The organism is Serratia sp. P2ACOL2 (assembly GCF_003691565.1).
GTDB classification, from domain to species: domain Bacteria; phylum Pseudomonadota; class Gammaproteobacteria; order Enterobacterales; family Enterobacteriaceae; genus Serratia; species Serratia liquefaciens.
In genome coordinates this window covers 5,340,149-5,455,491 of sequence record NZ_CP033162.1, presented here as the reverse complement: position 1 = coordinate 5,455,491, position 115,343 = coordinate 5,340,149, and the positions used below count along the sequence as shown (strand labels likewise).

At 56.3% G+C, this 115,343-nt stretch carries 103 protein-coding genes and 1 rRNA gene (2 of these 104 running past the window's edge); 47 read left to right on the top strand and 57 right to left on the bottom strand.

Annotated features, from left to right (window positions below; translation table 11 throughout):
- From xylA to EBA31_RS26095, 5 genes are all read left to right on the top strand, one after another.
- Window positions 1–830: the 3' portion of a xylose isomerase gene (gene xylA, locus EBA31_RS26115; protein ID WP_115057926.1), read on the top strand. It extends 490 nt beyond the left edge of the window; the window shows 830 of its 1,320 coding nt (coding positions 491–1,320); its start codon lies off the left edge, out of view; the stop codon is at window positions 828–830.
- A 42-nt stretch (window positions 831–872) separates the two neighbouring features.
- The gene (gene xylB / locus EBA31_RS26110) at window positions 873–2,324 is read left to right on the top strand and encodes a xylulokinase (protein ID WP_122080522.1); all 1,452 of its coding nucleotides are present in this window, start codon (window positions 873–875) and stop codon (window positions 2,322–2,324) included.
- 146 nt (window positions 2,325–2,470) lie between these two features.
- Entirely contained in the window at window positions 2,471–3,865 is a 1,395-nt protein-coding gene (locus tag EBA31_RS26105; RefSeq protein WP_122080521.1) for an amidohydrolase family protein, read from the top strand.
- A gap of 99 nt (window positions 3,866–3,964) precedes the next feature.
- On the top strand, window positions 3,965–4,516 hold the full coding sequence (locus EBA31_RS26100) for a cysteine hydrolase family protein (protein ID WP_020824689.1): 552 nt from the start codon (window positions 3,965–3,967) through the stop codon (window positions 4,514–4,516).
- A gap of 2 nt (window positions 4,517–4,518) precedes the next feature.
- A complete protein-coding gene (locus EBA31_RS26095) occupies window positions 4,519–5,442 on the top strand; it encodes a GlxA family transcriptional regulator (RefSeq protein ID WP_122080520.1) in 924 nt (307 codons plus the stop codon).
- On the opposite strand, the gene EBA31_RS26090 is transcribed toward EBA31_RS26095, so the two are convergent.
- Window positions 5,437–6,429: an acyltransferase gene (locus EBA31_RS26090; protein ID WP_122080519.1), complete on the bottom strand. Its 993-nt coding sequence runs from the start codon at window positions 6,427–6,429 to the stop codon at window positions 5,437–5,439. The two genes, EBA31_RS26095 and EBA31_RS26090, sit on opposite strands and share 6 nt — an antisense overlap.
- A gap of 219 nt (window positions 6,430–6,648) precedes the next feature.
- On the opposite strand from EBA31_RS26090, the gene EBA31_RS26085 reads away from it, so the two are divergent.
- Complete coding sequence (locus tag EBA31_RS26085; protein ID WP_048759394.1) at window positions 6,649–7,896, top strand: MFS transporter; 1,248 nt, start codon at window positions 6,649–6,651, stop codon at window positions 7,894–7,896.
- Between the two features lie 23 nt (window positions 7,897–7,919).
- Here the strand turns inward: EBA31_RS26085 and selB are convergent, their stop codons facing one another.
- From selB to fdnG, 8 genes are all read right to left on the bottom strand, one after another.
- Complete coding sequence (gene selB, locus EBA31_RS26080) at window positions 7,920–9,761, bottom strand: selenocysteine-specific translation elongation factor (protein WP_122080518.1); 1,842 nt, start codon at window positions 9,759–9,761, stop codon at window positions 7,920–7,922.
- Window positions 9,758–11,149, bottom strand: a complete 1,392-nt coding sequence (gene selA, locus EBA31_RS26075; protein ID WP_122080517.1) for an L-seryl-tRNA(Sec) selenium transferase — start codon at window positions 11,147–11,149, stop codon at window positions 9,758–9,760. The genes selB and selA overlap by 4 nt, the downstream gene beginning before the upstream one ends.
- Before the next feature lie 66 nt (window positions 11,150–11,215).
- Complete coding sequence (locus EBA31_RS26070) at window positions 11,216–11,827, bottom strand: glutathione S-transferase (RefSeq protein ID WP_122080516.1); 612 nt, start codon at window positions 11,825–11,827, stop codon at window positions 11,216–11,218.
- 33 nt (window positions 11,828–11,860) lie between these two features.
- Complete coding sequence (locus tag EBA31_RS26065; RefSeq protein WP_122080515.1) at window positions 11,861–12,508, bottom strand: DcrB-related protein; 648 nt, start codon at window positions 12,506–12,508, stop codon at window positions 11,861–11,863.
- A gap of 148 nt (window positions 12,509–12,656) precedes the next feature.
- Window positions 12,657–13,586: a formate dehydrogenase accessory protein FdhE gene (fdhE, locus tag EBA31_RS26060; protein ID WP_122080514.1), complete on the bottom strand. Its 930-nt coding sequence runs from the start codon at window positions 13,584–13,586 to the stop codon at window positions 12,657–12,659.
- Entirely contained in the window at window positions 13,586–14,221 is a 636-nt protein-coding gene (gene fdoI / locus EBA31_RS26055) for a formate dehydrogenase cytochrome b556 subunit (RefSeq protein ID WP_013810963.1), read from the bottom strand. The genes fdhE and fdoI overlap by 1 nt, the downstream gene beginning before the upstream one ends.
- Window positions 14,218–15,117, bottom strand: a complete 900-nt coding sequence (gene fdxH, locus EBA31_RS26050; protein ID WP_020824680.1) for a formate dehydrogenase subunit beta — start codon at window positions 15,115–15,117, stop codon at window positions 14,218–14,220. Before fdxH ends, fdoI begins: the two co-directional genes overlap by 4 nt.
- Before the next feature lie 12 nt (window positions 15,118–15,129).
- Window positions 15,130–18,177, bottom strand: a complete 3,048-nt coding sequence (fdnG, locus tag EBA31_RS26045; protein WP_104410929.1) for a formate dehydrogenase-N subunit alpha — start codon at window positions 18,175–18,177, stop codon at window positions 15,130–15,132.
- Between the two features lie 145 nt (window positions 18,178–18,322).
- Between fdnG and fdhD the strand changes: the two genes are divergently transcribed.
- From fdhD to EBA31_RS26015, 5 genes are all read left to right on the top strand, one after another.
- Window positions 18,323–19,168 carry a formate dehydrogenase accessory sulfurtransferase FdhD gene (gene fdhD, locus EBA31_RS26035; protein ID WP_046374813.1) on the top strand — a complete coding sequence of 282 codons (846 nt, stop codon included), beginning with the start codon at window positions 18,323–18,325 and terminating at the stop codon, window positions 19,166–19,168.
- A gap of 110 nt (window positions 19,169–19,278) precedes the next feature.
- On the top strand, window positions 19,279–19,899 hold the full coding sequence (sodA, locus tag EBA31_RS26030) for a superoxide dismutase [Mn] (RefSeq protein ID WP_044554332.1): 621 nt from the start codon (window positions 19,279–19,281) through the stop codon (window positions 19,897–19,899).
- A gap of 124 nt (window positions 19,900–20,023) precedes the next feature.
- A complete protein-coding gene (locus tag EBA31_RS26025; protein ID WP_122080513.1) occupies window positions 20,024–21,952 on the top strand; it encodes a methyl-accepting chemotaxis protein in 1,929 nt (642 codons plus the stop codon).
- 91 nt (window positions 21,953–22,043) lie between these two features.
- Window positions 22,044–22,715, top strand: coding sequence for a 6-hydroxyaminopurine reductase (yiiM, locus tag EBA31_RS26020; protein ID WP_122080512.1), 672 nt, complete (start codon window positions 22,044–22,046; stop codon window positions 22,713–22,715).
- A gap of 113 nt (window positions 22,716–22,828) precedes the next feature.
- Window positions 22,829–23,608 (top strand): methyltransferase domain-containing protein, encoded by a 780-nt coding sequence (locus EBA31_RS26015; protein WP_122080511.1) that lies wholly within the window; start codon window positions 22,829–22,831, stop codon window positions 23,606–23,608.
- Between the two features lie 32 nt (window positions 23,609–23,640).
- On the opposite strand, the gene EBA31_RS26010 is transcribed toward EBA31_RS26015, so the two are convergent.
- The gene (locus EBA31_RS26010) at window positions 23,641–24,003 is read right to left on the bottom strand and encodes a YibL family ribosome-associated protein (RefSeq protein WP_020824672.1); all 363 of its coding nucleotides are present in this window, start codon (window positions 24,001–24,003) and stop codon (window positions 23,641–23,643) included.
- A gap of 71 nt (window positions 24,004–24,074) precedes the next feature.
- Complete coding sequence (locus EBA31_RS26005) at window positions 24,075–25,541, bottom strand: PLP-dependent aminotransferase family protein (RefSeq protein ID WP_122080510.1); 1,467 nt, start codon at window positions 25,539–25,541, stop codon at window positions 24,075–24,077.
- Between the two features lie 140 nt (window positions 25,542–25,681).
- Here EBA31_RS26005 and EBA31_RS26000 point away from each other — a divergent pair, with 140 nt between their 5' ends.
- Window positions 25,682–26,290 carry a LysE family translocator gene (locus EBA31_RS26000; protein ID WP_122080509.1) on the top strand — a complete coding sequence of 203 codons (609 nt, stop codon included), beginning with the start codon at window positions 25,682–25,684 and terminating at the stop codon, window positions 26,288–26,290.
- Here the strand turns inward: EBA31_RS26000 and EBA31_RS25995 are convergent.
- The 4 genes from EBA31_RS25995 to EBA31_RS25980 form a co-directional block, all read right to left on the bottom strand.
- The gene (locus EBA31_RS25995; protein ID WP_020824669.1) at window positions 26,287–26,838 is read right to left on the bottom strand and encodes an MltR family transcriptional regulator; all 552 of its coding nucleotides are present in this window, start codon (window positions 26,836–26,838) and stop codon (window positions 26,287–26,289) included. The genes EBA31_RS26000 and EBA31_RS25995 overlap by 4 nt on opposite strands.
- 173 nt (window positions 26,839–27,011) lie before the next feature.
- The gene (locus tag EBA31_RS25990; RefSeq protein ID WP_122080508.1) at window positions 27,012–28,166 is read right to left on the bottom strand and encodes a mannitol-1-phosphate 5-dehydrogenase; all 1,155 of its coding nucleotides are present in this window, start codon (window positions 28,164–28,166) and stop codon (window positions 27,012–27,014) included.
- A 58-nt stretch (window positions 28,167–28,224) separates the two neighbouring features.
- Window positions 28,225–30,144 (bottom strand): PTS mannitol transporter subunit IICBA, encoded by a 1,920-nt coding sequence (locus EBA31_RS25985; RefSeq protein WP_046374816.1) that lies wholly within the window; start codon window positions 30,142–30,144, stop codon window positions 28,225–28,227.
- 533 nt (window positions 30,145–30,677) lie between these two features.
- On the bottom strand, window positions 30,678–31,397 hold the full coding sequence (locus EBA31_RS25980; protein WP_122080507.1) for a DUF3053 domain-containing protein: 720 nt from the start codon (window positions 31,395–31,397) through the stop codon (window positions 30,678–30,680).
- 277 nt (window positions 31,398–31,674) lie between these two features.
- Between EBA31_RS25980 and EBA31_RS25975 the strand changes: the two genes are divergently transcribed.
- Window positions 31,675–32,640 carry a Fic family protein gene (locus EBA31_RS25975; RefSeq protein WP_238387489.1) on the top strand — a complete coding sequence of 322 codons (966 nt, stop codon included), beginning with the start codon at window positions 31,675–31,677 and terminating at the stop codon, window positions 32,638–32,640.
- Window positions 32,641–32,678: 38 nt separating this feature from the next.
- On the opposite strand, the gene glyS is transcribed toward EBA31_RS25975, so the two are convergent.
- Together glyS and glyQ are read right to left on the bottom strand one after the other, a co-directional pair.
- Window positions 32,679–34,748: a glycine--tRNA ligase subunit beta gene (glyS, locus tag EBA31_RS25970; protein ID WP_020824664.1), complete on the bottom strand. Its 2,070-nt coding sequence runs from the start codon at window positions 34,746–34,748 to the stop codon at window positions 32,679–32,681.
- A gap of 9 nt (window positions 34,749–34,757) precedes the next feature.
- Window positions 34,758–35,672, bottom strand: coding sequence for a glycine--tRNA ligase subunit alpha (gene glyQ, locus EBA31_RS25965; RefSeq protein WP_020824663.1), 915 nt, complete (start codon window positions 35,670–35,672; stop codon window positions 34,758–34,760).
- Window positions 35,673–35,933: 261 nt separating this feature from the next.
- Between glyQ and EBA31_RS25960 the strand changes: the two genes are divergently transcribed.
- Window positions 35,934–37,274, top strand: coding sequence for an MFS transporter (locus EBA31_RS25960; protein WP_122080506.1), 1,341 nt, complete (start codon window positions 35,934–35,936; stop codon window positions 37,272–37,274).
- 18 nt (window positions 37,275–37,292) lie between these two features.
- Here the strand turns inward: EBA31_RS25960 and EBA31_RS25955 are convergent, their stop codons facing one another.
- Window positions 37,293–39,281 (bottom strand): autotransporter outer membrane beta-barrel domain-containing protein, encoded by a 1,989-nt coding sequence (locus EBA31_RS25955; protein ID WP_122080505.1) that lies wholly within the window; start codon window positions 39,279–39,281, stop codon window positions 37,293–37,295.
- 197 nt (window positions 39,282–39,478) lie between these two features.
- Here EBA31_RS25955 and EBA31_RS25950 point away from each other — a divergent pair, with 197 nt between their 5' ends.
- The 8 genes from EBA31_RS25950 (at window position 39,479) to ghrB (ending at window position 46,985) form a co-directional block, all read left to right on the top strand.
- Complete coding sequence (locus EBA31_RS25950; protein ID WP_020824660.1) at window positions 39,479–40,045, top strand: DNA-3-methyladenine glycosylase I; 567 nt, start codon at window positions 39,479–39,481, stop codon at window positions 40,043–40,045.
- On the top strand, window positions 40,042–40,476 hold the full coding sequence (locus EBA31_RS25945; RefSeq protein ID WP_170868541.1) for an N-acetyltransferase: 435 nt from the start codon (window positions 40,042–40,044) through the stop codon (window positions 40,474–40,476). The genes EBA31_RS25950 and EBA31_RS25945 overlap by 4 nt, the downstream gene beginning before the upstream one ends.
- 267 nt (window positions 40,477–40,743) lie before the next feature.
- Window positions 40,744–41,406 (top strand): OmpA family lipoprotein, encoded by a 663-nt coding sequence (locus tag EBA31_RS25940; RefSeq protein ID WP_020824658.1) that lies wholly within the window; start codon window positions 40,744–40,746, stop codon window positions 41,404–41,406.
- Window positions 41,407–41,552: 146 nt separating this feature from the next.
- Complete coding sequence (locus EBA31_RS25935) at window positions 41,553–42,569, top strand: LacI family DNA-binding transcriptional regulator (protein ID WP_122080504.1); 1,017 nt, start codon at window positions 41,553–41,555, stop codon at window positions 42,567–42,569.
- Window positions 42,570–42,752: 183 nt separating this feature from the next.
- Window positions 42,753–43,505 (top strand): sugar phosphate isomerase/epimerase, encoded by a 753-nt coding sequence (locus tag EBA31_RS25930; protein ID WP_122080503.1) that lies wholly within the window; start codon window positions 42,753–42,755, stop codon window positions 43,503–43,505.
- A gap of 5 nt (window positions 43,506–43,510) precedes the next feature.
- Window positions 43,511–44,470, top strand: a complete 960-nt coding sequence (locus EBA31_RS25925; RefSeq protein WP_122080502.1) for a sugar kinase — start codon at window positions 43,511–43,513, stop codon at window positions 44,468–44,470.
- 109 nt (window positions 44,471–44,579) lie between these two features.
- Window positions 44,580–45,848 (top strand): MFS transporter, encoded by a 1,269-nt coding sequence (locus EBA31_RS25920; protein ID WP_020824654.1) that lies wholly within the window; start codon window positions 44,580–44,582, stop codon window positions 45,846–45,848.
- A 162-nt stretch (window positions 45,849–46,010) separates the two neighbouring features.
- Window positions 46,011–46,985 (top strand): glyoxylate/hydroxypyruvate reductase GhrB, encoded by a 975-nt coding sequence (gene ghrB, locus EBA31_RS25915; RefSeq protein ID WP_122080501.1) that lies wholly within the window; start codon window positions 46,011–46,013, stop codon window positions 46,983–46,985.
- Between the two features lie 47 nt (window positions 46,986–47,032).
- Here the strand turns inward: ghrB and EBA31_RS25910 are convergent, their stop codons facing one another.
- Window positions 47,033–47,320 carry a type II toxin-antitoxin system RelE/ParE family toxin gene (locus tag EBA31_RS25910; RefSeq protein ID WP_020824652.1) on the bottom strand — a complete coding sequence of 96 codons (288 nt, stop codon included), beginning with the start codon at window positions 47,318–47,320 and terminating at the stop codon, window positions 47,033–47,035.
- On the bottom strand, window positions 47,310–47,558 hold the full coding sequence (locus tag EBA31_RS25905) for a CopG family ribbon-helix-helix protein (RefSeq protein ID WP_012004528.1): 249 nt from the start codon (window positions 47,556–47,558) through the stop codon (window positions 47,310–47,312). The genes EBA31_RS25910 and EBA31_RS25905 overlap by 11 nt, the downstream gene beginning before the upstream one ends.
- Window positions 47,559–47,744: 186 nt before the next feature.
- On the opposite strand from EBA31_RS25905, the gene EBA31_RS25900 reads away from it, so the two are divergent.
- Window positions 47,745–49,814, top strand: a complete 2,070-nt coding sequence (locus EBA31_RS25900) for an alpha-amylase (RefSeq protein ID WP_122080500.1) — start codon at window positions 47,745–47,747, stop codon at window positions 49,812–49,814.
- Between the two features lie 134 nt (window positions 49,815–49,948).
- Window positions 49,949–51,202, top strand: a complete 1,254-nt coding sequence (locus EBA31_RS25895; protein ID WP_122080692.1) for a valine--pyruvate transaminase — start codon at window positions 49,949–49,951, stop codon at window positions 51,200–51,202.
- Window positions 51,203–51,238: 36 nt separating this feature from the next.
- Here EBA31_RS25895 and EBA31_RS25890 read toward each other — a convergent pair whose 3' ends face one another.
- The 3 genes from EBA31_RS25890 to ibpA all read right to left on the bottom strand — a co-directional run bounded on the left by EBA31_RS25890 (window position 51,239) and on the right by ibpA (window position 54,092).
- Complete coding sequence (locus tag EBA31_RS25890) at window positions 51,239–52,897, bottom strand: putative transporter (RefSeq protein ID WP_020824648.1); 1,659 nt, start codon at window positions 52,895–52,897, stop codon at window positions 51,239–51,241.
- Window positions 52,898–53,121: 224 nt separating this feature from the next.
- The gene (gene ibpB, locus EBA31_RS25885; RefSeq protein ID WP_020824647.1) at window positions 53,122–53,550 is read right to left on the bottom strand and encodes a small heat shock chaperone IbpB; all 429 of its coding nucleotides are present in this window, start codon (window positions 53,548–53,550) and stop codon (window positions 53,122–53,124) included.
- A 128-nt stretch (window positions 53,551–53,678) separates the two neighbouring features.
- Window positions 53,679–54,092, bottom strand: coding sequence for a small heat shock chaperone IbpA (gene ibpA / locus EBA31_RS25880; RefSeq protein ID WP_020824646.1), 414 nt, complete (start codon window positions 54,090–54,092; stop codon window positions 53,679–53,681).
- A gap of 303 nt (window positions 54,093–54,395) precedes the next feature.
- Here ibpA and EBA31_RS25870 point away from each other — a divergent pair, with 303 nt between their 5' ends.
- Entirely contained in the window at window positions 54,396–54,740 is a 345-nt protein-coding gene (locus EBA31_RS25870) for a YceK/YidQ family lipoprotein (protein ID WP_041414075.1), read from the top strand.
- A 36-nt stretch (window positions 54,741–54,776) separates the two neighbouring features.
- Here the strand turns inward: EBA31_RS25870 and EBA31_RS25865 are convergent, their stop codons facing one another.
- Window positions 54,777–56,057: a DUF3748 domain-containing protein gene (locus EBA31_RS25865; protein ID WP_122080499.1), complete on the bottom strand. Its 1,281-nt coding sequence runs from the start codon at window positions 56,055–56,057 to the stop codon at window positions 54,777–54,779.
- Window positions 56,058–56,228: 171 nt separating this feature from the next.
- Between EBA31_RS25865 and EBA31_RS25860 the strand changes: the two genes are divergently transcribed.
- A complete protein-coding gene (locus EBA31_RS25860; protein WP_122080498.1) occupies window positions 56,229–57,197 on the top strand; it encodes a threonine/serine dehydratase in 969 nt (322 codons plus the stop codon).
- Window positions 57,184–58,125, top strand: coding sequence for an ornithine cyclodeaminase family protein (locus EBA31_RS25855; RefSeq protein ID WP_122080497.1), 942 nt, complete (start codon window positions 57,184–57,186; stop codon window positions 58,123–58,125). The genes EBA31_RS25860 and EBA31_RS25855 overlap by 14 nt, the downstream gene beginning before the upstream one ends.
- Before the next feature lie 43 nt (window positions 58,126–58,168).
- On the opposite strand, the gene yidA is transcribed toward EBA31_RS25855, so the two are convergent.
- The 5 genes from yidA to dnaA all read right to left on the bottom strand — a co-directional run bounded on the left by yidA (window position 58,169) and on the right by dnaA (window position 65,174).
- Window positions 58,169–58,984, bottom strand: coding sequence for a sugar-phosphatase (gene yidA, locus EBA31_RS25850; RefSeq protein ID WP_115057903.1), 816 nt, complete (start codon window positions 58,982–58,984; stop codon window positions 58,169–58,171).
- 123 nt (window positions 58,985–59,107) lie between these two features.
- Window positions 59,108–61,522, bottom strand: a complete 2,415-nt coding sequence (gyrB, locus tag EBA31_RS25845; RefSeq protein ID WP_020824633.1) for a DNA topoisomerase (ATP-hydrolyzing) subunit B — start codon at window positions 61,520–61,522, stop codon at window positions 59,108–59,110.
- Window positions 61,523–61,540: 18 nt separating this feature from the next.
- Window positions 61,541–62,626: a DNA replication/repair protein RecF gene (recF, locus tag EBA31_RS25840; protein ID WP_046374834.1), complete on the bottom strand. Its 1,086-nt coding sequence runs from the start codon at window positions 62,624–62,626 to the stop codon at window positions 61,541–61,543.
- A 45-nt stretch (window positions 62,627–62,671) separates the two neighbouring features.
- Complete coding sequence (dnaN, locus tag EBA31_RS25835; protein WP_020824632.1) at window positions 62,672–63,772, bottom strand: DNA polymerase III subunit beta; 1,101 nt, start codon at window positions 63,770–63,772, stop codon at window positions 62,672–62,674.
- Between the two features lie 4 nt (window positions 63,773–63,776).
- Window positions 63,777–65,174, bottom strand: coding sequence for a chromosomal replication initiator protein DnaA (gene dnaA / locus EBA31_RS25830; RefSeq protein WP_041414068.1), 1,398 nt, complete (start codon window positions 65,172–65,174; stop codon window positions 63,777–63,779).
- Window positions 65,175–65,855: 681 nt separating this feature from the next.
- Here dnaA and rpmH point away from each other — a divergent pair.
- The 10 genes from rpmH to EBA31_RS25775 all read left to right on the top strand — a co-directional run bounded on the left by rpmH (window position 65,856) and on the right by EBA31_RS25775 (window position 74,826).
- On the top strand, window positions 65,856–65,996 hold the full coding sequence (gene rpmH / locus EBA31_RS25820; protein ID WP_003849659.1) for a 50S ribosomal protein L34: 141 nt from the start codon (window positions 65,856–65,858) through the stop codon (window positions 65,994–65,996).
- 18 nt (window positions 65,997–66,014) lie between these two features.
- Window positions 66,015–66,374 (top strand): ribonuclease P protein component, encoded by a 360-nt coding sequence (rnpA, locus tag EBA31_RS25815; protein ID WP_004950547.1) that lies wholly within the window; start codon window positions 66,015–66,017, stop codon window positions 66,372–66,374.
- Entirely contained in the window at window positions 66,338–66,595 is a 258-nt protein-coding gene (gene yidD, locus EBA31_RS25810) for a membrane protein insertion efficiency factor YidD (protein ID WP_012004505.1), read from the top strand. Before rnpA ends, yidD begins: the two co-directional genes overlap by 37 nt.
- A 2-nt stretch (window positions 66,596–66,597) precedes the next feature.
- The gene (gene yidC / locus EBA31_RS25805) at window positions 66,598–68,235 is read left to right on the top strand and encodes a membrane protein insertase YidC (RefSeq protein WP_122080495.1); all 1,638 of its coding nucleotides are present in this window, start codon (window positions 66,598–66,600) and stop codon (window positions 68,233–68,235) included.
- 101 nt (window positions 68,236–68,336) lie between these two features.
- Window positions 68,337–69,701, top strand: coding sequence for a tRNA uridine-5-carboxymethylaminomethyl(34) synthesis GTPase MnmE (gene mnmE, locus EBA31_RS25800; RefSeq protein WP_020837769.1), 1,365 nt, complete (start codon window positions 68,337–68,339; stop codon window positions 69,699–69,701).
- Between the two features lie 154 nt (window positions 69,702–69,855).
- Window positions 69,856–70,656, top strand: coding sequence for an MBL fold metallo-hydrolase (locus EBA31_RS25795; RefSeq protein WP_122080494.1), 801 nt, complete (start codon window positions 69,856–69,858; stop codon window positions 70,654–70,656).
- Between the two features lie 142 nt (window positions 70,657–70,798).
- Window positions 70,799–72,112 (top strand): lysine N(6)-hydroxylase/L-ornithine N(5)-oxygenase family protein, encoded by a 1,314-nt coding sequence (locus EBA31_RS25790; RefSeq protein ID WP_122080493.1) that lies wholly within the window; start codon window positions 70,799–70,801, stop codon window positions 72,110–72,112.
- Between the two features lie 96 nt (window positions 72,113–72,208).
- The gene (locus tag EBA31_RS25785; RefSeq protein WP_122080492.1) at window positions 72,209–72,934 is read left to right on the top strand and encodes a 4'-phosphopantetheinyl transferase superfamily protein; all 726 of its coding nucleotides are present in this window, start codon (window positions 72,209–72,211) and stop codon (window positions 72,932–72,934) included.
- Window positions 72,935–73,113: 179 nt separating this feature from the next.
- On the top strand, window positions 73,114–73,680 hold the full coding sequence (locus tag EBA31_RS25780) for an NADPH-dependent FMN reductase (protein WP_122080491.1): 567 nt from the start codon (window positions 73,114–73,116) through the stop codon (window positions 73,678–73,680).
- A 96-nt stretch (window positions 73,681–73,776) separates the two neighbouring features.
- The gene (locus tag EBA31_RS25775) at window positions 73,777–74,826 is read left to right on the top strand and encodes a hypothetical protein (RefSeq protein ID WP_122080490.1); all 1,050 of its coding nucleotides are present in this window, start codon (window positions 73,777–73,779) and stop codon (window positions 74,824–74,826) included.
- 37 nt (window positions 74,827–74,863) lie between these two features.
- Here the strand turns inward: EBA31_RS25775 and EBA31_RS25770 are convergent, their stop codons facing one another.
- Window positions 74,864–76,201 carry an NCS2 family permease gene (locus EBA31_RS25770; RefSeq protein ID WP_020837732.1) on the bottom strand — a complete coding sequence of 446 codons (1,338 nt, stop codon included), beginning with the start codon at window positions 76,199–76,201 and terminating at the stop codon, window positions 74,864–74,866.
- A gap of 349 nt (window positions 76,202–76,550) precedes the next feature.
- Here EBA31_RS25770 and yieH point away from each other — a divergent pair, with 349 nt between their 5' ends.
- Window positions 76,551–77,216 (top strand): 6-phosphogluconate phosphatase, encoded by a 666-nt coding sequence (gene yieH, locus EBA31_RS25765; protein WP_122080489.1) that lies wholly within the window; start codon window positions 76,551–76,553, stop codon window positions 77,214–77,216.
- On the opposite strand, the gene EBA31_RS25760 is transcribed toward yieH, so the two are convergent.
- The 23 genes from EBA31_RS25760 to asnC all read right to left on the bottom strand — a co-directional run bounded on the left by EBA31_RS25760 (window position 77,209) and on the right by asnC (window position 99,983).
- On the bottom strand, window positions 77,209–77,949 hold the full coding sequence (locus EBA31_RS25760; RefSeq protein ID WP_048759323.1) for an amino acid ABC transporter permease: 741 nt from the start codon (window positions 77,947–77,949) through the stop codon (window positions 77,209–77,211). The genes yieH and EBA31_RS25760 overlap by 8 nt on opposite strands.
- A gap of 1 nt (window position 77,950) precedes the next feature.
- Window positions 77,951–78,676: an amino acid ABC transporter permease gene (locus EBA31_RS25755; protein ID WP_020837727.1), complete on the bottom strand. Its 726-nt coding sequence runs from the start codon at window positions 78,674–78,676 to the stop codon at window positions 77,951–77,953.
- A 79-nt stretch (window positions 78,677–78,755) separates the two neighbouring features.
- Window positions 78,756–79,595, bottom strand: a complete 840-nt coding sequence (locus EBA31_RS25750; RefSeq protein ID WP_044554285.1) for an ABC transporter substrate-binding protein — start codon at window positions 79,593–79,595, stop codon at window positions 78,756–78,758.
- Window positions 79,596–79,761: 166 nt separating this feature from the next.
- On the bottom strand, window positions 79,762–80,496 hold the full coding sequence (phoU, locus tag EBA31_RS25745) for a phosphate signaling complex protein PhoU (protein WP_020837725.1): 735 nt from the start codon (window positions 80,494–80,496) through the stop codon (window positions 79,762–79,764).
- Window positions 80,497–80,507: 11 nt separating this feature from the next.
- Window positions 80,508–81,278, bottom strand: coding sequence for a phosphate ABC transporter ATP-binding protein PstB (pstB, locus tag EBA31_RS25740; protein ID WP_369982368.1), 771 nt, complete (start codon window positions 81,276–81,278; stop codon window positions 80,508–80,510).
- A 54-nt stretch (window positions 81,279–81,332) separates the two neighbouring features.
- On the bottom strand, window positions 81,333–82,223 hold the full coding sequence (gene pstA / locus EBA31_RS25735; protein ID WP_041415128.1) for a phosphate ABC transporter permease PstA: 891 nt from the start codon (window positions 82,221–82,223) through the stop codon (window positions 81,333–81,335).
- Between the two features lies 1 nt (window position 82,224).
- Window positions 82,225–83,181 carry a phosphate ABC transporter permease PstC gene (gene pstC, locus EBA31_RS25730; RefSeq protein ID WP_044554283.1) on the bottom strand — a complete coding sequence of 319 codons (957 nt, stop codon included), beginning with the start codon at window positions 83,179–83,181 and terminating at the stop codon, window positions 82,225–82,227.
- A 92-nt stretch (window positions 83,182–83,273) separates the two neighbouring features.
- Window positions 83,274–84,314 carry a phosphate ABC transporter substrate-binding protein PstS gene (gene pstS, locus EBA31_RS25725; protein WP_020837719.1) on the bottom strand — a complete coding sequence of 347 codons (1,041 nt, stop codon included), beginning with the start codon at window positions 84,312–84,314 and terminating at the stop codon, window positions 83,274–83,276.
- A 336-nt stretch (window positions 84,315–84,650) separates the two neighbouring features.
- Window positions 84,651–86,480 carry a glutamine--fructose-6-phosphate transaminase (isomerizing) gene (gene glmS / locus EBA31_RS25720; RefSeq protein ID WP_046374842.1) on the bottom strand — a complete coding sequence of 610 codons (1,830 nt, stop codon included), beginning with the start codon at window positions 86,478–86,480 and terminating at the stop codon, window positions 84,651–84,653.
- Between the two features lie 291 nt (window positions 86,481–86,771).
- Window positions 86,772–88,142, bottom strand: a complete 1,371-nt coding sequence (gene glmU, locus EBA31_RS25715; protein ID WP_122080488.1) for a bifunctional UDP-N-acetylglucosamine diphosphorylase/glucosamine-1-phosphate N-acetyltransferase GlmU — start codon at window positions 88,140–88,142, stop codon at window positions 86,772–86,774.
- Window positions 88,143–88,438: 296 nt separating this feature from the next.
- Window positions 88,439–88,858, bottom strand: coding sequence for a F0F1 ATP synthase subunit epsilon (locus tag EBA31_RS25710; RefSeq protein WP_020837715.1), 420 nt, complete (start codon window positions 88,856–88,858; stop codon window positions 88,439–88,441).
- 20 nt (window positions 88,859–88,878) lie between these two features.
- Complete coding sequence (atpD, locus tag EBA31_RS25705; protein WP_020837712.1) at window positions 88,879–90,261, bottom strand: F0F1 ATP synthase subunit beta; 1,383 nt, start codon at window positions 90,259–90,261, stop codon at window positions 88,879–88,881.
- 32 nt (window positions 90,262–90,293) lie between these two features.
- Entirely contained in the window at window positions 90,294–91,157 is an 864-nt protein-coding gene (gene atpG, locus EBA31_RS25700; RefSeq protein WP_020837711.1) for a F0F1 ATP synthase subunit gamma, read from the bottom strand.
- Window positions 91,158–91,215: 58 nt separating this feature from the next.
- The gene (atpA, locus tag EBA31_RS25695; RefSeq protein WP_020837710.1) at window positions 91,216–92,757 is read right to left on the bottom strand and encodes a F0F1 ATP synthase subunit alpha; all 1,542 of its coding nucleotides are present in this window, start codon (window positions 92,755–92,757) and stop codon (window positions 91,216–91,218) included.
- 12 nt (window positions 92,758–92,769) lie between these two features.
- The gene (atpH, locus tag EBA31_RS25690; protein ID WP_020837709.1) at window positions 92,770–93,303 is read right to left on the bottom strand and encodes a F0F1 ATP synthase subunit delta; all 534 of its coding nucleotides are present in this window, start codon (window positions 93,301–93,303) and stop codon (window positions 92,770–92,772) included.
- 14 nt (window positions 93,304–93,317) lie between these two features.
- Window positions 93,318–93,788 carry a F0F1 ATP synthase subunit B gene (atpF, locus tag EBA31_RS25685; protein WP_004950476.1) on the bottom strand — a complete coding sequence of 157 codons (471 nt, stop codon included), beginning with the start codon at window positions 93,786–93,788 and terminating at the stop codon, window positions 93,318–93,320.
- 57 nt (window positions 93,789–93,845) lie between these two features.
- Complete coding sequence (gene atpE / locus EBA31_RS25680; protein WP_004093904.1) at window positions 93,846–94,085, bottom strand: F0F1 ATP synthase subunit C; 240 nt, start codon at window positions 94,083–94,085, stop codon at window positions 93,846–93,848.
- Window positions 94,086–94,134: 49 nt separating this feature from the next.
- Entirely contained in the window at window positions 94,135–94,911 is a 777-nt protein-coding gene (atpB, locus tag EBA31_RS25675) for a F0F1 ATP synthase subunit A (RefSeq protein WP_020837705.1), read from the bottom strand.
- A 21-nt stretch (window positions 94,912–94,932) separates the two neighbouring features.
- The gene (gene atpI / locus EBA31_RS25670) at window positions 94,933–95,316 is read right to left on the bottom strand and encodes a F0F1 ATP synthase subunit I (protein ID WP_020837704.1); all 384 of its coding nucleotides are present in this window, start codon (window positions 95,314–95,316) and stop codon (window positions 94,933–94,935) included.
- 638 nt (window positions 95,317–95,954) lie between these two features.
- Entirely contained in the window at window positions 95,955–96,575 is a 621-nt protein-coding gene (gene rsmG / locus EBA31_RS25665) for a 16S rRNA (guanine(527)-N(7))-methyltransferase RsmG (protein WP_122080487.1), read from the bottom strand.
- 137 nt (window positions 96,576–96,712) lie between these two features.
- Window positions 96,713–98,602 carry a tRNA uridine-5-carboxymethylaminomethyl(34) synthesis enzyme MnmG gene (gene mnmG / locus EBA31_RS25660; protein WP_122080486.1) on the bottom strand — a complete coding sequence of 630 codons (1,890 nt, stop codon included), beginning with the start codon at window positions 98,600–98,602 and terminating at the stop codon, window positions 96,713–96,715.
- Window positions 98,603–98,983: 381 nt separating this feature from the next.
- Window positions 98,984–99,424: an FMN-binding protein MioC gene (mioC, locus tag EBA31_RS25655; protein WP_012147574.1), complete on the bottom strand. Its 441-nt coding sequence runs from the start codon at window positions 99,422–99,424 to the stop codon at window positions 98,984–98,986.
- A gap of 97 nt (window positions 99,425–99,521) precedes the next feature.
- A complete protein-coding gene (gene asnC, locus EBA31_RS25650) occupies window positions 99,522–99,983 on the bottom strand; it encodes a transcriptional regulator AsnC (protein ID WP_004950461.1) in 462 nt (153 codons plus the stop codon).
- 155 nt (window positions 99,984–100,138) lie between these two features.
- Here asnC and asnA point away from each other — a divergent pair, with 155 nt between their 5' ends.
- A complete protein-coding gene (asnA, locus tag EBA31_RS25645) occupies window positions 100,139–101,131 on the top strand; it encodes an aspartate--ammonia ligase (RefSeq protein ID WP_020837701.1) in 993 nt (330 codons plus the stop codon).
- A gap of 3 nt (window positions 101,132–101,134) precedes the next feature.
- Here asnA and viaA read toward each other — a convergent pair whose 3' ends face one another.
- Window positions 101,135–102,598 (bottom strand): ATPase RavA stimulator ViaA, encoded by a 1,464-nt coding sequence (gene viaA / locus EBA31_RS25640; protein ID WP_046374847.1) that lies wholly within the window; start codon window positions 102,596–102,598, stop codon window positions 101,135–101,137.
- Between the two features lie 2 nt (window positions 102,599–102,600).
- The gene (gene ravA / locus EBA31_RS25635; protein WP_122080485.1) at window positions 102,601–104,109 is read right to left on the bottom strand and encodes an ATPase RavA; all 1,509 of its coding nucleotides are present in this window, start codon (window positions 104,107–104,109) and stop codon (window positions 102,601–102,603) included.
- Window positions 104,110–104,392: 283 nt separating this feature from the next.
- Between ravA and kup the strand changes: the two genes are divergently transcribed.
- The 7 genes from kup to rbsR all read left to right on the top strand — a co-directional run bounded on the left by kup (window position 104,393) and on the right by rbsR (window position 112,373).
- Complete coding sequence (gene kup, locus EBA31_RS25630) at window positions 104,393–106,261, top strand: low affinity potassium transporter Kup (protein WP_020837698.1); 1,869 nt, start codon at window positions 104,393–104,395, stop codon at window positions 106,259–106,261.
- A 300-nt stretch (window positions 106,262–106,561) separates the two neighbouring features.
- Window positions 106,562–106,981: a D-ribose pyranase gene (gene rbsD / locus EBA31_RS25625; RefSeq protein WP_020837697.1), complete on the top strand. Its 420-nt coding sequence runs from the start codon at window positions 106,562–106,564 to the stop codon at window positions 106,979–106,981.
- A gap of 7 nt (window positions 106,982–106,988) precedes the next feature.
- Window positions 106,989–108,494, top strand: coding sequence for a ribose ABC transporter ATP-binding protein RbsA (rbsA, locus tag EBA31_RS25620; RefSeq protein WP_046374849.1), 1,506 nt, complete (start codon window positions 106,989–106,991; stop codon window positions 108,492–108,494).
- Window positions 108,495–108,500: 6 nt separating this feature from the next.
- On the top strand, window positions 108,501–109,466 hold the full coding sequence (gene rbsC, locus EBA31_RS25615; RefSeq protein ID WP_020837695.1) for a ribose ABC transporter permease: 966 nt from the start codon (window positions 108,501–108,503) through the stop codon (window positions 109,464–109,466).
- 24 nt (window positions 109,467–109,490) lie between these two features.
- Window positions 109,491–110,378: a ribose ABC transporter substrate-binding protein RbsB gene (gene rbsB / locus EBA31_RS25610; RefSeq protein WP_041415747.1), complete on the top strand. Its 888-nt coding sequence runs from the start codon at window positions 109,491–109,493 to the stop codon at window positions 110,376–110,378.
- Between the two features lie 61 nt (window positions 110,379–110,439).
- The gene (gene rbsK, locus EBA31_RS25605; RefSeq protein WP_048759295.1) at window positions 110,440–111,366 is read left to right on the top strand and encodes a ribokinase; all 927 of its coding nucleotides are present in this window, start codon (window positions 110,440–110,442) and stop codon (window positions 111,364–111,366) included.
- 5 nt (window positions 111,367–111,371) lie between these two features.
- Complete coding sequence (gene rbsR / locus EBA31_RS25600) at window positions 111,372–112,373, top strand: ribose operon transcriptional repressor RbsR (RefSeq protein WP_122080484.1); 1,002 nt, start codon at window positions 111,372–111,374, stop codon at window positions 112,371–112,373.
- Here rbsR and mdtD read toward each other — a convergent pair.
- Both mdtD and EBA31_RS25590 read right to left on the bottom strand, forming a co-directional pair.
- Window positions 112,370–113,785: a multidrug transporter subunit MdtD gene (mdtD, locus tag EBA31_RS25595; protein WP_041415120.1), complete on the bottom strand. Its 1,416-nt coding sequence runs from the start codon at window positions 113,783–113,785 to the stop codon at window positions 112,370–112,372. The genes rbsR and mdtD overlap by 4 nt on opposite strands.
- Window positions 113,786–113,851: 66 nt before the next feature.
- Window positions 113,852–114,541, bottom strand: a complete 690-nt coding sequence (locus EBA31_RS25590) for a FadR/GntR family transcriptional regulator (RefSeq protein WP_046374852.1) — start codon at window positions 114,539–114,541, stop codon at window positions 113,852–113,854.
- A 520-nt stretch (window positions 114,542–115,061) separates the two neighbouring features.
- On the opposite strand from EBA31_RS25590, the gene EBA31_RS25585 reads away from it, so the two are divergent.
- Window positions 115,062–115,343 (top strand): 16S ribosomal RNA (locus tag EBA31_RS25585) (it continues 1,259 nt past the right edge of the window).

The following is a 115,343-nucleotide window of genomic DNA, read 5'->3' as shown; positions in this document are numbered from 1 at the left end:
GTTGGGCAGCCACCCAGGTGTTCACCGCCATGAACGCCACCCAGCGCCTGGGCGGTGAAAACTACGTGCTGTGGGGCGGGCGTGAAGGCTATGAGACCTTGCTCAATACCGATTTGCGCCAGGAACGTGAGCAAATTGGCCGCTTTATGCAGATGGTGGTGGAGCATAAACACAAAACCGGTTTCCAGGGCACCCTGCTGATTGAGCCCAAACCGCAGGAACCGACCAAACATCAGTACGACTACGACGTCGCCACCGTCTATGGTTTCCTTAAGCAGTTCGGCCTGGAAAAAGAGATCAAGGTGAATATCGAAGCCAACCACGCCACGCTGGCAGGCCATTCGTTCCACCATGAAATCGCCACCGCCATTGCGCTGGGCATTTTCGGCTCTGTCGATGCCAACCGGGGTGACCCACAGCTGGGCTGGGATACCGACCAATTCCCGATCAGCGTAGAAGAGAACGCGCTGGTGATGTTCGAAATTCTCAACGCCGGGGGATTCACCACCGGTGGGTTGAACTTCGATGCCAAAGTCCGCCGTCAAAGCACCGACAAGTACGATCTGTTCTATGGCCATATTGGCGCCATGGATACTATGGCACTGGCACTGAAGGTCGCGGCAAAAATGGTGACTGACGGCCAGTTGCATCAGCAGGTAGCGAAACGCTATGCCGGCTGGAATGGTGAATTGGGCCAGCAAATTTTGCAGGGCAAACTGTCGCTCGAAGCCTTGGCGCAGTACGCTGAAGGCCATGCACTGGCGCCGCAGCACGTCAGCGGCCGTCAGGAACAGCTCGAAAACCTGATGAACCGCTATCTGTTCGGCTAACCGATCGCGCGGCACACGCCGCGCCTTTAAGGATCCTCAACCATGTATATCGGCATCGATCTCGGCACTTCCGGCGTAAAAGTTATTTTGCTCAGCGAGCAGGGCCAATTGCTCGCCAGCCACGGTGAATCGCTGCCCATTTCCCGTCCTCATCCCCTATGGTCAGAGCAGGCCCCGCAGGGCTGGTGGCACGCCACCGACCGCGCGATGCTGGCGCTGGGCAAGCAAAACAACCTGCAGCAGGTAAAAGCCATTGGGCTCAGCGGTCAGATGCACGGTGCCACGCTGTTGGATGCACGTCAGCAGGTGCTGCGCCCGGCGATTTTATGGAACGACGGCAGGAGCGCCGCACAGTGTCTGGCGCTGGAACAGGCGGTGCCGCAGTCGCGGCAAATCACTGGCAACCTGATGATGCCGGGCTTTACCGCCCCCAAACTGCTGTGGATACGGCAGCATGAACCCGAGCTGTTCAAGCGTATAGATAAAGTCCTGCTGCCCAAGGATTACCTGCGCTGGTGCCTCACCGGCGAATTCGCCAGCGACATGTCGGACGCCGCAGGAACCGGCTGGCTGAACGTGGCGCGGCGCGACTGGAGCGAGGAGATGCTGGCGGCATGCAGCCTGACTCGCCGCCAGATGCCACAGCTGTTCGAAGGCAATCAGATCACCGGCCAGACCCATATTGAACTGGCCAAACGTTGGGGCATGTCGCCAGTGCCGGTGGTGGCCGGCGGCGGTGATAATGCCGCCGGGGCGATCGGCGTAGGCCTGTATCAGCCGGGGCAGGCGATGTTGTCACTCGGCACCTCCGGCGTTTATTTTGCCGTCAGCGACGGTTTTCTCAGTAACCCGGCCAGCGCGGTACACAGTTTCTGCCATGCGTTGCCCGACACCTGGCACCTGATGTCGGTCACGCTCAGCGCCGCATCCTGCCTGGACTGGGTGTGCAAACTGACCAACGTCGAGGACGTCGCTACCCTACTGCGCAATGTCGAACAGGCGCCGCCGGCGGCAGCGCCGCTGTGGTTCCTGCCCTATCTGTCCGGCGAGCGTACGCCGCACAACAATCCTAACGCCAAAGGCGCATTCTGGGGCCTGACTCACCAGCATGGGCCAACCGACCTGGCGCGCGCCGTGCTGGAAGGGGTTGGTTTCGCCCTGGCTGATGGCATGGACGTACTGCACGCCAGCGGTCTGCAGCCGTCCAGTATCACCCTGATTGGCGGCGGCGCGCGCAGCCCCTTCTGGCGACAAATGCTGGCGGATATCAGCGGTCAGCGGCTGGAATACCGCACCGGCGGCGATGTTGGCCCGGCGCTGGGGGCGGCTCGCTTGGCTCAGATTGCCCTGAACCCGCAGCGCCCACTGGTTGAATTGTTGCCTGAATTGCCGCTGGAACAGGTACATACACCGGATGCCGAGCGCCACCAGCAGTACACCGCGCTGCGCAGCACCTTCCGCGAGCTCTATTCCCGTCTGTTACCGTTGATATAAAACCGAAAGGGGGCCAAACAGCGCCCCCTTATTATTGCCAAATCGAATAGTCGCCAGTGGCAAATGTCACTGCCAACCCACGCGCTCCTCTCCTAAATTGGTGGCTGTCTTTTGACGCACCTCACCTCTGGATTAAGGAATTGAACGTGGAAAAAAACCAACAACAAAGCCGCAGAGCTTTCCTCAGCCAAACCGGCAAAATCACCACCGCCTGCGCAGTCATTGGCCTAACGGGGGGCGTGGCGCAAGCCGCCGCGCCAGCGAGCAGCGCATGTATACCAGAGAGCACACCTATGACCCTGACCGACAGCCACTACTGGCTGAGCGACGTTCGACTGGAAGACGGTTTTGAGTACGATGGCGAGACGGTGATCGGCACCCGCACCGCGCTGTATCAACTTGAAATCAAAGACGGAAAAATTGCCGCAGTTCACCCGAAAGAAGCAACGCCTCCCGCCGGCGTAGCACGCTATCAGGCGCAGGGCCAACTGCTGCTGCCGGCATTTCGCGACATGCATATCCATCTGGATAAAACCTTCTACAGCGGCCCATGGCAGGCACCACGCCCACGTCAGGGAAAAACCATCATGGACATGATCGCGCTCGAACAGACCTTGATCCCCAAGCTGTTGCCCACCTCGCAGCAGCGTGCGGAAAACCTGATCGCCTTGCTGCAATCGAAAGGCAGCACCGTAGCACGCAGCCACTGCAATATCGATCCGGTCAGCGGGTTGAAAAGCCTGGAACACCTGCAGCGTGCGCTGGAAAACCACCGGGCGGACTTCAGCTGTGAAATCGTCGCCTTCCCGCAGCATGGCCTGCTGCATTCCAAAGTCGACGGCTTGATGCGCGAGGCCATGCAGATGGGGGTGCAATACGTCGGCGGACTGGATCCGACCAACGTTGACGGCGCCATGGAGAAGTCGCTGGATGCGATGTTCCAGATTGCACTCGACACCGGCAAAGGCGTCGATATCCACCTGCATGAAACCAGCCCCGCCGGGGTAGCGGCAATCAACTACATGATCGCCACCGTAGAAAAGAACCCGGCGCTGCGCGGTAAAGTCACCATCAGCCATGCGTTTGCCCTAACCGTGCTGAACCCGAGTGAACTGGAGGAAACCGCTAGCCGGCTGGCGGCGCAGCAAATCACCATCGCCTCTACGGTGCCGATTGGCGGGCTGATGATGCCGCTGCCGCAGCTCAGTGAAAAAGGGGTATTTGTGATGACCGGAACCGACAGCGTAATAGATCATTGGTCACCGTTCGGCAGCGGTGACATTCTGGAAAAAGCCAATCTTTACGCCCAACTTTACCGCGGCTCCGACGAATTCCACCTCTCCCGTGCGATGGCAATCTCGACCGGTGGCGTGCTGCCGCTGAACGACAAGGGCCAACGCGTCTGGCCGCAGGCCGGGGACAACGCAGAGTTTGTACTGGTCAACGCAAGTTGCTCCGCCGAGGCGGTGGCCCGCCTGCCGGCGCGTACGGCCACTTTCCATCAGGGGCGGTTGGTCGCTGGCCAGGTCGGCAAAGCCTGATGCTGGTCCGTTGATGCCACCATGATGGCCGTTTTTGGCCTTCTGCCAGACAAAGTAACGGCGCAGTATGGCGTCATACCCATTGGCGGAGGGCCGAAAATGTCACAGAGCGCGTTATTGATCATCGATGTTCAACAATCATTCCAGCATCGCCCATTCTGGCAGGAAGAAGATCTGCCCGCTTTCCAGCAGGCACTGACACGGCTGATCGAAGGCTGTCGCCGGCAGGGCGTAGCCCTGGTTGATGTTTTCCACGTATCACCGGAGGGGCCGTTTTCGCTGGCATCCGGCTGGGTAAAACCGCTGCCGTTCCTCAACCATCAGGCAGACGTCACCGTTCATAAACAGGTGCACAATGCACTGACCGAATCCGGTCTGGACGCCTGGCTGCGCCAGCGGGATATCGATCACTTGATTATCTCCGGCATCCGCACCGAACAGTGCTGCGAAACCACCACCCGGGTGGCGTCCGATCTCGGTTATCGGGTGACTTTCGTCACCGAGGCCACGATGACTTTCCCGATGCAGCATCCCAATGGAGAAGTCTTTACCACCGAACAGCTCAAGCGGCATACTGAGACGGTGCTGGTCGACCGCTTCGCCCAGCTCGCCAGCGTCGATGAAGTGCTGGCGCAACTCTCACAGGAGTAATCATGCCGCAGGCCGTCTATTTTTTGATGTTGCCCAACGCGCTGTCGCTGGACGTCAGCGGCCCGGCCGAAACCCTGCGTTTGGCTGGGGCATTCAGCCTGCGCTACATCAGCCCACTGCCGCAGATCACCTGCTCGATTGGCATGACGTTGAGCCAGCTGCAGCCGCTGCCCGCCCGACTGGAAGACGGCGCTATTGTGGTGGTGCCCGGCGCACGCGATTCACGTAGCGATTTTGACCATCAGGCGGCCGAACAGGCCCGCCACTGGCTGGCGACACTACAACCCGATTTGCAGCAGCAGCGCATCACGCTGGTCTGTATCTGCTCCGGCGCCCTGCTGGCGGCGCAGGCCGGGCTACTCGACGGCTATCAGTGCACCACCCACCATGATGTGATCGAACGCATGCGTCAGCAGGCCCCGGCCGCGCAGGTGAAAGAGAACCGTATCTTTGTTGAAGACCGCAACCTGTACACCAGCGCCGGCATTACCGCCGGTATCGATCTGGCGCTGCATTTGATTAACCGTCAATGCGGTGCAATACGGGCAATGGAGATTGCCCGCGAAATGGTGGTGTATTTTCGCCGTTCCGGCGATGATCCGCAGCTCTCCCCCTGGCTGCGTTACCGCAACCATCTGCACCCGGCGGTGCACCGTGCGCAAGACGTGATGGCCGCCGAACCCGAGGCCGAATGGTCGGTGCCGCAGGTGGCGGAAAAGGCCCATGTCAGCAGCCGCCATCTGGCCAGGCTATTCCGTAGCCACGTCGGCATCAGCGTGCGTGAATACCATGAACAGCTGCGGCTGGCGGTGGCGCAGCAGCGTCTGCAACAGGGCTATGGGCTGGAAAAGGCGGCGCTGGCGGCGGGGTTTTCCTCCGGTCGTCAACTGCGGCGTGCCCAGCAGCGCGGCTCGACCGCGTTATGACACCAGCCGCCGAAAGTCTATTTTCTGCAATCCCATCGACAACAGCAGGCTGAGCGCCAACGCCACGCCGAATACCCAGAAGATATCCAGTAACGGATGGGCGGTCAGCGTCAGGTGACGGCTGCGCATAAAATTGACGATAATGGCGTGAAAACCGTAGATTGCCAGCGAATGTCGGGAAAAAACGCCCAACCAGCCAATAGGCTCGGACAGACAATTTTTAAACCATACCACCAGGGATACCGCCGCGATAAACACCAGCGGCCCACAGTAGATGTAATAAGTATCGGCAAAGTTACCGTTGATGAACATCTGGCTTTTGGTGCCCTGAACGATCAACGCCACGCTAGCCACAAACCCCAATATCGCCAGCCAACTGATACCTCGCCCCTGGGTGTCCATCATGCCAATCGCCCGGCCGGCCAACGCGTACAGCAGGTAGTAAAAGGTGTCCCCATAGATATACAGATTGACCGGCAACAGGTGAGCGTTACCCAGGGTCAGCGAGCTGGTATTGGGATTGGCAACCACCGCCAGGATCACCAGCACGCCGGCCAGATAGCGACGTGATACCGGCTTGACGTTGATCAGCGGCGACAGCAGATAAATCACCGCGATCGCATAGAAGAACCACAGATGGTAGAACACCGGCTTTAACAATATGCCGCGCAGCGACGGCCAAAAACCGATTTTGGTAAACGCCGCGATATAAATCAGCGCGACCGCGCTGTAAAACGCAATACAGCAGCCAATGCGGATGAAATGCTTTTTGCCGGCGCTTTTCTCGCCGAAAAACAGGTAGCCGGAAATCATGAAAAACAGGGGTACCGAAACGCGCGACAGTGAGTTCAGTACGTTAGCGATGTCCCAGTTATGTTCGCCCACCGCCACCCCGCTGGTGACGTAGTAGGTGGTGGCGTGGATCATCACCACCATCATGCACGCCACTGCGCGCAAGTTATCTATCCAGCCAATTTTATTGCTCAAAAGATCGCCCGCAATATTGTCATCTTGATTTGTTAAAATAAGGTTATAGAGCGAAAGTGTGGGTGGCAACCCTGACGGCGAATATCAGAATGTGCTGAAACAACACCTTATCGTTGCTAAGGTGAACAATTGGCGGCAAAATAGCCGCCACAACTCGCTCAGATTGCGCTTCCCGCCCTGGCAGTTCCTTATTTCTTCTTTACTTTCAGTACGATAAATATGAAAACTACTTTACCACCTGCGGCTCGCTTGGGTCGACAGGCGCTTTTATTCCCGCTTTGTCTGGTGCTGTTCGAATTTGCCACCTATATCGGCAACGATATGATCCAACCTGGCATGTTGGCGGTAGTGGCCGATTTCAACGCCGGTGAAGAGTGGGTGCCAACCTCAATGACCGCCTATCTGGCCGGCGGTATTTTCCTGCAATGGCTGCTGGGGCCGTTGTCGGATCGGCGCGGGCGTCGCCCGGTCATGCTGGCCGGCGTGGCGTTTTTTATCGTCGCCTGTCTGGCTATTTTGCTGGTGACCAGCATTGAACAGTTTATCTTTATGCGTTTCCTGCAGGGGATTGGCCTGTGCTTTATCGGCGCAGTGGGTTACGCCACCATCCAGGAGTCGTTTGAAGAGTCGGTGTGCATCAAAATCACCGCTCTGATGGCCAACGTGGCGCTGATTGCCCCGCTGCTGGGGCCGTTGGCCGGTGCCGCGCTGATCCACGTCGCGCCGTGGCAGAGCATGTTCGTACTGTTCGCCGCACTGGCTGCGTTTGCCTTTTACGGCCTGTGGAAAGCCATGCCTGAGACGGCTTCGCTGCAGGGTGAGAAATTCTCGGCCGCCAACCTGTGGCGCGACTATCGTCAGGTATTGTCCAACCGCCGCTTTATCTGCGGCGCGCTGGCCATCGGTTTCGCCAGCCTGCCGCTGCTGGCCTGGATTGCCCAATCGCCGGTGATCCTGATCAGCGGCGAGTCGCTGTCGACGCTGGATTACGGTCTGCTGCAAATTCCGGTGTTCGGCGCGCTGATCCTCGGCAACCTGACGCTGGCACGTCTCACCGGCAAGAACAGCGTACCGCGCCTGATCAAGCTGGGTGCCGGGCCGATGATGCTGGGTTTGCTGATCGCGGCGCTGGCGACGATATTCTCCAGCCATGCCTATCTGTGGATGACTGCGGGTCTCAGCCTGTACGCTTTCGGCATCGGGCTGGCCAACGCCGGGCTGTATCGTTTGACGCTGTTCTCTAGCAACGTCAGCAAAGGCACGGTCTCCGCCACCATGGGCATGTTGAGCATGATGGTGTTCACCGTCGGTATCGAGCTGGCAAAAGTGGCTTACGTGTGGGGCGGCAGCGGGCTGTTCAATCTGTTCAACCTGCTCAGTGGCCTGTGCTGGCTGGCACTGGTGGTGCTGTTCCTCAGCAAGCGCCGCAGCGGCGATGCAACGCCGACGCCTAACGCTGCGTTATAATTCAAGCGGGGCAAATGCCCCGCTTACCCTCCAAAAAGACCACCGTCGCGCAGCAGGTGTTGGTTACCCTTGCGGCGGGTGAATCCGCTGCGGTCGAAAAATTCCAGCACCTGAATGGCCAGTTTACGCCCCACGCCGAGCCGGTCACGAAAATCGGCGGCGTTGGCACTGCCCTGCGTTTCATCCAGTTCACGGATCAACGCGGCGAATTGTTCTATCCGTTGGCTTAGATAGTAACGATCCACCACCACTGCCGTGACATGGCCCAACTGAGCGGCTTTACGCAGCGTGGTCCGCACCCATGCCTCATCCTCACCCAATTCGGCAGCCAGATCGCGCACCCACCAGGCTTCGTCGCCGAACAGCGGTTCAATACGGGCCCACAGGATTTGCTCTTCAGCGCTGAACGCCAAACCGTGCTCCGGCAGGTGCAGCCACCCGCGCGTATTGCTAAGTAAACCTGCAGCCAGCAGCCGATCGATCATCATAAATGCCAGCGCCTCAGACAGTTGCGGCACGGCCATGCGCCGCAGGCGAGCACGCCCCAGGCCGAGCTGATCGGCATGCTGCTGGTGATACTCGGCCAACACCTGCAGCAGACGCTGCTGATCCAGCTGTGCATTCTCCTGCGCCAACGCCCTATCACCGGCAATCAGCAATTCATGACTCGCCAACAACTTCGCCAGCGGTTTCTCGGTCAGTTGTCGTGCCCAGGCAAAGGCCGCCAGATCCAGCGCGCCCTTGGGCAAATGCAGCGCCAGCACCTGACAGTCATCGTCGGCCTGTGCCAGCGCCGCCAGCCAGGCCAAATACTCGGGTTGGCGCTTACCCCGTTTGGGCGTCGTCAAGCTCAGCACCCTTGCGCCGCCCAGGGTTTGGCGTGCGCCAATATCGCGCAGCACCAGCCGATCGTTTTCGGCCAGCCATAGCGGACGGTCAAGGATCAGTTCCGCCAGCCCATCACTGAGCAACGAAACTCGTCCGGTAATATGGCTGGCGGCATGATGTAAATGCAGCGGCTGCCAGTGCTTTATCGGCAAATCCTTATCTAACGCCACCAGAATTCGTTCGGCGGCGATCGGGGGCTTTTGCGCCAGCAACCAATCGCCGCGTGCGACCTGATCTTTGCTGACGTCACCGCTAATATTCAACGCAATACGCTGTCCAGCCTGCGCCTGCTCAACCGGTTGGTTTTGCGCGTGCAAACCGCGAACCCGCACCGGCGCGTCGGCGCCGCTCAGCCACAGCGTGTCGCCTACCGCCACCTGGCCACCCAGTGCGGTACCGGTCACTACCAAACCAGCGCCTTTTACGCTGAACGCGCGATCCACCGCCAGGCGGAAGCGGCGCGTTACCGCATGTTCGTCAGGCCGCAACGCCAGCAAATGCGCGCGCAGTGCGTCGATTCCCTGCGACTGCGGCGCGGCGGTGACAAACACCGGTGCCTGTTGCCACCCCTGGCGCGTCAGCTCCTCGTCAAGCTGCTGTCGAACCTCTTCGACACGCGCTTCATCCACCCGATCGGCTTTGGTCAAGGCCACCGTCAGCGCCGGACGCCCGCTCAATCGCAGTATCGCCAGGTGCTCGCGCGTTTGCGCCATCACGCCATCGTCGCAGGCCACCACCAGCAAGGCATGGTCGATGCCACCAACGCCCGCCAGCATATTGGCGAGGAATTTCTCGTGTCCCGGCACGTCGATAAAGCCCAACACCCGGCCATCGGGCTGCGGCCAGTAGGCATAACCCAGATCTATGGTCATGCCACGGCGTTTTTCTTCCGGCAGGCGATCCGCATTGATCCCGGAGATCGCTTGCAGCAGGGTGGTTTTGCCATGATCGACATGGCCGGCGGTAGCAATAATCATTCTCTCAGGGCCTCAATCAGCGCGTCTTCCTGCTCCAGACAGCGCAGATCGAGCCACAGCCTGCCGTCGTTAATTCGGCCGATCACCGGCTGCGGCAGCCGACGCCAGCGTTCTGCCAACGCTTCCAACGTTGCGCCACGGCCATCGAGCGGCGCAAAGGTCAGCGCATAGCTGGGCAGCCGATCGACCGGCAACGAACCGCTGCCAATCTGCGACCAGCAGGGTTCGGCACGCAGTTGGAAATGCCCGGCAAACTGCGGCGCCAGCGCCTGCAACAGGCGTTCGGCAGAACCCTGCATCGCCTGCTGCGGGCGGGTTAATAACCGCAGCGTCGGCAGCTGTTGTGCCAACAGTTCGGGCTGTTGATAGAGCCGTAGGGTCGCTTCCAGCGCCGCCAGCGTCAGTTTGCCAACGCGTAGCGCACGCTTCAGAGGGTGTTGCTGCAGCTTGGCGATCAGCGCCTTTTTGCCGACGATGATGCCGGCCTGCGGGCCGCCGAGCAGCTTGTCGCCGGAGAACGTCACCAAATCTACTCCGGCGGCGAGCAACCGCTGCGGCATGGGTTCCGCCGGCAGACCGTATTGCGCCATATCAATCAATGAGCCGCTGCCCAGATCGGTGGCGGTCGGCAGGCCATGCTCTGCGCCGAGCTGCGCCAGTTCGGCTTCTTCCACCGCGGCGGTAAAACCCTGGATGCTGTAATTGCTGGTATGCACCTTCATCAGCAGCCCGGTCTGTTCGTTAATCGCGCTGCGGTAATCTTTCAGGTGGGTGCGGTTGGTCGTGCCGACCTCAACCAGCTGGCAACCGGCCTGGCGCATCACGTCAGGGATGCGGAACGCACCGCCAATTTCCACCAGTTCGCCACGCGATACCACCACCTGCTTGCCGGGGGCGATCGCCGCCAGCATCAGCAGCACCGCAGCCGCATTGTTGTTGACGATGCAGGCGTCTTCCGCGCCGGTCAACTGGCATAATAAATCCGCTACCGCGCGATCGCGGTGACCACGACCGGCACCGTCCAGATCGTATTCCAGCGTTACCGCCGCGCCCATGGAATTCGTCACCGCTTCTATCACCGGCTGCGCCAGCAGAGCCCGGCCAAGGTTGGTGTGCAGCACGGTGCCGCTGAGGTTGAATACCGGGGCCAAAGCCGGGCGCTGCCATTGCTGCAGCTCCGCGCTGAGCGCCTGTGCCCAGTCACCGCACCAGTCGGGTAACCTTTGGTGGTGTTTAATGGTTTCACGCGCCTGCAGTTGCAATTGACGCAGTAACTCGCCAATCAGCGTTTGTCCGTGCTGCGTAACCAGCGGTTCGATAGCGGGATCGCGCAACAGGCGATCGATGGCGGGTAACTGGCTGTAAAGAAGCTGGGATTCAGTGCTCATGGTCGCTCGGTTTCAGTGTAGAGGTCTCGCATCAAGTAAAACCCCGCCGCAGCGGGGTGAGGGAAATCAAGGGGGCAAGGTGCGGGCAAAGCTTTCACGGGCAAACAGCCGCTCGGCCAGCTTGATCAGCGCCGGTCGCTCGACGCACCAGTTGGGCATGATGCGGCGGAAATTCAGGTAGCCCAGCGCACAACCGGTAGCAATATCCGCCAGCGTCAGCGCTTCGGCATTGAGCAACGTTTTTTCCTGCGCCAGTTTTTCCAGCGCATCCAGTCCATGCGTCAGCTTGTCTCGCTGGCGCAAGATCCAGTTTTCGTCCTGTTTTTCCGACGCCCGTTTGCTCTCGCGAAACAGCGTGGCGGCAGCTTCCGTCACGCCATCGGCCAAGGCTTCCACCTGGCGTATGCGCAACGCGGCGGCGCGTTCGACAGGCAAAAACGCCGGGGCCACGGACAACATTTCGAGGTATTCGGCAATCACCCGCGAGTCGTAAAATACGGCGCCATCATCGGCCACCAGCACCGGCACCGGCACTTTGGCCAAGGGGTTCAGCTCAACCACCCGGCTGCCCGGTTCATACGGCGGATCGTTAACGAATTCGAACGCCATCCCCTTTTCCAGCAGCATCACGGAAATCTTGCGGACAAAAGGGCTGGTGTAACTGCCAATAAGCTTCATCAGTCTTCCCCTCGCTTGCAAACCACAACGTTGTTATTGCACCGCCAGCGTGTCGATAATCTTCTGGACCAGCGCCTGGTGCGCTTCCGGCGTTTTGGCCGGCGACAGCATCTGCAACGTCACCACCCGCTTGTTGAACACCGTCAACATGATGGTAGACACTACCTTCTGCCCGCTGACGCTCTGCTCGGTATCCAGCCGATGGAACTTCTGCTTGCCGACGCTGAAATTCTCTTCTTTGGTGGTCCGAATATTTTGATAGCGATCGGCCAGTTCGGTGAGCATGCTCTGCGTCAGGTCCTTGAGCATTTTATCGCTGCCGTTGAGCTTCATGCCGTCAGGCGGGATCACTTCGGAAGAGACGGTGCTCTGGCGTGATTTCCCGTCGAGGAAGCGCTGAATGGTGGACTGGCTGTCGTTGACGATGCCGCTGTTCTCAGTCTGATCGCTAAAGCCCGGCGGTAATTCAAAGGTGATCTTGCCCTTTTGCATCGAGACTTTCAGCCCCGGGGGCGTCGCTGGCGGAGTTTCGACCGCCGGCGGTGGCGGTGCAGGCTGCGTGACGGTCGGTTTGGGATCCGGCTTCGGTATCTCCGGCTTGGTATCGTCCTTGTTGTCACAGGCTGCCAGCCCTGCCGCTAAAACAGCAACCGCAGTGAATTTCGCAATGGTCTTCAACATCGTCTGTCCCTTTTCCTTTCGCTTCGCGCGTCATTGCGTAAACGTAGCAACTCGCCCGGGCGAATGCCAGAATCCCCGTCCGAAATTACTCATCCTGTAAATGCTATGAGCCGAATATATTCAGCCCATAGCAGAGTGCGCGGCGATCTTACGACCCCGGGAACAGGAACGGATTAATGCTGCTGCGGGCAAAGCCTTCGTCTTCCATTTTGGCGTCGAGCACCAGCGTGGCCAAATCATCAGCGACGGCCTCAACCTGCGGGTCTTTCTCCTGATACAAAATCTTCAGGTAAGTACCGCAATCACCGCAGCTCTCCGCTTTAACCGATGCCAGCTCGGTGTCCAGCGACCAATAGTTGAGATCGCGGGTCTGCTCACAGTTGCTGCATTTGATCCGCACCACGTGCCACTCGCTTTCGCACAGGTTGCAGTGCAAATAGCGCAGGCCGCTGACGGTGCCGATATGCACCACGCTGGAAACCGGGATGCTGCCGCACACCGGGCAGAATTGACGGTGTTCGCCGTATTCGGCGCGCGCCTTGCCGGGGATAAGGCTGGCCATCTGCGCCCAATAGAGCGACAGCGCGGCCCAGATGAACGGCGCTTTTTCGCTGCCGATCTTGGCGAAATCCTGGTTAAGCAACGCATCAGCCAACAATTCCAGCTCGTGCGCCGAGGCTTTTTCCAGGTTATCCAGCACCGCCAGAATGTGCTCCGGCGCCTGCGGGCGCAGCTCGGCAATCAGCGATGTCAGCAACCGGTGCCAGTGTTGGCTACGCGGGAAAATGCTCAGATCCAGCGGCGGCTTGCCACTGTCGGCACCCTGTTGCAGGACTTCGGTAAGATCAAGCGTCAGCGGGTTGTCGTGCAACGCATGGTGCTGCGCTTCGGCCAGTTGGGCAGCAAAATTCAGGTAGTCGCCCAGCGGGTTGTCGGTCGCCAGCTTACGCAGGCGTTCAGCGCGGCGGCTGTACAGGCTTTTCAGATTAGCGAAAAGTAACGGCGGGATGGTCTCCGCCGTTGTGGACTTCTCGCGCTGTGCCCCTAACTGCTCTTTAGGAACGATGCGGATGCTCATCAGGGTTTGTCTTCCTGTTGTTTCTCGCGGACCTCTCGGTACCAGCGCGGGTGATGTTTTTTAGCCCAGGCCGCCGGCACCCAGCCTTCCACCATCGCGGTAATGGTGCCTTTTACCCACAGCGCGGCGTAAATGTGCACCATAATCACGATAATCAGACCGACCGCAGCCAGCGAATGCACCAGCAGCGCAATGCGGATCAGCGGTATCGGGAACGACGGCGCAAAGTAAGGCCGCCAAATCACCACACCGCTGGCCAACAGCAACACCAGGCTAATGATTGCCGCCCAGAATACGCACTTCTGACCGAAATTATAACGCCCGGTGTCACCCACTTCCTCGTTCATGGCGATTTTATGGATGTTTTTGGCCCAGACGATGTCCTCGCGATTGATCAGATTATGCTTCCAATAACGCAGGAACATCAGCAGGAAAGCCGCAAACATAATCACGCCGACAAAGGGGTGCAGAATGCGCGCCAGTTGCGGCGTACCGAAAATGTTCATCAACCAGTTGAAGGAGGGGAAAAAGAACCCCAGCCCGCTGATGGCGGCGAACACAAAGCAGAACGCCACAATCCAGTGGTTAATCCGCTCCGGCGCGCTGTAGCGCTGAATACGCTTTTCCTTTTTCATTTGCGCGTCTCCTCATCATGCAGCTCGTCGTTATCTTCCTCTTCGACGCGGTTTGGTCCGACGCCGACGTAGTGGAACACGCTCGCTGCAAAGGTGGCGGCAAAGCCGATGGCCGCCAGGGGTTTCCACACGCCTTTCCAGAACGTGACCGCCGGGCTGATGCTTGGGTTATCCGGCAGACCGTGATACAGCTGCGGTTTGTCCGCATGGTGCAACACGTACATGACGTGCGTGCCGCCCACGCCCGCCGGATCGTACAGACCGGCGTTCTGATAGCCACGGGTGTTCAGCTCGCTGACGCGATCGGCGGCGACCTGCTTCATCGCTTCCTTGGTGCCGAAGTGAATGGCGCCGGTCGGGCAGGTTTTCACGCAGGCCGGTTCCTGGCCAACATCAACGCGGTCGACGCACAGGGTACATTTGTACACCCGGTTGTCGTCCTTGTTCATGCGCGGCACGTCGAACGGGCACCCGGCGATGCAGTAACCGCAGCCGATACAGTGCTCAGACTGGAAGTCGACGATACCGTTGGCGTACTGGATGATCGCACCTTCCGATGGGCAGGCCTTCAGGCAGCCCGGGTCGGCGCAGTGCATGCAGCCGTCCTTGCGGATCAGCCACTCCAGCTTGCCGTTTTCCTCCACTTCGGAGAAGCGCATCACCGTCCACGACTTGGCGGTCAGATCGGCGGGGTTATCGTACACCCCGACGTTGTGCCCGACTTCGTCGCGAATGTCGTTCCATTCGGAACAGGCCACCTGACAGGCTTTGCAGCCGATACAGGTGGTGACATCGATCAGCTTGGCCACTTCTTCCTGGTGGTCACGGGCGCGCGGCGCCGGCGTGAAACCATTGGTGGCGGATTTACGAATGATGTCCTGAGATTGCATTGCCATAATTCGTCTCCGTTACACCTTTTCCACGTTAACCAGGAACGCCTTGAACTCTGGCGTTTGCGTGTTGGCGTCGCCGACAAACGGCGTCAGCGTGTTGGCGATAAAGCCTTTCTTGGCCACCCCTTCGTAACCCCAGTGGATCGGGATGCCGATAGTGTCGACCTCTTGGCCGTGCACCTGCAGAGTACGGATACGCTTGGTCACCACCGCCTTGGCCTTGATGTAGCCACGGTTGGAGCTGACCTTCACGGTATCGCCATGCTGGATGCCCTTTTTCTCCGCCAGTTTTTCGCCGATTTCCACGAACTGCTCCGGCTGCGCGATCGCATTGAGCAACGCGTGCTTGGTCCAGTAGTGGAAGTGCTCGGTCAGACGATAGGTGGTGCCGACGTAAGGGAACTTGTCGGATTTGCCCATCGCTGCCAGGTCGTCCTTGAACACGCGCGCCGCCGGGTTGGACACCACGTTCGGGTGCAACGGGTTGGTGCCGAGCGGCGTTTCGAACGGCTCGTAGTGTTCCGGGAACGGCCCTTCGGCCATTTTATCGGTGGCGAACAGGCGCCCCATGCCTTCCGGCTGCATGATGAACGGCCCGACGTCACTGCCAGGTGCGGCGGCGCTGTAGTCCGGGATATCCACCCCGCCCCACTTGGCACCGTCCCACTCCAGCAACTGACGTTTTGGATCCCAAGGCTTGCCCTGCGGATCCGCCGAAGCACGGTTGTACAGGATGCGGCGGTTAAGCGGCCATGCCCAGGCCCAACCCAACGTATTGCCGAGGCCGGACGGATCGGCGTTATCCCGCCGTGCCATCTGGTTGCCGGCCGGCGTCCAGCTACCGGCGAAGATCCAGCAACCGCTGGCGGTGGTGCCGTCGTCGCGCAGGTGAGCAAAGGTGCTGAGCTGCTCACCCTTTTTCGCCAACACTTTGCCGTCGGCGTCGAGAATGTCCGCCAGTGCCTTACCGTTGCTCTCCATCGCCACTTCTTCGGCCGCAGGATTATCCGGCGTCAGGTAGTCCCAGGTCATGTTCAACACCTGTTCCGGCACCGCACCGCCGTCACGCGCGTACATCTCACGCAGACGGGTGAAGATGCCCGCCAGGATTTCGCCGTCGTTCAGCGCTTCGCCAGGGGCATCGGCGCCCTTCCAGTGCCACTGCAGCCAGCGGCCGGAGTTGACGATCGAGCCGTTTTCTTCGGCAAAGCAGGTGGACGGCAGGCGGAACACTTCGGTCTGAATCTTCGACGAATCGACGTCGTTGAACTCGCCGTGGTTCTGCCAGAAGTTCGAGGTCTCGGTGTTAAGCGGATCTATGGTCACCAGGAACTTCAGTTTGGACAGGGAAGCCACGACCTTGTTCTTGTTCGGGAACGACGCCACCGGGTTGAAGCCCTGGCAGAAGTAGCCGTTGACCTTGCCTTGAGACATCATTTCGAAGTACTGCAGCACGTCGTAGCCTTTGTCCCACTTCGGCAACCAGTCAAAGCCCCAGCTGTTGTCCTTCTGCGCCTTGTCACCGTAGAAGCTCTTCATCAGGCTGACGAAGAATTTCGGGTAGTTGCCCCAGTAGTTCACCTGGCCCGGCAGCAGCGCCTTCGGCGTGTTGGCTTTCAGGTAAGTCTCGAGATCCGGTTGCTTATCCGACGGCAACGTCATGTAGCCCGGCAGGCTCTGCGACAGCAGACCCAGATCGGTCAGGCCCTGAATATTGGAGTGGCCGCGCAGCGCGTTAACGCCGCCGCCCGCCATGCCCATGTTGCCGAGCAGCAGCTGGATCATCGCCATGGTACGAATGTTCTGTGCGCCGACCGAGTGCTGAGTCCAGCCCAGGGCGTACAGGAACGATGCGGTTTTATCCGCCACGCAGGTTTCGGCGATGTATTCACACACCTGGAGGAAGTCTTCCTTCGGCGTGCCGCAGATGTTGGTCACCACCTCTGGCGTATAACGGCTGACGTGCTCCTTGAGCAGGTTCCATACGCAGCGTGGATCTTGCAGCGTGACGTCGCGCTTGGCGAAGCCGTTCTCGTCGAACTGGTAGTTCCAGGTGGTTTTGTCGTATTTGCGGTTTTCCGCGTCATAGCCGCTGAACAGGCCGTCGTCGAAGGCAAAGTCTTCCCGCACCAGCAGGCTGGCGTTGGTGTAGGCCTCAACGTATTCGCGGTTAATTTTGTTGTTGGTCATCAGGTACAGCAATACGCCCGACAGGAAAGCAATGTCGGTCCCGGAACGGATTGGCGTATAGAAATCCGCTACCGATGCAGTACGGGTAAAGCGCGGATCGATAACGATCAGCTTGGCTTTATTGTGAATTTTGGCTTCCATCGCCCAGCGGAACCCCACCGGATGCGCTTCCGCCGCATTACCGCCCATGACGATAATCAGATTCGCGTTCTTGATATCAACCCAGTGGTTGGTCATCGCACCGCGACCAAATGTTGGAGCAAGACTTGCTACCGTTGGTCCGTGTCAGACACGCGCCTGGTTGTCTACGGCAAGCATGCCGAGAGCGCGACTAAATTTTTGCGACAAATAACCGGTTTCGTTGCTGGCGGCAGAGGCGCACAGCATGCCGGTGCTCAGCCAACGGTTGACGGTAACGCCCTGTTCGTTGGTTTTGATGAAATTGGCGTCACGGTCTTCTTTCATCAGCTTGGCGATGCGGGTGAAGGCATCGTCCCAGCTGATGCGTTGCCATTTGTCCGAACCTGGCGCCCGGTATTCCGGGTACTTGAGGCGGCTTTCGCTATGGATGAAGTCGACCAGGCCGGCGCCTTTCGGGCAAAGCGCACCGCGGTTGACCGGGTGATCCGGATCCCCTTCAATGTGGAAAATGCTTTCTTTGGCGTTTTTGGCGCCATCACCAAGGCTGTACATCAACAGCCCACAGCCGACGGAACAATACGTACAGGTATTACGGGTTTCGCGCGCACGCAGCAGTTTGTACTGCCGGGTCTCCGCCAACGCCACTTCCGGGGCAAAGCCCAGCGCAGCTACCGTCGTTCCTGCCATACCGCCAGCGCAGATCTTAAAGAACTGCCTTCTGCTGACCTGCATGGGGGTCTCCTTTCACTCTCGATTGTCACATTGTTTCAAATGGCGCTTTCCCCCTCGAAGCGGGAAGCGCTAAAATTACTGTTGTTTTTGCGGTGGCAATATTACCACAGCGTGTATGTGGTTGTTACAAACAGGTGCCAGTTAAGTGAACAATATAAACTCAGACCAACACATAAATGAGACCTCGCTCACAGGGGTGACCCAGGCTCAGGTTTATCAACGCGGGCAACTCGCCACCGCACAGCCGGATTGGCTGGCGGAAGAGGTTCCGGTCGCGCTGGTCTATAACGGCATCTCTCACGTGGTGATGATGTGCACGCCCAAAGATCTTGAGGCGTTCGCCCTGGGCTTTTCCCTGTCGGAAGGCATCATCGAATCGCCACGCGATATCTACAGTATAGAGATTAACCAAACCTGTAACGGACTGGAGGTGCAAATAGAGCTCTCCAGCCGTCGGTTTGCCGGTTTGAAGGAGCGCCGTCGTGCCATGGCAGGCCGCACCGGCTGCGGCGTATGCGGTATTGAACAGCTGGCAGACATTTTCCGTCCGCTGCCTGCACTGCCATTCACCCAGACTTTTTCCCTGGATAATCTCGACTCCGCATTGAAACAGCTGCGAGAAGTACAGGAAGTTGGGCAACTCACTGGTTGCACCCATGCCGCCGCCTGGTTATCTCCACAGGGTGAAGTACTTGGCGGATGCGAAGACGTGGGCCGTCATGTCGCCCTGGACAAGCTGCTTGGCGTACGCGCAAAACAGGGCTGGTCTCAGGGAGCAGTATTAACCTCCAGCCGTGCCAGTTATGAAATGGTGCAGAAGGCCGCGATGTGTGGCGTGGAAATTTTGTTCGTGGTGTCTGCGGCAACCTCGCTGGCCGTGGAAATCGCCGAGCGCAGTAATCTGACGCTGGTCGGCTTCAGCAAACCCGGCCGCGCCACGGTGTTTACCCACCCGCAGCGCCTGGTTGATCAGATTAAACCCACACTGTAAGTAGGGCATTGATAATCATTTTCAATATCATTTAAATAACTATAATGATCCGACTGCTTACGCGGTGCTCACAACATTGCGCCGCCCATACACCACTGGAGATGATGATTATGAGTTATTCACTGCCATCCCTGCCGTACGCCTACGACGCACTGGAACCGCATTTCGACAAGCAGACGATGGAAATCCATCACACCAAACATCACCAGACCTACGTTAACAACGCCAACACCGTACTGGAAGCCTACCCAGAGCTGGCGCAATACAGCGTTGAAGAACTGATCCAGGATCTGGATAAAGTGCCTGCTGACAAGCGCACCTTCATGCGTAACAACGCCGGCGGTCACGCTAACCACAGCCTGTTCTGGAAAGGCCTGAAAACCGGCACCACGCTGGGTGGGGATCTGAAAGCCGCTATCGAGCGTGATTTCGGCAGCGTAGAGAAATTCCAGGAAGAGTTCGAGAAAGCCGCAGCGACCCGCTTCGGTTCTGGTTGGGCCTGGCTGGTGCTGAAAGGCGACAAACTGGCCGTGGTATCTACCGCTAACCAAGACAGCCCGCTGATGGGCGAAGCCGTTGCCGGCGCTTCAGGTTTCCCAATCGTGGGCCTGGACGTGTGGGAACACGCTTACTACCTGAAATATCAAAACAAACGTCCAGATTACATCAAGGCATTCTGGAACGTGGTTAACTGGGATGAAGCGGCAGCACGCTTCGCTGCGAAGAAGTAATTCGCCCCCGGTACTGAAGATGCCCGCGTAATGCGGGCATTTTTTTGCCTAAAATCCGCTAAAGTTTAACCGCCCTTTGCCGATGATTTGTTCAATTGACGTTCGCCCGGAAAGGAAAATCATTATGGCGGCATTGCAAACACTGGCAGGAAAGTTCGTTCATCTCACCGTGGGTAAAAAGCTCGGTCTCGGTTTTGGCCTGATGCTGTTACTGACGGCCATTATCGCCGGAACCGGCGCACAGTATCTGCATACCATCGAGTCCCGCGCCGATCGCATCGACTTCAGCAACAAGCTGAATGACGAGATCAATCAAGCCAAATACAACCGCGCGCTGTTCGGCCAAACCTATAAGCCTGAATACCTGAAAAATAACCGCACCAGCATCGAGAACGCGGTGAAGATGATTAACCAGGGTCAGGACCTGGACTGGGATCCCCAAAGCCGCAAAGACCTGCAGCGTTTGATGGAGCTGATCGGCCACTACCAGCAGCAGCAAAACGCTTTCGAGAAGGCGGTAGCGGCAAAGGATGCCGTGCGCCAAAGCTGGAACATGTCGGAAGTGCAAGACAGCCTGAATCAGGTAGAGCGTCAGCTTACCAATGGCGACCTGCAGCTGGCCTTCATTCAGTTGAACCAAAAACTGACCCTGGTGCGCTACGGCGCGCGCGGCCTGCTGTTGAGCCTGAGCAGCGAGTCCGAAGCCCCACTGGTCGCGGCGATAGATGATGCCCGTAGCGCGGCCAACGCGCTCAGCCGGCGGCTCAACGACGCTCAGCGTCCTCTGCTGCAACCGCTGCTGACCGCGCTTGATGATTACAAGAACCGTATCCAGGCCTACCTGCCGGCTTATCAGCAGGAGCAAAACATCAGCCAGCAGTTGGGCAACAGCGCGCAGGAAGTCGGTACGCTGGTCAACGCCTTTATGCAGGATGAACTGACGCAAACCCATAACGATATCAACGCCGCGCAGCTGCAAATGGGCATCACCACGCTGGTTGCCATCATTGCCGGGCTGCTGATCGCCTGGCGCATCACGCTGCAAATCACCCGACCGCTGCAAAGTACGCTGGCGCTGGCGGAACGCATTGCCAGTGGCGATCTGCGGCAGGCGCAGACCAGCACCCGTCGCGATGAACTGGGGCAATTGCTGAATGCCGTGGCGGCGATGAGCCAGAACCTGCGCGACATGATTGAGAAAATCCAGATGGGCGTCAGCCAGGTGTCCACCGCCGCTGCGGAGATTGCCGCAGGCAATACCGATTTGTCCTCCCGTACCGAGCAACAGGCCGCCGCGGTGGAAGAAACCGCCGCCAGCATGGAACAGCTCACTGCCACGGTGAAACAGAACGCCGAAAACGCCCATCACGCCAATCAGCTGGCCACGGACGCCTCACAAACCGCCCAGCAAGGGGGCAAACTGGTGGAAAGCGTCGTCAGCACCATGCGCGACATTTCCAGCAGTTCGCAGCGAATTGCCGAAATTACCACCCTGATCAACGGTATTGCCTTCCAGACTAATATCCTGGCGCTCAACGCGGCAGTGGAAGCAGCGCGTGCCGGTGAACAGGGCCGAGGCTTCTCGGTGGTGGCCAGCGAAGTACGCAACCTTGCGCAGCGCAGCGCCCAGGCGGCAAAGGAGATCGAAGGGTTGATTACCGAGTCGGTCAGCCGGGTACAGACCGGAACCACTTTGGTGGAAAACACCGGCAACACCATGGAGCAGATCGTTCTGTCGGTCACCCATGTGCGCGACATCATGGCGGAGATCGCCGCCGCCTCCGACGAGCAGACCCGCGGTATTGCCCAAATTGGCCAGGCGATTGTGGAAATGGATCACACCACTCAGCAGAACGCCGCGTTGGTGGAAGAGTCTGCCGCCGCAGCCGACTCGCTGGAAGAACAGGCGGAAATGCTACTGCAAAGCGTCTCGGTATTCCGTCTGGCGGAACTTTCTGCACCGGCCGCCGTGAAAGGGACGGTGGTCAAGGCACCGGCGATGAAAAAGCCCGCAGCCAGCGCCGAAGCGGAAGATAACTGGACCACCTTCTAACGTTTCCCCGCCCGAACCTTTCGGGCGGTTATTGTTCCCTCCGGCCAACTCAGGCTATGCTGAACCTTCGAAGCGAGACATGGAGGCGCATATGCATCATCCTGAGGTTTATATCGGTACCGTTCAACCCTACGAGGGCGGGCGGCCGAGCGGTATCGCCAAGCGCCTGGTGGACGGTGCCATCAAGCTGACGCCCCTCGGCCTGGAAGGCGATGAGCAGGCGGAGAAAAGCTATCACGGCGGGCCGGACCGCGCGCTGTGCCACTATCCCCGAGAACATTACCAACACTGGCGCGAACAGTTCCCGACGCAGGCGGAACAGTTCAGCGCGCCGGCCTTTGGTGAAAACCTTTCCACTCTGGGGCTGACCGAACACAACGTGTTTATGGGCGACATCTTCCGTTGGGGCGACGCGCTGATCCAGGTCACCCAACCGCGCTCTCCCTGCTTCAAGCTCAACTACCATTTTGATATCGACGACATCTCGGTGCTGATGCAACAAAGCGGCCGCTGCGGCTGGCTGTACCGCGTGATCTCCGCCGGTAAAGTCAGCGGCGAGCGCCCGTTGGAACTGGTAACACGCAGTAGCGATATCTCGGTCGCCGAGGCGATTGGCATCGCCTGGCATATGCCGTTTGATGAAGAGCAATATCGCCGCCTGCTGGCAGTGGCCGGGTTGTCCGCCAGCTGGAGTAAAACCATGCTGACGCGTATCAGTGAACACCGTATTGAAGACTTTAATCGCCGCTTGCTGGGCCGCTGAGAAACAGCAGCCGGGAAGGAAAAACGTGGCGCAGAATACTGCGTTAAGCCTTTTTACCGACCTATACTGTGATGCAACCCAACCGGCAACCTCTTTCAGGCAGGAGCAAAGTTATGACCTCCCCATCTCATTCGATCCACCATGCCGCAGCCGCTGGCTATCAGGCCAATTCCGATCGCTACGTTAAAGGGCGACCGGATTACCCACCGGAAATTGCCGTTTGGCTGCGCGACACCCTCGGCCTGCATGCCGGTATGACGGTGATCGATCTCGGGGCCGGCACCGGCAAATTCACGCCCCGCCTGCTGGAAACCGGCGCTCAGGTGATCGCCGTTGAACCGGTGGCGCAGATGTTGGAAAAGCTGTCGATTGCGCTGCCGCAGGTGAAAACATTGGCGGGCACCGCGGAGTCGATCCCGCTGCCGGATGAATCAGTGGACGCCGTGGTCTGCGCACAGTCCTTCCACTGGTTCGCCACGCCGCAGGCGTTGGCCGAGATAAAGCGCATTCTCAAACCCGGCGGCAAGCTTGGCCTGGTATGGAATATGCGCGATGCGCGCGTAAGTTGGGTGCGTAAGCTGAACCAGATTGTCGACCGTCACGAAGGCGACGCCCCGCGTTTTTACACCGGAGAATGGCGTAAACTTTTCCCGTTCAAAGGGCTGGATGCGCTGCAGGAGCAGGTATTTATGCTCGCCCACCAGGGTGCGGCAGAAGATGTGATTTATAACCGGGTGCGTTCCACCAGCTTTATCGCTGCCTTGCCGCCCCAGCAGCAGGAAGAAGTGATCGATGAGATCCGCCAACTGGTGGCAGAAGAAGAGGAATTGCAGGGCAAAGAAAACCTGACCGTGCCCTATCAGACCAAGGCGTATTTCACCACCAAGCTATGAAAACGGGGCGCCATCGACGGCGCCCCTGGCGATCAGAAAGCTTTTCTGGCGTAGCCGGTAACCACTTTCAGGCCCATTTCACGGCCCAGAGCGGTCATTGGGTGCACTACGATCAGGCCACGCACGTTTTTCTTCAACGAGCCCATATCCGCCTGTTCTTTCTTGGTGATTTCACGACTGAACGGCAGTTGGCTCAGCTTTTGCGCTTCTGCGCTCAGCTTTTCAACACGTACGCCTTTCAGGCGCTCGATTTCTGCCGCCAGCTTCTCTTTTTCTTTGGTGTGCTGGGCAATCAGATCGGGATTGCCCTGTTGGATCACCAGGGTGTCTTTGTGGTTCAGTGCGTCCAGCAGGTCGCTAAGGCGCTTAATCTCTGCCTTTTCTATCTCTTTCATGGTTTCTGGCCTGTTGTGCCTGTCGGCACGCTAATCAATGATGCCCACATTGTAGCAAAATGCGCGCGTCGTTACCCGTCTTGCGCAATGCCCGGCGGCAAGCCACTCATCTCGCAGGCTTTAGCCCCCACGCGTGCCAGCGCCTGGCTGTAGCGCGCATTAAACGGATAACAACAGGAGAGCCGCAACGCATTACGATAGCGGCCGCTGGGAGAATACAGCGTGCCAGGCGTCAGGCAGATCTGCTCCTCCAACAGCTGGTGGAACAGCGCTACGCTGTCGACCCCGTCCGGAAACTCCACCCAGAACACAAATCCCCCCGCCGGTTGCGTGGCTCGCGTGCCGCGTGGAAAGTGACGCGCAATCAACCCTCGCGCCTCATCCACCTGGGCGGCATAGCGCTTGCGCAGGTTACGCAGATGGTGATCGTAGCCACCGGTTTCCAGGAACATCGCCAGAGTTTCCGACAGCAACTGTGACTCGGACATTGACGACACCGCCTTCAGCTTGCGCAACGCATCGTTGAAACGTCCGCCGCTGATCCAACCGATGCGAAAATCCGGCGCCAGCGTCTTGGTAAAGCTGGAGCAAAACAGCACCCAACCGTCGCGGTCGAATGATTTTACCGCCGGGGAGAGTGCGCCACCGAACTGGATCTCCGCGTACAACCCGTCCTCAATTAGCGGCACCTGATGATCGTTCATCAGCCGCGCCAGGCGTTTTTTCGCCGCCAGCGGCATGGTGCAACCCAACGGATTTTGCACCGTCGGCATGGCGATCACCGCGTTCAGTCGTTTCTCGTTCAGCAACAGTTCCAGCGCGTCCAATGACAGCCCGTGTTGCGGATCGGTGGGGATTTCCAGCGCTTTCAGCCCCAGACTGGCCAGCAGCGGCAGCAGGTAAAAATAGGTCGGAGATTCCAGCCCGATACAGTCGCCCGGTTTGGTGGTTACCCGCAGCGCCAGTTGCAATGCCTCCATGCAGCCGTGCGTCAGCGTGATATCGCCCGGTTCCAGCAGCATACCCAGCGTCATCGAACGACGCGTGATCTGCTGACGCAGCCGCAGGCTACCGGGCGGCAGCGCGTACTGACCGATCAGGTTCGGCTGGCGACGCAGCTGCGATGAAAGCATCCGCCCCAATTTCCCGCCGGGGTAAAAATCCGAGGTCTGCGGGCAGGCCAGCGAAAGGTTGGTGAATGCCGGGTTCTGCTGGGCGGCAAACACGGTGTCGATCAAGGCCAGCACATCGTCCGCCGGTGGCTCTATTCGGCTGCTGGTCGGCAAAGCGGCCTTCAACGCCGGCAGAGTGTTGCACACATAAAACCCCGACTGTGGCCGCGCCTCTATCAAACCGCGATCTTCCAGCGTGCGGTAAGCCGCGACCACGGTATTGATGCTGACGCTGTGGGTTTGCGCGCAGCGACGCACCGAGGGTAAACGGCTGCCGGGCAGCAGCATACCGCGGCGAATGGCTTCCGCCAGCGTATCCGCCAGCTGTTGGTAGCGCGTTTCCGGCATTTCATCGAGCAGGGTCACAGTTTGTCTCCAGGCAATGGGTACAGTTTAATATTGGTATAACTGTATCCATAACAATAACTGGTTTTTGGTTCTGTCACCATCCATCGGCAGGTTTTATGCTGGTTCCCTTGCTCCCCCAGCCCTGTGAGGAACCCATTATGCTGGACTCCGCTTTTATCAGTTATGTCACCGTCATGTCGATCACCCCAGGCCCCAACAACCTGCTGCTGGCGTCATCCGGCGTCAATTTTGGCCTGCGCCGCACTCTGCCGATGGTTTTTGGCATCAGCGTCGGCTGCGCAGTGCAGCTGGCCCTGACCACCACCCTGCTGGCGTTGATTTTGAGCTGGGCCGGTATGATCCGTTTTCCGCTGGCGGTGATCGGTTGTACCTATCTGCTGTGGCTATCCTGGAAGCTGTTCAAAGCGGCATCGCCGGACGGCAAACAGCAGGCGCAGCCAATGCGCTTAATCAACGGGGCGTTGTTCCAGGCGGTCAATCCCAAAGCCTGGCTAATGGCCATTAACGTCGCCATTCTGTTCACCCCGCGGGAAGGCGCCAGCCTCGGTCATACGTTGATGATTATCGCCGCCTTTACCGCGCTGAACATTCCCTGCGTCTTGGTCTGGGCGATATTGGGCGATCGCCTGCGTGATGCCCTGCGAGTGACCTGGAAACTGCGGTTGTTTAACGGCGTGATGGCGGGATTGATGGCAGCCACGGCTCTGTGGCTGCTGTTCGACGAGTGGCGCGCGGCCTTTGCCTAACTGCGGCCGAGAGGAGAGAGCCGGGACGGTTGTTTGGCGCCGATACCGGCTATCAGATCGGTGACGGAAAGCACCATAGTGGAACGCAATACTTGTTGATAGCGCTGGCGCTGCATGGCGATCAGCGACTCTTCCGCTTCGCCGGGCTGCAGGAAAGTCGGCACCGGCGGCAACGCGGTCACGCAGTGCAACTCGCCGAACGGCCCTAAGATTTCATCATCGACAAAGCGGTATTCTGTCCCGTCGTGATTCAACTCTTCGCGCATCGCCATCAGCAACTCGGCATCTTCGTATTCGTGGCGGGAGATCACTCCCAGCCCGTACATCAGCTTCAGGCGCACCGACAACTCCCCAAGCGGACCGGCACCGGACAATAGCGGTTCGACGGCATACTTCACCGCATAGTCGTCCTTGCGAAACACCTGCACCACCAGTACGTTGAGCGCTTCCGCCAGCAGCTCTACCGCCGCTATCAGGAAACTGCGCACCGTCTTGCCTGCGTTCAGCCTTTCCAGAACCTTATTTTCAAATGCCTGTGCTTCTTCCATCGTCGCTTTTCGAATGGCGTGGGAGGGGTATGCTGTATCGGCCACTAATTTAATACCATAGGCGTTATTGTCGCAGCCAGTTTGCGGGCGGACAGCGCGCAGAATCCGGAGCGTACACGTAGTACGTGAGGAATTCGAGCACTGCCCAACCGTAAAATGGCAAGTAAAATAGCCTATTGGCGCTGCATGGCGTTATACACAGCAATGGCCTGTTCTACAACCTCGCTTTCCGCCGGCAGGCCGGAAATTTGCGCCAGCGCCGCTTTTGGCCCCAGTTCAGCCAGCAGTTCCACCAGCTCTTTGGCCTGCGGATCCTGCTCGCTGCGGTAGCTCATGGCAGCGGCGATGCCCTGAATCAGGTTCGCGTGCGGCAGGCCGTATTCCAAAGTGCCCAACAGAGGTTTGATCAGACGATCGCCTGCGCTCAGCTTGCGCAGCGGTTGGCGCCCCACACGCTCAACGTCGTCGTGCAGATACGGGTTCTCAAAGCGACTGAGGATTTTGTCGATATAAGCGGCATGCTTGGCGGCGTCAAAGCCATAACGTTTGATCAACACCGCTCCGCTCTCTTCCATCGCCCCTTTCACCACGCGGCGGATCGCCGGGTCCAGAATGGCATCGCGAATGGTCTGCAGACCGGCCTGCTGGCCAAGATAAGCGGTGATGGCATGACCGGTATTGAGCGTGAACAACTTGCGTTCGACAAACGCCATCAGATTATCGGTCAGCTCCATGCCGGCGATCGCCGGTGGCTGGCCCTTGAACTGGGTCTGGTCGACAATCCACTCGCTGAAGGTTTCCACCGTCACTTCCAGCGGATCGCTGCTGCCCGCTTCCGCCGGCGGCACAATGCGGTCAACCGCCGAGTCGACGAAACCGACATGCTGCTCGACCCACGCCTGCTCGTCCTGCGGCAATGCATCGAACACATGTTGTTTTAACTGGCTGGTGCCGCGCACCATGTTTTCGCAGGCAATGATGTTCAGCGGTTGGTTGTTGCCCTGTTGATGACGCTTGATCAGCCCTTTGGCAATAGTACCGGCAATTTTACCCAGAATCTGCGGGCCCACGGCGGTCGTCACGATATCCGCTTCGGCGATCAGCGCTACCGCCTCTTCACTGCCGCTGTTCACTGCGCTGACGTTGTTGACCGGCTCGACCCGCTCCTGTTCGCCGACCACGTGAACCTGGTAGCTTTTACGGCTGTTCAACAGATCCAACACCGTCTGGTTAACATCGGCAAAAGTCAGTTCGGCCTGCGCGTCCGACAGCAGCTTGCCGATAAAACCACGCCCAATATTTCCCGCACCGAAATGTAATGCTTTCATATTCCTACCTTTCTAATGTCGAAGGGTGCAGCAAGCTGCACCCCTTAAAATGATTCTGTTATCCGGCTTTTTTGCCGCTAAGCAGGTCCAGCACTTCCTGTACGCTGGTGGTATTCGCCAGCCGCTCGATGACGCCGTCGTCGTCCAGGGCATTGGTCAGGCTGGTGATCACCTGGATATGTTCGTTGTTGCGTGCGGCGATACCGATAACCAGTCGTGCCACCTCGTCCTCTTCATCGCCAAAGCGCACGCCTTGCGGGTACTGGCAGAACACCACGCCGGTGCGCAACACCCGGTCCTTGGCTTCGATGGTGCCGTGCGGCACGGCGATTGACTCGCCCAGGTAGGTTGAGGTGAGTTTTTCACGCTCCAGCATCGCCGCGACGTATTCCGGCTCAACGTAACCGCCTTTGACCAACTGCTCGCCGGCGAAGCGAATCGCCTGCTCCTTGTCGCTGGCCTGCAGGTTAAGGAACACGTTGCTTTCGCTCAGTTTGAACAGGTTTTGCTCGGTGGCCTCAAAGCTGTCGTCCAGCGTGCTGATGACTTTCTGCTGGTTATCGGTGGTTTTATTGGCCGCCACCAGGCGCTCGGTCAGATCGTTGTACAGCTTGCTGTCGAGGAAATTGGTCAGCGAGATGTGCTGTGCCTGCGGCGCATGACGCATCGCGCGCTCAGTCAGGTCACGGTGAGTGATCACCAGATCCACATCATCCGGCAGGTTGTTGATGGCGCTGTTGGTCACGGAGATATTTTTCAGCCCGGCGTCCGCCACTTTTTTGCGCAGTACCCCGGCCCCCATGGCGCTGGAACCCATGCCCGCATCGCAGGCAACGATGATTTTACGCACCGTGGTCAGGTCACCATCCACCGCTGCATGAGCCGCAGCACCGCCTTTAGACTGGGATTTCATCGCCTGTACGCGGCGAGTGGCCTCTTCCAGGTCATCCTCTTCTTTGGCTTTCGAAGTTTTCAGCAGGAACCCGGCAACCACAAAGGACACCACGAACGCTGCGGCGATCGCCGCCAGGTTGGCGAAGTAAGCGCCCTTAGGGGTCATCGCCAATACCGCCAGAATCGAACCCGGAGAAGCCGGAGACACCAGACCGCCGTTCAGCAGGGTCAGTGTGAACACGCCGGTCATACCGCCCAGGATCACCGCCAGCAGCAGGCGTGGATTCATCAGCACGTACGGGAAGTAAATTTCGTGGATACCACCGAAGAAGTGGATGATCGCGGCACCGCCGGCAGACTGCTTGGCACTGCCGCGGCCAAAGAACATGTAGGCCATCAGTACGCCCATACCCGGGCCTGGGTTGGCTTCAATCAGGAAGAAGATGGATTTACCGGTTTCGGTCGCCTGCTGAATGCCCAACGGCGAGAAGATACCGTGGTTGATGGCGTTGTTCAGGAACAGGATTTTCGCCGGCTCCACGAAGATTGACGCCAGCGGCAGCAGGTTGTTGGTCACCATGATGTTCACGCCGGTCGCCAGGATATGTGACAACCCTTCAACCAGCGGGCCAATGGCCAAAAATGCCAGAATAGCCAGCAGCATGCCGATAATGCCGGCGGAGAAGTTGTTCACCAACATCTCAAAGCCGCTTTTGATTTTGCCGTCTACCCAGCGGTCAAAATGCTTGATGGCCCAGCCGCCCAGCGGACCGGCAATCATGGCGCCGAGGAACATCGGCATATCTGCCCCGACAATCACGCCCATGGTGGTGATAGCGCCCACCACCCCACCGCGATCGCCTCCCACCAGACGGCCACCGGTAAAACCGATCAGCAGCGGCAGCAGGTAAGTGATCATTGGGCCAACCAGTTTGGCTAAGGTTTCGTTCGGCAGCCAACCGGTAGGAATGAATAACGCGGTGATGATACCCCAGGCGATAAAGGCGCCAATGTTAGGCATCACCATGTTGCTTAAGAAGCGGCCAAAGTTTTGAACTTTGACTTTGATGTCTGGTGAAAACATAAAACACACCCCTATTGTTACGCGCTGACAATAAGAGCGCGTGATTATTGTTGTTACGATCCAGCCGTGTTGTTGCTGTATGCGAAATGGACTCTATCACGCAGTTTTTACCGTGCGAACTTCACGGAATTTTTGTGACAAACATCACACTAACACCCCCATTATCGGGGCACTTATAGTGATCATGATCACAGTTACTCAGTGTAAAAAAGCCACAACGAGAACAAAATTCGCCTAAAACCCAATTAAATGTGATTTTAGTCACATTTAATTGATGCACGTTTGTTTTTAAATTGTGATGGTGATCACAATCTATTTTTCAGTGGCTACCGAATCCTGGCTTGAAGAAGGTCTTCCCTGTGAGCATTCATCCCGTCGGGAAATAGCGGTGCGATGAATGAAAGAAAACTACATGTCGGAAATAGATGATTAATTGAAGTGTAGTACAGATGCGTGGTGCAAGAAGTGAGCAAGCCGTTGGAAAGTCAGAAGGGAATGGCAGAAGCCGGACTGCCGGCTTCTGCGTTTGGAGATTACTGATTAACGCTGGAGACGATTTTCTGTGCGTTAAGTAAATCCTGCTGCTTGGCCACCAGATTCGACATCATGGTGTTGTACTGCGTTGCCTGCTGGGAAGTACGGAACTGCACGCCGTTATTATTAAAGGCCACCTGATTGCCCTGGGCACGCAGGAAATCACCCACCTGAACCAGATCCTGAACGAAGCTGGCCGTGGTCGGAATCACCGGCATCAGCGCATTGGCCGGCCCGGTAACAATCTTGTCGTACGCCTGGTTATACACGGCTTTCAGATCGTCAGGTTGCTTCAGCGCTGTCCGGGCAGTATCCGCCTGCGACTTGGCTGACTGGATTTGCTGCCCCAGCAGGTTCAGCGCCCCAACGGACTGTTGCAGCGTATCGCGCTTGCTCATGTAGTCCTGTGCGGTGCGGATCTGGTTAATCTGATCCAACGCCGGCGTCAGGCTGGCATCCAGTGATTTGGACAGTTGCTGAGAAAAACCGACCAGGATGGCGTAATCACCGGCATAGTTGCCGAACTTCTGTTTCTGATCTTCGCTCAGCGTCGGGATTTTCGCGCCGCTGCGCATCACCGTATTCTGGATGTAATCAATAAACGCCTTGCGTTGTTCCGGCTCTTTATCGCCGCAGGCAGTCAATTGCATGACCACCAACAATGCCAATACCGGGGCCAACCAACGCGCGAAAACTCTGCTCTTGATCCCTACCGCCATGTGACATAACTCCTGTTATAAACCTGCTTTTTCATCGGACTCCGTCCCTTTTGCTGCACTCCTTGCGCCTATAAGAATAGATCAACTGAATGCGATCCGATACGCGATTCACCTTTTGGTGGTTATTCTTGGGCGAAAGGCCAACATGCAAGACGCTATACGCGCTGGCAAGGGGCTACTGTACCGACTCAGGGGCATGATACACTTTTGTATCATTTATCACCGGGCCAAGCTGCGCATGTCATCCTATCAGCCACCGTTGACCATCAGCTCACGCATGCTGCATCTGGTAACCGATGTTGGCGATCGGCTTGCGCGTTTAAAAATGCAGGCTGAGCAAGAACATGCCTTACGGCTACGCCGCATCAACCGCATCCGTACCATTCAGGGCTCTTTGGCTATCGAAGGCAATACTTTAAGTGAAGAGCAGATCACCGCCATCATCGAAGGTAAACGTATCATTGCGCCACCTCGCGATATTCAGGAGGCGCTCAATGCTATTCGTTGCTATGGAAACTTGAACAACTGGCGTCCCATGCAGGAGGAGGATTTACTCGCTGCACACCGGCTGCTAATGGCTGGCCTATTGCCAGATGCCGGACATTACCGCCATGGCGGTGTCGGGGTGATGAACGGTAAAACCGTCATTCATATGGCGCCACCTGCGGAAAGGGTTTGCCCGTTAATTCGGCAACTGCTGCTCTGGTTAAAAGAGACCGACCTACCGCCGCTGATCGCAAGCTGTGTATTTCATTACGAATTTGAGTTTATCCACCCTTTCGCCGATGGTAACGGACGAATGGGCAGACTGTGGCAAACGCTGATCCTGTCACGTTGGGAGCCCTTGTTTGCCAACGTGCCGGTTGAAAGCCTAGTACATGACAATCAGTCCGGTTATTACCAGGCGCTGAACACCAGTAACCAACAGAGTGACTGCGCTCCCTTTGTCGAATTTATGCTGGGCATGATCTTGCGAGCGCTAGAACATAGCCTTACCCCCCAAGTCACCCCCCAAGTCACCCCCCAAGTCGCCGAACTATTGGCGATACTTAAAGGCGAGATGTCACGCGAGGAAATTCAGCATGCGCTGCAACTGCAGGATCGAAAATCTTTCAGTGAGCGTTATTTACGTCCTGCGCTAAACGCGCGGCTAATTGAAATGACCCTGCCCGAAAAACCCAACAGTCGCCTGCAAAAATACCGACTAACCGCTCAAGGTGTTTCGCTGCACCGACGGCAATAAAAAAGGCGCCCTAAGGCGCCTTTTCACGACAGAACCGCTTATTGCAGTACGGAGATATCCGCGACCTGCAGGAACAGCTCACGCAGCTTGCTCAGCAACGTCAGACGGTTTACACGCACCGCCTCGTCATCGGCCATCACCATCACGTTGTCGAAGAACGCATCGACCGGCTCACGCAGCTCCGCCAATTCCACCAGCGCATCCTGGTAGCGGCCTTCAGCAAAGAAAGGCTCCAGCTTATCGCGCAGCACCACCAGGTGGGTCGCCAGTTGGATCTCAGCCGCCTCTTTCAACACCGAAGCGTGAACGCGATCGTTCAGCGTATCGGTAGATTTGGCCAGGATGTTGGAGACGCGCTTGTTGGCCGCCGCCAGCGTCGTAGCCGCTTCCAGCGTACGGAAGTGAGTGACCGCCTTAACGCGTGCGTCGAAGTCCGCAGGCTTGGTCGGACGACGTGCCAGCACCGCTTGAATGGTGTCGACGGCGTGACCTTCTTCCTGATACCAGGCGCGGAAACGGCCCAGCATGAATTCGACAACTTCGTCGACGACCTTGGCGTTGGTCAGCTTGCTGCCGTACAGGCGCACGGCCTCTTCGGTCAGGGTCTGCAGATCCAGCGGCAGGTTTTTCTCAACGATGATGCGCAGCACGCCCAGCGCGGCACGGCGCAGTGCGAACGGGTCTTTATCACCTTTCGGATGTTGCCCAATGCCGAAGATACCGGCCAGGGTGTCCATCTTGTCGGCGATCGCCAATGAACAGGCCACCAGCGATTCCGGCAGCGCATCGCCGGCAAAACGCGGCTGATACTGCTCGTTCAGCGCAACGGCAACGTCTTCCGCTTCGCCGTCATGACGCGCATAGTGCATGCCCATCACGCCCTGAGTGTCGGTGAATTCGAAGACCATATTGGTCATCAGATCGCACTTCGACAGCAGGCCCGCGCGGGTGGCGTGGTTAACGTCGGCACCAATTTGGCCGGCAACCCAGCCCGCCAGCGCCTGGATGCGATCGGTCTTGTCGCGCAAGGTTCCCAATTGCTGTTGGAACAGCACGGTTTCCAGACGCGGCAGATTGTCTTCCAGGCGTTTTTTACGGTCGGTATTGAAGAAGAACTCGGCATCGGCCAGACGCGGGCGCACCACCTTCTCGTTACCGGAGATGATTTGCTGCGGATCTTTGGATTCGATATTGGCCACGAAGATAAAGTTCGGCATCAGGTTGCCCGCGGCGTCATACACCGGGAAATACTTCTGATCGCCCTTCATGGTGTAGACCAGCGCTTCCGCCGGCACCGCCAGGAATTTCTCTTCGAATTTGGCCGTCAGTACCACCGGCCATTCCACCAGCGAGGCCACTTCTTCCAACAGGCTTTCGCTCAGATCGGCCTTGCCGCCAAGCTGCTGCGCTGCCAGCTCCGCATCGCGCTTGATCAACGCCTTGCGGGTTTCATAATCGGCCACTACTTTACCGCGTTCCAGCAGGATCTGCGGATATTGGTCAGCGTTGTCGAGGGTGAGTTCGGCCTCACCCATAAAGCGGTGACCTCGAATAGTGCGGCCAGAATCGATGCCCAACACGGTGCCTGGGATCAGTTCTTCACCGAGCAACAGGGTCACGGTGTGTACCGGACGCACGAACTGCACGTCAGAATTGCCCCAACGCATCAGTTTCGGGATCGGCAGTTTGGCCAACGAATTGCTGACCATGCCCGCCAGCAGCGCTTGCGCAGGCTGGCCTTTAACATGGGCGCGATACAGCAGCCATTCACCTTTATCGGTCACCAGGCGTTCAGCCTGATCGACGGTGATGCCACAACCGCGAGCCCAACCTTCGGCCGCTTTGCTTGGCTTGCCTTCGGCGTCAAACGCCTGGGCAATGGCCGGGCCGCGCTTTTCGACTTCGCGATCGGCCTGCGCAGCGCGCAAGTCGGCCACTTTCAGCGCCAGACGGCGCGGCGCGGCAAACCAGCTCACTTCGCCATGTTCGAGATTGGCACTGTCGAGCTCGGCGGTAAAATTCGCGGCAAAGGATTCTGCCAGTGAACGAAGAGCCTTCGGCGGCAGCTCTTCCGTGCCGATTTCCACCAGGAAAGTCTGTTGAGTCATGGCTGCCTCTTAGTTCTCGTTCTTTTTGCACATTGGGAAGCCCAGCGCTTCGCGGGAAGCATAGTAGGCCTCGGCAACGGCTTTGGTCAGCGTGCGGATACGCAGAATATAACGCTGACGCTCGGTCACCGAGATCGCCTTGCGCGCATCCAGCAGGTTGAAGGTGTGGCCGGCCTTCAGAATACGTTCGTAAGCCGGCAGCGGCAGCGGTTTCTCCAGCGCCAGCAGCGATTGGGCTTCTTTCTCGTACTGCTCAAAGCAGGAGAACAGGAAGTCCACGTCGGCGTATTCGAAGTTATAAGTGGACTGCTCCACTTCGTTCTGGTGGAACACGTCGCCATAGGTGGTCACACCCAGCGGGCCGTTGCTCCACACCAGATCGTATACGCTGTCCACGCCCTGGATATACATCGCCAGACGTTCCAGACCGTAGGTGATCTCGCCGGTGACCGGTTTGCACTCCAGGCCACCAACCTGCTGGAAGTAAGTGAACTGCGTCACTTCCATGCCGTTGAGCCAAACTTCCCAGCCCAGGCCCCAGGCGCCGAGCGTCGGGTTTTCCCAGTTATCTTCCACGAAGCGGATGTCGTGAATGGTCGGATCCAGACCCAGCTCTTTCAGCGAGCCCAGGTACAGTTCCTGAATGTTGTCCGGCGATGGCTTAATCACCACCTGGAACTGATAGTAGTGTTGCAAACGGTTCGGGTTTTCACCGTAGCGGCCGTCAGTCGGACGGCGGGACGGCTGCACGTAGGCGGTAGCCATTGGCTCCGGCCCCAGCGCGCGCAGGCACGTCATCGGGTGAGAGGTTCCCGCGCCGACTTCCATGTCCAGTGGTTGAACGATGGTGCAGCCTTGGCGCGCCCAATAGTCCTGCAGTGTCAGGATCAGGCCCTGAAAGGTCTTGGTATCAAACTTTTGCATGTTGAATTCGCACGCGATACAAGTGGATTTAAATGGGATGGGCCAGTATACCCGTTGACCGTAAGATATACAGCCAGAATCCCGCAACAAGTGTGAATCATCAAAGAAGCGCGGTCTTTTCGCGCACTAAAACGGGGCAAATGCCCCTCTGTAGCGCCGTTTCAGCGTCATAATCCCCCCAATTCCCCGGCCAGAAGGCGTCACTCAGGCTGGCACCAACCTTGCTAGCGTCCTGATATCCCCCTTTCAGGAGATTCGCTGATGACAACCGCCTTAACCGACAGCCGCTATCGTTACCGCATTTTCGCCATGGTGTTCTTCATTGCACTGATCAACTACGTCGATCGCGGCGCACTGTCCTTCGCCGCCAACGATATCTCCCATGAATTCAACTTCAACAAGGCGCAGCTGGGCGCCGTGCTGGGCTATTTTGGCTTTGGCTATTTGTTCGGTTCGCTGTGCGGCGGTTTTCTGGCCGACCGTATCGGCACCAAAAAAGTCTGGCTGATCGCCGGGGCGCTGTGGTCGCTGCTGGAGATTGCGACCGCCTGGGCCGGCGAACTGGGCGTGGCGCTGTTCGGCGGTTCCGCCATTATGGGGTTTGCCGCACTGCGGATCATGTTCGGCTTTGCCGAAGGTCCGGCCTACGCGCTGATGAATAAAACCATCGCCAACTGGGCGCCGCGCAAAGAACGTGGCTTTTCGCTGGGTATCGGGTTACTGAGCACCCAGGTGGGTTCGCTGCTGACCGCGCCGCTGGCCGTGGGGTTACTGCTATTGACCGATGACTGGCGCAGCATGTTCATGCTGCTGGGCCTGTTTTCGCTGATCGCCATTTTGCTGTTTGCCCGTTTCTTCACCGACACGCCGCAGGAGCATCCTGAAGTCAACGCCGCCGAATTGGCCATCATCAGCGCCGATCAGGAAGCCGATAACGCACAAGCACCTCTGCCATGGTGGGCGTTTTTCACCAACCGCACGCTGGTATTTAACGCGCTGGGTTACTTCTCATTCCTTTACGTCACCTTTGTATTGGTGACCTGGGGCCCCAAATACCTGCAGGATACTTTCAACTACGATCTGCATTCGCTGTGGTACGTGGCGATGATCCCGTGGAGCGGTGCCTGCTTCACCGTGCTGCTCGGCGGCCGCATCGCCGATGCGCTGTTGAAACGCTTTGGCAACCTGCGGCTGGCGCGCAACCTGTTTGCGGCAGTCACCTTGTTGCTGACCGCCACCTGCTTCGTCTTGATCCCCTTTATGAGCACACCGACCGAAATCATTTTCTTGATGACGCTGGGCAATGCGCTGAATGCGCTGGTCAATAACGTGTATTGGTCGGTGGTGATAGACGTCACGCCGAAGGCTTCGGTGGGAGCTTACAGCGGCATGACGCTGGCGATCGCCAATATTGCCTCGATCACCGCGCCGATGCTGAGTGGTTGGCTGGCACAGCATCACGGCTATGGCGCCATGTTCTTCGCCACCGCCGTGGTGTCTTTCTGCAGCATGCTGTGCATGACGCTGCTACAGCCGGAAAAAAAGATTATGGCAGATATCACGCTGCCCAACCGCCCAGGTATGCAGCAAACGGCCCCCTAAGCGATCGGGCATCGACACTCAAAAACGGGCGCTGACCCCGACGTTATACATAAACTGTTCGCCACTGCTCAGGCCGCCGGTCTGAGAAACGGTGGCGAACGCCGCCACCTGATCGGTCAACGGCATATTCGCCCCCAGCGTCACATCCACCCAGTTTTTATCCTGGCTGGCGCTGTCGCGAGTGAACGAGGTCTGCGTGGACTTCAGGCCACCGCCGGCACGGTAAACGTCATCACCAAACTGATGCTGATAGCTCACCTCGGCATAGGGATTAAACAGGCCGAACTTGCTGTCCAACCGCCAACCTAACGCACCGATCTGCGAATGGTAGGTCTGATCGTTAAAGCGCATGGCGGTGCTGTCATTGCCGTCTTCGCTGTAACCGGAGACGTTGCTGTAATCCCAGGCAAACTGTGCCATCGGTCCGGTGGTCAGGTAAGAGGTGACGGGGAAATCGTAACCGGCGGTGATCCGCGCTCCCCATTGCTTGCCGTCGGTGCTGCCGGTTTCGGTACGGGTTAACGCCCCAAGCTGCATGCTGCGGCGAATATCATCGTAATTCATCGTCGCATAGTGCAAATCGGCATTCACCCAACCGTTTTCAAACAGATCAAGGGCGGTAAAGGCGGAAAATAACAGGCCACGCGCTTTGTAGTCGTAGCGGCTGGAGGGCTGTTGATCGTCATTGGAGCCGGAAATCAGCGCGCCGATCAGCCAGCCGTCGGTCAACTGGTAATCCACCCCTACCGTCAGATTATGAGTAGTGGCATTGCCGTCGCCCGCCGCCAGATTGGAAGAATAATCATAGTGTTGCCCGGCATAGCCTCCGAACACGCCCAGCGATCCTTGCGGGTTTTCGCCACTGCGCAGCTGTTGAAAACGGCTGTCGAGGGTAGCACGGCTGTCACGCGCCATGGCCGCCGTCGCCTGATTCAGCGCCACCACCTGCGCAGGTCCGTCGAGCACCGCCTGAATGTAATCGGCAATCAACAGATGCGCCAGCGGGCTGGGGTGGAAATGGTCGGCGAACAGGTAGGCCTGGCTGCTATCAAAACCCGGCATGGTAGAACGACACACCGCAGAGGAGACGCCCGGCGGACAGGCCATGCCTGCGGTATTGGTAAAGCCAAACTGCGCCGGGTTGGCAATCGCCTCGCCAAACAGTTTGTTCACGTCAACCCGGACGATGTTCCCGCCCCCCTGCGCCAGCAGGTGGTCTTCGCTTTGGTTATAGAAATCGGTCAGTTGTGCCGCCTGCGCGCTGAGGCTGTCATAGGCTGCTATCAGCTGTGCGGCAATCGCCTGCTGCACCTGGGGGATCGCGCTGCCCTGCGCCGCTGCCGCCGTCAGGGCCCGGTGGATAGCCTCGGTACGCGAAGCGTTATCCGGCGTGGCCAGCGAATTCAGGGTGGCGTAGGCCGCCTGAACCGCTGCGTTTTGCACCGGCGTCAACGCCTGCTGGATGATCAGCTCCATCAACTGCGGCGTGGAACCAATATTCGGCACCGTCGGCACGATCACCGTACCGGCACCGGCATTCAGCAATGAATGAACCTGCGCGGCCGCCGCCGCTGCGCTGTTGTAGGCTACGCCCGGCGCGGTCGTCGGGTTTAATGCCGCCGCCGCCAGGTCGTTGCCGCCAATCCAGTGTATATACAGGCCATCGCCGTCAGCCCGTCCATTGACCTGACCGAGGTAGCTCTGCACCTGATCCTGCGTATTGTCCGCCGGGTTGAGCGCCGGCACCGCCACGCCCCCGCCGGCGGCGTAGTTATTGCCACCATCGTCCGAAGCCACTAACGCCGCGCCGATGCGTTGCGCCAGTACTTCGTCGTATAACAGATGTTTATTGCTGTCGTAGGTAAAGCGGCCATTGTTGCCGGTATCGCTCAGACTGTCACCGAAGACGTAGAGTTGGTCATAAGCCAGCACCGGGGTCGTCATACTGCATAATATCGCCACTGCAAGCACCGCCGGGCGGGGCAGACAGGTTATTTTAAGAGGCATGAATAGACTCCTGAGAGCCAGCAAATGAAGGAAAATACGTTTTTATCATTGGCCTTTTTACCTGCCGGCCATCTAGTAAATATTGCTGGCTTTTCCCCCACGTCAAGCCGACTGATGATAAAACAATCAGGGGCTTGCCAAGTTCACCACTTCAGGTAATGATTACTGTAAATAAACACAGCACAAGGACAGTCAGTATGGCCAATGAACGTTGCGGTTGGGTGACGGCGGATCCGTTATATCTCGAGTATCACGACAAGGAATGGGGCGCACCAACCACCGATGCGCGCGAGCTGTTTGAAATGCTATGCCTTGAAGGCCAGCAGGCCGGGCTGTCCTGGATCACCGTGCTGAAAAAGCGTGAGAATTACCGGCGCGCCTTCCACAATTTTGATCCGCTGCGCGTGGCCGCTATCGATGAACAAGAGATAGCCGCGCTGTTGCAAGACAGCGGCATTATTCGCCACCGGGGCAAAATTGAAGCCATCATCGCCAATGCCAAAGCCTATCTGGCCATGGAAGCGGCCGGGGAAGATTTTGTCACTTTCATCTGGTCATTTGTCGACGGCGAACCGCAGCTCAACAGTTGGCAGCAACTGAACCAGGTGCCGGCGAAAACCGAACGCTCGGACGCGATGTCCAAGGCACTGAAAAAACGCGGCTTCAAATTTATCGGCTCCACCACCTGTTACGCCTTTATGCAGGCCAGCGGGCTGGTGAACGATCATCTCACAGGATGCCTCTGCTACCCAAAGCCGCAGTGATCCGCCCCTGCCACCCGGCAGATATGGAGCGGTTAATGGCCTTGTGGTTGCCGAGCACCATTGCTGCGCATCCGTTCGTCAAGGAAAGCTACTGGCAAGAAAGCGCGACGCTGGTGCGGGAAAACTATCTGCCGCGAGCGCAAAGCTGGGCCTATTGGCATCAAGGGGAAATCGTCGGGTTTATCAGCGTGTTGGATCAACGCTTTATTGGCGCACTGTTCGTTGAACAGGCCTTTCACGGCCATGGCGTAGGACAGGCGCTGATGGCGCACGTACAACAGCGCTATCCCCAGCTAAGCCTGGAGGTGTATGAGCAAAACCTGCGCGCCTGCGCGTTCTACCACAAGCTGGGGTTTCAGGTGACGCAGCGTCTGTTTAACGAAGAAACTCAGGCCTATACCTTAATCATGAACTGGCCGTCCGCAGTTTAAATCTTGTCACTTCCGGCTAAAAAAGGCGCATCCCGCACCGGGATGCGTTCAATTCAGAATCCGCTGCATGGTATTCCCTCGCTTTTTGCCGGATAACAGGCTCAAGCCCGTTATCCGCTTATATTTTGTCACGTTTTTTTCCGGAACTGCCGGAAAGTATCCGCGTCATAGTAGCGCCTCGGCACGTCTTGGCATGCCGACAACGGTTTTTTAGCGCACCCAAATTGGATTGGCGCACCCAGATTCTGATGCCACAAAGGAAAAAAGATGAAAAAACGCATTGCGATTATTGCCGGCGCGGTGAGCGTGGCGCTCACGCTGTCAGCCTGTACCACCAACCCGTACACCGGGGAATCCGAAGCCGGTAAATCCGGGATTGGCGCAGGCCTGGGCGCCGCGCTGGGTGCCGGCGTTGGCGTGCTGTCCTCGTCGAAAAAAGACCGCGGCAAAGGCGCACTGATCGGCGCAGCGGCAGGTGCAGCATTGGGCGGTGGTGCCGGCTATTACATGGACGTGCAGGAAGCCAAGCTGCGCGACAAAATGAAAGGCACCGGCGTCAGCGTTACCCGTCAGGGCGACAATATCGTGCTGAACATGCCGAACAATGTCACCTTTGACAGCAGCAGCGCCACCCTTAAACCGGCGGGTGCCAACACCCTGACCGGCGTTGCCATGGTACTGAAGGAATACCCGAAAACGGCGGTTAACGTGGTCGGCTACACCGACAGCACCGGCTCCCGTTCACTGAACATGACCCTGTCGCAGCAACGTGCCGACGGCGTTGGCAGCGCATTAATCACCCAGGGCGTGGCGGCTAACCGCATTCGCACCACAGGAGCCGGTCCGGACAATCCGATCGCTTCCAACAGCACGGCAGAAGGCAAGGCGCAAAACCGTCGCGTCGAGATCACCCTCAGCCCACTGCAATAATCCCGTGCGGGGCACAACGCCCCGCCATTTTTATCCTGTCGATCCTCTTCCCGTATCCCATTCAACATTCCCGGCTATACATTCTGTGTGATAGTCTCCTTGGCAATTAACCTCAGGGGAGATCGGTTGTGAGCAGTGTTAAGGCAATGCGCGCCTCGGGGCGGGCCACCATCAGCGATGTGGCGAAAACCGCCAAGACCGGTAAAACCAGCGTATCGCGCTACTTGAATGGTGAGCAGCACCTGCTTTCTGACGATCTCAAACAGCGCATCGAGCAGGCTATCCTCCAGCTCGACTACCGTCCAAGCCAGATGGCGCGGAGCCTGAAAGGCGGACAGACGCGGCTGATTGGCCTGATCATCGCCGATATAACCAACCCCTATTCGGTGGACGTCATGCGCGGCATCGAAGCCGCCTGCCGTCAGCACGGCTTTACCCTGCTGGTGTGTAACACCAACAACGAGGTCAATCAGGAACAGCACTACCTGCAACTGCTCAGCAGCTACCGGGTAGAGGGCATTGTGGTCAACGCCGTCGGTATGCGCGAAGAGGCGTTATCGACGCTGCAACAGTCCATGCTGCCGATGGTACTGATCGACCGAAAAATTCATGATTTCGCCTGCGATGTGGTGGGCCTCAACAACCACGAAGCCGCCACGACCGCCACGGAACACCTGCTGCAACAAGGTTTCGAAGCCATTCTGTTTCTCAGCGAGCCCATTGGCACGGTCAATACCCGTCTGGAACGGCTGCACGCGTTTAACCAAACCATGGCGCAACATGTCGGGCTGTTGGCCGAACAGGCTGAAGTCCCGCTGAACGACGTCAAGCTTCTGGAAGAAGTGCTCGGCGATTTTAATACCCGCCATCGCGGCATGCGCAAAGCGGTGATTTCCGCCAACGGTGCGCTGACGCTGCAGGTAGCGCGCGCCATGCGTCGACTGGGTATCCAATGGGGCAGCGATATAGGCCTGCTGGGCTTTGACGAACTGGAATGGGCCGAACTGGCCGGCGTGGGCATCACCACGCTGAAACAGCCGACCTATCAGATGGGCCACGCCGCGCTAGAGCAACTGGTGCAACGCATTCAGGGTCTGGATACCCCCATCAGCGAGCAGATGTTCCCCGGTGAACTGATCGTGCGCGGCTCCACCACCAGATAGTCCCCTTCTTTCCCGCTCAGGGCGCGACATACGGCGCCCCAGCCAGCTTCTACCCAGACTATTTTTTGCTCATGTTCGTGATTGCGATCATATTTTTACACTCTGTCGCTTTCGTCTGGAACCGGTACCATTTAACGTGTGGTTAACAGCAGCGGTGGGATAACGCCACCTCAGGAGCAAAAAATGACAAGAGAAATTATCGTGGTGACCGGTGCCTACGGCACCGATACCGTCCAACAGCTCGGCGGCCAGGCCGCATTATTGCCGATCATTGCCGATGCCGGCGCCGACGGTGTAGAGATCCGCCGCGAACTGTTTTCTGCCCAGGAGCTGGAAAACCTGCCGGCACTGGCTCAGGCCATCGAACAACAGCAGCTGTTTGCCGTTTACTCTGCGCCTGAGGCTCTGTTCACTCCACAACATACGCTCAACCCGAACCTGCCGGCACTGCTGGCGGAAGCCCAAACGCTAAACGCGCGTCAGTTGAAACTCTCGCTTGGCCATTACCAGCCGGGCTTCGACTTTACCGAACTGAAAGTGGCACTGGAGCAACATCCAGTCAGCCTGGTGGTAGAGAACGATCAAACGCCTGACTGCGGGATTTTGTCGCTGCTCAACGCCTTTTTCCACGCCGCAGAAGATAACCGTCTGCCGGTCAGCATGACGTTCGACATGGCCAACTGGCACTGGGTGGGACAAGACGCCTTCACCGCCGCCGAGCGTCTGGCCCGCCACGTCAGCTACGTTCACGTTAAAGCCGCCACTCATAGCCTGAAAGGCTGGCGTGCCGTGGCGCTGGATGACAGCGACGGCAAATGGCGCGATCTGTTGACTCGCCTGCCGCTGGACGCACCACGCGGCATTGAATTCCCACTGCAAGGTGAGAGTCTGGAAGACGTGACCCGCTACTACGTTAACCTTTTGCGCGCGGAGTAAACATCATGACAACGCTGACTACCGCGCATCGCGCGCAACTGGACGTCGTCACTCTGGGTGAAGCCATGGCAATGTTCGTGGCAACCCAAACCGGCGACCTGGCGGAAGTGGACAACTTCACCAAACGCATTGCTGGCGCCGAGCTGAACGTCGCGATCGGCCTGGCTCGCCTGGGGCTGAACGTCGGCTGGGTCAGCCGCGTCGGCAACGACACTTTCGGCCGCTTCACCCTGCAGCAGTTGAAAAAAGAAGGCATCAACGCCCAGCAAGTGACGGTAGATGCTAATTATCCGACCGGTTTTCAGATCAAATCTAAAACCACCGATGGTACCGATCCCAGTGTTGAGTATTTCCGCAAGGGCTCGGCGGCCAGTCACCTGTCGGTCGACGACTTCAACCGCGATTACTTCGGTTCCGCACGCCATCTGCACCTGAGCGGCGTGGCGGCGGCGCTGTCCGGTCAATCGCTGGCGCTGTGTAACCACGCGGCGCGCGAGATGCGGGCGATGGGAAAAACCATTTCATTTGATCCCAATCTGCGCCCGGTGTTGTGGTCCAGCCAGCAGGTGATGATCGAGCAGTTGAACAAGCTGGCGTTTGCCGCCGATTGGGTGCTGCCGGGGCTGAAAGAAGGGCAAATTCTTACCGGCCAGTCGACACCGGAAGGGATTGCCGATTTTTATCTGGAACGTGGCGTACAGGCGGTGATCATTAAAACCGGCCCGGACGGCGCCTGGTTTAAAACCGCAGCGGGCGATCAGGCGGCGGTAGCCGCAATTAAAGTCAGCAATGTGGTGGATACCGTAGGTGCAGGAGACGGCTTTGCCGTCGGGACCATCAGCGCCCTGCTGGAAGGCAAAACGCTGAAACAGGCGGTGCAACGCGGCAATAAAATCGGCTCGCTGGCCATTCAGGCCATCGGCGACAGCGAAGGGTTGCCGACCCGCGCGGCACTGGCTGAATAAATATAACAAAACAATATCAGTTAATAGCCTTCTCCGAACGGCTGATGTCTCTGGCCCTACAACCAGATCCGCCGGGAGAGCACCACGACACCACTGAAGGAATCTGAACATGACCAAAGCGACTATCGCGGCTAAACGCTGGTGGTACATCATGCCCATCGTGTTTATCACCTACAGCCTGGCCTATCTCGACCGAGCCAACTTCAGCTTTGCCTCGGCGGCTGGCATCAATGACGATCTGGGCATCACCAAAGGCATGTCATCGCTGCTGGGCGCGCTGTTTTTCCTCGGCTATTTCTTTTTCCAAATCCCGGGGGCGATCTATGCCGAACGCCGCAGCGTTAAAAAACTGATTTTCTGGTGCCTGATCCTGTGGGGCGCCTGCGCCTCGCTGACCGGCATGGTCAGCAATATCCCGATGTTGGCGGCCATCCGTTTTATCCTCGGCGTGGTGGAAGCCGCGGTGATGCCGGCAATGCTGATTTACATCAGCAACTGGTTCACCAAGTCCGAACGTTCGCGTGCCAATACCTTCCTGATCCTCGGTAACCCCGTCACCGTGCTGTGGATGTCGGTGGTTTCCGGCTACCTGATCCATGCCTACGGCTGGCGTGAAATGTTCATCTTTGAAGGCATTCCGGCGGTGATCTGGGCCTTCTGTTGGTGGGTGCTGGTCAAAGACAAACCGGCGCAGGCCAAATGGTTAAGCGATGACGAAAAGCTGGCCCTGCAGCAGCAGTTGGAAGAAGAGCAGAAAGGCATCAAGGCGGTGCGTAACTACAGCGAAGCCTTCCGCTCACGCAACGTGATCCTGCTTTGCGTCCAGTACTTCGCCTGGAGCATTGGCGTGTATGGCTTCGTGCTGTGGTTGCCTTCTATCCTGCGCAGCGGCATGGAAATGGGCATGGTGGAGGCCGGCTGGCTGTCGGCGGTACCTTACCTGGCGGCGACCATCGCCATGATCCTGGTGTCCTGGGCTTCGGACAAAATGCAAAACCGTAAGCTGTTCGTCTGGCCACTGCTGCTGATTGGCGCGCTGGCGTTCTTTGGTTCTTATGCCGTAGGCGCCAACCATTTCTGGATCTCTTATGCCCTGCTGGTGATTGCCGGTGCGGCAATGTACGCCCCTTACGGGCCGTTCTTCGCCATCATTCCCGAGATGCTGCCGAAAAACGTCGCCGGCGGTGCCATGGCATTGATCAACAGCATGGGTGCGCTGGGTTCCTTCTTCGGTTCCTGGTTCGTCGGTTACCTCAACGGCGCAACCGGCAGCCCGGCAGCTTCGTATATGTTTATGGCCATTGCGCTGCTGGTGGCCGTGGTGGTGACGCTGATCGTCAAGCCCGCTCGCAACGAGGCTCACCCACAACTGGCTTAGTCTCGTTATAATTTATTTTCTGTTGAATATACCCAATGGATTTCAGGCTGCAGCCAGGCGACAAACGAACTTCCCCCAGTGACTTAAGTAAGTCACTGGGGGAAGTTCGAGCAGTTAACAACGCTGCAGTCTGAAAGACGAAGGGTATTGCTGGAGTAAGTGATGAAGCCTTCTATCGTGTTATACAAAAGCATTCCCACCGATCTGCGTGAACGACTGGAACAGCACTTCACCGTGCATGCCTTCAACGGGCTAAACCCGGAAAACCGCGATGAGTTGCGCCAGGCGCTGCAACAGGCAGAAGGGATCATCGGTTCCGGCGGCAAAATTGATGAGGCTTTCTTGCAGCAGGCCCCCAAACTGCGCGCGGCTTCAACCATTTCCGTCGGTTACGATAATTTCGACGTTGGCGCGCTTAATGCCCATAACGTGCTGCTGATGCACACCCCAACCGTGCTGACTGAAACCGTCGCCGACACCATCATGAGCCTGGTTTTGGCGACAGCTCGTCGCGTGGTAGAAGTAGCCGAACGAGTGAAGGCCGGCGAATGGCAAGGCAGCATCGGGGCAGACTGGTTTGGCGTTGACGTGCACCACAAAACTATCGGCATCCTCGGCATGGGTCGTATTGGTCTGGCGCTGGCGCAACGCGCTCATTTCGGCTTCGGCATGCCGGTGCTGTATAACGCCCGCCGCACTCATGAAGAAGCAGAGCAGCGTTTTAATGCCCGCCGCTGTGACCTGGATACCCTGTTGGCCGAATCCGATTTCATCTGCATTACGCTGCCGCTGACCGACGAAACTTTCCATATGATCAGCCGTGACCAACTGGCGAAGATGAAAAAGAGCGGTATTCTGATCAACGCCGGCCGTGGTCCGGTGGTGGATGAAGCGGCACTGGTTGAGGCGCTGAAAAACGGCACTATTCATGCCGCCGGGCTGGACGTGTTCGAACAGGAACCGCTGCCGGTATCTTCACCGCTGTTGACGTTGCCGAACGTAGTAGCGCTGCCGCATATCGGTTCTGCGACCCATGAGACCCGTTATGGCATGGCCGCCTGCGCCGTGGACAACCTGATCGCCGCGCTGACCGGCAAGGTCACAGAAAACTGCGTTAACCCGCAGCTGTTGAAGTAGTAACTTTCATGGGTGCCAGTAAGCAAGAAACTGGCATCCATGCAAAATCACCAACACCTTTTGGGCGGACGCCTGCGCATATGAAATATTCTCAGGATATGTATTTCATTGTTTTTAATTCTGTACGGGATCAGGTACGGGAAGGTTTTCATCACAATTTCCCGGGTGCCCATCACCCTGCCTGCCCTGCCGAGGGCCGGGTTTGAAACCAGCAAATTCACTAAGCGAAAAACCTCCCTGGCAAACTCTGTCGCAACCTGAGGACTCTCTTGATAAAACCAATCATATTCGTCATCAAAATTGCTTGCGGCTTTCCTTAGCCATTTAATTTTCATCGTTAACAATCACCCCCATCTTCTTGAAGCGGGCTTCCATTTCATCGTCAGAAACAAAATCTCCCTGATCCGCCTCAATAATTGCCTGCTGAGTTTCAGCAATTTGCCAGGCTTCACGGTTAATAAAATCTCGGATGGCCTGCCCGGCCAAAAACGATTTAGTCCTGCCGGTCGCTTTGGCCAAAGCTTCGAGCTGCTCACTGAGATCTTCCGATAGTCGAACGGACATCACGCTCATAGATCACCTCACACTACAATGTATACATTGTAATATAGATTAAAAAATCACCGGATAACAGCCTCACCTCCCCCTGCCTTCTCCTCCCCGAAAATCTCGCGCCGGGATGAGGCTATTTTTTCATCGTTCGTCACACTGGGCGTTACCCTACGATAAAAACGCTTCCTGCCACGCGTAAGGAGAGCCATGAAACGCCTGACCCTTCCCCTGCTGATGCTGCTGTCGCCTGCGGCAATGGCAAACTGGACGCTGCAAAGCTTCCCAGCCTTTGACGGTACTTCCGCCGACGGCTTGTTCACCAGCCACGCCACGCTGCCCAAAGGCGAACTGCCACTGAAAATTTACCAAGACCAGCAATGCTGGCAGCCAACTGCGCCGGTCAAACTGAACCAGACGTTGTCACTGCAACCCTGCGGCGATAACCCGCCGGTTAACTGGCGGCTGTTCCGCACCGGGGAATATCAGGTGCGCATCGACACGCGCAGCGGCACGCCGACGTTACAACTCAGTCTGAAAACCGCAGCGGAAATCGCCACTGCCGCCGCCACGCGCACCTGCCAACGCTGGGACGGTAAACCGATCACCCTTGACGTCGCGGCAACCTTTGACGAAGGCGAATTGGTACGCGATTTCTATTCAGGCCAAACGGCAAAGGTCAGCCAGGGCAAAATCACCCTGCAACCCGCCGTCGGTAGCGGTGGATTGCTGTTGTTGGAATCTGCCGATAGCGAAAAACCGGCGCCCTTCAATTGGCACAACGCCACGGTGTATTTTGCCCTTACCGATCGCTTTGAGAACGGCAACCCGGCCAACGACCACAGCTACGGACGCCGCAGCGACGGCATGCAGGAGATCGGCACCTTCCACGGCGGCGATCTGGCTGGCCTGACGAACAAACTGGATTATTTGCAACAGCTTGGCGTCAATGCGCTGTGGATCAGTTCGCCGCTGGAGCAAATCCACGGTTGGGTCGGCGGCGGCACCAAAGGAGACTTCCCGCATTACGCTTACCACGGCTATTACGCGCTGGACTGGACCCGACTCGATGCCAATATGGGCAGCGAGCAAGACCTGCGCACGCTGGTCGATCAGGCGCACCAACGCGGTATCCGCATTCTGTTTGACGTGGTAGTGAATCACGTCGGCTACGCCACGCTGGCAGATATGCAGACCTTCCAATTCGGTTCGCTGTATCTGAAGGAGGAAGAAATCGAAAAAACGTTGGGTAAACATTGGGGCGACTGGCGACCAGGCCCAGGTCAAAACTGGCACAGCTTCAACGATTACATCAACTTCAGCGATAAAGCGGGCTGGAGTTCATGGTGGGGCAAAAACTGGATCCGTACCGATATCGGTGACTACGATCCACCCGGCTATAACGATCTCACCATGTCGCTGGCTTTCCTTCCGGACATCAAAACTGAAGCGCCCGGAGCCAGTGGTCTGCCCCTGTTTTACCGCCATAAACCCGATACCGCCGCGCGGGAGATTCCCGGCGCCACCACACGCGACTACCTGACCACCTGGCTTAGCCAGTGGGTACGTGACTATGGCATTGACGGTTTTCGCGTCGACACCGCCAAGCACGTAGAAAAACCAACGCTGGCGCTATTGAAACAGCGCGCCACCGCAGCTCTGGCAGAGTGGAAAGCCGCCCATCCACAACAGGCGCTGGATGATGCTCCTTTCTGGATGACCGGCGAAGCCTGGGGCCATGGCGTGATGAAAAGCGACTATTACCAGAACGGCTTCGACGCGATGATCAATTTTGACTTCCAGGATCAGGCTTCCCAGGCCTTGGCTTGCTTCTCCAACATCGATGCCACCTACCGACAGATGGCTGACAAGCTGCAGGATTTCAACGTGTTGAGCTACATCTCCTCGCACGATACCCGGCTGTTCTTTGCCAGCGATGCTAAAGGGTCGCTAACGCTGCAGCAGCGCGCTGCCGATCTGTTGCTGTTGGCACCCGGTGCGGTGCAGATTTACTACGGCGATGAAAGCGGCCGTGATCTAGGCCCTGCCGGCTCAGATCCGTTGCAGGGTACCCGTTCCGATATGAACTGGGCCGAGTTGCAGGGTAGCAAAGCTCCTCTGTTGGCACACTGGCAGCGGCTGGGTCAATTCCGCGCTCGTCACCCGGCGATCGGTGCCGGCACACAGCAGTCGCAGCAAACGGCACACTACTATGCTTTCAGCCGTCGGCTCGGCGACGATAAAGTGATGGTGGCCTGGGTCGGCGATCGGTCACAATAATTCAGAGAGATATGCTGCTAAAAAACCATCGGGTGAAGTTTACTCCCGGTGGTTGTTTTATGAACCGCATTGCACCGGAAATTGTCTGGCGGTATGGTGGGGTATTACCTGCTAAAAACAATACAGTTGCACCTATGACTTTTTCACTTTTCGGCGACAAATTTACCCGTTACGCGGGCATTACCCGTTTAATGGATGACCTGAACGAAGGCCTGCGCACCCCCGGTGCCATCATGCTCGGCGGCGGTAATCCGGCGCAAATTCCAGAGATGGAAAGCTACTTCAAACAACTGTGCCAGGACATGCTCGATCAGGGCAAACTGACCGAGGCGCTGTGTAACTATGACGGCCCGCAGGGCAAAGACGCCCTGCTGAAAGCGCTGGCTAATTTGCTGCGCGATGAGCTGGGCTGGCAGATCTCGCCACAGAACATTGCACTGACAAATGGCAGCCAGAGCGCGTTTTTCTACTTGTTTAACCTGTTTGCCGGGCGCTATGCCGACGGCAGCCGTCGCCGCGTGCTGTTTCCGTTGGCGCCGGAATATATCGGCTATGCCGATGCCGGGTTGGACGAGGGGCTGTTTGTTTCGGCCAAGCCCAACATTGAGCTGCTGCCGGAAGGTCAGTTCAAGTATCACGTTGACTTCGAACATCTGAATATCGGCGACGATATCGGCATGATCTGCGTGTCGCGCCCAACCAACCCGACCGGTAACGTGATCACCGACGAAGAGCTGATGAAACTCGATCGGCTGGCGCAGCAGCGCAATATCCCGCTGGTGATCGATAACGCTTACGGCGTGCCCTTCCCCGGCATTATCTTCAGCGACGCTACGCCGCTGTGGAACCCGAACATTATCCTGTGCATGAGCCTGTCGAAACTTGGCCTGCCCGGCTCGCGCTGCGGCATCGTGATTGCCGATGAGAAAACCATCGGTGCCCTGACCAATATGAACGGCATTATCAGCTTGTCGCCAGGCAGCATGGGGCCGGCCATGGCAACGGAAATGATCGAACGTGGCGACCTGTTGCGACTGTCAAACGAGGTGATTCGTCCGTTCTACAAGCAGCGCGTCGAGCAAGCTATCGGCATTATCCGCCGCTATCTGTCGCCGGAACGCTGCCTGATCCATAAACCGGAAGGGGCGATTTTCCTGTGGTTATGGTTCAAGGATCTGCCGATCACCACCGAGCTGCTGTATCAGCGCCTGAAAAAGCGCGGCGTGCTGATGGTGCCAGGCCACTACTTCTTCCCGGGGCTGGAGCATGAATGGCCGCATACTCATCAGTGCATGCGGATGAACTACGTGCCGGATCCGGAGAAAATTGAACGTGGCGTGGCGATACTGGCGGAAGAGATCGAGCGTGCTCACCAGGAAGCGGGCTGATTTGAATAAGGGGCGCTCAGACAGCGCCCCAAAGCCTTACATTGCCCAGAACAGCACCGCCAGCAGCTGCGGCGACATGATGCGCAGGAACATCGCCAACGGATATACCGTGGCGTAAGACAGCGCGGCAGCGCCGCTGGTCGGGTGCAGACCGTTAGCAAAGGCCAGCGCTGGCGGATCGGTCATTGAACCTGCCAGCATGCCGGACAGCGTCAAATAATTCATCTTACCCACCATCCGCGCCAATACGCCAACGCTGAGCAACGGAATTGCAGTGATCAGTGCACCGTAACCAATCCACGCCAACCCTTCGCCATTAATCAGGGTATCGACAAAGTTGCCGCCCGACTTCAGCCCCACCACCGCCAGAAATAGCACGATACCCAGTTCACGCAACGCCAGGTTAGCGCTGGGCGGCATAAACCAATACAGCTTGCCAATGCTACCGATACGCCCGAGTATCAAGGCCGCAACCAGCGGTCCACCGGCCAGGCCCAAGCGCAACGCAGCGGGAAAACCCGGAATAAACAGCGGCACAGATCCCAACAGTACCCCCAAACCGATACCGATAAACACCGGCAGCATTTGCACCTGCTGCAGCTTCTGTTGGGCATTGCCGACAATGGCCGCCACCGCCTCGATGGACTCCGGGCGGCCAACCAGATTGAGGATGTCGCCGAATTGCAGCGTTACATTGCTGCCTGCCACAAGTTCAACCCCCGCGCGGTTGAGGCGCGAGATCACCACGTCGTACTTTTGCTTCAGGTTCAGATCGCGGATTTTGCTGCCCAAAACTTTCTCATTGGTCACCACCGCCCTCACCACCTGCAGTTCCGTCCCCCGCGTTGACAGCGAGACGTCGACCTCTTCGCCAATCACCAACCGCGCATTTTCCAGACTTTCGCGTTTGCCCACCAGATGCAGATAGTCGCCCAGCTCCAGCCTCTCGAGCGGCGCCGGTACCATCAGCAACTCACCACGTTTCAGGCGTGAACAGATAATATCCTCACCGTTCAGCAGCGGCACATTCTTGATCGCCATCCCTTGCAGGTTCGGGTTACGCACCGCGATATTCATGGTTTGCAGCAGCTCGCGCTGGTTGCCCAGGCTGCTTTCAAAAGCCTGAGCCTCCCGTTCGATATTGATGCGGAAAAACAGGCGTATCAGCCACATCACCAGCAGAATGCCGCAGATACCGAACGGATAGGCCATAGCATAGCCCATCCCCATGCGATCGACCATTGCCGGATCTGAGCCCAAATCGGTAAGAATTTGCTGCCCGGCGCCGAGTGCGGGAGTATTGGTGACGGCACCGGAGAACACGCCAAGAATGATCGGCAGCGGGACGTCAAACAGCTTGTGAACCACCGCCGCGACCACCCCGCCCACCAGCACCAGCAAAATGGCGAAGCCGTTGAGCCGCAACCCGGATACCCGCAAGGAAGAGAAGAAACCGGGCCCGACCTGAATACCTATGGTGTAAACGAACAGGATCAGGCCAAATTCCTGAATGAAGTGCAGCATGTCGCCATTCAGACTGAGCTGCCAACTCTGGGCGAAATGCCCGACGATAATGCCGCCAAACAACACCCCGCCAATCCCCAACCCAACCCCATACAGCTTCCAGTTACCCATCCACAGCCCGAGAACGGCCACCAACGCCAACATACTGACGGTCAGGGCGATTTCGCTCATAGGTCACATCCTTGCCAGAAGTTTAACAACCGGTTTGCGGTCAAAGTCACACAATTAACAGGGATTTTGGCATAGGTAGGAAAACGCGACTGTGGGTTAAGCCACATAATGCAACGGGGGAAGCCCGTTTGGACTTCCCCCGTGGATACCTTTCCTCTTTCAGGCCGCCGTACGAACCTCTGCGGCCTGAAATGCATAGGTAAAACTATCAATTTTTCAAAGCGTTATTTTGATTCCAACCCCGGCGTGGTGCCGATGGCGATACGCTGTGGCTGCAGAGCTTCTGGGACATGACGCACCAGATCGATATGCAGCAGACCGTTTTCAAACTTGGCCTCAGAGACCTGCAGGTGTTCAGCCAGCGTGAAGGTCAGGTTGAAGTCTTTGAACACCAACCCCTGATGCAGATATTCCACCTGTTTTTCTGGCGGTGTCGGCTTGCCACGTACGGTCAGGCGTGGGCCTTCTACTTCAATATCCAGCTCACTTTGTTTAAACCCGGCTAACGCCAGAGAAATGCGGTAATGGTTGTCGTCGCTTTTCTCAATGTTGTAAGGCGGGAACCCCTGTGGCTCCTGGCCGCCCATTGAACTGGCCAGTTTGTCGAAACCAATCCACTGACGAAGCAAAGGTGAAAGATCGTAATTACGCATGATGTAAACTCCTTCTATGAAGCGAGATTTTACCCGTAGCTTGAAATTCATAGGGTAAATTAAGGTATGCCCCCTGTCGGCAGGCATTAACATTTCACCAGCGAGACGTTTCGCCGATGAAATATGAATTATTTAATTTCTATACGACGCGGTTTTAATGTTTCCGGTACCAGGCGTTCCATATCGATATACAGCAACCCGTTTTCCAGTTTGGCGCCTTTAATTTGGATATGCTCGGCCAACTGGAATTTACGTTCAAAGTTTCGCTCGGCAATACCTTGATATAAGTAGGTTCTTTCCGCTGGATCGTTATTATGAGCGCCTCGGATTATCAGCAGATTATCCTGAGTGGTGATCTCCAGCTCCTGTTCGGCAAATCCGGCCACCGCGATCGCAATGCGGTAATGATTTTCATCGACCAGCTCAACGTTATAGGGTGGATAACCGCCATTGCTTTGGCTCTGACCTGCCTCCAACGCATTAAACAAACGGTCAAACCCAATAGCGGAACGGTAAAGCGGTGAAAGATCAAAGTTACGCATAAAACAGCCTCCTAAGGCACTTCAGCGAGGTTGAATAATTAAGCCTTCCATCATGGACAGACTAAATAGCCAGAATTCCCTTACGGCAAATTCTTAATTTGGCCTTGATAAGAAAATGGGGGTCGCTTTCACCATTTCAACCGCCCACGATCAAAAAAATGACAATCAGTTCGGCGAAAGTTTTTTTATCCCTTACAATAAAGTGAGACAACCGCCACAGAGCGGGTCCTTGCTCCTTTTAAAACATCCAGAGGATGTTATAGATCAGCAGATTTTGGGGAACAGCACCCTGCAGGATGGAAAATGAAAACGATAAGAGTCATAGCAACCAGTTGCATGCTGTTAGCGACCAACGGCTGCTCCAGCGTAATGAGCCATACCGGCCCTAATCAGGGTTACTATCCTGGCACCCGTGCCAGCGTGGATATGCTGAAGGACGACAATACCAGCTGGGCAATGATGCCGCTGGTGGCGTTGGACCTGCCATTCTCGGCGGTGATGGATACCGTATTACTGCCTTACGACTACATGCGCTCCGGCAGCGACAGTACCGCGGACTCACCTAAAGCGCGTATTTTGCGCGGCGAAGAGCAGAACCTGGCCGCCAGCGGCGATCCGGCCCATGCCGCTACGACCACACCCCAGTAAAATATTCTGATGCGGGCTTCTCGCCCGCACCCTCGATCAGGCTTCAACCACAAAAATCTGGCTGAATCCGTCGACCTCGCGCATAAAGGCCACTTTGTTTCCATCCGGTGAAAATACGATAGCATCGCCCGATGGCGGTAGCGCCGTCCGCTGAGTCAGGCGCTGCATGCGGCCGCTGGCCACCTCGCACAGCATCAGGCTGTTGTCACACACCAGCGCAATCCGCCCCCCCTGTGGGTGCCAACTGAACGCCGATTCGATCCCCTGTTCACCACGAGTGACCTGCCGCGGTTCACCGCCGTTTGGCGAAACCGTCCACAGCTGTACCACACCCGCATCATCCTTCATTAAACAGGCAATCATGCTGCCATCGGGCGAGCTGCGCAGCCAGTGACGTGGGGCGGTTACCACGCCTGGATAACGACGCTCGCCGGTAAAGGTCAACCGCCGTTGTTGCACGCCCAGCGGTGGCGCAGGCAAGCTGTTTGCGGTCCCCTGCAGTGGCCGGGAACCTGCCCTGGCGTAATCCGCGTCATCCTGCGGCAAATCCACAATGAATACTTCCGGCAACTTTTCACCGTGATGAGAAAGAGTGTCGCCGATAAATGCCAGCGCCCAGCGCTGCTGACGCCCATCGGGCCGTACATAGCCCCTTTGCCCGACCCAGCCCTCTTCATAGGCGCGGTTAATCTGATCGCTGCCGGGTTGGGGTTGTGGCGTGGTCTCGCTCACCAGCACGCAGTAATGGCTGCCGTCATATTCACGAGGATGCTGCTTCGGCGGGTTCACTCCCTGTAACGGTACGGCCACGCCAACGTTACGCAGGTCCTGCGCCCGATCCAGTTCGTGCATGACGTGGTCGTTATAGGTAAAGCTCAGGCGGCTGCCGTCCGGGCTGAACACGTGTACGTGAGTGCCGCCACGCAGTGCACCCGGCGTATAAGGGGGAGTGATGTCCATCGCATCAAGGGTAATGGCCAGCTCACGGTCGGGTTCGCTGACGATCACCCCGCGGCGATGGTGAAAATCGTAATGCCAGACGCTGTCCGGGTGTTCAGGCCCATGAATGAAAGCATAGCGGGCGGGTTCATCCGGGCTGACGGTCACTACACCAACGTGGGCGCCCTGTTGGGCGCGATACACGACTTCGACTACGCCGGTATCGACATTCACCCGCTCGATGCTCAGACCGGTGAAGGAGGCACCGTTCGGGCGTACGTCGTAAGCCAGCCACTGGCTGTCCGGCGTCCAGACATTAATATTGGTTAACTGATGCCCACGTGGGTCAAAAGTCAGCTGTTTTTCCCGATGGCTCATGGCGGCTCCCCTGCGCATGCTGGCACTGAGCCGCCATCTTACCGGATCACCCGACGCGTTTCACATCACCCATCGACATACTCTCCCATAGACAGATAGGGGTTTACATAAAAGACTAAAAAGTACAAACTGGATTTTAAAGTCTACATTATCTTCTTTACTGGAGCCGTCATGAGCCACTTATTCGATGCAATTGTTTCCGCCCACCAACAATTGCGCCCACAGGTTCGCGTCACCCCACTGGAACGCAGCGTACTGTTGTCGCAACGCTTGGGTTGCGAACTGTTCCTGAAATGCGACCACCTGCAGCCTACCGGCTCTTTTAAGTTTCGCGGCGCCAGTAATAAACTGCGGCTACTGAGTGAAGAGCAACGCCAACGCGGAGTGATCGCCGCCTCCAGCGGCAATCATGGCCAGGCGATGGCGCTGGCGGGAAAGTTGATGGGCGTTGAGGTCAAGGTTTATGCGCCGGAAACGGCAGCGGCGATAAAACTCGACACCATTCGCGCGCTGGGCGCCCAGGTAGAGCTGGTGGCGGGCGATGCGCTAAATGCCGAGCAGGCGGGGGAAAAGGCGGCGCAGGAACAAGGGAAGGTTTATGTCTCTCCCTATAATGACGAGCAGGTCATCGCCGGTCAGGGGACCTGCGGCATGGAGCTGGTCGAACAACAGCCGGATTTGGATGCGGTGTTTGTCGCGGTGGGGGGTGGCGGCTATATTTCGGGCATTGGCAGCGTTTTGCAGCAACTATCGCCGAAAACGCAGCTAATTGCCTGTTGGCCGGAAAACGCCACCAGCATGTACAGCGCATTGGAAGCCGGCTACATTTTCCCGGTGGAAGAGCAAGATACCCTGTCCGACGGCACTGCCGGGGGCGTGGAGCCAGGCGCCATTACCTTCCCTCTGTGTCAGCAGCTGATCGACCGAAAAGTCTTGGTCAGTGAAACTGAAATCAAGCAGGCTATGCGCCAAATTGCCGTCAGCGATCGCTGGATTATCGAAGGGGCGGCCGGGGTAGCCTTAGCCGCCGCCATTAAGCTGGCACCGGAATTTCAGGGGAAAAAAGTGGCCGTCGTCCTGTGCGGAAAAAACATCGTGCTCGAGAAATACCTCAAGGCGATCGCCGATGAAAATCCTTAACAAAAGGCAGATACTTGAAGCTTTCGACGCAGATGCCACCACGTTACTGCTAAAAGAAGGGTTTATTGCCTATTCAAAACGGCAGGTACAGCAACCGCCGGTACAACATTTTCTGTTTGAGCAGGCAGCCGGTGACTGCTGTATTAAATCGGCGTGGCTGGAAGGAGACGAGCAGTTTGTCCTCAAGGTTTCCTCCGGTTTTTACCGTAATCCAGCGCAGGGGTTGGCCAGCAATCAAGGGCTGATGATGGCTTTCTCAGCACAAACCGGTGAACCGCAGGCGTTGTTGCTGGACGAAGGCTGGTTAACCGCATTACGCACCGCTCTGGCCGGGCGCATCGTCGCCGAACTGTGCGCACCGACGGAGATCCCGGCCATAGGTATCGTCGGCTGCGGCATGCAGGCCCTGCTGCAGTTGCAACAGCTAAAACCTCTGACCGCCTGCCGTGAAGTCTGGGTATGGGGCCGCAACGAGTCGGCGCTGCAAGCCTACCGCCACAGTGCCGAGGCCGAAGGATTTCGGGTGCATACAACCCAGGATGCGGCAGAACTGGCGGCACACTGCCGGTTGATTATCACCACCACGCCCAGCCGAGAGCCGATTCTGCGGGCGACGGATATTCGGCCCGGCACCCACATCACCGCGGTAGGCGCCGATTCCCATGGCAAGCAGGAACTGGAGAGCGGTCTGGTGGCCAGGGCGGATGTGTTGCTGGCAGACTCTGTGTCTCAATGTACAGAATACGGCGAAATCGCCATGGCTTATCGGCAGGGATTGTTGGCTTCGATACCCCTCGTCGAATTAGGTACCGTTCTGGCGCAAGGAAAGAAGGTGCGCAGCGATCCGGAGCAAATCACCCTGGCCGATCTGACCGGCTTGGCGATTCAGGATGTGCAGATTGTGAAGGGAATTTTAGCGCGGTTATAACGGGATTAAGGGGCGCAACTGCGCCCCCTGATGCAAAACAACGTTAGGCATTCAGCACAAATTTCTCGATGGCGCGTGCCACGCCGTCTTCGGTATTGGTGGTGGTCACAAACTGCGCCACCGCCTTCAGTTCCTCAATGGCATTGCCCATGGCCACGCCAACGCCGGCATACTCGATCATTGCGGTGTCGTTGGCTTGATCGCCCAACGTCATCACGTTTTGCTGTGCAATACCAAGATGATCGGCCAGCATTTTTACGCCGGTCCCTTTATCCACGTTCTTATGCAGGATCTCCAGGAAATACGGCGCGCTTTTCAGGATGGTATAACGCTCCCGCGTTTCAGCCGGGATGCGGGCGATGGCACGATCCAACAGCTCAGGCTCGTCAACCATCATCAACTTAGGGAAACGGATCGCCGGATCCATCTCTTCCACGCTGCGGTACTTGAGCGGAATGCCGGTCATCTCCGATTCGTGCACGGTGTATTTGCCGATATCTTTGTTCGGTGTATACAACGTATCGAAATCAAACGCCTGATAGTGAACGCCGAGTTCGCGCGCCATCTGCTCGAAGTAGAGATAATCCTCAAAGCCCAGCGTTTCCTGCAGAATGCAGGCACCATCTACCGCCTTCAAAACCAGCGCACCGTTATAGGTAATACAAAAATCACCAGGTCCCTGAATGTCCAACTGACGCAGATAGTCTTGCACGCCGACGTAAGGCCGCCCGGTGGCCAGCACCACATGCACCCCTTTGCGGCGCGCCTCGGTGATTGCCTGCTTTACCGCCGGCGTAATTTGGTGCTGCGGGTTGAGCAGCGTGCCGTCCATATCAATCGCAATCAGTTCAATAGCCATTCGATCCTCTCCCAGTGGTTTTTTCCCATGCTAACGCGTTTCAGCCCGCCGTGTCAGCGTCAAAAACGGCGTAAAAAAATCCGCGCGGGTTGCCCGGCGCGGATTTTCACAGTCATCAATGCGTTAGATATCGATATTTGCCGCTTTCAGGGCATTCTCTTCGATAAAGGCACGACGAGGTTCGACCGCATCACCCATCAGGGTGGTGAACAATTGGTCTGCAGCAATGGCGTCCTTCACGGTCACGCGCAGCATACGGCGGCTTTCCGGATCCATGGTGGTTTCCCACAGCTGCTCTGGGTTCATCTCGCCCAGACCTTTATAGCGTTGTACCGCCAGGCCGCGACGTGACTCTTTCACCAGCCACTCCAATGCCTGCTCGAAACTTTCAATCGGCTGACGGCGCTCACCACGTTCGATGAAGGCACCCTCTTCGATCAGGCCGCGCAGTTTCTCGCCCAGCACGCAGATTTTGCGGTACTCGCCACCGTGGATGAAGTCGAAGTCCAGCGCGTAATCGGTATCCACACCGTGGGTACGAATGCGCAGCACCGGCTCAAACATCTGGCGCTCGCGGTTCTCGAAGATCACCGAGTCATAGCTGCTACCGTGCTGCTCTTTGTCGTTCAGCAGTTTCACCAGAGAATCAATCCAGGTCTTAACCTTGGACTGATCGCTCAGGTCTTCTTCCTGCAGAGTCGGCTGGTAGATCAGGTTGTTCAGCAGCGCGCGCGGGTAGCGACGCTCCATACGACCGATCAGCTTCTGCACGCTGTAGTGTTCGGCAACCAGTTTTTCCAGTTGCTCACCGCCCAGTGCCGGGGCGCTGGCGTTGGTGTGCAGGGTTGCGCCGTCCATCGCGATGGCGATTTGGTATTGATCCATCGCCTCGTCATCTTTGATGTACTGTTCCTGCTTGCCTTTTTTCACCTTGTACAAAGGCGGCTGAGCAATGAACACGTGGCCGCGCTCAATGATTTCCGGCATCTGACGGTAGAAGAAGGTCAACAGCAGCGTACGGATGTGCGAGCCATCGACGTCGGCATCGGTCATGATGATGATGCTGTGATAGCGCAGTTTGTCCGGGTTGTACTCGTCACGGCCAATGCCGCAGCCCAGCGCGGTGATCAACGTCGCCACTTCCTGCGAAGACAGCATCTTGTCGAAGCGCGCCTTCTCTACGTTGAGGATTTTACCTTTCAACGGCAGGATTGCCTGGTTCTTACGGTTACGTCCCTGCTTGGCAGAGCCGCCCGCTGAGTCCCCTTCCACCAGATACAGTTCAGACAGCGCAGGATCACGTTCCTGGCAGTCCGCCAGTTTGCCCGGCAGGCCGGCCAGATCCAGTGCGCCCTTACGGCGGGTCATTTCACGCGCTTTACGCGCCGCTTCACGAGCACGTGCCGCGTCGATGATTTTACCGACGACGATTTTCGCATCGCCCGGGTTTTCCATCAGATAATCGACCAGCTTCTCGTTCATCAGCGTTTCAACCGCGGTTTTCACCTCGGAAGACACCAGCTTGTCTTTGGTCTGAGAAGAGAACTTCGGATCAGGCACCTTCACCGAAACCACGGCAATCAGACCTTCACGCGCATCGTCGCCGGTGGCGCTGATTTTGGCCTTTTTGCTGTAGCCTTCTTTATCCATGTAGCTGTTCAGGGTACGGGTCATCGCGGTACGGAAACCGACCAGATGGGTACCGCCGTCACGCTGCGGGATGTTGTTGGTGAAGCAGTAGATGTTTTCCTGGAAACCGTCGTTCCACTGCAGCGCCACTTCCACACCGATGTCGTCTTTGACGGTCGAGAAGTAGAACACGTTCGGGTGGATCGGGGTTTTGTTCTTGTTCAGATATTCAACAAACGCCTTGATACCGCCTTCGTAGTGGAAGTGGTCTTCTTTGTCGGTACGTTTGTCTTTCAGGCGGATAGACACGCCGGAGTTCAGGAAAGAGAGTTCGCGCAGGCGCTTGGCCAGAATGTCGTACTCAAATTCGGTATTGTTGGTGAAGGTTTCATAGCTCGGCCAGAAACGGACCGTGGTGCCGGTCTGATCGGTTTCACCGACCACTTTCAGCGGCGACAATGGCTCGCCCATGGCATAGGTTTGCTCATGCACCTTGCCTTCACGACGGATCACCAGTTCCAGCTTCTCAGACAGGGCGTTAACAACGGAGACGCCCACGCCGTGCAGACCGCCGGAGACCTTGTAGGAGTTGTCATCAAATTTGCCGCCGGCATGCAGCACGGTCATGATCACCTGTGCTGCGGAAACCCCTTCCTCTTCGTGAATACCGGTCGGGATACCGCGGCCATCATCCTGTACCGAAACGGAATTGTCGGCATGGATGGTCACCTGAATGTCACTACAGTGGCCAGCGAGTGCTTCGTCGATAGCGTTGTCCACAACCTCGAATACCATGTGGTGCAGACCGGTGCCATCATCGGTGTCGCCGATATACATGCCCGGGCGCTTACGCACCGCGTCCAGCCCTTTTAATACCTTGATACTTGAGGAGTCATAAGAATTCGACATCAACGTTTCTCGCTCATTTTAGTCCTGTGGTTGAACCTCTATTTTACCTTGTTCCACGCGGAACATCTTGCCCTTTTCACCGGCCATATCGGTCACTTGTTCAGCGCTCACGGCACTGACAAAGACCTGGGCCTGGGTGGCTTTCAGGCGATCGGCCAGCAACCGGCGACGGCCGGTGTCCAGCTCGGAGGCAAAATCATCAATCAGATACAGGCAACGCCGCCCGCTCTGCCGGGTGAGAAACTCACCCTGCGCTAAGCGCAATGCGCACATCAGCAATTTAAGCTGACCGCGCGATAACAAATCCTCTACCGGCGTGCCGTCGGCACGAATGCGGAAGTCCGCCTTATGCGGCCCCACCGCGGTATAGGTTAACGCCCTGTCGCGCTCAAACTGGCGCTCCAGCAGCTCTCCGTAGTCGCTCTCTTTGTCCCAGCCGCGCTGGAAAGAGAAACTCAGGGCAAATTCGGGCAAAAACTGCGCGCACGTCGCGGTAATATCCGCGGCAATCGCGTCGCTGTAAGCTGCCCGCCACTCGCTGATGCGCTCTGCCAACGGGATCAGTTCCTGATCCCAGGCGCGGATTTGCGCATAGCGACTGACCTGGCGCAGCGCGGCATTGCGCTGCTTCAGTAACCGTTTCAGGTTGCTCCAGGCGGTGAAAAAACCGGGTTCGTTATGAAAACAGCCCCAGTCCAGGAAGGCGCGCCGGAATTTCGGCCCGCCGTTTAGCAGGGTAAAACCTTCGGGGGTGATCAGTTGCATCGGCAATAACTGCGCCAGTTCAGCCACTTTGTGGCCGTCGCTGCCATCGATGCGTACCTTGCTGTCACCCTGACGGCTCTTGCTTAATCCTACGGATATTTCACGTTCTGCACCGTCAATACGGCCGTGCAAAATGAACTCCGGCTGGTCGTGGCGGATCACCCGGCCGGCCTGCAGGCTGCGAAACGCACGCCCGTGCCCAAGGGTATACACCGCCTCAAGCACGCTGGTTTTCCCGCTGCCGTTGGCGCCAACCAGGAAGTTGAATCCCGGCGCCAGCGACAAATCCGCCGCTTCTATATTGCGGAAGTCTTTAATCAGTAAACGCGTCAGAGCCATGCAATCTCTTTACCGATAACGGTGCTGTAATTCAAGGTAACGAGACTACAGCCGCATTGGCATGACGACGTAAGCAGCAGACTTACTGGCGCCGTCTTCGATCTGCACGCTGGAAACCGAGTCGGTCAGCAGCAGACGCACATCTTCACACTTGAGCGCGTTCAAAACGTCCAGCACGTAACTGACGTTAAAACCAATTTCCATCTCGGTGCCGTCGTAGCTGACATCGAGGATCTCTTCCGCTTCTTCCTGTTCCGGATTGTTGGCGGTGATCTTGAGCTGGTTCTGGCTAACGTACAGGCGCACGCCGCGGAACTTTTCGTTCGACAAAATGGCCGCGCGGGCAAACGCCTGCTTGAGCAAGTCGCAGCCGGCTTCCAGCGTTTTGTCCGGGTTCTTCGGCAATACGCGGCGATAATCAGGGAAACGGCCGTCAACCAGCTTGGAGGTGAAGATAAAGTCACCAACGTGAGCGCGAATGTTGTTGCTGCCGATCTGCAGTTGCAACAAGGTCTCGCCACCGTCCAGCAGACGCACCAGCTCCATCACGCCTTTACGCGGCACGATCACCGAATGCGACGGCAATTCCTGGCCGATCGGCATCGAACACACCGCCAGGCGGTGACCGTCGGTCGCCACGGTACGCAGCTCTTCCCCTTCGGTTTCGAACAGCATGCCGTTTAAGTAGTAACGCACGTCCTGATGAGCCATCGAGAACTGCGTAGCTTCAATCAGGCGCTTCAGCGTCGCCTGTGGCAGCGAAAATTCAACTTCGCTCTGCCAGTCGTCCAGGTTCGGGAAATCCGCCGCCGGCAACGTAGAAAGTGAGAAGCGGCTGCGGCCGGAACGCACCAGCATGCGCTCGCTTTCAAGCGTTACGGTGATCTCGGCCCCTTCAGGCAGACCACGGCAGATATCAAAGAATTTACGCGCGGGGACGGTAGTCGCGCCCGCTTCATGGGGCTGGGACAGGGCAACGCGCGCCACCATCTCCATCTCCAGATCGGTGCCGGTCAGCAGCAGGGAGCCTTCCGTCACCTGCAACAGCAGGTTACCCAGAATTGGCAAGGTTGGGCGGCCGCCCAGCGGGCTGCTCACCTGTTGCAGCGGTTTTAGCAGATGCTCACGTTCAACGATAAATTTCATAGCGCTAGGAAGATAATGTTCTGATTAAATTGGAGAAATCTTCTTTGATGTCGTGACTTTCCTCACGCAGCTGCTCAATCTTCCGGCAGGCGTGCAACACCGTGGTATGGTCGCGGCCACCAAACGCATCGCCGATTTCTGGCAGGCTGTGGTTGGTGAGTTCTTTTGCCAATGCCATCGCCATTTGGCGCGGGCGGGCAACGGAACGCGAACGCCGCTTGGACAACAAATCCGCGACTTTAATTTTATAGTATTCCGCCACCGTCTTTTGAATATTATCGATGGTGACCAGCTTTTCCTGCAGAGCCAGCAGATCGCGCAGCGCTTCACGCACGAAATCAATGGTAATGGCACGGCCGGTAAAGTTTGCGTTGGCAATCACGCGGTTCAGCGCCCCTTCGAGCTCACGCACGTTGGAACGCAGGCGCTTGGCGATAAAGAACGCCACTTCGCCCGGCAGACGGATATCGTTCTCGTCGGCCTTTTTCATCAGGATCGCCACGCGGGTTTCCAGCTCAGGCGGCTCGATCGCCACCGTCAGCCCCCAACCGAAGCGCGACTTCAGGCGATCTTCCACGCCGTTAATCTCTTTCGGGTAGCGGTCTGAGGTCAGGATAATCTGCTGATTGCCTTCCAACAGGGCGTTAAAGGTATGGAAGAACTCTTCCTGCGAACGCTCTTTATTGGCAAAAAATTGGATGTCATCGATCAGCAGCGCATCGACCGAGCGGTAATAACGCTTAAATTCTTCAATGGCATTGTTCTGCAAGGCTTTGACCATGTCCTGAACAAAGCGTTCAGAGTGCATATAGACCACTTTGGCGTTGGCCTTGCGGGCCATGATGCCGTTGCCTACCGCGTGCAACAGGTGAGTTTTACCCAGGCCGGTGCCGCCATACAGGAACAGCGGGTTATAGGCGCCGCCCGGGTTATCCGCCACCTGGCGGGCCGCCGCGCGCGCCAACTGGTTGGATTTACCCTCAACAAAGTTATCAAAGGTATGCTTTGGGTTAACGTTGGAGCGGTAGGAAAGTTCAGGCTGAGGAGCCGCGTTGTCCCAACTGGGGCGGGACGGCGCCACGGCGCGCGCTACCGGTGCGCTGGGTGCGCTTGCACTCACGCTGGCGGTAACGGTCTGGCTGATGATTTGGGAGATCGGTTTGCTGCCCACTTCAAAACGCAGCAAGGGGGCATCCGTACCGCAGAAATCATTCAACAGGCCATTGATATTGTTTAAGTACTTATCGCGAACCCAATCCAGCACAAAACGATTGGGCGCATAAAGCGCCAGGGTGTTGTCACTCAGTTCCGCCTGCAATGGGCGTATCCACATACTAAATTCTGTGGCAGGTAACTCATCCTGCAATCGGGCAAGACACTGCTGCCAAAGCGAAAGTGACACGGCGGACTCCACTCGAACAAGATCAATAAAAGAAAAGAATCAGGCTAATTTTTTATAACTCATGATTTTTGACACATACCCGGCATCGGCTGTTTGCCTGTGGGGGATGCGAACCGCCTTTCACGGTTTATGTCCCTCACGATCCCCGCTTGAGAGATCGCGATCGGAATGACGGATCATAGCGCAATCCGCGCAAGAGATCCTCCCCTTCATCACAGATTAGATCCATTTTATCCACAGGCCCCGGCCTGCGGCGATCTTTTCGCCAGCCACGCCAAATTGCAGGCGAAATACCGCCTGAGGAACGGTATTTTTTACATTGTCAACCGGTTATACCCTGTTATCCACGTCGGATCCTTGGCTTTAACCACAAGGATCGCGTCGGGATCCTTGCGATTTACCCCCGAGTCCGTATAATCTTCGCCCTACGTGTGTACCTGGTTCCTTAATGGTGTGTCATTAACCAGACAGGATTCTGCGGTGACCACGGGCCAAGACCGGATTTTACTCTGTATTGGCAGACAACCAGGTAGGCTAGCGCGATGTGAATTGACTCAGGACTGTACAATTATTACAATCCCGCTTCTTTATATATTGCGATTGAGGCGTCGGTCGTCTTCACGCCGAATAGCCAAACGCGTTTACTGATCAGTAATTATTTAAGTTTAGGTAGAAATCGCCATGAAACGCACTTTCCAACCGTCCGTATTGAAGCGCAACCGTAGCCACGGTTTCCGTGCTCGTATGGCCACCAAAAATGGTCGTCAAGTTCTGGCCCGCCGTCGTGCGAAAGGCCGTTCTCGTCTGACTGTTTCTAAGTAATAAAAGCTAACCCGCTGAGTGGTTAAGCTAGCTTTTCCCAGGGAGTTACGTTTGTTAACTCCCACTCATTTCACTTTCGTCTTCCAGCAGCCACAACGGGCTGGCACGCCGCAAATCACCATCCTCGGCCGCCTGAACCAGCTGGGGCATCCCCGCATCGGTCTTACCGTCGCCAAAAAACACGTCAAACGCGCGCATGAACGCAATCGGATCAAACGCCTAACCCGCGAAAGCTTCCGTTTACGTCAGCACGAGTTACCGGCGATGGATTTTGTCGTGGTGGCCAAAAAAGGGATAGCGGATTTGGATAACCGCGCGCTGACGGAAGCTTTGGAAAAATTATGGCGTCGCCACTGTCGCCAGGCTCCCGCATCCTGATCGGGCTGGTGCGGGCTTACCAGCTCGTCATCAGTCCGCTGCTTGGGCCTCGTTGTCGCTTCCAGCCGACATGCTCTCATTACGCAATTGAGGCATTAAGCAGGTTTGGCATGATAAAAGGCAGTTGGTTAGCATTGAAACGCGTATTAAAATGCCACCCCTTGAACCCAGGTGGCGATGATCCCGTGCCGCCGAAACCCGACGATAACAGAGAACACTAACGATGGATTCGCAACGCAATCTTCTCCTCATCGCTCTGCTGTTCGTGTCTTTCATGATCTGGCAAGCCTGGCAAACGGACAACGCTCCGCAACCAGTCGCCCAGACCACGCAACAGACTTCGAACACTGCTACCGGTGATGCCGCAAGCTCAGCAGTTCCAGCCAGTGGTCAGGGTAAACTGATTACCGTTAATACTGACGTGCTGTCGCTGACCATCAACACCCGTGGTGGTGATATCGAGCAGGCTAAACTGTTGGCTTACCCGGACACTCTGGGTTCATCGACGCCATTCCAACTGCTGGAAACCACACCGTCATTTGTTTATCAGGCGCAAAGCGGCCTGACCGGCAGAAACGGCCCGGATAACCCGGCAAACGGCGAACGTCCTCTGTTCCAGGCGGCGCAGGACAGCTACACCCTGCCGGAAGGCCAGGAAGAGCTGCGCATTCCGCTGACCTTTACCGGTAAAGACGGCGCTATCTACACCAAGACTTTCGTGCTCAAGCGTAATCATTACGCGGTTGCTGTTGACTACAACGTCGACAACAAAGGCACCACCCCGCTGGAACTGACCCTGTTCGGCCAACTGAAGCAGACGACCGAGCTGCCTAAGCACCGTGACACCGGCAGCAACAACTTCGCTCTGCACACCTTCCGTGGCGCGGCGTACTCTTCCAGCGAAGACAAATATCAGAAGTATGCGTTCGATAAGGACGAAAACCTGAGTGTCACCACGCAGGGCGGTTGGGTTGCCATGCTGCAACAGTACTTCGCCACCGCATGGGTGCCAGCAACGCAAGGCAGCAACACCTTCTATACCGCCAAACCTGGCGATAACCTGTCCACCATTGGCTTCAAATCTACTCCGGTAGTGGTGCAGCCTGGTGCGCAGCAGCAGCTGAATGCCACCCTGTGGGTGGGTCCGGAACTGCAAGACCAGATGGCCCAACTGGCGCCGCACCTGGATCTGACCGTGGATTACGGTTGGTTGTGGTTCATCTCTCAGCCGCTGTTCAAATTGCTGAAGTTTATCCACGGCTTTATCGGTAACTGGGGCTTCTCAATTATCATCATCACCTTCATCGTGCGTGGCATCATGTACCCGCTGACCAAAGCGCAGTACACCTCGATGGCCAAAATGCGCATGCTGCAGCCAAAACTGCAGGCGATGCGTGAGCGTATCGGTGATGACAAACAGCGCATGAGCCAGGAAATGATGGCGCTGTACAAGTCTGAGAAAGTGAACCCGTTGGGTGGGTGTTTGCCGCTGGTTATCCAGATGCCAATCTTCCTGGCGCTGTACTACATGTTGATGGGCTCGGTTGAGCTGCGCCATGCGCCGTTCGCCCTGTGGATCCATGACCTGTCGGCGCAAGACCCGTACTACATCTTGCCAATCCTGATGGGCGTGACGATGTTCTTCATCCAGAAGATGTCGCCAACCACCGTCACTGACCCGATGCAGCAGAAAATCATGACCTTTATGCCGGTGATCTTCACAGTGTTCTTCCTGTGGTTCCCGTCAGGTCTGGTGCTGTACTACATCGTCAGTAACCTGGTGACCATCCTCCAGCAGCAGCTGATTTACCGCGGCCTGGAAAAACGTGGCCTGCACAGCCGCGACAAGAAAAAGATCTAAGCGTATTGTAGGGGTTCGGCGCGCTGAACCCTTGCAGCAAAAGATAAGAGGCGGTCATTAAGACCGCCTTTTTGCATATTGAATCGTCAGAGAGAATCACTATGAGCACCACCGATACCATCGTAGCCCAAGCCACCCCGCCGGGACGCGGCGGCGTCGGCATTTTGCGTATTTCCGGCCGTGGCGCCAAAGACGTAGCCCAGGCCCTGCTCGGCAAACTGCCGAAGCCGCGTTACGCCGATTACCTGCCGTTCCGTGATGCCGAAGGCGCCACTCTGGACCAGGGCATCGCGCTGTGGTTTCCTGGCCCGAACTCGTTTACCGGCGAAGACGTGCTGGAACTGCAAGGCCACGGCGGGCCGGTTATCCTCGATTTGCTGCTCAAACGCGTACTGGCGCTGCCCGGCGTGCGTATCGCCCGTCCCGGCGAATTTTCCGAGCGTGCCTTCCTTAATGACAAGCTGGATCTGGCGCAGGCCGAAGCGATTGCCGACCTGATCGACGCCAGTTCCGAGCAGGCGGCACGTTCTGCCATGAACTCGCTGCAGGGGGCGTTCTCCACCCGCATCAACCAGCTTGTGGAAGCACTTACTCACCTGCGAATCTATGTAGAAGCAGCGATAGACTTCCCGGATGAGGAAATCGACTTCCTGTCTGACGGTAAAATCGAGGCGCAGCTCAACGGAGTCATGGCCTCTCTTTCCAACGTACGCGCAGAAGCGCGTCAGGGCAGCCTGCTGCGCGAAGGGATGAAAGTGGTGATCGCCGGGCGTCCTAACGCCGGTAAATCCAGCCTGTTGAACGAACTGGCCGGTCGCGAAGCGGCTATCGTCACCGATATCGCCGGGACCACTCGCGACGTGCTGCGCGAGCATATTCACATCGACGGCATGCCTTTACACATCATCGACACCGCCGGCCTGCGCGAAGCCAGCGACGAAGTGGAGCGTATCGGTATCGAACGTGCGTGGAACGAGATCGAACAGGCCGACCGCGTGCTGTTTATGGTCGATGGCACCACCACCGCAGCAACCGAACCGGCAGAGATTTGGCCGGAGTTTATGGCACGTCTGCCGCATCGTCTGCCGATCACCGTAGTACGTAACAAAGCCGACATCACCGGTGAACCCTTGGGCATGACAGAAGTAAATGGTCACTCACTTATTCGCCTGTCGGCGCGCACCGGTGAAGGTATCGACCTGCTGCGGGACCACCTGAAGCAGAGTATGGGCTTCACCAGCAATATGGAAGGCGGTTTCCTGGCACGTCGCCGCCACCTGCAGGCGCTTGAGCAAGCAGCCCAGCATCTGATCGAGGGCAAAGAACAGTTAGTGAGCGCTTACGCGGGGGAGCTGCTGGCCGAAGAATTGCGACTGGCGCAGCAAGCGCTGAGTGAAATCACCGGCGAATTTACCTCAGATGACCTGCTGGGACGCATTTTCTCCAGCTTCTGCATCGGTAAATAAGCGGCGGTAACGTAACAAGCGACCTATTCACGGCCAGGACAAACCTTTGTTCTGGCCGTTTTTCTTTGCCCCGCTCTGCGCCTTGGCTCACAGAGCCGTCATAACTCCCTAGATATACTGGTGGGTCAGGGATCCTTCTCAGGAACGAGCAAAGATGGCATTAACCTTCAAGGTGCTGCTGGAAAACCGCCGCGCCGCCAGCGCCAATCCGTCACTGCTGGCCAAGGCAGGCTTAAGCCTGCTGCTTCAGGATGAAACTGCCAGCGTTTTATTTGATACCGGCCCTGACGGCAGTTTCCTGCACAATGCGCGGCTGATGGGCGTAGATCTCTCCACAATAACCGCAACCGTGCTCTCTCATGGCCACTATGACCACTGCGGCGGCGTCACCTGGCTGCCTGACGGCTGCCGCATTATCTGCCATCCGCAGATCGGCGACGAACGCTATGCGGCGCTGAAGGTACTGGGCCACACCCGCAAAATCAAAAAGCTCTCTTTGGATATCGATTACTCACGCCACCGCATGGAGTACAGCCGCGAACCACTGTCTATCAGCGATCGTTTTATGTGGTCAGGCGAAATCGCAGTACCCGCACCGCGCGCCTATGGAGTGATTGTCGGGGAAAATGCAGGAGTGGACTATGTCATCGACGAAGGCGTGCTGATTTATAAATCCGATCGCGGGCTGGTGATTATTACCGGTTGCGGGCATCGCGGGATCATTCACATCGTGCGTCACTGCCAGAAAATCACTGGGATCGATCGGATCCACGCTTTGATCGGCGGTTTTCATCTGCGCTGCGCGTCGCCGCTCACGCTATGGCGGGTAAGACATTTTCTTCATCAGCAAAAACCAGAGAAATTAATGGGGTGCCATTGCACCGGAACCTGGGGACGCCTGTGGCTACCGGAGGTGATGTCACCCGCGACCGGAGACACTTTCGTGCTGGAATAAGACGTTAACAAGCCAGCTGGTTTTCGCTTCCTGCCACAGAATCTGGCAGGAAGAACCCCCGACAAACGCCTGCTTTCTCCTCCTTCTTGCCAAAATTCACCTAAGCTTATCTCAGCAATTTCCATCAAAGAGATAAGAAAAAATGAATGAACCACTGGATTTACTCGGCGTCGGCCTTGGCCCTTTCAACCTCAGCCTGGCGGCGTTGGCCTATGAAAGTGGTGCACTGAATTATGCCTTTCTCGATCGCAACGCCAGCTTCCGTTGGCATCCCGGCATGCTGCTCCCTTCCGCCTATATGCAGACCTATGTGTTGCAGGACCTGGTTACGGCGGTAACGCCTCGCAGCCAATTCTCCTTTATCAATTACCTGGTCGAGCAGAAAAAAATTTATCGTTTTCTGATTACCGAACAGCAAATTATCAGCCGCGAAGAGTTCTCCGACTATTTGAGCTGGGCCTGTAATAGATTAGAAGGGTTACAGTTTTCGCAGTCGGTTGAAAGCATCGATTTTGACGATGAAAAACAGCTGTTCAAAGTACGCACCCGCGACCAAACCCTGTGGGCGAAGAATATCTGTCTGGGCACCGGCCACGACCCCTGGCTGCCTGAGGAGTTTTATCCGGCGCTGGGCGAAAACTGCCTGCATGCCGCCGAAATGGGCCTGCGTAATCCGGATCTGACCGGTAAGCGGGTGGCGGTGATTGGCGGCGGCCAAAGCGGTGCCGATATTTTTCTGAACGCGCTGCGGGGGCACTGGGGCGAACCGGCACAGCTCGACTGGATTTCCCGTCGGCCCAATTTTCAGCCGCTGGACGAGTCTGCCTTCACCAATGAATATTTCACCCCGGAGTACGTCGATTATTTTTATACGCTGCCGCAGGATATCCGCGAGCGCGAACTCAAGACTCAGAAACTGCCGGCCGACGGTATTAGTAACCATACGCTACGTACTTTGTACCGGGAGCTTTATATGCGTTTCGATGTGATGCACCAGCCGCGCAACGTGCGTCTTTTGCCGCATCGCACTCTGCTGGCGATCGAGCCGACAGGCAAAGGGTTCCAATTGCGCACCCGACACGGTCTTGAAAATCGCCAGGAAGGATTCAATGCCGATGTCGTCATTTTAGCAACCGGTTATCGCCCTTCACTCCCTGCCTATTTAAAACCCCTGTTGCCACGCATTCCTTTCGACGACCAACAACACTTGCCGTTACTGCCCGATTTTAACCTCGAATGGCAGGGGCCTGAGCAGAATCGCATTTATGCGGTGAATGCCGGTATCCACAGCCACGGCAGCGCGGAAGGCGGGCTCAGCCTGATGGCCTGGCGCTCAGCACGCATTCTGAATCATCTGCTCGGTAAACCCCATTTTGATCTGGCACCAAACGCCTCGCTGATCCAATGGTGGAGCGGCGCTGCCCCGGACGATGATATTACTCAAACAAATAAATAGGATAAAACGCATACTGTTTTTTGATGATAAATCCTCGACTTATGCTTAATCTAACTCCCCTGCGTTTTCAGCGACCCCTCTGGTATGGAGTGAATAATGGCGTGTCATTTTGCCCGATGGATCCCCACGTCCACCGCACTGGATACCCGGAGGCTCTCCGCCGAGGTCGTTGCTGCTACCACCGCTTTTTCCATTAAACGCCGCCAACGCTTTCTGCAGGGGCGCATCCTGCTCGCCGAAATGATGTTTTATCTCTACGGTCTGCCGACATTGCCCCCCATCGCTACCACACCTACCGGCCGTCCCTGTTTTGTCGACAACCACCTGCCCGATTTCAGCCTGGCCTACGCCAGCGATACGGTAGGGGTTTTGTTAAGCGATGAAGGCAGGGTGGGGCTGGATATTGAAGTCATGCGCGCACGGGGCGGGCAACAGAAAAGGCTGCAAGACCAATTTCAAACGCCGGCAGAAAGTGCCTGGATCAGTGCGCAATACGATCGGCTGGAGGCGGAAACGCAGCTGTGGAGCATCCGTCAAAGCGTGTTGAAAATTTCCGGCCTGGGTAACAGCGGGCAATCGTCGCTGCTGCTGCACCCTTTTTCCGGCCACCTGCGATCCAGCATCACCCCCCAGGTTCAGGTGATGAGCGATGCCGACGAATATCTGAGCTGGGCTTGCGCGCGCGAACCCAGCCTGGAACGTCTGGTATGCTGGCAGTATGAAGCCAATAAAGGCCTGCAGAAAAACGGTGAGATCTCTCCACGAGCACCGGCCAGTTCCACCCGCTTTATCAAACTGACCAGCCTGGCACTTCACCGCTGACATCGGCCGCTTACCCTGCGACGAACCCCTGAGATAAAACTTTCTTTAACGCATAAATTCCTGCATAAAACTGTAAAGTCAGCTAAATATTCAGCAATCATCTATTCTCTCCTGCAGCTTTGCCCTACTATCTCCTGATGTTCTAAGCTGAATCTGTTCATTCGAAAGGGAGAATCACCATGTCAGACCAAGCATTAAAAATCGTTACCCTGCTCGGCAGCCTGCGTAAAGGCTCGTACAACGCCATGGTCGCCAATGCCCTGCCGGGCCTTGCGCCACAAGGCGTCACCATCGAAGCGCTTCCTTCAATCCGTGATATCCCGCTGTATGATGCCGATGTGCAACAGGAAGAAGGGTTCCCTGCTGCAGTGGAAGCGATCGCAGAGCAAATCCGTCAGGCGGACGGCGTTATCATCGTTACCCCGGAATATAACTACTCGGTGCCGGGCGGGTTAAAAAACGCCATCGACTGGCTGTCCCGCCTGCCAAACCAGCCGTTAGCCGGTAAACCCGTAGCCATTCAGACCAGCTCTATGGGGCCGATTGGCGGCGCGCGCTGCCAGTATCATCTGCGCCAGATCCTGGTATTTCTCGATGCCATGGTGATGAACAAACCGGAATTTATGGGCGGCGTGATCCAGAATAAAGTGGATGCTCAGGCTGGGGAGTTGATTGATCAGGGCACGCTGGACTTCCTGACCGGCCAGCTGTCCGCATTCAGTGATTATATTCGTCGACTGGAGTAAGATTATTTTACAGACGCCTTCGGCAGAAAATTGACTGAAGGCGTCATTCTTATGAGAGATCACTTTATAACCCATTAAAATTAAAGTCATAAAATTATGTATTTTCTCATTTTAGCCATATTACTGGCTTTCATCACCAGACCATTATCAGCCGCAGAAATGCGTTATCCCGCCGGAGAAGAGCCGATCGAGCTGCCGGTACATAGCCCTTTGAATGCCCAATACCCACGCACCGCCCAGGGCCAGGAAGACAAAAAGATCGCGGCCATGTCGCTGTACCTGACGCTGATGCGCGAAGACGGGCGGAACATATGGGCCCCCTATCAACTGGCGGCCTCTTCGGCGGAAAAGGGCCAAACCGAACTGGCGGAGCGCTATCTGCAGCTGAGTGCCGATCGCGGGTTGTGGTATTACTACAACCTGTTGGAGGACGACGCCTTCAATAGCATTCAGCACAGCAGGACCTATCAATCAATATTGGCGGTCACCAAAGCCCGCTACCTGCAACATGCGCATTGGTACGAAGGCAAAGCCAGCTACGCCATTCCTGAAGGCACACCGCCTGCCGGCGGCTGGCCAACGGTGGTGTACCTGCATACCTACGGCAAGAGCGCCGGTATCTCCCCCGAAGAGCGTTTGTTGTTTAGCGAGATGGGCGTGGCCTATGTTGAGATCAACGGTACCCAGATGCTGTCGGAGAACAGCTTCCGCTGGTCGAATTACAGTGACGAAAGCACCCAAAGCGCGATCCGGCGGGCTTTGCAACCGGCCGCAGAACTAAAACTCAACCCGCAGCAGGTCTACCTCACCGCCCGTGGGCAAGGAGCGCTGCACGCGGCCAATCTGCTGGCCAAATATCCCCAGCTATATGCCGGCGCGATGCTGATCGCCCCCAATGGTGAGATCAAGCAGGCCCAGCAATCGCTGGCGACCAATAAGCGCTTGGTGGTGGCGTATTACGATCGGCAAAACTTCAGCGATCAGGCGCTGGCGATGCATTTCGCCAATTTGTTCAGTGAGAATAACCAGGTAGAAACGCTGCATTTTTCTCAGGGAGAGAACCCTGACGGCGGCTGGCAGGCCCGTTTTAAACGGCCTTTACAGTGGATGTTGCAGCAGGCGCCCGACGCAACGCCGGGTGCCTAAAAGATAACGGGGCAGACCAGCGTCGGCCCTTGCCGTATTAATGGCCGTCTACAAACACAATTTTCAGCACAAACAGCAGCGCCACCACCACCACGCATGGGCTGATTTCGCGCCAGCGACCGGTCCCCAGCTTCATCACGCAATAGGAAATAAAGCCGAGCGCAATGCCTTCGGTGATCGAGAAGCTGAATGGCATCATCACTGCCGTGACGAACGCCGGAACGGCTTCGGTCAGGTCATCCCACTTCACCCGCGCCAAACTTGATGTCATCAGCACGCCAACGTAGATCAGCGCGCCGGCTGCGGCATAAGCCGGCACCATACCCGCCAACGGCGAGAGGAAAATCACCAACAGGAACAGGATACCGGTTACCACAGCGGTCAGGCCGGTACGGCCGCCGACAGACACCCCGGCGGAGCTTTCAATATAGGCGGTAACCGAAGAAGTGCCGACAAAGGAACCGGCTACCGAACTGATGCTGTCGACATACAGTGCCTGCTTCATGCGCGGGAACTTACCCTTGTCGTCAGTCAGCCCGGCCTTGTCGGTTACGCCAATCAAGGTACCGGAGGAGTCGAACAGGTTGACCAGCATAAAGGAGAAAATCACCCCGGCCAGGCCAATATTCAGCGCCCCGGCCAGATCAACCTGACCCACTACCGACGTGATGTTAGGAGGCATCGAGAATACGCCGCCGTATTTCACATCGCCCAACGCCCAGCCGATCAGCGTGGTCACCACGATAGAAATCAGCACTGCCGCATGGAAGTTGCGTGAAGACAATACCGCGATGATAAAGAAGCCCAGCGCGCCCAGCAGCACGTTGTGCGAAGTCAGGCTGCCGATGGTCACCAGGGTGTCCGGGTTAGCCACCACGATACCGGCATTTTTCAGCCCCATCATGCCGATAAACAGACCGATACCGCTGGTAATGCCCACCCGCAGGCTCATCGGAATATTGGCAATCATCCAGTAGCGTACGCGGAAAATGGTCAGCAGCAATAAACCGACTGCCCCCCAGAAAATGGCACCCATGCCGATCTGCCATGAGATGCCCATTGCGCCGACCACCACAAATGCGAAGAACGCATTGAGGCCCATCGCCGGTGCCAGCGCTACCGGCAGGTTCGCCAGCAGGCCCATGAAAATGCTGCCGAAAGCGGCAATCAGACAGGTTGTCACGAACACCGCCTGCGTATCCATGCCCGCCGCGCCCAGGATTTGGGGGTTAACGAACACGATATACACCATGGTCAAAAAGGTGGTAATACCGGCAATCGTTTCCGTACGCGCCGTAGTGCCATGTTGCTTGAGTTTAAACACGCGCCCAAGCAAGCCTTGCTCGACGTCAAGGCCAGATACTGGTTTGCTCATTATCAGAATTCCGAAGAGGGGAATGGACAGTCGCCGGCTATCCTATGCCCAAAATAATTGGAGTCGCATCACGGCGGCAAGAACGCGAATCCCCAAGAGCTTACTCAAGTAAGTGACTGGGGTGAGCGTTCGCAGCCAACACAGATGCGGCTTCAAGTATGCCGGGTATATAACAAAAAGTCAGGGTTTTGATGCTGATCACAGGTTTTTTTCGCCGTCTTTACGGCCATAAACCCCAACAGGTTGTATTTGCTGATATTCATCGGAAAACCAGGATTCAGGAGTCGCAATCCTGCCTGATGCGGTTAAAGTGGCATTATCGCTGTTGACTCGAAGGACACTGACGCTGATGAACCAGATTGACTGTATTTTGTTTGATTGCGACGGCACGCTGGTGGACAGCGAAGTGCTGTGCAGCAAAGCCTATGTGCACATGTTTGCCCACTTCGGCATCCACCTGTCGCTGGACGACGTGTTCAGAAGATTCAAAGGAGTGAAGCTGTACGAAATTATCGAACAGGTTAATGCAGAACAGGGCACCACGCTGGCAAAGGAAGAGCTTGAACCGCTGTACCGCCAGGAAGTGGCCCGTTTGTTCGATAGCGAGCTGCAACAAATCGCCGGGGCGCGTGAACTGCTGGCGCAGGTGAAGGTGCCGATGTGCACCGTTTCCAATGGCCCGGTCAGCAAAATGCAACACTCGCTCGGCCTGACCGATATGCTGCACTATTTTGATGACCGGTTGTTCAGCGGCTATGACATCCAACGCTGGAAGCCGGATCCGGCCATTGTGTTCCACGCCGCTGAAAAAATGCAGGTGCCGTTGGAGCGCTGCATCCTGGTGGACGATTCCGCCGCCGGAGCACAGGCAGGGATCGCCGCCGGGATCCCGGTGTTTTACTTCTGCGCCGATCCGCACAATAAACCTATCGATCACCCCTTGGTCACCGCATTCGACAATCTGGCGCAATTGCCGGCGCTCTGGCGTGAACGCGGCTGGCAGCTGACTAACTAGCCGGCAACGGCGGTTTGTTGCGCCACCAGCGCCATGACCGTTTTACAGCCCGGGTCTGCGGGCTGTAGCGGCGATTGATCGCATTGGCCAGCAGATCCAACGCCAGGCAGAACACGAAATACACCAACGCGATAAACAGGAATACCTCCATCGGATACACCATGCTGCGGTTGTTGACCTGTGTCGCCAGAAAAGTCAGCTCACTGACACCAACGATATAGGCCAGGGAGGTGTCTTTGATAAGCGAAATCCACTGGTTGATAAACGACGGCACCATCATGCGCAGCGCCTGCGGCAGCACTATCAACCACAGCGTTTGCCAGCGGGTCAGCCCCAACGATAACCCGGCCTGCCACTGCCCCGGCCCGATGGCGGCAATGCCGGCTTTCACCGCATGCGCCAGATAGGCGGAGGCGATCAACGCCAGAGCGCAAACCACCGTGGTAATTTCAGGAATATCTACGCCAAAAACGATGGGCAGCAGGAAATAGGTCCAGAAAATCAGCATGATCACCGGAATTGCGCGGAAAAAGCCCAAAATCGCCGCCAACAGCCCGGCCACCACACCGCGTGACATCGCCAATGCCACCCCCAACAGCGTGCCGAGAATAGCCGAAGCCACCCCCGCCATCAGGCTGATAGCCAGTGTCAGCGCCGCGCCCCCCAGCGGCCCATCCGGCCAGGTGCCCCACAGCAGATATCCCAGGTTGTCGTAAATGATGCTGAAATCCATCTTAATGTCCTCCCAGCGGTTTACGCTGCTGTCGCCACATGCCCCAGCCTTCCAATAGCGCAATGATGGCGATATACAACACCGTCGCCACGCCAAAGGCCTGGAAGGTGCGTAGCGTCTCGGTTTCTACCTGACGCGAAGCATAGGAAAGTTCAGCGACGCCGATCGCCATGGTCAGCGAGGAGTTTTTTATTACGTTCATGTATTGGCCCAGTAGCGGCGGCATGGCAATTTTAAGCGCCTGCGGCAGCACCACATAGCGCATGGCCTGCCATCCGGTCAGCCCCAGCGCGTTGGCGGCGTACTTTTGTCCGCTGGCGACGCCACGGATGCCGGAGCGGATCTCTTCAGCGATAAAAGCGGTGGAGTAAAGCGTCAGGCCGAAGAACCCGGCCAGAAATTCAAATGAGGGCCACTCAAGTGGGCCGATGTGGTGTGGCGTATTCAGCCACTGCATGGCGGCAGACGGCAAAATCTGCCCGGCGGCGAAATACCAGAAGAACAGCTGCACCAGCAGCGGCGTATTGCGAAACAATGAGCTGTAACCGACCGCCAGCCAGCGCAGCACCCTCAGGCGGCTGTCACGCATCGCCGTCAGTAAAAACCCCAACAGCGTGGCTGCCAGGCTCGCACAGGCGGAAAGCCACAGCGTCAGCAGGAAGCCATCCCATAACCAGCTCAGATACTGCGGCGCCAGCAGCCAGTCTGAGAGTTGTTGCAGATTCATGCCTAATCCTTGTTTTGCACCATGCGCCAAGGGCGCAGCAAGCTGCGCCCCTCCGTTCTGACTTCACGACCCCGCAGAATCAGGCCTTAGGCTGCTGATCCAGGGGTGCGATGGTGAAATCGCCGCGCGGTTGAGCCGTTTTGGTTTCCGGCCCGAACCAGCGATTGTAGATTTTCACCGCTTCGCCGTCCTTTTCCAGTTTGATCAGCGTGTCGTTAACGCTGGCGGTCAGGCGATCTTCGCCTTTGGGAATGCCGACTCCCTGGTACTCTTTGGTAATGCTGAACGGCGAGATCTCGAAGTCAGCTTTCTGGGCGGCCGGCAGGTTGCCGAGCAGGCCCACCAGCTTGGCGTCATCCTGGGTGATCGCCTGCACGTTACCGTTACGCAGCGCCACGAACGCCAGCGGGGTATCGTCGTAAGAGATCACTTTCGCCGTCGGATAATGTTCACGCAGGGTAATTTCCTGCACCGTGCCTTTGTCCGCGCCAATGCGCAGCTTTTTGATGTCTTCCGGGGTTTTCAGCACGCCTTTATGGGCGATAAATTTCTGGCCGGTGGCGAAATACGGCACGCTGAAGTTCACTTCCTTGGCGCGCTCGTCGGTAATGGTGAAGTTAGCGGCAATCAGGTCTACCTTTTTCGAGACCAGCAAAGGAATACGGTTGGCCGGGTTGGTGGCTCGCAGCTCAACCTTCACGCCCAGCGCTTTGCCGATCGCATCGGCGACATCTACATCGTAACCCACCAGCTTTTTGCTTTGCGGGTCGATATAACCGAACGGCGGATTGCTGTCGAACACCGCGATACGCACTACGCCGGCTTTCTTGATGTCGTCGAGTTTGTCCGCATGCGCGGCACCGGTGGCGAGGCTGGTCAGGCTGGCTAATAAGGTTAAGGCCAAAGCGCGATGTTTCATGGGGAGCTCCTAAGGGTTGATGTCCTGCTGGCTGCTAAGCTAGCAAGACCCACTTAGGTCAGGAAATAATATAAAAAGCTATATTTATAACCTTTTTGTCTTTAAGGGTTTTAAACAGCATAAAGGCGCAGTTTTCTGCGCCTTCAGGGGTAACTCTCGGGGGAAATTACTCTTTTTTATCGTCTTTTCCGTCGGATGACAGCAGCTTTTCCAGCGCGTCGCCACCGATATGACGGAAGTCCTGACCTTTGACGAAATAGAAGATAAATTCGCAAATGTTCTGGCAGCGGTCACCGATACGCTCGATCGAACGGGCACAGAATAACGCGGTCAGCACGCTTGGGATAGTACGCGTATCTTCCATCATGTAGGTCATCAACTGGCGTACGATGCCCTCGTATTCCTGATCGACCTTCCGGTCTTCGCGGTAAATGCGGATAGCTTCATCCAAATCCATGCGCGCGAAGGCGTCCAGCACGTCGTGCAGCATCTGCACGGTATGGCGACCAAGCGACTCCAGGCTGACCAGCAGTGGCTGGTGCTGGTGCGAGAATTTCTCCAGCGCGGTGCGGCAAATCTTGTCCGCCACGTCGCCGATGCGTTCCAGCTCGGAAATGGTTTTGATGATCGCCATCACCAGACGCAGGTCGCTGGCGGTCGGCTGGCGTTTGGCGATGATCCGCACGCAGGCTTCGTCAATCGCCACTTCCATCATATTGACCTTGGCGTCGCCTTCGATCACGCGTTTGGCCAATTCACCGTCCTGATTGTGCATCGCGGTGATAGCGTCGGTCAGTTGCTGTTCCACCAGCCCGCCCATGGTCAATACCTGGGTGCGGATATGCTCCAGTTCTGCGTTGAACTGGCCGGAAATGTGCTTATTTAAATTCAGGTTATCCATGATGCATCCTATCAACCATAACGGCCGGTGATGTAGTCTTCGGTCTGTTTTTTCTGTGGCGCGGTGAACAGGTTATCAGTATCACTGAACTCGATCAGTTCGCCCAGATACATAAATGCCGTGGAGTCGGAGCAACGCGCGGCCTGCTGCATGTTGTGGGTTACGATCACCACGGTGTAGTCAGACTTCAGTTCGCTGATCAGCTCTTCAATCTTACCGGTGGAAATCGGATCCAGCGCCGAGCAAGGTTCGTCCAGCAATAACACGTCCGGACGAATGGCAATGCCGCGGGCGATGCACAGACGTTGCTGCTGGCCACCCGACAGGCTGTAACCGCTCTGGTGCAGCTTGTCCTTGGTTTCGTTCCACAGCGCCGCCTTGGTCAAGGCCCACTGCACACGCTCATCCATGTCGGCACGTGACAGCTTTTCAAACAGGCGCACGCCGAAGGCGATATTGTCGTAAATCGACATCGGGAACGGCGTCGGCTTCTGGAACACCATGCCGACCTTGGCACGCAGCAGTGCGATATCCGAGTTGTCGGTCAGAATGTTCTGCCCATCCAGCAGAATGCCACCTTCGGCACGCTGCTCGGGGTACAGCTGATACATTTTGTTGAAGGTGCGCAGCAGGGTAGATTTGCCGCAGCCGGACGGGCCGATAAACGCGGTGACCTTGTTCTTGGCGATATCCAGCGTGATGTTTTTCAGCGCATGGAATTTGCCATAGTAGAAGTTCAGATCGCGTACCTGAATTTTGCTGCTGGAAGCGTCAGTAACCATACTCATCAAGACTTCTCTCTTTTCATCAGCGCCGCCACGGCAGCGCTCAAAATTTTATGAATGCTTTTTCTTGGCGAAAACCACACGCGCCAGGATATTCAGTAGCAGTACGCACAGGGTTATCAACAGCACCCCGGCCCAGGCCAGCTCTTGCCATTCGGCGAACGGGCTCATGGCGAATTTGAAAATGGTCACCGGCAGGTTGGCGATCGGCTGCATCAGGTCGGTGCTCCAGAACTGATTCGACAGCGAGGTAAACAGCAACGGTGCGGTTTCCCCTGCGATACGCGCAATCGCCAGCAGCACGCCGGTGATGATGCCGGAGACCGAGGCTTTCAGCGTGATGGCGGAAATCATGCGCCATTTCGGCGTGCCCAGCGCATAAGCGGCTTCGCGCAGCGTATCCGGCACCAGCTTCAGCATATTCTCGGTGGTACGGATCACGATCGGTACCTGCAACAGCGCCAACGCGATGATCCCGGCCCAACCGGAGAAGTGTTCCATCTTCGCCACCACGATGGTGTACACGAACAGGCCCACAACAATCGACGGTGCCGATAACAGAATGTCGTTAATAAAACGGATGACTTCCGCCAGCCAGGATTTACGGCCATATTCCGCCAGGTAAATCCCCGCCATGATGCCCAGCGGCGTACCGAACACGGTAGCCCACAGGATCAACAGGCCGCTACCGGCGATGGCGTTTGCCAGGCCTCCGCCCGCGGTATTCGGCGGAGGAGTCATTTCGGTGAACAGCGCCAGCGACATGCCGTCGATGCCCTTGGTCACGGTGGAGAACAGGATCCACACCAGCCAGAACAGGCCAAACACCATGGTCGCCATCGACAGGAACAGCGCCAGTCGGTTCTTCTGGCGGCGCCAGGCCTGCATTTTGCGGCGGCTTTCCAGCAGCGCTACGCTATTTTGCATATCCATAGTCGTCACGTTAGCGTCCCTCACTCTTTGCCAGGCGCATCACCATCAGCTTCGACAGCGCCAGCACGATAAAGGTGATAACAAACAGAATCAGCCCCAACTCCATCAACGCGGCGGTGTGCACGCCCGACTCCGCTTCGGCGAATTCGTTGGCCAGTGCAGAGGTGATGCTGTTGCCCGGCATATACAGTGAAGCGCTGTCGAGCTGGTAGGTGTTACCGATGATGAAGGTCACCGCCATGGTTTCCCCCAGCGCACGGCCCAAGCCGAGCATTACACCGCCAATCACGCCATTCTTGGTAAACGGCAATACGATGCGCCAAATCACTTCCCAGGTGGTGCAGCCGATGCCATAGGCCGACTCTTTCATCATCACCGGGGTTTGTTCGAACACGTCGCGCATTACGGCGGCGATATAAGGAATAATCATAATCGCCAGGATCACCCCGGCAGCCAGAATACCGATACCGAACGCCGGGCCAGAGAACAGCTCACCGACAATCGGAATGCCGGACAGCACCTCGCCAACCGGGGTCTGGAAATATTCGGCAAACAGCGGGGCGAACACGAACAGGCCCCACATGCCATAAACGATACTCGGGATCGCCGCCAGCAGTTCAATGGCGATACCCAGCGGGCGCCTCAGCCAGTTTGGTGCCAGCTCGGTCAGGAACAGCGCAATGCCGAAGCTGACGGGTACGGCGATAATCAATGCGATCAGCGAGGTGACGACGGTGCCGTAGATCGGTACCAGGGCGCCGAACTGCTCAGCAGGCGCGTCCCATTCTTTGGTCCACAGGAAGGAGAAACCGAATTTCTGTATGCTCGGCCAGGAGGCGAAGATCAGCGAAACAATAATGCCGCCCAGCAACAATAGGGTAATCAGCGCCGCCAGTTTAACCAGCGCGCTGAAGATGACGTCACCATTTTTACTCGGTGCTTTAATGGTCGGCTTGTACTCAGCCATAGATCACTCTCTGTGTTAACCCTGGCAGGCCCAACCTGAATTGAGCCCTGAAAAACTGAGTGGGGCGCGCCGAATCACGCGCCCCTGCGTTGTTAGTACAGCGCTTTACCGGAACTGTCTTTTACGTTGGTTTTCCATGCTGCACGCACCTGCTCGATAACTTCGTTCGGCAGCGTGGCGTAATCCAGGTCGTTAGCCTGTTTGGCGCCGGTTTTATACGCCCAGTCAAAGAACTTCAGAACTTCGGTGCCCTGAGCCGGGTTTTTCTGCTCTTTGTGCACCAGGATGAAGGTGGTGGAGGTAATTGGCCAGGCGTTGTCACCTTTCTGGTTAGTCAGGTCCTGGGCGAAGGTTTTGCTCCAGTCAACGCCTTTAGCGGCGGCGCTGAAGCTCTCTTCTGTTGGGCTAACCGCTTTGCCGTCGGCAGAAATCAGCTTGGTGTAAGCCAGGTTGTTTTGTTTGGCATACGCGTATTCAACGTAACCGATGGAGCCTGGCAGACGCTGTACGAATGCGGCGATGCCGTCATTGCCCTTGCCGCCCAGACCGGTTGGCCAGTTAACGGTAGAACCTGCACCGATTTTCTCTTTCCACTGCGCGTTGGCTTTAGACAGATAGCTGGTGAACACGAAAGAGGTGCCTGAACCGTCCGCGCGACGAACAACCGCAATGTTCTGATCCGGCAGCTTGACGCCTGGGTTCAGCTTGGTGATCGCCGGGTCGTTCCATTTTTTCACGTTGCCCAGGTAGATATCACCCAGGGTTTTCCCATCCAGGGTCAGCTCACCGGATTTGATGCCCGGGATGTTAACGGCCAGCACCACGCCACCGATCACGGTAGGGAACTGGAACAGGCCATCGGCCGCCAGCTTGTCATCACTCAAAGGTGCATCGGAGGCACCAAAGTCAACGGTATTGGCGACGATTTGCTTCACGCCACCAGAAGAGCCGATGCCCTGATAGTTAACTTTGTTGCCGGTTTCTTTCTGATAAGAATCTGCCCACTTGGCATAAACCGGAGCGGGGAATGTCGCACCTGCACCGGTCAGGCTAGCAGCAGCGAACGCGGACACGGCGGTCAGGGAGAAAGTCGCTGCCACAATACTGGCGACGGTGGTACGCATCAGTTTCATAATCCCTCCTAATGGGATATTCAAAAATCGACTTTGAGTCGTTTTCATCAGAGTAAGTATTGCTGCAGGAGGGAAAATAGGACAGTTTGGTGACAGTAAAATGTACGAAATATGACAGTTATATTACAGCGAGAGCGTGGATATGATTACACTATAAAAATCAAACCATTAAACATAAAACCACTCAGTAATTAATCAATAAAAAAACCCTCTCCAACGCCGCTATCCGTTTGAATATGACAACTTTTATCTCCGCTGTAGCACTCTTGTCATATTTGATCCCGTTATGAAAAAAGCCGGCACAGTGGCCGGCTTTTAGAGATTAGCAGCAGCGTATTACTCTACGGTGACAGACTTAGCCAGGTTACGCGGCTGGTCAACATCGGTGCCTTTGATCAACGCCACATGGTAAGACAGCAGCTGCAACGGCACGGTGTAGAAGATAGGGGCCACGATTTCTTCTACGTGCGGCAATGGAATGATGGTCATGCCTTCGCTGCTGACGAAACCGGCATCCTGATCGGCGAACACATACAGCTGGCCGCCGCGCGCGCGAACTTCTTCGATGTTGGATTTCAGTTTTTCCAACAGTTCGTTGTTCGGCGCCACCACGATCACCGGCATATCGGCATCGATCAACGCCAGCGGGCCGTGCTTCAATTCACCGGCCGCATAGGCTTCCGCGTGAATGTAGGAGATCTCTTTCAGCTTCAGTGCACCCTCCATGGCGATCGGATACTGATCGCCACGGCCGAGGAACAGCGCGTGATGCTTGTCGGAGAACCCCTCCGCCAGCGCTTCAATGCTTTTGTCCAGCGACAGCATCTGTTCGATACGCGCCGGCAACGCCTGCAGGCCGTGTACGATTTCATGCTCAACGCTTTCCGCCATGCCTTTCAGTCGGCCCAAACGCGCCACCAGCATCAACAACACCGCCAACTGGGTGGTGAAGGCCTTGGTAGAGGCCACGCCAATTTCGGTCCCGGCCTTGGTCATCAGCGCCAAATCGGATTCACGCACCAGCGAAGAACCGGCCACGTTACACACCGCCAACGAACCGAGGTAGCCCAATTCCTTCGACAGGCGCAGCGCCGCCAGGGTATCGGCGGTTTCGCCGGACTGTGACAGCGTGATGATCAGGCTGCCCGGACGCACGGCAGATTTGCGGTAACGGAATTCAGACGCGATCTCGACGTCGCAAGGCACACCGGCCAGAGATTCGAACCAATAGCGAGCAACCATGCCAGAGTGGTATGACGTACCGCAGGCAATGATCTGCACATGCTGCACCTTCGCCAGCAGCTCATCGGCGCGCGGTCCCAGCTCGCTCAGGTTGATTTGGCCATGGCTGAAACGCCCTTCCAGGGTGTTTTTCAGCGCCAGCGGCTGTTCGTAAATCTCTTTTTGCATGTAATGGCGGTAAGCGCCTTTATCACCGGCGTCGTATTGCACTTGAGATTCAATCTCAGGGCGTTCAACGGCGTTACCCTGTTTGTCGAAAATGTTGACGGTGCGGCGGGTCATTTCCACCACGTCGCCTTCTTCCAGGAAGATAAAGCGACGGGTCACCGGCAGCAGCGCCAATTGGTCGGATGCCAGGAAGTTTTCACCCACGCCGCGGCCGATCACCAGCGGGCTGCCGGAACGCGCTGCCACCAGCACGCTCGGGTCGCGGCTATCCATTACCACGGTGCCGTAGGCGCCACGCAGCTGTGGGATCACGCGCTGCACCACTTCCAGCAAGCTGCCGCCCTGGCGCTGTTCCCAATGCACCAGGTGAGCAATCACCTCGGTATCGGTCTCGGAGCTGAAGTGATAGCCCCGTTCGATCAGCAATTCACGCAGCGGTTCGTGGTTTTCGATGATGCCGTTATGCACCACGGTAATGTAATCAGAAACATGCGGGTGCGCATTCGCTTCGGTAGGTTCACCGTGCGTTGCCCAGCGGGTGTGAGCAATACCGGTGCCGCCGTGCAAGGGATGTTGTTCCGCGGCTTCGGCCAGTTTATTGACCTTGCCCACGCGGCGTAAACGGTTCACGTTGCCTTCCGCATCCACCACTGCCAAACCGGCCGAGTCATAGCCACGGTACTCAAGGCGGCGTAAACCTTCCAACAGGATCTCTGCAATATCACGTTGCGCTACTGCGCCTACAATTCCACACATCAGTTGTATTCCTAATTAAACGCCTTTCGGGGCGCTTTCGATGTCTTGACCTGATTTTGCCGGTTTTTACCGTGCGTCCCCGAGCCTGTAGAGAATGGGGATTATTATGTTTTGTATTGGGCTCTACATTGGAGCGCAATACAAAACATATTCTTTCTACTACATGCTGCCGCCCAATAGATTTCGAGTTGCAGCTAGGCGGCAAATGTCAGGATCCGCAGGAGCTTACTCAAGTAAGTGACTGGGGTTCTGGCATGAAGCCAACAACGCTGCAGCTCGAAAGATGAAGGGCTATCTCTTTTTCACCGGACGCTGCCAACCCTGGATGTGCACCTGCTTAACGCGGCTCAGCACCAGTTCGTCCTCGCCGATATCACGGGTAACCGTAGTGCCAGCGGCGATGGTAGAGCCTTTGCCGACGGAGACCGGTGCCACCAGTTGGGTATCGGAACCAACAAACACGCCGTCGCCAATAATGGTTTTATGCTTGTTGGCGCCATCATAGTTACAGGTGATAGTACCGGCGCCGATATTCACATCGTCACCAATCTCGGCATCGCCCAGGTAGCTCAGATGTCCCGCCTTGGAACCTTTGCCCAAGCGTGCTTTTTTCATTTCGACGAAGTTGCCGACATGGGCGCCCACCGCCAGCTCTGCACCCGGACGAAGACGGGCGAATGGCCCCACGGTGCATTCCGCTGCCAGCACCGCATCTTCCAATACGCTATACGGGCTGATCTCGCAGTCGTCGCCAATTACGCAGTTTTTCAGCACGCAGCCGGCACCGATTTTCACGCGGTCGCCCAGCTTGACCGAACCTTCAATAATCACGTTGGCATCAATAGAGATGTCGCGACCGTGTACAAGTTCCCCACGCAGATCAAAACGCGCCGGATCCAACAGCATTACGCCGGCCAGCAGCAACTTTTCAGATTGTTCTGCCTGATAAATGCGCTCGAGTCGCGACAGCTGCAGGCGGTTATTCACGCCTTCCACTTCACTCAGGCGAGATGGATGGACCGCCTCAATTTTCTTGCCGTCGGCATGTGCCAACGCGATGATATCGGTGATATAGAACTCACCCTGCGCGTTGTCGTTGTTCAACATCCCCAGCCAGCGCTTCAGATCGCGCCCGTTGGCCACCAGGATGCCGGTATTGATTTCATTGATCTGACGCTGGGCTTCGCTGGCATCCTTGTGCTCAACAATTCCCACCACCGTATCCTGCTCGCGCACGATACGACCGTAACCGCTCGGATCAGCCAGTTTTACGGTCAGCAGACCAATACCGCCCTGTGGCTTCGCCGCCAGCAGGCGCTGCAGGGTATCGACAGAGATCAGCGGAACGTCACCGTACAGCATCAGCACGTCTTCATCATCGGCAAAATGCGGTGCAGCCTGCTGCATGGCGTGGCCGGTCCCCAACTGCTCGGCCTGCAGCACCCAGTTCAGCGCACTGTCGGTCAGGGTCTTTTTCAGCAACTCACCGCCGTGGCCGTAGACCAAATGGACGTTTTGCGCGCCCAGTTTCATCGCGGCATCAATGACGTGCTGCACCATCGGCTTACCGGCCAATGGATGTAACACCTTGGGAAGATCGGAATACATGCGTGTTCCCTTGCCCGCGGCGAGGATCACCACACTCATTGCGCTGTTCGACATAAGCAACCTGATAACTCCATTTTGATAGACGAAAGTAGAACTCTTTAGTGACGATATTACTACATATTTCTCTGCACGAACCCGGCGCAGGCCATGGGGCACTAGGCGCGCCACAGCTAACACTCAGGCAACCTCAGCCTGGGTGGAACTGTCGGCGATCGGAGACATTTTTAGCCTCTCTCGAGGGTTATACATCACAATGCCCACCGGGTTGAAACGCTTATTTTAAAGCAAAAAAAAAGCGACCAAATAGGCCGCTTTCTTAATTTTGGTTGCGTTATGCACGCGCCAAAATGTTACATCGCTCTTCTGGTGAGCTCGATAACGCGCAGTTTTGCGATCGCTTTCGCCAGTTCCGCAGATGCCTGAGCATAGTCGACATCGCCATGAGAGCTACGGATGTGCTCTTCAGCTTTACGCTTAGCTTCCAGCGCTCTCGCTTCGTCGAGGTCCGTTCCACGGATGGCAGTGTCTGCCAACACGGTGACCACGCTCGGCTGTACCTCAAGGATACCGCCGGACAGGTAGATGAACTCTTCTTCACCGTGCTGTTTAACAATACGCACCATGCCAGGCTTGATGGCAGTCAGCAGCGGCGCATGGCCAGGGAAAATCCCCAGTTCGCCTTCGCTACCTGTCACCTGGATCTTTTGCACCAGGCCGGAAAACATATGTTTTTCCGCGCTGACTACATCCAGATGGTAAGTCATAGCCATATCACCCTCCTCTCAAGGCGTTACAGTTTCTTGGCTTTTTCCACTGCTTCTTCAATGGCGCCAACCATGTAGAACGCTTGTTCAGGCAGGTGGTCATAGTCGCCGTCCATAATGCCTTTGAAACCACGAATGGTGTCTTTCAGCGATACGAACTTGCCCGGAGAACCGGTGAAGACTTCTGCCACGAAGAACGGCTGAGACAGGAAGCGTTGGATTTTACGCGCACGGGATACGACCAGTTTGTCATCTTCTGACAGCTCGTCCATACCCAGGATTGCGATGATATCTTTCAGTTCCTGGTAGCGTTGCAGAATAGACTGCACGCCACGCGCTACATCGTAGTGCTCCTGGCCAACTACCAGCGGATCCAGCTGACGGCTGGTGGAATCCAGCGGGTCAACGGCCGGGTAGATACCCAGAGAAGCGATATTACGGCTCAGTACCACGGTTGCATCCAAGTGAGCAAAGGTGGTGGCTGGTGACGGGTCAGTCAAGTCATCCGCAGGAACGTAAACGGCCTGTACGGAAGTGATAGAACCGGTCTTGGTAGAGGTGATACGTTCTTGCAGAACGCCCATCTCTTCCGCCAGCGTTGGCTGATAACCTACCGCAGATGGCATACGGCCCAGAAGTGCGGACACTTCGGTACCGGCCAGGGTATAACGGTAAATGTTATCAACGAACAGCAGAACGTCGCGGCCTTCGTCACGGAATTTCTCCGCCATGGTCAGACCGGTCAGAGCAACGCGCAGACGGTTACCCGGTGGCTCGTTCATCTGGCCGTAAACCAGGGATACTTTGTCCAGTACGTTGGAGTCGTTCATTTCGTGGTAGAAGTCGTTACCCTCACGAGTACGCTCACCCACGCCTGCAAACACGGAATAACCGGAGTGCTCGATCGCGATGTTACGGATCAGCTCCATCATGTTTACGGTTTTACCCACACCAGCACCACCGAACAGACCAACTTTACCGCCCTTAGCGAACGGACAAATCAGGTCCATAACCTTAATACCGGTTTCCAGCAGATCCTGGGAGTTGGACAAATCTTCGTAGCTTGGCGCCGGACGGTGAATCGCCCAACGTTCTTCTTCGCCGATGTCGCCTTTCATGTCGATTGGTTCACCCAATACGTTCATGATACGGCCCAGGGTAGCTTTACCTACCGGTACTTCAATTGGGTGTTCCAGATCGTTCACTTTCAGACCGCGGCGCAGACCATCTGAGGTCCCCATCGCGATACAGCGAACTACGCCACCGCCCAACTGCTGCTGAACTTCCAGCACCAGCTTCTCGGTACCGTTTTCAACCTCAAGAGCATTGTACACTTTTGGTACGGCATCCTGAGGGAACTCGACGTCCACTACGGCGCCGATTACCTGGATAATCTTTCCAGTAGCCATCTTGAATCCTCTACGTAATTCGTAAACCTAGCTTAAACCGCGGAGGCTCCCGAAACGATCTCGGTGAGTTCCTGAGTGATGCTGGCCTGACGAGCCTTGTTGTATACCAACTGCAGCTCTTTGATCAGGCTACCGCCGTTATCGGTTGCGGCTTTCATCGCTACCATTCGTGCGGCCTGCTCGCTGGCCAGGTTTTCCACGACGCCCTGATAAACTTGCGATTCCACATAGCGGCGCAGCAAGGTATCAAGCAGCACTTTTGGATCGGGTTCATACAGGTAATCCCAAGATTTTTTCTTCAGCTCACCGTCATCGGAAGGCGGCAACGGCAGCAGCTGAATAATCTGTGGTTCCTGGGACATCGTATTGATAAATTTGTTGCTGACAATGTACAGCTTGTCCAAACGACCTTCGTCGTAGGCTTGCAGCATCACTTTCACCGGACCGATCAGTTCCGACAGGGAAGGTTTATCCCCCATGCCGGTAACCTGGGCAACCACGTTGCCGCCCACGGAACCAAAGAAAGAGGCCGCTTTAGAGCCAATCAGCGCCAAATCAACTTCAACGCCTTTTTCGGACCAGCCTTTCATCTCTGCCAACAGACGCTTGAACAGGTTGATGTTCAAGCCGCCACAGAGACCACGGTCAGTAGACACCACCAGATACCCGACGCGCTTAACGTCACGCTCATCCAGGTACGGGTGCTTATATTCCAGATTACCCAACGCAAGGTGACCAATCACTTTGCGCATGGTCTCTGCATAAGGACGGCTGGCCGCCATGCGTTCCTGCGATTTACGCATTTTGGAGGCGGCGACCATTTCCATCGCTTTAGTGATCTTTTGCGTGTTTTGCACGCTCGCGATCTTACTACGTATCTCTTTTGCGCCGGCCATCTCTGCTTCTCCTCATTGCCAGACGGCCTGCTGTCTTTCAACTGCAGGCCGCTGAGCGTTACCAGGACTGGGTTTTCTTGAAGGTCTCGAGGACGGCTTTCAGTTTGCCCTCGATCTCATCGTTGAAATTGCCAGTTTGGTTGATGTGGTTCAGCAACTCGGCATGCTCGCGGTCTGCGTAAGCAACCAGCGCGGCTTCGAAGCTCACGACTTTCGCGACTTCAACGTCGTTCAGGTAGCCACGTTCTGCGGCAAACAGCACCAGAGACTGTTGTGCGACGGACATCGGCGCATACTGTTTCTGTTTCAGCAGCTCGGTCACTTTCTGACCGTGGCTCAGCTGTTTGCGGGTCGCATCATCCAGATCGGAAGCGAACTGAGAGAACGCAGCCAGTTCACGGTACTGTGCCAGCGCGGTACGAATACCACCGGACAGTTTTTTCATGATCTTGGTTTGCGCTGCACCGCCCACACGGGATACGGAGATACCCGGGTTAACCGCCGGACGAATACCGGAGTTAAACAGGTTGGATTCCAGGAAGATCTGACCATCGGTAATCGAGATTACGTTGGTCGGAACGAACGCGGAAACGTCACCTGCCTGGGTTTCAATGATCGGCAGAGCGGTCAGTGAACCGGTTTGGCCTTTGACTTCACCTTTGGTGAAGGCTTCAACGTAGTCGGCGTTAACACGCGCAGCACGCTCCAGCAAACGGGAGTGGAGGTAGAATACGTCGCCTGGGTAAGCTTCACGGCCTGGTGGACGACGAAGCAGCAGGGAAATCTGACGGTAAGCAACGGCCTGTTTGGACAGGTCATCATAAACGATCAGTGCATCTTCACCGCGGTCACGGAAGTATTCGCCCATCGCACAACCGGCGTATGGCGCCAGGTATTGCAGTGCAGCGGATTCAGACGCGGTAGCAACCACAACGATGGTGTTTGCCAGTGCGCCGTGCTCTTCCAGCTTGCGCACCACGTTAGCGATGGTAGACGCTTTCTGGCCGATAGCCACGTAAACACATTTGATGCCGGAGTCGCGTTGGTTGATGATCGCATCGATAGCCAGAGCGGTTTTACCGGTCTGACGGTCGCCGATCACCAGCTCACGCTGGCCACGGCCGATTGGGATCATGGCGTCGACAGATTTGTAGCCAGTTTGAACCGGCTGATCTACGGACTGACGCTCGATAACACCAGGGGCGATAGCTTCAACCGGGGAGAAACCGTCGTTATCAACCGGGCCTTTACCGTCGATAGGTGCACCCAGGGTGTTAACTACACGGCCCAGCAGGCCACGGCCAACCGGAACTTCCAGAATACGGCCGGTACATTTTACCTTCATGCCTTCGGCCAGATCCGAGTACGGACCCATAACCACGGCACCTACGGAGTCACGCTCCAGGTTCAATGCGATTGCGTAACGGTTGCCTGGCAGTGCGATCATTTCGCCCTGCATAACTTCGGCCAGACCGTGTACGCGGATGATCCCGTCGCTGACGGAAACAATAGTACCTTCATTGTGAGCTTCGCTCACCACATTGAACTGAGCAATGCGCTGCTTGATCAGTTCGCTGATTTCGGTGGAATTCAGTTGCATGCTCCAGTCCCCTTAAGACTGCAAGACGTCTGTCAGGCGTTCAAGACGACCGCGAACGCTGCCATCAATCACCATATCGCCAGCACGGATAATTACGCCGGCCAGTACAGACTTGTCAATTTTGCAATTCAGCTTAACTTTGCGTGACAGACGTTTTTCCATCGCAGCGGCAATATTAGCCTGCTGTTTGTCGCTCAGTGCGCTCGCAGAGAGCACGTCGACTTCGACGGTGGATTCCAGCAAGGCGCGCAGTTCGTTGAACTGCTGCAGCACGGCAGGAAGAACCAGTAAACGTCCATTTTCGGCCATTACACGGATAAAGTTCTGGCCATGTTCGTCGAGTTGATCGCCACATACCGCGATGAACGTCTTGGACAGCGTCTCTGGCGCCATAGCGCCAGACAGCAGTTCAGAAATCTGTTCATTGCGAGTGACATCAGCAGCAAACGCCAGCATATCTTGCCAGCGCTCTACGCTTTGATGCTCAACGGCAAAGTCAAAAGCTGCTTTGGCGTAGGGGCGAGCTACAGTTACAAATTCAGACATCAGCCCCTCCCTCCTTACAGTTCAGCGACCAGTTTATCAACGATGTCGCTGTTAGCAGCTTCATCCACGGAACGTTCGATGATCTTCTCGGCGCCGGCAATTGCCAGCATCGCGACTTGCTTACGCAACTCTTCACGAGCGCGCTTACGTTCGGCTTCGATCTCAGCCTGAGCCTGCGCCACGATTTTGTTACGTTCCTGCTCGGCTTCGGCTTTCGCTTCATCCATGATCTGAGCTTTGCGTTTGTTTGCTTGCTCGATGATCACCTGAGCTTCTGCTTTAGCAGTTTTCAGCTGGTCGGTCGCATTGGCTTGCGCTAAGTCCAAATCTTTTTTGGCACGTTCTGCAGAAGCGAGACCGTCAGCAATTTCTCCCTGACGCTTCTCGATGGCTGCCATAATCGGCGGCCATACATACTTCATGCAGAACCAGACAAACAGAACGAACGCGATGGCCTGGCCGAGGATTGTTGCGTTAAGATTCACAGCACAATGCCTCTTTAAAAGTTAATAGTGTGGTTTCAGTGTAGAGAAATTCTCTACTTACGCGACAGCGAACATCACGTACAGACCCAGACCAACAGCGATCATCGGGATGGCGTCAACCAGACCCATAACGATAAAGAACTGTGTACGCAGCAGAGGAATCAGGTCAGGCTGACGAGCAGCGCCTTCCAAGAATTTACCACCCAGGATGCCGATACCGATCGCAGCACCGATTGCCGCTAAACCCATCATCACAGCGGCAGCCATGTACAGCAGATCCATACTCAGGTTTTCCATGACAGTCTCCAGTTTGTTTCAGTTTAAAAGTGCAAGTGTTTTAAGAAAATCAGTGCTCTTCAGATGCCATCGAGAGATAGACAATCGTCAGAACCATGAAAATAAAGGCTTGAAGCGTAATGATCAGGATGTGGAAAATAGCCCAAGGCAAGCTCAGGACCCACTGTGACCACCACGGCAACAGGCCGGCAATCAGGATGAAGATCAACTCACCCGCATACATGTTGCCGAACAGTCGCAGGCCCAGTGAAACAGGCTTGGACAGCAGGCTGACACCTTCAAGGATCAGGTTGATAGGAATGAATACAGGGTGGTTGAACGGCTGCATGGTTAACTCTTTAACGAACCCACCAACGCCTTTCATTTTAATGCTATAGAACAGAATCAGGATAAATACGCCCAACGCCATCGACAGGGTGACGTTCACGTCAGCCGTAGGCACCACACGCAGTGCCGGCAGACCGAGCTGGGCACCGATGAATGGCAGGAAGTCGACCGGGATCAGGTCCATCATGTTCATCAGGAATACCCAGACAAACACCGTCAGCGCCAGCGGAGCAATTACCTTGCTCTTGCCGTGGTACATATCGCGTACGCTGCTGTCGACAAACCCGACGACCAGTTCCACTGCGGTTTGCAGCTTACCCGGTACGCCGCTGGTGGCGTTTTTGGCAACCCGGCGGAAAATCACCAGGAACAGAACCCCGAGGACAACGGAGAAAAACATCGAGTCGAGGTTAATCGACCAAAAACCAGTCCCGACCTGAAGTTGCGTCAGGTGGTGACCGATATACTCCTGTGGACTGTTGTATCCCTCTGCAGACATGATGCCTCTACCCTTATTTAGTTAATTTCGGTAACTGTTAATCACGGCGGGTGCGATAATTTGCACCGCTAACACCGCTAAATAGGTCAGGCCAAGCGGTATAAACTCCGCTTTGAACACCCCAAGCGCCACGATCAACAAAACTATGGTGATCAAGACCTTTAACCCCTCGCCGATGGCGAATGACCAGGCGACCCGACCGGGTGCCTGCGTCTGCGTCTGATGACGCAAGGCAAACAGCATAAACATGGTACTCGGCAACCAGGCTGCGAGACCGCCCGCCAGTGCCGAACCGCTCCATTCCAGGCTTTTCAGACCGAAGGCAGCGCTGATCAAAACAAAAGTCATTAACTGCAGAAACAGCAATTTACGAGCAACTTTTCCGCTGTAAAGGGACACAGACATGACGTTTGTTCTCTCCGTACCCCAGAGGGGGTATGCTGAGTGACGTATAAAACTGTTTTTACTGATCTGAGTCAAGCAGCAAAAAACGAGCAAATTATACGGGGCATACCAACGAATTCAATCGATAAGTAGCGAAAAGGTGAACAATTATTTAAATTCCCCCATTTCAGGCTATTTTCACAAGAAAACGGTCGGAATATAGGGCGCATTAAATTGTCTGATTATTCCAGCGTTACAGTACGAAACGTCGAACCGCTCACAATAATGCCTCTTTCTGATTTATAACTCACCGACGTGTAAACCGTCTTTAGCAAATTGAGTGATCAAAAAACATTATAAATCAAAATATTACAAGTTAACCGTTCAAAAACAATCCATCTACTCGGTAAAAACCTTTTATTGACAGCTTGTCGCGTAATATTACAACAGCCAATTAACATTAGCGCCAAAGCAGAATCGTTAACTTATCGTTGCTAACGTGACTATTTCGAATTGCAATTACTCTATTGTCGCTAATTGGCGGCTATTTTTGTGTTAATAAAAAGTAAATTAACTAAAAAAACCACCACTTGATTAGCCTGCTTACATTTACTCTAGACACTATCTTTTAATTCACGCTTATTTGATCAAAAACAAACTCAGTTTGCTTTAAGTATCACCAAATGACGTTCGCCTTCGAGTTCCGGCACCTGCAAGCGCACCACCGACTCGAGTTCGATACCTTCCGGCAGCTGCGTCAGCTCTTCATCAGGACGAACCCCTTTCAGCGCGTAGAAACGCCCCTGCCCTTTCGCCGGCAAATGGTGGCACCAGGACAGCATGTCCTGCAGCGAAGCAAAAGCACGGCTGATCACACCATCAAACGGCGGTTCGGCCGGGAACTCCTCAACGCGGCTCTGTACCGGCTCAACGTTGGTCAGGCCCAGCTCGTGCTGCACCTGACGCAGGAAGCGCACGCGCTTGCCCAGGCTGTCCAGCAAGGTGAAATGGGAATCAGGACGAACGATCGCCAACGGAATGCCCGGCAGGCCGGGGCCGGTGCCTACGTCGATAAAACGGGAGCCCTGCAAATGCGGGTTTACCACGATGCTGTCGAGAATATGGCGTACCAGCATTTGCTGAGGATCGCGCACCGAGGTGAGGTTATAAGCCTTGTTCCACTTGTCCAGCATGCTGACATAGCCCAGCAATTGCTGTTTTTGCTGATCGGGAAGCGCAATGCCTGCTGCAGTGAGCAGCGAGTCTAATTTTTTCTGCACAACGGGTCCTCTGACTGGCGTGGAACGACTAGCCAAATTGGGGCTGGCCAAGAAGCCAAGCATGATAATTCAGGCACGGGACGATGTCAGCGACCGTTTGTCTATCAAGTAGACAAACGGTCGCACAAAAACAAGATTTATGCGCTGCGGCGCAGCAAACCCTGCTTTTTCAGCCAGATCAGCAAAATTGAGATCGCCGCCGGTGTGATGCCGGAGATGCGTGAAGCCTGGCCGATCGAGTTCGGCTTATGGTCATTCAATTTGGCAATCACTTCATTCGACAAGCCGGAAACTTGCTGATAATCGAGATCCAACGGCAGCACGGTGTTTTCGTTACGCTGCTGTTTTTCGATCTCTTCCTGCTGACGAGCGATGTAGCCTTCGTATTTTACCTGGATCTCAACCTGCTCTGCGGCCTGGGTATCGGCCAACGGCGGCGCAAATGCGGCTACGGAGGTCAGCTGTTGGTAATCCATTTCAGGGCGACGCAGCAACTCTTCGCCATTCGCTTCACGCGACAGCGGCGCTTTCAGCAGTACGTTGACCTGATCGATATTCTCCGCATGCGGGTGCATCCAGATGTCGCGCAGGCGCTGACGTTCTTGTTCGATGTGCTCCAGCTTTTCGCTAAAGCGCGCCCAGCGGGCATCATCCACCAGACCCAGTTCGCGGCCTTTTTCGGTCAGGCGCAGATCGGCATTGTCTTCGCGCAGCATCAGGCGGTATTCGGCGCGTGAAGTGAACATACGATACGGTTCTTTGGTACCCAGGGTACTGAGATCGTCCACCAGCACGCCGAGGTAAGCCTGATCGCGACGTGGTGACCAGCCCTCATCTTCGTTGGCATAACGTCCGGCATTCAGACCGGCCAGCAGGCCCTGTGCAGCGGCTTCTTCGTAGCCGGTGGTGCCGTTAATCTGACCGGCGAAGAACAAGCCTTGGATAAATTTGCTTTCCAGCGTCGGTTTTAAATCGCGCGGATCGAAGAAATCATACTCGATGGCATAACCCGGACGAACGATACGGGCATTCTGCATCCCTTCCATCGAACGAACGATCTGCATCTGTACGTCAAACGGCAGGCTGGTGGAAATGCCGTTAGGATAAATTTCGTTGCTGGTCAGGCCTTCCGGTTCAAGGAAGATCTGGTGAGCGTTACGATCGGCAAAGCGCATGACTTTGTCTTCGATCGATGGGCAATAGCGTGGGCCGATCCCTTCGATGATCCCGGCATACATCGGGCTGCGATCGAGGTTATTGCGGATCACGTCATGGGTTTTTTCGTTGGTATGGGTGATGTAGCACGCCATTTGCTCCGGGTGTTGCCCGGCATTGCCCATAAACGAGAACACCGGGATCGGTGTATCACCGTGTTGCGGCGTCAGAACGCTGAAATCGATAGTGCGTGCATCGATACGCGGTGGCGTACCTGTTTTCAAGCGATTAACGCGCAAAGGCAATTCACGCAGGCGCTGTGACAACGAGATCGACGGAGGATCCCCGGCGCGGCCTCCGCTGTAGTTTTCCAGACCGATATGGATCTTGCCATCCAGGAAGGTGCCGACGGTCAGTACTACCGCTTTGGCACGAAACTTCAGCCCCATTTGGGTTACCGCACCAACAACGCGATCGTTTTCCACAATCAGATCTTCGACCGGCTGCTGGAAGATCATCAGGTTAGGCTGGTTCTCCAGCGCGGTGCGTACAGCCTGGCGATACAGTACGCGGTCAGCCTGGGCACGAGTGGCTCGCACCGCCGGGCCTTTGCTGGCGTTTAGTATCCTAAACTGGATGCCGGCATGGTCAATCGCCGTAGCCATCAGGCCGCCAAGTGCATCAATTTCCTTAACCAGATGCCCTTTACCAATACCGCCAATCGCCGGGTTGCAAGACATCTGCCCCAGCGTATCGATATTGTGTGTCAATAATAAAGTCTGACGCCCCATGCGTGCCGCAGCCATTGCGGCTTCGGTACCGGCATGGCCACCACCGATGATGATGACGTCAAATTGCTCTGGATAAAACATGGAACTGCACCTCGCCGTATTGCGAACGATCGTTGTTTGCCCTGGGGAGGGCGATTCTACTCAAGTTTAGTCGATCGACCAAGTGGTCAGGATCGTCGGTAATTAAAAGAAGATCTTTTTTATTTAAAGATCTCTTTATTAGATCTCTTATTAGGATCGCGATCTTCTGTGGATAAGTGATTATTCGTGATTGAGATCAGCGGATTAAGGAGGATCGTTAGCTGTGAATGATCGGTGATCCTATAGCTTATAAGCTGGGATCTAAATGGCATGTTATACACAGGACAAAAAGCGACCTAAGGTTGTTATTGGGATAACTACCGCTTTTACCCTGCTTTTAAGCATAGTTATCCACAATCGTTCGGGTGATCTTTGAACAAATTAGAGTAAATTAATCCAATTTTTCACCCATTCCTCTGCCGGATCCTCAGGAATTTCGTGTTCAGTCACGTCGATCTCGAGCCGATCGCCGATCCTTTTCGCCCCGCGAGCGATCAGAAGATCGTCGATCCGTTGGATCGCACCACAGAAAGTGTCGTATTCCGAGCTGCCCAAACCGACTGCGCCGAACTGCACCTGGGATAAGTCAGGAAGCTGTTCTTCTATTTGTTCCAGCAGCGGTTGCAGGTTATCCGGTAAATCGCCGGCACCGTGGGTAGAAGACACCACCAGCCAGCGCCCGGACAGGGTCAGTTCATCCAATTCAGGGCCGTGCAGGGTTTCGGTCGTAAAACCCGCAGCTTCCAGTTTTTCAGCCAAGTGCTCGGCTACGTACTCGGCGCTGCCAAGCGTACTGCCACTGATCAGAGTAATGTCTGCCATGAAATGAATGATCCCAGCCTTCTCAAAGTGGCAGCATTGTACGCTGTGAATCGGCTGGGATCTACCTGTGGATAATATGGGTATAGTAATTAATTGGCTAGGGCGTGATGGTACGCATGATGGGGTTCTGCAGCGAGATCAGCGTTTCGGTGGACTGGATCTCGTCAATGGTCTGGATCTTGTTGATAAGTACCTGTTGCAACGCATCTATTGAGCGGCACATCACTTTGATAAACACGCTGTAGTGGCCGGTGGTGTAGTAAGCCTCAACCACTTCCTCCAGGCTTTCGAGCTTTTTCAGTGCCGAAGGATAGTCTTTAGCACTCTTTAATATAATGCCGATAAAACAGCAGACATCGTAACCCAGGCGTTTGGGGTTCACGTCAACCCGTGCGCCGGTGATGATACCGGCCTGCTTCATCTTTTCTACTCGCACATGAATGGTACCGGGACTGACGGCAAAGTTCTTGGCCAGTTCGGCGTAAGGCGTGCGGGCATTCTCCATCAAAGCGTTAAGAATGCCGCGATCGAGATTATCGATCTGATAATTTTCAGCCATTTAATCCCCCACTAATTGCTGATTGTTGAATTATTACCGCATCAAAATGAACGATTAAAAGTGAAAAGGCAATATTGATTAGCGGATATTGAATTACGGTGCCGTTCTGTTGCTTAATCGTTGGCAACAGAGACAGGTTTATAAGAGATACGGCAATGAAAAAACAGTTTATTCAAAAACAACAACAAATCAGCCTGGTTAAATCCTTCTTCTCACGCCAGCTGGAACAGCAGCTTGGCCTGATCGAAGTGCAGGCGCCGATCCTCAGCCGCCTGGGTGACGGTACCCAGGATAACCTGTCAGGCAGTGAGAAAGCGGTGCAGGTAAAGGTCAAAACCCTGCCGGAAGCCACCTTCGAAGTGGTGCACTCACTGGCGAAATGGAAACGTAAAACGCTGGGCAGCTACGATTTTGGCGCCGGTGAAGGCCTGTATACCCATATGAAAGCATTGCGTCCTGATGAAGATCGTCTGAGCGCGATCCATTCGGTCTACGTCGATCAATGGGACTGGGAGCGGGTGATGGGGGATGGTGAGCGCAGCCTGGATTACCTGAAAAGCACCGTGAGCAGTATTTATGCGGCGATTAAGGCCACTGAAGTCGAAGTGAGCCGAGAATATGGCTTAACGCCGTTCCTGCCGGAGCAGATTCATTTTGTTCACAGTGAAACCCTGTTGCAACGCTACCCGGAACTGGATGCCAAAGGCCGTGAGCGGGCGATTACCAAAGAGCTGGGCGCGGTATTTCTGATCGGGATCGGCGGTAAGCTGTCGCACGGTAAATCACACGATGTCCGTGCGCCGGATTATGATGACTGGACGACACCGGCGGCAGAAGGCCTGGCAGGTTTGAACGGCGATATTCTGGTCTGGAACCCGGTATTGCAGGATGCCTTCGAGCTTTCTTCTATGGGGATTCGCGTTGATGCCAGTGCGCTGAAGCGCCAGTTGGCGCAAACCGGCGATGAAGATCGTCTGGCGCTGGAGTGGCATCAGTCATTGCTGCGTGGCGATATGCCGCAGACTATCGGTGGCGGTATCGGCCAGTCACGCCTGGTGATGCTGTTACTGCAACTGTCGCACATTGGTCAGGTACAGTGTGGCGTGTGGTCACCGCAAGTGCGTGACGCGGTCGAAGGGCTTCTGTAACAATCAGCGCCGCCAGCGGCGCATCAAGCGGCTTTTTAACCCGGTATCAAAGCGCCAGATATGATCGAAGATGCGCATGATGCCGGGTTTGCCATAGCTGGACATTGCCACCGCGTGAAAGCGCTGCTGGTGGTTCTGCTGCTGCTGTTTGACCTTCTTTATGACCTCCTCCGGCAACCGCTGGGCAATAAAGTCAGAAATGATCACCGCATCGGCGTCGAACCAGCCGCTCTCCGCCATTTTACTCACCGTGGCGTTCAGGCAGGCTGCCAGATCGGTGCCGCCGCGAAACTGCTGACCGAGAAAACGCACTGCCTGTTCAATTCCGCTGGCGGCCGTAAGCTCGTAATGTACTATCTGGTTGGCAAACAGCATGATGTAGCAGCGGCGATTATCCGCCAGCGCAATGCGCAGCAGCGCCAGACAAAACGCCTTGGCGCACTGCTCATTGAACCCACCCATGGAGCCTGAGGTATCGACACAGACGATAAACGGGCCGCGTGGCTGCTGATCCTGCTGCTGGTGGGTGACCTGCCGGATCGTTATCTGTTCCTGCCAGACATCGCCCTGCAGGCGGTAGCTCAATAACTGCTTTTCCAGCAGGCGCCGGTAAAACTCAAATTCCAATTCTTCGATACCCAGCGTGACCAACTCAGGCGGCAGCAGGCGCAGAATATCGTCGCTCTGATGAATACCGCTGACCTCTTCCGGCAGCGTGGCGGGTACCTGCACCATGACGCGAAACGGCTCTGGCAAAGCATCCTGTTGCTGTACCGCTTTGGCTTGATAGCTGCGCCCAAGCTGCTGCGCCAGCTTTTTCAGCTCCGGCTGTTGCTGCAGGAAGTTGCCGTATTCCACCAGCCGTTGATAATCGCCGCGCTGAAGATGGCCTTTGCTCATGTCCCACAGTCGCCCGGCGGCGGTGTCGTTTTCCGACAGCAGCGGTTCCAGCGCCCCACTCAGTGCCAGACGCTCCTGCAGCTCTGCCATCAGCTGTTCGCGTTCCTGTTCCAGCAACTGGTGGTGCATCATGGTGGCCTGCAGCGTCAGGCTGATACGCCAGCGTTGTAAAAACAGGGTCTGGAAACTGTCGTCCAGCGGATGATTGGGCAGATCGGCGGCGTCCACCAGCGAGCGGGCCTGCTCATAGAAAGGAGAAACCAGCTGGCGCAGCAGGTCCAGAGTGTCATTGAGGTTATGAAAGAACTGGGTATTGTTCTCTAACTGGCACTGTTGATAGCGGTAAAATTCTTGCGCCAGCGCAGGCGGCACCATGGCTTCATGCAGACGCTGTTTCAGTTGCAGCTTCCAGCGCGGCAGGTCGCGATCCAGCGCCCGGCGGATCGCCGGAAACTTCTTGAAGAAAATCGACAGCTGCGGGGCCGCCAGCATACCGATGATCATCTCCTCGATCAGTTCACCTTCGGTGATCGCCAGCAGCAGATCGAGCGTTTCCAGGCTGAGCATGCTTACTGACCGCACATCTGCTGGTGCTGCTGTTTGATTTGTTCCGCCACCTGCAACAGGCTGGCCTCAATTTTTGCCAGCCTGGCGGCCGGGGTAAACAGGCAGGGCTGATGCTGACTGAACAACCGACGCTGTTCCGCCAGACGCTGAGCCAACTGGTCCATTTCGTCGAGCATTGCCTGAGGCGTTCCCCCGGTCTTTATACCTGGCAGGGCCAGCAGCGAAGGCTGACGACTGACGTCCAGTACCGTCAGATGCAGTTTTTCATCCACTTCCAGATCGATCTGCTGGGCAAAGCCGATGCCGTTCAGTTTGGCGCGTACGTCGCCGCCTTTTTGCAGCCAGTTTTCCAGTACGTTGTTTTCTATACTCAGATGGTTGACCTGAATATCATGCAGCTGCAGCGGTTTTTGCAGCAACAGTGTCAGGGGGCCGGTGCCGAGCGGTGTGGCCAGGGCAAACTGCGGCTTTCGGCTGAACATGCCGCCTTTTTTTACCAGTGTGATCGCCTGACTGTCGCTCTGCTGTTGTTGGTGCTGCAGCCAGCGGGTGTGGATCTGTTGCAGCTGGATCAGCAGCGTTTGCTGTTGGTAGGCCGACTCGTTCAGCAACTGCTCTACTTGCTGCTGCAGCAGTTTTAGTGAGGTGAGATCGTGCCACAGGCAGTCTTTCAGCAGCAGCAGGTCGATCGGGGCCACGGCGTCGCGACCACTGAAAAAGGCGCAGGCCTGCAATAGGCGCAATGCCTTTTTCCATCGGCGATCGGAAACGTAAGGAGCATGGTCCAGCGCATCCAGCCGCTGACGCAGTTGGAATATCAGTTCGAAGCAGCTTTCAGGCAGCTTGATTTTGTCGATCTGCGATTGCCACTGGTGATACTCCTCGTCGGTGATGCTCAGGGCTTCCGGCACCGGGTTTTCATTCTCGTTCTGGCGGCTGACCAGCAACGAGCGAAAGTTCTGCTTGTCCTGCACTTTGTCCAGCCACAGGCGTATCAGCATGCGGTCGTACAGCGCTTCCAGGCTGCTGTCGGCTTCCGGCAGTTCGTTGGAGGCGGTGACCAACAGCCGCAGGGGGATCGGTTCCTCCGCGTTGCCGTTACGGAAGCGACGTTCGTTGATCGCGGTCAGCAGGGTATTGAGGATTGCCGGGCCGGCTTTCCAGATCTCATCCAGAAATACGATTTCCGCTTCGGGCAGGTAGCCGGCGGTCAGGCGCTGATAGCGGCCTTCGTCTTTTAACGCCTGGATGGATAACGGGCCGAACACCTCTTCCGGCGTCGAGAAGCGCGTCATCAGGTATTCAAAGGAGCGCGCATGGCGAAAGGCGAATTTTAACCGGCGTGCAATCAGGCTTTTGGCAATGCCCGGTGGACCGAGCAGGAACACGCTTTCACCGCTGAGCGCCGCCAGCAGACACAGGCGAATGGCTTCCTGACGTTCATAAAGACCGCTCTCCAGCGCGCTGCTGAGGCGGGAAATCCGTTCTGCAAGAAGTGATGATGGCGCCATATTATTGTCGTGTTGTCCGAGAGTTAGCCAATCTTGGTGGATAATCCGATGATAAACCACCATTATTTTTAATGGTATAGCTTGTTGATTAGTAAAATCTTTCTATTATCAAAAGAGCGGCCGGTTCACATTTTGTTTATTTTTTGGGTCTGATATAAGAGTAGGCAAGCAGTATAAATCGTGCATACTGTGCGCCTTTTAGTGGGCGTAACGGATCTTAGAGCCCGTATCTCTGGCTGATGCGGATGCATCGCTAACGGATGTTCTAATAAAGAAACGAATTATGAGCACAGAGCATAAACAGTCCTTATCGGCGGTAACCCTGGCGGCAATTGGGGTGGTTTACGGTGATATCGGCACCAGTCCTCTCTATACTCTCAGAGAGTGTTTCTCCGGCCATTACGGCTTCGATGTTCGTCCAGACGTAGTTTTCGGCTTCCTGTCGCTGATTTTCTGGATGCTGATCATCATTGTTTCCCTTAAATACCTCACTTATGTCATGCGGGCAGATAACGCCGGCGAAGGCGGGATCCTGACGCTGATGTCGTTGGCCGGGCGTAATACTTCAGCGCGCACTACCGCAGTGTTGGTGATCCTGGGCCTGATTGGCGGCAGCTTCTTCTATGGCGAGGTGGTGATCACCCCGGCGATATCGGTGATGTCCGCGATAGAAGGGTTGGAAATCGCCGCTCCGTCGCTCGATGGCTATATCGTTCCGCTGTCGATTCTGGTGCTGACGCTGCTGTTCGCCATCCAGAAACACGGTACCGGCAGCGTCGGTAAGCTCTTTGCTCCGGTGATGCTGCTGTGGTTTATCGTCCTGGCGGTGCTGGGGGCGCGCAGCATTATGGCTAACCCGGAAGTGTTGCAGGCGTTGAACCCGAAATGGGCGCTGAACTTCTTTATTGAATATAAGAAGGTTTCGTTCTTTGCGCTGGGTGCGGTGGTGCTGTCGATTACCGGCGTTGAGGCGTTGTACGCCGATATGGGCCACTTCGGCAAATTCCCTATTCGCCTGGCCTGGTTCACCGTGGTGCTGCCTTCACTGGTGCTGAACTATTTTGGCCAGGGCGCTCTGTTGCTGAAAAATCCGGAGGCGATCAAGAATCCGTTCTTCCTGTTGGCGCCCGACTGGGCGCTGATCCCGCTATTAATTCTGGCGACGCTGGCCACGGTTATCGCCTCGCAGGCGGTGATCTCCGGCGTGTTCTCCCTGACCCGTCAGGCGGTGCGCCTGGGTTACCTGTCGCCAATGCGCATCATCCATACGTCTGAGATGGAATCCGGCCAAATCTACATTCCGGTGATCAACTGGACGCTGTATATCGCGGTGGTGCTGGTGATTGTCGGTTTCGAACACTCCAGTAATCTGGCGGCGGCCTACGGCATCGCCGTGACCGGCACCATGGTGCTGACCAGTATTCTGGTGACGTCGGTGGCGATTAAAAACTGGCACTGGAATCGCTTCTTCGCCGTCGGCATTCTGGTTGTCCTGCTGATTATCGACATCCCGATGTTCTCCGCCAACGCCCTGAAACTGTTCTCGGGTGGTTGGCTGCCGCTGATGTTGGCGCTGGTGATGTTCATCATCATGACCACCTGGAAGAGCGAACGTTTCCGCCTGCTGCGCCGCATGCACGAGCACGGCAATTCCCTGGAGGCGATGATCGCCTCACTGGAAAAATCGCCGCCGGTGCGGGTGCCTGGCACCGCGGTCTTTATGTCACGCGCCATCAACGTGATCCCTTTTGCGCTGCTGCATAACCTAAAGCACAACAAGGTGCTGCACGAACGCGTGGTGCTGTTGACGTTGCGTACCGAGGATGCACCTTACGTTCACAACGTGCGGCGAGTGACCATCGAACAGCTGTCACCGACCTTCTGGCGGGTGGTGGCCAGCTATGGCTGGCGTGAAACGCCGAACGTTGAAGAAGTGTTCCACCGCTGCGGGCTGGAAGGGCTGCCGTGCCGGATGACGGAAACCTCGTTCTTTATGTCGCACGAGTCGTTGATCCTGACCAAACGGCCGTGGTACCTGTTCCTGCGCGGCAAGCTGTTTATTGCATTGAGCCGCAATGCGCTACGCGCGCCGGACCAGTTTGAGATCCCGCCCAATAGGGTGATCGAGCTGGGAACCCAGGTCGAGATTTAACTCCCCCTCAAGGGCTCAGCCACCGCTGGGCCCTTTCTGTTTAACCCCGTCATACTTGAAGCTGCCTCTTTGTTGGCTGCACCAGCTCATCCCGGTCACATAGTGGATTATGCTCCCGGGATTTCGCAGGCTTGCCGCCGCGATGCAACGTCAATTATTGAGGGTATCTGTTCTCGGTAACACGAGCGAAACGTTTCGATGACGATCACACTTCTGCATTATCCCGGTTGCCTTCTACTGACGTTTTTTTAAACTCCAGACACAAGCGAAACGTTTCGCTGACGGAATGAGAAGAACAAGATGAAAAAAGGCGTGTTGCTGAATGCTGATGTCTCTGCCGTGGTTTCCCGTCTCGGTCATACCGATCAGATAGCTATCGGCGATGCCGGGCTGCCTATTCCGGCGGCCACACAGCGCATCGATTTGGCGCTGACTCAGGGGGTGCCGACTTTTCTACAGGTACTCGAGGTCGTGACGCAGGAGATGCAGGTCGAAAGCGCCATTCTGGCGGAAGAGATCGTTAAGCAAAATCCACAGCTTCATAGCGCGTTATTGGCTCAGCTGACCGAACTTGGCCAACGCCAGGGGAAGAGCATTAGCCTGAGCTATATCAGCCACCAGGCTTTTAAAGCACAAACGGAACACTGCCGTGCGGTGATCCGCAGCGGGGAATGTTCGCCCTACGCGAACGTGATCCTTTGCGCCGGCGTAACTTTCTGAGGCACCTATGCAACCTTTACTGCAACTGAAAGGGATCGATAAAGCCTTTCCCGGCGTGAAGGCGCTTTCCGGCGCTGCGCTCAGCGTGTACCCGGGCAAGGTGATGGCGCTGGTGGGTGAAAACGGCGCCGGTAAATCCACCATGATGAAGGTGCTGACCGGCATTTATAACAAAGACGCCGGCAGTCAGTACTTTCTCGGAAAAGAGGTGGCGTTCAACGGCCCAAAGGATTCGCAGGAAGCGGGCATCGGCATCATCCATCAGGAACTGAACCTGATCCCGCAATTGACCATTGCGGAGAACATCTTCCTCGGGCGTGAGTTCGTTAACCGTATCGGCCGCATCGACTGGAAGCGCATGTATGCCGAAGCAGACAAACTGCTCGCACGACTGAACCTGAGTTACAGCAGCCACCGGCTGGTGGGGGAACTGTCGATCGGCGATCAGCAAATGGTGGAAATCGCCAAGGTGCTGAGCTTCGAATCGAAAGTCATCATTATGGATGAGCCGACGGATGCGTTGACCGATACCGAGACGGCCTCTTTATTTAAAGTGATCAATGAACTGAAGGCCGAAGGGCGAGGGATTGTTTACATCTCCCACCGGCTGAAAGAGATTTTTGAAATTTGCGATGACGTCACGGTGTTTCGTGACGGGCAGTTTATCGCCGAACGTCCGGTCAGTGAGCTGCAGGAAGATTCGCTGATAGAAATGATGGTCGGCCGCAAGCTGGAAGAACAATACCCGCGCCTCAACCAGCCGCGCGGTGAAAAACGGCTGGAGGTCAGTCAGGTTTCCGGTCCGGGTGTGCATGACGTCAGCTTTACGCTGTACCGTGGCGAAATTCTTGGCGTCGCCGGGTTGATGGGCGCCGGGCGAACCGAACTGATGAAAATTCTCTACGGGGCAGCACCGCGCAAGGCCGGCACGGTCAGCCTCGATGGCCGCCAGGTGGTCACTCATTCTCCACAGGACGGTTTGGCGAACGGCATTGTGTATATCTCCGAAGACCGCAAGCGCGATGGTCTGGTATTGGGGATGTCGGTGAAGGAAAACATGTCGTTGACCGCGCTGCGCTATTTCAGCCGTGCCGGCGGCAGCCTGAAACAGGCCGAAGAACAGCAGGCGGTGGGGGATTTCATCCGCTTGTTCAATATCAAGACGCCGTCGATGGAACAGCCCATTGGCCTGCTCTCCGGCGGCAATCAGCAAAAAGTGGCAATCGCCCGCGGCCTGATGACGCGGCCAAAGGTGTTGATCCTCGATGAACCGACACGCGGTGTCGACGTCGGTGCCAAAAAAGAAATCTATCAGTTAATTAACCAGTTCAAGCAGGAAGGTCTGAGCATCATTCTGGTGTCGTCGGAAATGCCGGAGGTCATGGGCATGAGCGACCGCATTCTGGTGATGCACGAAGGACACCTTAGCGGCGAGTTCCCGATTGAACAGGCCACCCAGGAAGCGTTGATGGCTGCGGCCGTTGGCAAGCAATACGGCGTAAAGCAGGAGTAATCAGATATGAGTTCCCAGAGTGTGGCAAAGCGCTGGTTCAGTAAAGAGTGGCTGTTAGAGCAAAAATCACTGATTGCTCTGCTGGTGCTGATCGCCGTGGTCTCTTCAATGAGCCCGAATTTCTTCACCCTAAATAACCTGTTCAATATTCTGCAGCAAACCTCTGTTAACGCCATTATGGCGGTGGGGATGACGCTGGTGATCCTCACTTCCGGCATCGATTTGTCGGTGGGATCGCTACTGGCGTTAACTGGTGCGGTAGCGGCATCGATCGTGGGCTTTGAAGTCAACGCGGTGGTGGCCGTGGCGGCGGCACTGGCATTGGGGGCCGCGGTCGGCGCCTGTACCGGGGTGATTGTTGCCAAAGGCAAGGTGCAGGCATTTATTGCGACCCTGGTGATGATGCTGCTGTTGCGCGGCGTCACCATGGTGTACACCAACGGCAGCCCGGTGAACACCGGCTTTACCGACGTGGCCGATACTTTCGGCTGGTTCGGTATCGGCCGGCCGCTGGGCGTACCAACCCCGATCTGGATCATGGCGATCGTCTTTATCGCTGCGTGGTACATGCTGCACCATACCCGTCTGGGCCGCTATATTTATGCTCTGGGCGGCAACGAGGCGGCGACCCGCCTGTCCGGTATCAGCGTCGATAAAGTGAAGATTATCGTTTATTCGCTTTGTGGTTTGTTGGCGGCGTTGGCGGGCGTGATCGAAGTGGCGCGCCTGTCTTCCGCGCAGCCGACCGCCGGCACCGGCTATGAGTTGGACGCCATTGCCGCAGTGGTGCTGGGCGGTACCAGCCTGGCCGGCGGCAAGGGTCGCATTGTTGGTACCTTGATCGGGGCGCTGATCCTTGGCTTCCTGAACAACGGATTGAATTTACTGGGTGTTTCTTCTTACTACCAAATGATCGTGAAGGCAGTGGTGATACTGCTGGCGGTTCTGGTAGAGAACAAAAGCAACAAATAATCTCCCCCTACAGGAATCACGATGATGAAAATGAAAAAACTGGCAATTTTGGCTTCAGCCTTCGCACTGAGCGCCACCCTGAGCGCTAACGCGCTGGCGAAAGACACCATTGCGCTGGTGGTTTCCACGCTGAACAACCCGTTCTTTGTCTCAATGAAAGAGGGGGCGCAGCAGGAAGCCAACAAGCTGGGTTACAACCTGGTGGTGCTGGATTCGCAGAATAACCCGGCGAAAGAGCTGGCTAACGTGCAGGATCTGATGGTGCAGGCGCCTAAGCTGCTGCTGATTAACCCAACCGATTCTGATGCGGTCGGCAACGCCATCAAGATGGCCAATCAGGCCAAGATCCCGGTCATCACCCTGGACCGCGTGGCGAGCAAGGGCGAAGTGGTCAGCCATATCGCTTCGGATAACCGCGTTGGCGGCAAAATGGCCGGTGATTTCATTGCCAAAAAAGTGGGCGCAGACGCTAAAGTGATCCAACTGGAAGGGATCGCCGGTACCTCCGCTGCCCGTGAGCGTGGCGAAGGCTTTAAACAATCACTGGATCAGAACAAATTCAAACTGTTGGCCAGCCAACCGGCAGATTTCGACCGTACCAAAGGCCTGAACGTGATGCAGAACCTGCTGACCGCTCACCCAGATGTGCAGGCGGTGTTTGCCCAGAACGATGAAATGGCGCTGGGCGCCCTGCGTGCGCTGCAAACCGCCGGTAAAACCGACGTGGTCGTGGTAGGCTTCGACGGCACTGCCGACGGCGTGAAAGCGGTTGAAGGCGGCAAACTGGCGGCTACCGTCGCGCAGCGTCCGGATCAGATCGGCGTGATCGGCGTAGAAACTGCCGATAAAGTGCTGAAAGGCGAGAAAGTGTCGGCTACCATTCCGGTGGATTTGAAACTGGTCACCCAATAAGTCATACCAGCGCCATCAAAACGGGGCGTTTATGATGGCGCGTAATTCAGGAATCAATGCGATGGCAACAGGTAAGCTGGTGGTTCTGGGCAGTATCAATGCCGACCATATCCTTAATATTGAGCAGTTTCCTCGCCCGGGCGAAACGGTGATCGGGAAACAGTATAAAGTGGCGTTTGGCGGCAAGGGCGCAAACCAGGCGGTGGCGGCTGGGCGCAGCGGTGCAGATATCGCTTTTATCGCCTGCGTGGGTGCCGATGACATCGGTGAACGCGTACGTCAGCAACTGGCAAGCGATCGCATTGATACCCAACCGATAGAAGCTATTGCCGACAGCACCACGGGCGTCGCGCTGATTTTCGTTAATGCGGAAGGCGAGAACGTGATCGGCATCGATGCGGGTGCCAATGCCGCAGTGACCCCCGATTATCTTGCACGTTATCAGCAAAAGGTTATCGACGCCGACGCGTTGCTGATGCAGCTCGAGTCTCCGTTGGAAACCGTTATCGCAGCCGCCAGCCTGGCGAAACAGCATCAGACGCAGGTTATCCTTAACCCGGCACCTGCTCGTGAGCTGCCGGACGATCTACTGGCGACTATCGATATGATTACGCCAAACGAAACCGAAGCTCAGCGCCTGACCGGTATTGCGGTCAATGACGATAATGATGCCGCGCGCGCCGCTCAGGCGTTGCACGATAAAGGTATCGCAACGGTGATCATCACCCTTGGTAGCCGTGGCGTGTGGCTGAGTGAGAACGGCAACGGCAAATTGGTACCCGGTTTCAAGGTTAAAGCGGTCGATACTATCGCCGCTGGCGATACCTTCAACGGGGCGCTGGTCACGGCGTTGCTGGAAGGCAAAACCATGGCGGATGCGGTGCGCTTTGCTCATGCAGCAGCGGCAATTGCGGTGACCCGTCCCGGCGCCCAACCTTCCGTGCCCTGGCGCGAAGAGATTGACGCCTTCTTGCAGCAGCAGGAGTAACCCCCTTGGCCACCATGAAAGATGTCGCCCGCCTGGCGGGTGTTTCAACCTCGACGGTTTCGCACGTCATTAATAACAATCGCTTTGTCAGCGACAGCGTGCGAGCCAAAATCATGGCGGCTATAGAACAACTGAACTATGCGCCTTCCGCCCTGGCGCGCAGTCTCAAACTGAATCAGACGCGAACCATCGGCATGCTGGTCACCTCCAGCAACAACCCCTTTTATGCTGAGGTGGTGCGTGGCGTCGAGCGCAGTTGTTATGAACGTGGCTACAGTTTGATCCTGTGCAATACCGAAGAAGATGCTGCGCGCATGAACCGTAATATGGAGACGCTGCTGCAAAAGCGCGTCGACGGTTTGCTGTTGATGTGTACCGAAAACCATCGGCCATCGCAGGATGCGCTGAGTCGCTACCCGTCTCTACCAATAGTGATGATGGACTGGGCGCCGTTCGAAGGGGCTAACGACATCATCCAGGACAACTCTTTGTTGGGTGGCGAGATGGCGACCGATCATCTGATCGCTCGCGGGTATCGCAAAATTGCCTGCATCGCCGGCCCGCAGGATAAAACCACGGCACGTCACCGACTGGAAGGCTATCGCAGTGCCATGCAGCGTGCTGGGCTGGCGAGCCTGCCGGGGTATGAAGTGCACTGCGATTTTGAATTTGAAGGCGGTGTCATCGCCATGAAACAGCTGTTGGCCTTGGCTGAACCACCCCACGCGGTGTTCGCCGGCAACGACGCGGTCGCGGTGGGGGCTTACCAGGCGTTGTATCAGGCTGGGTTATCGGTACCGCAGGACATGGCGGTGATGGGTTACGATGATATCGAACTGGCCAAATACCTTGCGCCGCCGCTAAGCACTATCCATCAACCTAAAGATTCGCTGGGCGAATTGGCGATCGATGCGTTGATCAACCGCCTGCAGAATCCGGAACGTGAAGCTCAGGTTCTGGTACTGACCCCTGAGCTGGTGGAACGCGCTTCGGTTGGCCGCCGCTAGCGGGTAGCTTCGGCTTCTTTCTTGCTGTCACGGCCACTGATCAGATTTCGGCCGTCCTTCCTTTTTAACAGCATAAAGACAAATGCTGAGGCCAGGGTGACAATCCCCATGGTGATAAAGGTGTAGTGGAAGTGATCGACCATGGTGCCGAGCGACATAGATTCATAGAAACGTAGCACTGCTGCGCTGATCGCCACGCCGAAGCTGATGGAAAGCTGCTGAGTAACCGCCAGCACGCTGTTGCCGGAGCTGGCATTGGCATCGTTTAAATCCGCCAGGCTGATGGTATTCATGGCGGTGAACTGTGTAGACATTGCCATCCCCAGCACGAACAGCGGCAGGATCATCAACCACAGCGGCATTCCCGGGCTTTGTAATGCAAACTGGGCGATCAGCACGCCGATAATCAACGTGATGCCAACCAGCGTTTTGCGATAGCCGAACCAGCGCAGCACTTGAGTCACGGTGGATTTCGCCATCAGTGAGCCGATGGCCGTCGGTGCCATCATGCAGCCCGCAATAATCGCCGAGTAACCGAAACCGACCTGCAGCATCAGCGGCATCAGGAACGGCACGCAGCCGGTACCCAGGCGTGAAGCGACATTGCCGGCGATCCCCACGGAGAAGGTGCGAGTCTGGAATAAATCCAAACCAATCAGTGGCTGAGGGTGCCTGCGGGCATGAGCGATATAGCCGAACAGCATCACCACGCCGCTGAGCAGAATACCCAGTGAGATATAGCTGGCCAGTACCTGTTCGCCAAACAGCTCAAGCCCGGTAGAAACCAGCACCAGACTCAGGCCAAACAGCATAAAGCCGAGGAAATCGAACCGACGCTTGGGCGTGGTGAAGTCCGGCATATATTTGCGTGCATAGAAGATGCCGAGCAGGCCAATCGGGATGTTGATAAGGAAAATCCAGTGCCAGGTGGCGTAGGTGACCAGCCATCCCCCCAGCATCGGCCCCATGATCGGGCCAACCAGCCCGGGCATAGTCACGAAGTTCAGAACCGGCAACAGCTCGCTGCGCGGGTAGGCGCGCAACAGGGCCAAACGCGCTACCGGCATCATCATCGCACCACCAACGCCCTGAATGACGCGTGAAGTCACCAACACGCTTAGCGTTGGGGAAAGCGCACACAGCAGCGAACCGAGAGTAAATAGCGAAACCGCAAAGATAAACACCCGCCGGGTACCGAAACGGTCTGCCAGCCAGCCACTGACCGGGATCAGCATGGCAACCGTCAACGTATAGCTGATTACGGCAGACTGCATCGCCAGTGGCGAGCGCTCCAGGCTTTGCGCTATCGCAGGCAACGCCGTGTTGAGGATGGTGGCGTCCAGCGCCTGCATAAAGAATGCCATTGCGGCGATCCAGGGGAGCCCTGCCATACTGCGCGCGGATTTAGTCATTATGATTCCCGGTTAACTGTCGTATTCGTCCCTTCATTGTTCTTCTATATATAAGTAGGGCATGAGTTAGTCTTTCTCTCTGAGCAAGACCTGGCAGGCGGCTAATGCCCCTGCGCCGTCGCCGGCGAGTATCGCATCGACAATGGCCTGATGGTTCTGGAGCTTAATCACTTCGTTACCTGTGATGGCGCGGAAGTAACTTTGATACACCGAACTGAACAGGTTGGCGAATGATGTGAGAAACGGATTACCGCTGGCCTCATAGATAAGCTGGTGGAACTGGGTATCAACCTGGATCCAGTGCTCGCGGTCAAACTGAACATGCAGTGCCCGCATTTCCGCCATCAGTTCAGCCAACCGCGCAGTTTGCTGCGTGCTGGCGTTGGCAGCCGCCAATGAGCAGGCCTGAGGTTCCAGCGAGGTTCGCAGGATAAGGAAATGCTGCATCACCTGATCGAAGTTCTCTTTGGTCATCCACCAGGTCAGTAAATCCTGATCGAGAAAGTTCCACTGACTTTGCGGCATGACCCGGGTGCCGATGCGCGGACGGGGGAGCAGCATGCCTTTGGCGGCCAGCATCTTCACCGCTTCACGTACCGCGGTGCGGCTCACGCCAAATTGTTCCCCGAGTTCCATCTCCCCGGGCAGGATACTGCCGGCCTGATAATCGCCTGCCAGAATTTGTTGGCCGAGTTTTTCTGCAAGTAGATAAGAAAGATTGCGTTGGGCGGCCTGTTGTTGAGCATTAAATTGCATGGCTGCGAGTCCTTACTGACATTGTTACTCTTATTTTACTCTACGGATCGCCAGCTTTTGTCGCTGATTTCCGGAAAAAGTGACGAAAACGCTGGCTTGTTCAGCGTTTTGTCGAAAAATACCGCGCTTGAAAAGTTTTTTGCATTTAGGGGTTGCGGCCTTCTGAGAACTCCCTATAATGCGCCTCCACTGACCGGGAACAACGACTCCTCTAACGAGAACCAGTCGCCCAGCCAGAAAGATTCAAGCCGGTGAAAACACCGTTTCTTAATAAGAAAAAAGCTTGACTCTTCAGGTGAAAAGCGTAATATACGCCACCTCGAGTTAGCAACCTAACTCACTGCTCTTTAACAATTTATCAGACAATCTGTGTGGGCACTCCACAAGACGATATCCAGAACCTTAGGGTTCAAAAAAATATCAAGTCTTGAAGAGTGACCAAGCAGTAATTCATTTAGTTGAATTATTACGAAAGTTAATTTTCGAGCATCGCTTCACGAGTTGAAGCAAATCAAGCTTTTAATTGAAGAGTTTGATCATGGCTCAGATTGAACGCTGGCGGCAGGCCTAACACATGCAAGTCGAGCGGTAGCACAGGGAGCTTGCTCCTGGGTGACGAGCGGCGGACGGGTGAGTAATGTCTGGGAAACTGCCTGATGGAGGGGGATAACTACTGGAAACGGTAGCTAATACCGCATAACGTCTACGGACCAAAGTGGGGGACCTTCGGGCCTCATGCCATCAGATGTGCCCAGATGGGATTAGCTAGTAGGTGGGGTAATGGCTCACCTAGGCGACGATC

Bases quoted from the DNA above. Each gene is read 5' to 3' on its own strand.
- EBA31_RS25795 (WP_122080494.1), top strand. From the start codon at position 69,856: ATGGCATTAACCTTCAAGGTGCTGCTGGAAAACCGCCGCGCCGCCAGC.
- EBA31_RS25710 (WP_020837715.1), bottom strand. From the start codon at position 88,858: ATGGCTATGACTTACCATCTGGATGTAGTCAGCGCGGAAAAACATATG.
- glyQ (WP_020824663.1), bottom strand. From the start codon at position 35,672: ATGCAAAAGTTTGATACCAAGACCTTTCAGGGCCTGATCCTGACACTG.
- yidC (WP_122080495.1), top strand. From the start codon at position 66,598: ATGGATTCGCAACGCAATCTTCTCCTCATCGCTCTGCTGTTCGTGTCT.
- asnC (WP_004950461.1), bottom strand. From the start codon at position 99,983: ATGGCTGAAAATTATCAGATCGATAATCTCGATCGCGGCATTCTTAAC.
- glmS (WP_046374842.1), bottom strand. From the start codon at position 86,480: ATGTGTGGAATTGTAGGCGCAGTAGCGCAACGTGATATTGCAGAGATC.
- rbsD (WP_020837697.1), top strand. From the start codon at position 106,562: ATGAAAAAAGGCGTGTTGCTGAATGCTGATGTCTCTGCCGTGGTTTCC.
- EBA31_RS25770 (WP_020837732.1), bottom strand. From the start codon at position 76,201: ATGAGCAAACCAGTATCTGGCCTTGACGTCGAGCAAGGCTTGCTTGGG.
- ravA (WP_122080485.1), bottom strand. From the start codon at position 104,109: ATGGCGCCATCATCACTTCTTGCAGAACGGATTTCCCGCCTCAGCAGC.
- EBA31_RS25780 (WP_122080491.1), top strand. From the start codon at position 73,114: ATGTCAGACCAAGCATTAAAAATCGTTACCCTGCTCGGCAGCCTGCGT.
- yieH (WP_122080489.1), top strand. From the start codon at position 76,551: ATGAACCAGATTGACTGTATTTTGTTTGATTGCGACGGCACGCTGGTG.
- rbsK (WP_048759295.1), top strand. From the start codon at position 110,440: ATGGCAACAGGTAAGCTGGTGGTTCTGGGCAGTATCAATGCCGACCAT.
- mnmE (WP_020837769.1), top strand. From the start codon at position 68,337: ATGAGCACCACCGATACCATCGTAGCCCAAGCCACCCCGCCGGGACGC.
- pstC (WP_044554283.1), bottom strand. From the start codon at position 83,181: ATGGCTGAGTACAAGCCGACCATTAAAGCACCGAGTAAAAATGGTGAC.
- EBA31_RS25920 (WP_020824654.1), top strand. From the start codon at position 44,580: ATGACCAAAGCGACTATCGCGGCTAAACGCTGGTGGTACATCATGCCC.
- yiiM (WP_122080512.1), top strand. From the start codon at position 22,044: ATGCATCATCCTGAGGTTTATATCGGTACCGTTCAACCCTACGAGGGC.
- phoU (WP_020837725.1), bottom strand. From the start codon at position 80,496: ATGGATAACCTGAATTTAAATAAGCACATTTCCGGCCAGTTCAACGCA.
- rbsB (WP_041415747.1), top strand. From the start codon at position 109,491: ATGAAAATGAAAAAACTGGCAATTTTGGCTTCAGCCTTCGCACTGAGC.
- EBA31_RS25985 (WP_046374816.1), bottom strand. From the start codon at position 30,144: ATGTTTTCACCAGACATCAAAGTCAAAGTTCAAAACTTTGGCCGCTTC.
- mdtD (WP_041415120.1), bottom strand. From the start codon at position 113,785: ATGACTAAATCCGCGCGCAGTATGGCAGGGCTCCCCTGGATCGCCGCA.
- atpB (WP_020837705.1), bottom strand. From the start codon at position 94,911: ATGTCTGCAGAGGGATACAACAGTCCACAGGAGTATATCGGTCACCAC.
- EBA31_RS26010 (WP_020824672.1), bottom strand. From the start codon at position 24,003: ATGAAAGAGATAGAAAAGGCAGAGATTAAGCGCCTTAGCGACCTGCTG.
- pstB (WP_369982368.1), bottom strand. From the start codon at position 81,278: ATGGTTACTGACGCTTCCAGCAGCAAAATTCAGGTACGCGATCTGAAC.
- sodA (WP_044554332.1), top strand. From the start codon at position 19,279: ATGAGTTATTCACTGCCATCCCTGCCGTACGCCTACGACGCACTGGAA.
- rbsC (WP_020837695.1), top strand. From the start codon at position 108,501: ATGAGTTCCCAGAGTGTGGCAAAGCGCTGGTTCAGTAAAGAGTGGCTG.
- EBA31_RS25760 (WP_048759323.1), bottom strand. From the start codon at position 77,949: ATGGATTTCAGCATCATTTACGACAACCTGGGATATCTGCTGTGGGGC.
- recF (WP_046374834.1), bottom strand. From the start codon at position 62,626: ATGGCTCTGACGCGTTTACTGATTAAAGACTTCCGCAATATAGAAGCG.
- atpG (WP_020837711.1), bottom strand. From the start codon at position 91,157: ATGGCCGGCGCAAAAGAGATACGTAGTAAGATCGCGAGCGTGCAAAAC.
- selB (WP_122080518.1), bottom strand. From the start codon at position 9,761: ATGATTATTGCTACCGCCGGCCATGTCGATCATGGCAAAACCACCCTG.
- pstS (WP_020837719.1), bottom strand. From the start codon at position 84,314: ATGAAACTGATGCGTACCACCGTCGCCAGTATTGTGGCAGCGACTTTC.
- EBA31_RS25990 (WP_122080508.1), bottom strand. From the start codon at position 28,166: ATGAAAGCATTACATTTCGGTGCGGGAAATATTGGGCGTGGTTTTATC.
- EBA31_RS25890 (WP_020824648.1), bottom strand. From the start codon at position 52,897: ATGAGCGAAATCGCCCTGACCGTCAGTATGTTGGCGTTGGTGGCCGTT.
- EBA31_RS25855 (WP_122080497.1), top strand. From the start codon at position 57,184: ATGAAAATCCTTAACAAAAGGCAGATACTTGAAGCTTTCGACGCAGAT.
- EBA31_RS25935 (WP_122080504.1), top strand. From the start codon at position 41,553: ATGCGCGCCTCGGGGCGGGCCACCATCAGCGATGTGGCGAAAACCGCC.
- EBA31_RS26100 (WP_020824689.1), top strand. From the start codon at position 3,965: ATGTCACAGAGCGCGTTATTGATCATCGATGTTCAACAATCATTCCAG.
- EBA31_RS25785 (WP_122080492.1), top strand. From the start codon at position 72,209: ATGGCGTGTCATTTTGCCCGATGGATCCCCACGTCCACCGCACTGGAT.
- EBA31_RS25590 (WP_046374852.1), bottom strand. From the start codon at position 114,541: ATGCAATTTAATGCTCAACAACAGGCCGCCCAACGCAATCTTTCTTAT.
- EBA31_RS25865 (WP_122080499.1), bottom strand. From the start codon at position 56,057: ATGAGCCATCGGGAAAAACAGCTGACTTTTGACCCACGTGGGCATCAG.
- atpI (WP_020837704.1), bottom strand. From the start codon at position 95,316: ATGTCTGTGTCCCTTTACAGCGGAAAAGTTGCTCGTAAATTGCTGTTT.
- selA (WP_122080517.1), bottom strand. From the start codon at position 11,149: ATGAGCACTGAATCCCAGCTTCTTTACAGCCAGTTACCCGCCATCGAT.
- glyS (WP_020824664.1), bottom strand. From the start codon at position 34,748: ATGACTCAACAGACTTTCCTGGTGGAAATCGGCACGGAAGAGCTGCCG.
- EBA31_RS25905 (WP_012004528.1), bottom strand. From the start codon at position 47,558: ATGAGCGTGATGTCCGTTCGACTATCGGAAGATCTCAGTGAGCAGCTC.
- EBA31_RS25750 (WP_044554285.1), bottom strand. From the start codon at position 79,595: ATGAAACATCGCGCTTTGGCCTTAACCTTATTAGCCAGCCTGACCAGC.
- EBA31_RS25925 (WP_122080502.1), top strand. From the start codon at position 43,511: ATGACAACGCTGACTACCGCGCATCGCGCGCAACTGGACGTCGTCACT.
- EBA31_RS25980 (WP_122080507.1), bottom strand. From the start codon at position 31,397: ATGGCGGTAGGGATCAAGAGCAGAGTTTTCGCGCGTTGGTTGGCCCCG.
- xylB (WP_122080522.1), top strand. From the start codon at position 873: ATGTATATCGGCATCGATCTCGGCACTTCCGGCGTAAAAGTTATTTTG.
- EBA31_RS26095 (WP_122080520.1), top strand. From the start codon at position 4,519: ATGCCGCAGGCCGTCTATTTTTTGATGTTGCCCAACGCGCTGTCGCTG.
- EBA31_RS26000 (WP_122080509.1), top strand. From the start codon at position 25,682: ATGCTGGACTCCGCTTTTATCAGTTATGTCACCGTCATGTCGATCACC.
- atpD (WP_020837712.1), bottom strand. From the start codon at position 90,261: ATGGCTACTGGAAAGATTATCCAGGTAATCGGCGCCGTAGTGGACGTC.
- atpE (WP_004093904.1), bottom strand. From the start codon at position 94,085: ATGGAAAACCTGAGTATGGATCTGCTGTACATGGCTGCCGCTGTGATG.
- EBA31_RS26070 (WP_122080516.1), bottom strand. From the start codon at position 11,827: ATGAAGCTTATTGGCAGTTACACCAGCCCTTTTGTCCGCAAGATTTCC.
- EBA31_RS25930 (WP_122080503.1), top strand. From the start codon at position 42,753: ATGACAAGAGAAATTATCGTGGTGACCGGTGCCTACGGCACCGATACC.
- kup (WP_020837698.1), top strand. From the start codon at position 104,393: ATGAGCACAGAGCATAAACAGTCCTTATCGGCGGTAACCCTGGCGGCA.
- viaA (WP_046374847.1), bottom strand. From the start codon at position 102,598: ATGCTCAGCCTGGAAACGCTCGATCTGCTGCTGGCGATCACCGAAGGT.
- EBA31_RS25940 (WP_020824658.1), top strand. From the start codon at position 40,744: ATGAAAAAACGCATTGCGATTATTGCCGGCGCGGTGAGCGTGGCGCTC.
- fdxH (WP_020824680.1), bottom strand. From the start codon at position 15,117: ATGGCAATGCAATCTCAGGACATCATTCGTAAATCCGCCACCAATGGT.
- fdoI (WP_013810963.1), bottom strand. From the start codon at position 14,221: ATGAAAAAGGAAAAGCGTATTCAGCGCTACAGCGCGCCGGAGCGGATT.
- EBA31_RS25860 (WP_122080498.1), top strand. From the start codon at position 56,229: ATGAGCCACTTATTCGATGCAATTGTTTCCGCCCACCAACAATTGCGC.
- mioC (WP_012147574.1), bottom strand. From the start codon at position 99,424: ATGGCAGACATTACTCTGATCAGTGGCAGTACGCTTGGCAGCGCCGAG.
- EBA31_RS25910 (WP_020824652.1), bottom strand. From the start codon at position 47,320: ATGAAAATTAAATGGCTAAGGAAAGCCGCAAGCAATTTTGATGACGAA.
- gyrB (WP_020824633.1), bottom strand. From the start codon at position 61,522: ATGTCGAATTCTTATGACTCCTCAAGTATCAAGGTATTAAAAGGGCTG.
- asnA (WP_020837701.1), top strand. From the start codon at position 100,139: ATGAAAAAACAGTTTATTCAAAAACAACAACAAATCAGCCTGGTTAAA.
- EBA31_RS25975 (WP_238387489.1), top strand. From the start codon at position 31,675: ATGCTGCATCTGGTAACCGATGTTGGCGATCGGCTTGCGCGTTTAAAA.
- rbsA (WP_046374849.1), top strand. From the start codon at position 106,989: ATGCAACCTTTACTGCAACTGAAAGGGATCGATAAAGCCTTTCCCGGC.
- EBA31_RS25790 (WP_122080493.1), top strand. From the start codon at position 70,799: ATGAATGAACCACTGGATTTACTCGGCGTCGGCCTTGGCCCTTTCAAC.
- EBA31_RS25775 (WP_122080490.1), top strand. From the start codon at position 73,777: ATGTATTTTCTCATTTTAGCCATATTACTGGCTTTCATCACCAGACCA.
- mnmG (WP_122080486.1), bottom strand. From the start codon at position 98,602: ATGTTTTATCCAGAGCAATTTGACGTCATCATCATCGGTGGTGGCCAT.
- EBA31_RS25995 (WP_020824669.1), bottom strand. From the start codon at position 26,838: ATGGAAGAAGCACAGGCATTTGAAAATAAGGTTCTGGAAAGGCTGAAC.
- rpmH (WP_003849659.1), top strand. From the start codon at position 65,856: ATGAAACGCACTTTCCAACCGTCCGTATTGAAGCGCAACCGTAGCCAC.
- EBA31_RS26025 (WP_122080513.1), top strand. From the start codon at position 20,024: ATGGCGGCATTGCAAACACTGGCAGGAAAGTTCGTTCATCTCACCGTG.
- EBA31_RS26065 (WP_122080515.1), bottom strand. From the start codon at position 12,508: ATGTTGAAGACCATTGCGAAATTCACTGCGGTTGCTGTTTTAGCGGCA.
- EBA31_RS25755 (WP_020837727.1), bottom strand. From the start codon at position 78,676: ATGAATCTGCAACAACTCTCAGACTGGCTGCTGGCGCCGCAGTATCTG.
- ibpB (WP_020824647.1), bottom strand. From the start codon at position 53,550: ATGCGTAATTACGATCTTTCACCTTTGCTTCGTCAGTGGATTGGTTTC.
- EBA31_RS26085 (WP_048759394.1), top strand. From the start codon at position 6,649: ATGAAAACTACTTTACCACCTGCGGCTCGCTTGGGTCGACAGGCGCTT.
- ghrB (WP_122080501.1), top strand. From the start codon at position 46,011: ATGAAGCCTTCTATCGTGTTATACAAAAGCATTCCCACCGATCTGCGT.
- yidD (WP_012004505.1), top strand. From the start codon at position 66,338: ATGGCGTCGCCACTGTCGCCAGGCTCCCGCATCCTGATCGGGCTGGTG.
- EBA31_RS25900 (WP_122080500.1), top strand. From the start codon at position 47,745: ATGAAACGCCTGACCCTTCCCCTGCTGATGCTGCTGTCGCCTGCGGCA.
- atpH (WP_020837709.1), bottom strand. From the start codon at position 93,303: ATGTCTGAATTTGTAACTGTAGCTCGCCCCTACGCCAAAGCAGCTTTT.
- EBA31_RS25895 (WP_122080692.1), top strand. From the start codon at position 49,949: ATGACTTTTTCACTTTTCGGCGACAAATTTACCCGTTACGCGGGCATT.
- ibpA (WP_020824646.1), bottom strand. From the start codon at position 54,092: ATGCGTAACTTTGATCTTTCACCGCTTTACCGTTCCGCTATTGGGTTT.
- EBA31_RS25870 (WP_041414075.1), top strand. From the start codon at position 54,396: ATGAAAACGATAAGAGTCATAGCAACCAGTTGCATGCTGTTAGCGACC.
- glmU (WP_122080488.1), bottom strand. From the start codon at position 88,142: ATGTCGAACAGCGCAATGAGTGTGGTGATCCTCGCCGCGGGCAAGGGA.
- EBA31_RS25960 (WP_122080506.1), top strand. From the start codon at position 35,934: ATGACAACCGCCTTAACCGACAGCCGCTATCGTTACCGCATTTTCGCC.
- yidA (WP_115057903.1), bottom strand. From the start codon at position 58,984: ATGGCTATTGAACTGATTGCGATTGATATGGACGGCACGCTGCTCAAC.
- atpA (WP_020837710.1), bottom strand. From the start codon at position 92,757: ATGCAACTGAATTCCACCGAAATCAGCGAACTGATCAAGCAGCGCATT.
- EBA31_RS25955 (WP_122080505.1), bottom strand. From the start codon at position 39,281: ATGCCTCTTAAAATAACCTGTCTGCCCCGCCCGGCGGTGCTTGCAGTG.
- fdhE (WP_122080514.1), bottom strand. From the start codon at position 13,586: ATGAGCATCCGCATCGTTCCTAAAGAGCAGTTAGGGGCACAGCGCGAG.
- EBA31_RS26015 (WP_122080511.1), top strand. From the start codon at position 22,829: ATGACCTCCCCATCTCATTCGATCCACCATGCCGCAGCCGCTGGCTAT.
- dnaN (WP_020824632.1), bottom strand. From the start codon at position 63,772: ATGAAATTTATCGTTGAACGTGAGCATCTGCTAAAACCGCTGCAACAG.
- EBA31_RS25950 (WP_020824660.1), top strand. From the start codon at position 39,479: ATGGCCAATGAACGTTGCGGTTGGGTGACGGCGGATCCGTTATATCTC.